The following is a 115,343-nucleotide window of genomic DNA, read 5'->3' on the forward strand; positions in this document are numbered from 1 at the left end:
GGCTGTAGATTTAGGTCTTAAATACGAACCATATGGTCAGAATGGCTGGTGGTATGAAAAACAACTTGCACTTGCTCGTAAACTTATATTCTCAAAGTGGAAAGAAGGTCTAGGTGGAAACCTTGATCTTATCGCTTCTGGAAGTGCCGCATTACAACCACGACTTGCAAGAATATTTAACGCTGCTGAGATGGGTATTATGGAAGGTTACGGCCTTACTGAGACCTCTCCTGTATGTTCTGTAAATGATATGCGTGATGGCGGCTTCAGAATAGGAACTGTAGGTAAGCTACTGCCAGGTGTTGAAGTTAAAATCGCAAACGATGGTGAGATTCTTGTAAAAGGACCTAATGTAATGATAGGTTACTATAAGGACAAAGAAAAAACAGACGAAGTACTAAAGAATGACTATTTCCATACTGGTGATATAGGTCACATAGATGAAGATGGTTTCTTAAAGATAACAGATCGCAAGAAAGAGATGTTTAAAACATCTGGAGGAAAATATGTTGCTCCTCAACTTCTAGAAAATAGATTTAAGCAATCGCGATTTATAGAACAAATTATGGTCATAGGTGAAGGTCAGAAAATGCCAGCTGCTTTAATCCAGCCTAATTTTGAATTCTTAGAAGAATGGGCAAAAATGAAAAACATAAGCTATTCTAACTTAGATGAGCTTCTCGCATCAGAGCGCGTTCAAGACCGCTACCAGCAGGAAGTAGACGAGGCTAACGAAACATTTGCCAAATGGGAGAAAATTAAAGCATTCCGTCTTACGCATGACGCTTGGACAGTAGAAGGTGGACACCTCACTCCTACTATGAAGCTTAAACGTAAGATTATAAGAGAGAACTATATTCATCTCTATAATGATATTTACGACTTATAACATTAAAAAAGGTTGCGCATTGCGCAACCTTTTTTGATTAGCGTAATTTCTAATCTATAAGCCCTATCCGTTTATGTCTCTACACTCACTAGCACTTGTAATATCCCAGTTTAGCTTAATTTTCCTCATCATATGGAACGGACAGATGGTACATTGGGATCTTACTTCTCTAAGTGTACAATTACTAGGCATATTTATAGCTCTTTGGGGTATTTACAATATTAAGATAAGAAATTTTAATATTCAGCCAGAGGCTAAATCCGAGGTTCTTGTAACTAAGGGAATCTTCAACATTTTAAGAAACCCTATGTACACAGGTATCCTATTAGTATTTCTACCTGTGGTTATTAGAGGAGACCATTTATTTCCCTGGATTTACTATGTATTATTAATTGTAGTCCTTATTCTCAAGATATATAAGGAAGAGGCTTTCCTCAAAGAAAAATTTGGTCAGAGCTATACAGTTTATAAGGCGCGTACGTGGAGAATATTGCCGTATATATTCTAATATGACTAGAAGTTTGAGAATGATTTTTAGGTTATTTACGCTTTCGCGAAAGCGTAACAACAACAACTATCAATACCGTTAACATTAACAATCTCTTATAGTGTTACTCGCTTTCTATTTAGGGCGCAAAGCGGTAAATTTGTTGCTTTGTAAAAATGTATGATAGATCACGAAGAACGTATTGAAGTTTACGGTGCTCGCGCCCACAATCTAAAGAATATAGACGTAATGATACCGAGAGAAAAACTCGTTGTAATTACAGGGTTATCTGGAAGTGGAAAGAGTTCGCTAGCCTTTGATACTATCTATGCAGAAGGACAACGTCGTTACATTGAAACGTTTTCTGCATATGCACGACAGTTTCTAGGAGGATTAGAACGTCCAGATGTAGATCAAATTCTAGGACTTTCTCCGGTTATTGCTATCGAGCAAAAAACCACTAGTAAAAGTCCGCGATCTACGGTGGGAACCATTACAGAAATTTACGATTTTTTACGTCTCCTTTATGCAAGAGCGGCAGATGCCTACTCTTACAATACTGGCGAAAAGATGGTAAGTTACAATGATGAACAAATACAGAAGCTCATTACAGAGAGTTTTGAAGGTAAAAGGATTAACATCCTCGCTCCTACTATACGCTCACGTAAGGGCCATTATAGAGAGTTATTTGAACAAATTGCAAAACAGGGTTTTGTTAAGGTTCGTGTAGATGGTGAGGTTAAGGATATTGTAAAAGGATTAAAAGTAGACCGTTACAAAGTACACGATATTGAGATTGTAGTAGATCGCATGCTCGTAAAAAAAGGTGATGACGATGATAAACGCCTTCGCGAAAGCATAAATACTGCGATGTATCATGGTGATGATGTGTTAATGGTACTTAATCAAGACACGAAGGAAGTACGTTATTTTAGCCGAAACTTGATGTGTCCTTCTACAGGAATCTCATATCCTAACCCAGAACCAAATAACTTCTCCTTTAACTCACCTAAAGGCGCTTGCCCTAACTGTAATGGCATAGGTGAGCTATATAAAGTAAATCCTAAAAAGATAGTCCCAGACCCAAAACTATCTATTAACGCTGGCGGACTAGATCCTCATGGACCTAAGAAGAACAACTGGATCTTTAAACAACTACAACTTATTGCAGAGAGGTTTGACTTTAAACTAACAGACCCTATTGAAAAGATTTCTGAAGAAGCTATGGATTTTATATTCTATGGCGGAAATGAAAAGTTTTCTGTTTCTTCAAAGCAATTAGGAGTTACTAGAGATTATAAAATTGATTTTGAAGGTGTAGCAAATTTTATAGAAAATACCTTTAATGATAGCGAGTCTACATCACTTGTACGCTGGGCAAAAGGATATATGGATAAGGTAGCTTGTCCCGTATGTGAGGGGTCAAGATTGCGCAAAGAATCACTCTACTTTAAGGTTGATGATCTTAGTATTGCAGACCTTGCTTCTATGGATATTCTTGAGCTACAAGAATGGTTTAAGACAGTAGAAAAACGACTCTCTAGCAAGCAATTACAGATTGCATCTGAGATAATTAAAGAAATTAATTCAAGAATACAATTCCTTGTAGATGTAGGACTTACATATCTTAATCTAAACAGAAGCTCAAAGTCTTTATCTGGAGGAGAGGCACAACGTATCAGGCTCGCTACACAGATAGGATCGCAACTTGTAGGCGTATTATACATACTAGATGAACCTAGTATTGGACTACATCAACGTGATAATGAAAAGCTTATAAATTCGCTTATTTCTTTGCGTGATATAGGCAACTCTGTCATCGTTGTAGAGCATGATAAAGATATGATTGAGCGTGCAGATCACGTAATTGATATAGGACCAAGAGCAGGACGTTTTGGAGGAGAAATAATAAGTGAAGGAACTCCAGAAGATTTAATAAAGCACCATACACTTACAGCACAATACTTGAATGGTGAAAAAGAAATTACCATCCCAAAACAACGTCGAAAAGGAAATGGTAAATTTATAGAGCTTAAAGGAGCTACAGGAAACAATCTAAAAAATGTTTCTATTAAGATCCCATTAGGTAAAATGATTGCGGTTACAGGAGTTTCTGGTAGTGGTAAGTCTACTCTGATTAATGAAACGCTCTACCCTATCATGAATGCTCATTATTTTAATGGTGTAAAAGTACCTATGCCTTACAAGAGCATCAAAGGACTTGACGAATGTGACAAAGTAATAGATATAAATCAAACACCTATAGGGCGTACACCTAGGTCTAATCCTGCAACCTACACTAAAGCCTTTGACGAAATTAGAAGCCTTTTTGCAAAGACTCCTGAAGCACTTATAAGAGGATATAAACCTGGACGTTTTAGCTTTAATGTCAAAGGTGGTCGCTGCGAGACGTGTAAAGGTGGTGGTTTAAGAGTGATTGAGATGAACTTCTTACCAGATGTATATGTTGAGTGTGAGACATGTCAAGGGAAGCGTTTTAATAGAGAAACCCTAGAAATACGATATAAAGGAAAATCAATTTCTGATGTTCTTGAGATGACTATGACCGAGGCAGCAGACTTTTTTGAACCTATTCCTAAAATATATCGCAAACTTAAAACGATAAAAGACGTAGGATTAGGCTATATTACGCTAGGACAACAGAGCACAACCTTATCTGGTGGTGAGGCGCAGCGTATTAAACTAGCATCAGAACTTAGTAAGAGAGATACCGGGAATACCTTTTACATACTAGATGAGCCTACCACAGGACTTCATTTTGAGGATATTAGAGTATTAATGGATGTGCTCAACCGTCTTGTAGACAAAGGAAATACCATTCTCATTATCGAGCATAATCTAGATGTTGTAAAAACGGCAGATCACATCATAGATATAGGATATGAAGGTGGAAAAGGTGGTGGCGAGGTAGTTGCCATTGGTACTCCGGAACAAATTATTAAAAAAAATAAAGGATATACAGCCCAGTTTCTAAAGAAGGAAATGGCATAAAACTACATATACAATATAGTTTTAATTATAAATACTAAGACATAATTATGAGTAACGAAAATAGACCTAAAGGCTGGAACGAGAAGAAAACAAATGACTCTTGGGCAATCTTTAAGATAATGGGAGAATTTGTAAATGGATTTGAAAAAATGAGCCGTATAGGTCCATGTGTATCCATTTTTGGTAGTGCGAGAACAAAGCCAGATAATAAGTACTATAAACTAGCTACCGAAGTTGCCGAAAAAATTGCAAATAACGGTTACGGTGTTATTACTGGTGGTGGTCCAGGTATCATGGAAGCTGGTAACCGCGGAGCACACCTTGCTGGCGGAACATCTGTAGGACTTAACATTGAACTTCCTTTTGAGCAACATGACAATCCATATATTGATAGTGATAAGAGTTTAGACTTTGATTACTTCTTTGTACGTAAAGTGATGTTTGTAAAGTACTCACAGGGATTTGTAGTAATGCCAGGAGGTTTTGGAACTCTTGATGAGCTTTTTGAGGCAATCACACTTATCCAAACACACAAAATCCAGAAGTTTCCTATTATACTTGTAGGTACAGAATTTTGGGGAGGGCTTATGGATTGGGTAAAGACAACCTTACTTGACAGTTTTCAGAATATAAGTGCTGGAGATATGGATCTTATACATCTTGTAGACACTTCAGATGAGGTAATTGAGGTGCTTAATAACTTCTATGATGAATATCAATTGAGTCCTAATTTCTAAAGGTGTTACGCTTTCGCGAAAGCGTGAAAACTACATATAACAGCAAAACAAAAACAGCTTTTTCTATTACAAATTAACACACTCCCTTTCTAGTTGAGACACACCCTAAAATCTCTGTATGCTTTTATCTCATTGCTTCTCTTAAGTGTAGTAGCCACGAGTCAACATACGATGGAAATTAATGCACAATTAATTCCTGACGATAGGTCTATACATCTCAATCATACAATCACTATCATAAATAGTTCTAGTGATGTGTGGACAGATGTATACTTAACAGACTGGGCACATAGTTTTTCTAGTAAAACCACACCACTAGCAAAGAGATTTTCTGAGTCTTTTGATAAGAAATTTCATCTTGCACCTGATAGTGATCGTGGTTTTACTAAAATGACTTCTATTGCAGGTCAAGGAACTATACTTCAATACACAAGACCAAAAAAACACCCTGACATCATCAAGGTTTTGTTACATGAACCACTATTACCAGGGGCTTCTGTAAGAATGACCCTTGATTATACAGTTGTACTCCCAGATGTAAAATTTACAGACTATGGGATTACTAAAGATGGTGATTATAATTTGAGATATTGGTTTGTAACGCCTGCCGTATATAACAATGGCTGGGAATACTACAGTAATAAAAATTTAAATGATAGATATTTTCCTCAGACGGACATACGCTTACAATTTTCCATTCCTCAAGGTTATGATCTAGTCACGGATCTTGAGCAGAATGATATTTCGAGTTCGCAAACAAAAGGTAATAAGCTTACGGTGCTCACTGGCAAAAGCCGAACTGATGCCAAGGTTTTTTTACTTAAAAGTTCTAATTACGAAGAGGTTCAAACAGATTATGTAACAATTGTATCTAATCTACATGATTATAAAATTCCTTCACCATTAAGAGCTTTAATATCTGATCGTATAGCCGGTTACCTGTACAATAATTTGGGCCAATATCCCTTTGATAAAATCCTTGTAACAGATCTTGATTATAAAGAGCAGCCAGTGTATGGCCTCAATCAATTACCTAGTTTTATAAGTCCGTTTCCTGATGGTTTTCAATATGAAATTAAACTTCTTAAGACAACGATTAACAACTATATTAACAACACACTTCTTGTTAACCCAAGAAACGATAGATGGCTTATAGATGGCATCAAGGTCTACATCTTACAAAATTACATGGACACCTACTATCCTGATCTCAAAGTAGTAGGATCTTTAGATAAGTACTGGCTCGTACGTCAGTTTTATGCTTCAGAACTTGAATTTAATGATCAGTTTAATATTTTATCTACTCATATATCTAGATTAAATCTTGACCAGCCGCTAGATACACCTTACGACGAACTTATTAAATATAATAAGAATATAGGTACATCGTATAAAAGTGGTGTAGGGCTTAATTATCTCAATGATTACATAGGAGATAATAAACTTGATGAGATTATTAGTGATTTTTATCAAAAACACAAGTCTCAACCACTCACATCATCGCAGTTTGAAAAGGAAGTAAATGCGCAAATTGATGAGGATGTAGATTGGTTTTTTAAGGATTACATTACTTCTAATAAACGACTAGATTATGCCTTAAAAAATTCTAAAGTGAAAGGCGACTCTGTTTATGTAGATGTAAAAAAGAAAGAGCGACGCTCCTCTCCTATTTCTATTTACGGCTTTAAGAATGATAGTCTTACAAGTAAGCGCTGGGTAACCGGAACTCAGAAAACAGAAAGACTTGCATACTCAAAAGAAGAAGCAGATAGGTTTGTTTTAAATTATGAGAATATCATTCCTGAAAATAACTTAAGAAACAACTACGAGAAGCCTAATGCATTTTTGAGCCTAGATAAACCCATACAGCTCAAATTCTTCCAAGATTTTGAAAACCCTGCAAAAAATCAGCTGTTTGTAATGCCAGTTGCTCAGTTTAATATATATGATGGTTTTATTCCGGGTGTAAAACTTTATAATAAGACATTACTCACCAAAGCACTCAATTACAAAATAGAACCTCAAATAGGTTTAAAGTCTAAGAAGCTTATAGGTAGCGCTTCTATATCCTATAGACATGACTATCAAAATCAAGGACTCTACGCATTGAGATATGGAATTTCTGGAAATCGTTTTTCTTATGCACCAGATTTATTGTTTACAAGAATAACTCCTTTTGTAAATCTATCTTTTAGAACTTCAAACCTTAGATCAAATAAACGACAGAGTGCATCTGCACGATTTGTAAGTGTACAACGACAAGAAGATCCCCTAGTCGCATTACCTACTCCTAATTACGATGTTCTTAACTTAAGGTACACTAGATCAAATCCTGGAATAATACATACACTCAACGTTACTGGAGATGTGCAGTTTGCAAAAAACTTTGGTAAGGTGTCTGGTAATATATTTTATAGAAGACTTTTTCTTAATAATAGACAATTAAATGTGCGCTTATTTGGCGGTGTATTTACTTACAACAATACACAGGCAGATGGCGACTTTTTTAGCTTTGCACTAGACAGACCAACTGATTATTTATTTGACTACAATTACTATGGTCGCTCTGAAGATAGCGGTCTATTCTCTCAGCAAATAATTATTGCCGAAGGTGGTTTTAAATCTCAATTGGATGATGTAGCGCCTGTATTTGCAAATGACTGGATGTTTACAGCAAACGCAAGTACAACGCTATGGAAGTATTTCTATGCTTATGGAGATGTTGGAGTTGTTAAGAATAAAAGAGCAAATGGAAGACTCGTATATGACTCTGGAATTCAAGTAAGTCTTCTTGATGACTACTTCGAGTTATACTTCCCTATATATTCAAATTTGGGTTGGGAAATAGGCCAACCTAACTATGACCAGAAGATTAGGTTCCAACTACAAATAAGTTTTGATACGGTGATAAGACTTTTTTCACGAAAGTGGTACTAAAGATTCTCAAAAAGCACCGTTTAAGTTGTCATATTCTTAATAAAATCAAAAAATCTTGACTTTTGTTGAAAATGGACTGCGTAAAAAGCACTTCTAATGCGAAAATTATAAGTATTTAACGCAGCTACATATTGCATTGTGGATATGTTTTGGCTATTTTTACAATCAAATCATTTAAACTTATGGCAATTACTTCTAATACCAAAGCAGCATTATCTTATGATGACTTTAAAGAATCTGTTCTTGAAGATTATCGAATCGCTGTTACTAGTAGAGAATGTAGTCTTTTAGGACGTAGAGAAGTTCTTACAGGAAAGGCAAAATTTGGAATTTTTGGTGATGGAAAAGAGCTACCACAGTTAGCTTGGGCACGTGCTTTTAAAAATGGTGACTTTAGATCTGGTTATTACAGAGATCAAACATTCATGATGGCGATAGACCACTTATCTATAGAAGAGTTTTTCGCAGGACTATATGCACATACAGATATAGCATTTGACCCGATGAGTGCTGGAAAGCAAATGGGTGGTCACTTTGCTACGCATAGTCTTGATAATGACGGTAATTGGAAAAACTTACTAGCTCAAAAGAATTCTAGCTCAGACATCTCTCCTACTGCTGGACAAATGCCTAGACTTTTAGGACTTGCACAAGCTTCTAAAGTATATAGAAACGTTTCCGAAACTCAGAAAGAAAACTTCTCAAATAATGGTGATGAAGTTGCTTGGGGAACTATAGGTAATGCGAGTACTAGTGAAGGTTTGTTTTTTGAAACTATAAACGCCGCAGGTGTACTTCAAGTACCTATGGTAATAAGTGTTTGGGATGATGAATATGGAATTTCTGTTCACGCTAGACACCAAACTACAAAAGAGAGTATCTCTAAAATTCTTGCTGGTTTCCAGAGAGATGAAGAAGATAAAGGATATGAGATTATCAAAGTAAACGGATGGGATTATCCTGCACTAGTAGATGCATATGAACGTGCTGGAAAAATAGCTCGCGAAGAGCATGTACCAGTTTTAGTACATGTTGTTGAGCTTACACAGCCTCAAGGACATTCTACTTCTGGATCTCATGAACGTTATAAAGATCAAGATAGATTGCAATGGGAACGCGAGAATGACTGTAATGTACAGTTCAGAAGCTGGCTTATTGATCAAGGTCTAGCTACAGATGAGGAACTTACCGCTATTGACAAAGACCTTAAAAAGAAAGTTCGAGATGGCAAGAAAGCTGCTTGGGAAGCATTTTTAAGACCTATTAAAAGTGAAAAAGAAAAAATAACATCAATACTAGAAGCACTTATTAAAAACTCTAGTAACGGTAGTTTTATAAAGCCACTTTTTGAAAAACTGGTAGAAAATAAGGAATCTCTCAAATGTGATTTACTTAGTACTGCTCGTAAAGCTTTACGCCTTACCATAGGAGAACAATCTGATACGCATACAGAACTCGCAACGTGGATTGATAACTACATTGCAACAATTCAACCACAATATAGCGCACACTTATACAATGAAAATGGTAATGGTGCGACTTCAATAGAGGCTGTTGCTCCTACTTATGGAGAAGAAAACCTTGTAGATGGAAGAGTTATCTTAAGAGATAACTTTGATGCTATCTTTAGCAAATATCCTAATACACTTGTTTTTGGAGAAGATGCTGGAGCCATTGGTGATGTGAACCAAGGGCTTGAGGGAATGCAAGAGAAATACGGAGAGCATAGAGTTGCCGATGTAGGAATACGTGAAGCAACGATACTTGGTCAAGGAATAGGAATGGCGATGAGAGGCTTACGCCCTATTGCCGAAATTCAATATCTTGATTATATTCTGTATGCAATCCAGATTATGAGTGATGATCTAGCAACTTTGCGTTATAGAACTCATGGTAAACAAAAAGCACCACTTATCGTAAGAACTCGAGGTCACAGATTAGAAGGAATATGGCACAGTGGATCACAAATGGGAGCCATCGTACACCTTCTTAGAGGTATGTACATTCTTACTCCTCGTAACATGGTAAAAGCTGCTGGTTTTTATAATACATTACTAGAAAGTGATGAGCCTGCACTAGTTGTAGAATGCTTAAATGGTTACCGTTTAAAAGAAAACTTGCCAACTAACATAGGAGAATTTAAAACTCCTATAGGTGTTGTCGAGACTGTAAAAGAAGGAACAGATATTACAGTCCTTTCTTACGGAAGTACACTGCGTATCGTTATGGAAGTTGCAAAAGAACTTCTAACTGTAGGTATCAACATCGAAGTAATTGATGCACAATCCTTATTACCATTTGACCTTAATCACGATGTTGTTGAGAGTATCAAAAAGACAAATCGTTTTATCGTTATAGATGAAGATATGCCAGGTGGAGCGAGTGCTTACCTACTTAATGCAGTATTAAATGAGCAAGATGCTTACAAATACCTAGATAGTAAGCCAGAAACCATGACTGCAAAGGCTCATAGACCTGCTTATGGAACAGACGGAGATTACTTCTCTAAACCTTCTGCAGATGATATATTTGAGAAAATATACAGTATGATGAACGAAGTTAATCCTTCTAGTTTTCCTACGTTGAGATAAGAAACTTAGTCTAAATATAAAACGAGATACATTAATTTGTATCTCGTTTTTTTTTACGCTTTCGCGAAAGCGTTACTAACTATTATAACTCCGTTAGAATATACTTTTAATCTAGCTCCTACTCTGGATATTCAATCCTGAGGTGATAAATGTTATTAAGCTTCTTTTTAAGTACTTTCTTAATCTGCTGAATTTCTTTGAACGTAATATTTGCATTTAGAAACTGCCCTTCATCCATTTGCTTCTTGATTATCTTTTCTACAAAAGCATCTATAAGTGTTGAAGTTGGATTTTTAAGACTCTTGGAAGCAGCTTCCACACTATCTGCCATCATTAGTATCGCAGTTTCTTTACTAAAAGGTAACGGTCCTGGATATTGAAAATCTGTGATTAGTGTGTCCTCATTAATTTCCTTTTCCTTAAAATAAAAATACTGTACAGTACTGGTACCGTGATGCGTACGTATAAAATCGATTACACGATCTGGTAAATTGTATTTGCGTGCGAGTTCAATTCCATTAATCACGTGATCTATGATAATGCGTGCACTTTCTTTTGGAGATAAATCATCATGACTATTGATACCTGTTGCTTGGTTTTCTGTAAAATCTGTAGGGTTTTCTATTTTACCTATATCATGATAAAGTGCTCCTACCCTAACAAGCATGGCGTTTGCACCTATTTCATTTGCTGCTGCTTCAGATAAGTTTGCCACATTGAGACTGTGGTGAAAAGTACCAGGAGCTTCATCTGCAAGGCGCTTGAGAAGCTTTGAGTTAGTATCTGATAATTCTAATAGTGAAACATCACTCACCAAACCAAAAATCTTTTCATAAATATAGATGAGCGGCTGTACAAATAGTGTTGCTAGACCAGCGAGTAAAAACATACCGAAGTCTTCCCACTGCAGCCCCTCCATACCACCTTCACTTATAATATTAAATGCAAAATATGCAAGTATATATATAAGTGTTATCTGACCTATGGAGATAAAGAGGTTTGCTCTTTTATATAATTCTGGTATTGTTAAGATAGTTACGATACCCGCGATTACTTGTAAGAAAAAATATTCAAAACTATCTGGCACAATAAATCCTAATAAGAGAATAGCAATTACATGCGTAAAAAGCCCCAAGCGAGCGTCAAAAAAAGCTTTTATAATGAGTGGTAGTATGCACATAGGTACAGCATATACGTACTGAGGGCTCCACTTTACAACTATCGTTGTAAGAAGCACCATAACCAAAACATTGAAAAATATAAAGGTTACTTTAGTATTATTTAAAAATACAGAAAGTCTATAAGTACGTATAAAAAGGAGCAACATTACGAGTGCCAGCAGCACTAACAAGATGTATCCAAAGAGCACCCAATTATAACGCGAATCACTTATGTTTTGCGACTCGTATTTGGCTTTTAGAGATAGTAATTTTTGCAGATTATCACCTTCTACGAGCTCTCCTCTTGCTATCACAATACTTCCCTTAGGCACTATATTGCGTGTTTCTGAAATCTGACCAAGCTCTATATCAAGTGTCTCCTTTGTAAGAACTTCATCTAACGAAACATTTGCTTCTAGCCCATCAAAGTAAAGCTGAAGATATTTATTAGAATATGCTGCATAAGCACCATTCTCAATAACAGATGTAAGATCATCTGTTACATTATTAAGCACTGAAATTTGGTTTAACCTCATTTCATATACTTCATTACCTTTTTTTATGAAGATGAGTCGGCCAGAATCATAGACAGGCTTGTTCTTTATAACCCCAGTTTTGTAAACTCCTTTTAGCAAATTACTACCATACCTTCTCAGTTCTGATTTTGGAAATTGATAATCAATACTATCAGGAAATACCTTATCAAAATTTTCATCGTAAGACGCTATTATGTTATCTACAATATCTTGATTGTAATTAAAGTACACAGCAGATTGCGATTTTACTTGACTACGCTCTTCTTCAAGTTCTGTGGCACTTTTGAGAATAGCAAAATCCTCATCTGCATACAGGTTTTCATATTGCCATGGAAAACCTTTTTGAATCTCATATTGAAATTTTCCGCTTTTCGGAAAAAAATAAACAATAAATCCTGCACAAATAAAGACAAGCAAGAGCTTGTAGATGAGATCTTGATTTTTATAAAACTTTTGTGCAGTGCTGCTCATAGGGTTGTCTAGTATGAAGCTAAAGTACTAAATTATTATCGCTTGATATACCACTTAGAGCGTCGCTATAGATTCTAAAATCTTCAAATTTTCCTTACATTCGCAAGAGAAAAATTTAGTACTTCAAACACACAAATATATGAGTAAGAACGTTGTTATAGTTGCGGCTGCACGCACACCGATAGGTAGTTTCATGGGAGCTTTATCCTCTGTTACTGCTAGTAAACTTGGATCAATCGCTATAAAAGGCGCTTTAGATAAAATTAACCTTGACCCTTCACTTGTAAGTGAAGTATATATGGGTAACGTCGTACAAGCTGGTGTAGGCCAAGCACCTGCTAGACAAGCTGCACTAGGAGCTGGAATTCCAGATACTGTGCCTTGTACTACTGTAAATAAAGTATGTGCTTCAGGAATGAAAGCTGTGATGATGGCTGCACAAGCCATTGCTCTAGGAGATGCGGATATTGTTGTTGCTGGCGGAATGGAAAATATGAGTCTTATTCCTCATTATGTTCAGTTACGTAATGGACATAAATTTGGACCACAGACTATGGTAGACGGTATGCAAAAAGACGGTCTTGTAGATGCATATGATGGTAACGCGATGGGTGTATGTGCAGATGCATGTGCAACAGAATATAAATTCTCACGTGAAGATCAAGATAATTATGCTATCCAATCTTATAAACGCAGTGCTGCTGCTTGGGAAGCTCGAAAATTTGACAATGAAGTAGTACCAGTATCCGTACCACAAAGACGTGGAGATGATGTTATCGTATCTCGTGATGAAGAATTTACAAATGTAAAAATGGAAAAAATTCCTGCTTTACGTCCTGCATTCTCAAAAGACGGAACAGTAACTGCTGCAAATGCATCTACAATTAACGATGGCGCAGGTGCTGTAATCGTAATGAGTGAAGAAAGAGCAAAAGAGCTTAACCTTACTCCACTTTGTACTATAAAAAGTTATGCAGATGCTGCACATGAGCCAGAGTGGTTTACTACGGCTCCGTCAAAAGCATTACCAAAAGCTCTTGCAAAGGCAGGTGTAGCTCAAGATGACATTGACTTTTTTGAGTTTAATGAAGCATTCTCTGTAGTTGGTCTAGCAAATATGAAAATATTAGGCTTAACAGATGAAAATGTAAATGTACATGGAGGAGCAGTTTCCTTAGGACATCCATTAGGATGCAGTGGAGTACGTATCCTTATTACGCTTATGAACGTATTGAAGCAAAATAATGCCAAACTAGGTGCCGCGGCAATTTGCAATGGCGGTGGAGGTGCCTCTGCTATGGTAATAGAAAATCACAATTAAGAATAGACATACCTTATGCGATACGGTATTTGCCAGCTTAGTATAGTCCCTATGCGCGCCGAACCTTCGGATCCTAGCGAACTTGTAAATCAAGTTCTCTATGGTGAACATTTTAAGGTTGTGGAGCAACGCAAGCAATGGAGCCGTATTAAACTTTCTCATGATAAATATGAGGGATGGATTGATAATAAGCAATACATTGAGATTAGTGAGGATGAGTACGCTTTCGCGAAAGCGCAACAAACCACACTCACCACAGATCCTGTACAATTTATTACAACAGAACATAATCAACTACTTACGGTGGTATTAGGTTCTTCTGTTGAAAATATTGGGCTTCTTAAAGATTCTTACGATGGCAATAGTCACACTGGAAAAACATCCAGAGCCCAACTTGTGGAAACAGCACTACTCTATCTCAAAACTCCATATTTATGGGGCGGAAGAACAACCTTTGGTATAGATTGTAGTGGTTTTACTCAAATGGTGTATCGACTTAACGGCTTTGACCTTAAAAGGGATGCTTCACAACAAGCAACACAAGGTGAGGCATTAAGTTTTATAGAGGAAAGTGAACCTGGGGATCTAGCATTTTTTGATAATGCAGAGGGACTAATTACGCACGTAGGTATTATTATGGAAGATAACTATATCATACATGCTCACGGAGAAGTGAGAATAGATCGCTTAGATCATTCTGGTATTTACAATGTGCATAAAGGTGTACACACTCATAAATTAAGGGTGATTAAGAAAATCATATAGTTTAGATTTAAAATATCATACAAAAAAATAGCCACTCAAATGAGTGGCTATTTTAATTTATGGAAGATAGAAGATTAGTTTCCTCCTTCTAGTTTTTCAATGTTTGCTTTCATTGCATCTGCCTTAGATGTTTCACCTAATTGCTCATAGATTCCATATAAGGATCTTGCTACATCTAGATAATCTGGCTTTGCTGCTAATGCTTTTTCTAAGTAAGGAACAGCACTTTTATAAACACCCTGACGCTTAAGTTTTAAAGCATCATATTTATCATAGTCTGCTTTTGAAGTTCCTAAACTGTTCATCTCATCAACAATAGCACGCTCGTCTGATAAGATAAGAACAGCAATATTATTATATGCTGCAGCATATGTAGGATCAAGCTCAACAGCCTTCATATAGTATTCCTTTGCCTTTTCTTTGTTTCCTTGTTGATCAGAACTTACACCTAAGTTATATAACAACTCTGGGTTATTAGGATCTTTCTCAAGAACTTTTGCTATTACTTCTTGATACTTATCCATCTTTTTCATTTTAAGGTAGATGTCTGCCTCAGAACGTAATAATAAGATATCATCTGGATTCTCTTTACGTGCATCTGCCATTGCAGCAAGTGCTTTTTCATTTTCATCCTTAGAAATATAGATAAGAGCTATATTTTTTGCAATTTCTGCACTTTTAGAGTCTCCTAACTGCTCTTCTGGTTTCACGTGAGTTTTAGCAAGTACCTGAAGGTCTCTTTCTTGTTTGCTTGGGAAATTCTCAACTTCACTTGTCTCAACATTAGTTGCTACGTAAGAAACTTCTCTTCCTTGGAAGCCTAAGTCCTTAAGTTGTTCATAATATCCTAATGCAGTGTCGTAATCTTTTCCATTAATTGCATTCGATGCAGCAAAGTATAAGTAAACAGTATCCTTCTTACTTAAATTATATGCTTTCTCAAGTTTTGTTGCCGCACTAGCATAATCTTCTTTATTCTGATCTGCTACTGCTCCATTGATGTAAGCATTTGTCACATTTGCAAGACCAGCATCTGCTTCACTAGTGTATTTTGTGTCTTTAAGATCTGCAAAGGCGGTCGCAGCTTTTTCGAGATCGGCTGGATTTTGATTATCAACTCCTAAATAAGCTTGAGCTTTAAGAAGCATAAACTTCTCTTTTGTTTTCTCATCCATATCTGCCGTAAGAGCCTCGGCAGCTCCTAATAGCGATTTTGCTTCAGTATAGCTACCAGACTTAATTGCCTTCTCTATAGCTTTTACTTCTTTTTTCTGTGCAAATGCCATTGATGTTGCGGCAAGTGCTATTGCTAAAAATAGTTTACTTTTCATTGTAATGGTTTAATTAATATAAGGGTTTCAAAATTACTAATTTTTTATCAACCCTTGATTATCGCTACTCCTCTTCATTAGAGGTGTTTTGTTCTTGGGTTGTTGATTCTCCAGCAGGATTCTCAGTAGTTTCACCTACTACCCCTTCTAGATCTTCTTCATCTATTGCTTCGTCGTCACTTTTTACTTTGGCTACAGCTGCAATAGAATCATTGCCTTTGAGATTTATAAGTCTAACACCTTGTGTTGCTCTACCCATAACTCTAAGAGAAGCTACTTCCATTCTTATGGCGATACCAGATTTATTGATAATCATAAGATCATCGGCATCTGTTACATTTTTTATAGCTACAAGTTCACCGGTTTTTTCTGTTACAGAAATAGTTTTCACACCTTTTCCTCCACGATTAGTAATTCTATAATCTTCAAGACTACTGCGTTTACCATATCCTTTTTCTGATACTACAAGAATATTACTTTCTACGTCGTTTACGGAAACCATACCTATGACCTCGTCTTGATCATTTGCAAGAGTTATGCCACGAACGCCAGAAGCGTTTCTTCCCATAGGTCTTGTCTTGCTTTCCTCAAAGCGTATTGCCTTACCAGACTTGAGCGCAAGCATTACTTGGCTTTCTCCTGTGGTAAGTTTTACAGATAATAATTCATCGTCATCTTTAATGGTAATTGCATTAATACCATTAGTACGAGGTCTAGAGTATTGCTCTAATGCAGTTTTCTTTACTTGACCTTTTTTAGTAGCCATAATAATAAAGTGATTATTGATGTATTCCTCATCTTTTAAATCACCCGTACATACAAATGCTTTCACTTCATCATCCTGCTCTATATTGATAAGATTTTGAATCGCACGACCTTTTGAAGTTTTACTACCTTCTGGAATTTCGAACACACGCATCCAGAAACATTTTCCTTTTTGTGTAAAGAACAACATGTACTGGTGGTTTGTACCCACAAATAAATGTTCTAAGAAATCCTCATTACGGGTAGTAGATGCTTTTGTACCTACTCCTCCTCTATTTTGAGTTTTATATTCTGTAAGTGAAGTTCTCTTAATATATCCAGCATTTGAAATGGTAATCACTACCTTTTTATCTGGAATAAGATCTGTGATACTTACATCCCCTCCAGCGTACTCTATAACCGAGCGGCGCTCATCACCATACTTATCTTTAATTTCTTGAAGCTCTTCTCTTATAATAGACATACGACGCTCCTTTTTGGCAAGGATATCTTTTAAGTCTTCTATAGTCTTCATTATCTCTTCATACTCACTACGAAGTTTGTCTTGCTCCAGACCTGTAAGTTGGCGTAAACGCATCTCGACAATTGCTTTCGCTTGAATTTCTGAAAGCTTGAAGCGCTCTATTAAATTCTGTCTAGCTTCATCTCCATTTGCACTACCTCTTATGATCGCAATAACTTCATCTATATTATCAGATGCTATGATGAGTCCCTCGAGTATATGTGCACGTGCCTCAGCTTTTTTGAGTTCGTATTCTGTTCTTCTTACAACCACTACATGACGGTGCTCAACAAAATGATGAATCATATCCTTAAGATTTAACATCTCAGGACGTCCATTTACAAGAGCAATATTATTTACGCTAAAAGAAGATTGTAAGGCCGTATACTTGTAAAGTTTATTAAGTACAATATTAGGGATGGCATCACGCTTTATAACGTAAACAATACGCATACCATTACGGTCAGATTCATCACGTATAGCAGATATACCTTCGATTTTTTTATCGTTGATCATATCGGCCGTTTTCTTAATCATATCCGCCTTATTGACTTGATATGGTATTTCGGTTACGATGATGCACTCTCTACCTTTAACTTCTTCAAAGGTAGCTTTTGCCCGCATTACTACACGACCACGACCTGTTTTAAAAGCTTCGCGTACTCCATCATACCCGTATATCGTACCACCAGTAGGAAAATCTGGAGCCTTTACATGCTCCATAAGTTCATCTATAGTAACGTCATTATTATCAATGTAAGCATGAATACCATCTACCACCTCAGAGAGGTTATGTGGTGGCATATTTGTCGCCATACCAACGGCAATCCCAGAAGCACCATTAATAAGTAAGCCTGGTACTCTTGTAGGTAGCACTGTAGGTTCCTTAAGTGTATCGTCAAAGTTAAGTTGATGATCCACAGTATCTTTGTCTATATCTGCCAGCATATCCTCAGATATTTTCTGCATTCTAGCCTCTGTATAACGCATTGCTGCTGGGCTATCACCATCTACAGACCCAAAGTTACCTTGACCATCTATAAGCATGTAACGTAAGCTCCATTCTTGAGCCATACGCACCATCGCGTCATATACAGAAGTATCTCCGTGTGGGTGATACTTACCTAACACCTCTCCTACTATTCTCGCACTCTTTTTATGAGCGCCGCTTGCTCGTATTCCTAACTCGTGCATCCCATAAAGAACACGACGGTGTACTGGTTTGAGACCATCACGTACATCTGGTAGTGCACGTGACACGATAACCGACATCGAATAATCGATGTAAGCAGATTTCATTTCATCTTCAATATTAATCGAGATCAGCTTTTCTCCTGCAGCCATATATAAATTGATTAGATTTTATGTCAAATTTTAACTAGCTAGCAATGTAATCATTTTAGAGGTTTTTTATGGGTTAACGCTTTCGCGAAAGCGCACTTTTTATCAACAAATTTTAACAAAGCTTCTTAATAACTACCTAAAGCCCTTGAAGGCAAATTGTCAGGTATTTTTGGTAATTTGGACTAATGACTTTAAGCGGAATGATTTTTGAACCAGTTTGCTTAAATTTACCTTAGAAAGAGAAAAGAGATATGGACGATAATTTTTCACCAAGAGTAAAAGATGTGATTGCTTATAGTAAGGAAGAGGCCTTAAGATTGGGTCATGACTTTATAGGCACGGAGCACTTACTACTTGGGTTATTAAGAGACGGAAGCGGTAAAGCAATCGATATTTTAGGAGCTTTAAACATAGATTTAGAGCATTTAAGACGCAAGGTTGAGATACTAAGCCCAGCAAACCCCAATATGAATTTGCAGAGTAACGATAAGAAAAACTTACATCTTACTCGTCAGGCAGAGCGTGCACTAAAAACAACCTTTTTAGAAGCAAAGCTTTTTCAAAGTTCATCAATAAATACGGCTCATCTATTATTATGTGTACTACGTAATGAGAATGACCCTACTACAAAACTTCTTAATCGACTTAAAGTAGATTATGACAGTGTTAAAGACCAATTTAAATTAATGATGGCAAACGAAAGCGATGAATATATAGAGCCTATTAAGTCAGAATCTTTTAGTGATGATGGCGATAATAGTGATGAAGGATCTAAAGAAAATCCTTTTAATAGCCCTACAACGCCTAAAGGAGGAAAGAAAAGTAAAACTCCTGTTTTAGACAACTTTGGAAGAGATCTTACTGCGATGGCAGATGAGGGCAAACTTGATCCAGTAGTAGGACGCGAGAAAGAAATAGAGCGTGTATCTCAAATTTTGAGTAGACGCAAGAAAAATAATCCTCTTTTAATAGGAGAACCAGGAGTGGGTAAATCTGCTATTGCAGAAGGACTTGCTTTACGTATTGTGCAACGAAAGGTGTCTCGTATACTTTTTGACAAGCGTGTTGTTACTCTTGACCTTGCTAGTCTTGTAGCCGGAACAAAATACAGAGGACAGTTTGAGGAGCGCATGAAGGCTGTAATGAATGAGCTTGAAAAGAATGATGATATTATTCTTTTTATTGACGAAATTCACACAATCGTAGGTGCAGGTGGAGCGACAGGATCTCTTGATGCATCAAATATGTTTAAACCAGCACTAGCTCGAGGCGAAATACAATGTGTAGGAGCGACTACGTTAGATGAATTCCGCCAGCATATTGAAAAAGACGGAGCTCTTGAGCGTCGTTTCCAAAAAGTTATTGTAGAACCTACTTCTGTTGAAGAAACTATTGAAATTCTACAAAATATTAAAGGAAAGTACGAAGAGCACCACAACGTAACATATACGGATGAGGCTATCGAAGCTTGTGTAAAACTTACAAATAGATATATGACGGATAGGTTTCTCCCAGATAAAGCTATTGATGCTCTGGATGAGGCGGGATCTCGTGTCCACATCACAAATATTGATGTACCAAAGAAAATTCTAGAACTAGAAAATAAACTTGAAGAGGTAAGAGAACTCAAAACATCTGTTGTCAAAAAGCAGAAGTATGAAGAGGCTGCGAAGTTAAGAGATGACGAGAAAACCTTAGAAAAGGAACTTGCAATCGCTCAAGAGCGCTGGGAAGAAGATGCAAAGCTTCATAAAGAAGAGGTATCTGAAGATAATGTTGCAGATGTAGTGAGTATGATGACGGGAATCCCTGTTAATCGTATTGCACAAACAGAAAGCAACAAACTTGCCGAACTACCTGCTATCATTAAGAAAAATGTAATAGGTCAGGACGAAGCTGTTGCTAAAGTAGCTAAGGCCATACAACGTAACAGAGCAGGATTGAAAGACCCAAATAAGCCTATAGGTTCATTTATTTTCTTAGGACAAACGGGTGTAGGTAAAACGCAACTAGCAAAAGTCCTTGCAAAGGAACTATTTGATAATCAAGATGCACTCATACGTATTGATATGAGTGAGTACATGGAGAAATTCTCAATATCTAGATTAGTTGGAGCGCCTCCTGGATACGTAGGTTATGAAGAAGGTGGCCAACTTACAGAAAAAGTGCGTCGTAAGCCTTATGCTGTAGTACTTCTTGATGAAATAGAAAAAGCGCATCCAGATGTGTTCAACATGCTATTGCAAGTACTAGACGATGGTTTCTTAACAGATTCTTTAGGTCGTAAAATCGATTTTAGAAATACAATCATCATTATGACGTCTAATATAGGTGCAAGAAAACTCAAAGACTTTGGTCAGGGAGTTGGTTTTGGTACTGCTACTCGTAAAACTCAAGTAGACGATAATGCAAGAAGTATTATACAGAATGCACTTAAAAAAGCCTTTGCACCTGAGTTTTTAAATCGTGTAGACGATGTTGTGGTATTTAACGCATTAGAGCGTGAGGATATTCATAGAATTATTGATATTGAACTTTCAAAATTATATACTAGAATCAAAGATTTAGGATATGACTTATCTCTTAGTGAAAAAGCTAAGGATTATATAAGTGATAAAGGATTTGATAAAGAATATGGCGCAAGACCACTTAAGAGAGCTATTCAAAAGTATATTGAAGACGCACTAGCTGAGGAGATAATTAATTCTCAACTAAAAGAAGGTGATAGCATATTTATGGACTTTGACGAGAAAAAAGAAGAATTAGTTATTGATATAAAAAAGATAGAAGCTACAGAATCGTAACTGACATCAGATATTGATTAATATCCCCAAAAGGTCTAATAAGCTTTTTGGGGATTTTTTATATAAAGTACTATGCATACATAGTTAATGTATTGATAAATAGATTGTTGTAATAAGTATTATTATTATCTTAATAGTCTAAGTTCCCTTTTAACTATGACACAAGCACTAGAGCACCATTTAAGCTTATCCTTCGGCGAGATAACTGTGTATAATGATTATGTTTACACCATTATGAACGAAGGAATAACCGTTCAACCTAATTTTAATGATATTCTATTAGCTGTCGCTGAAATATACTACAGCGATAGAGAATTTGTTTATATAACTCATAGAATTAATTCCTATTCTATTGATCCCATCATTTATCTGGAGACCTCAAAAATCAAGAATCTCAAAGGATTTATAGCTGTTTGTCCAAACAAAAGTCTTATAGAATCATTTAGGGTTGAAAAATTATTCTTCAACAAACCTTTTGCAGTATATCAAACTCTTGATGAGGCCCTAAAATACAAGGAAAAATTGCTTTCTGGAGAACACTAATATTTTTTTGCAGAAATACTTTTATTTTATTAAAAAAAAAGGGAGTTTTGCACTCAATTTAATCCCCCTACACCCCTTTGAAAAATATTAGAGAATTTGAGTTTGGAAAAATCCAAATTGAAGAAAATTTTGTTATTGGCATCATGAAAGAAGGTTCTCATGTAGATCGAGAGTCCAACCAATTATTACTTTCATTCTGTAAAGATTATTTCAATGGTAAATCATTTGGTTACATTTCCCATAGACTTAATTCATATTCAGTAGATCCCACAGTTTATATGGATGCTGGAAATCACCCCGGTCTTAAAGCTATTGCAGTAGTTATCGATAATCCACTTATTAAGTCCAATGTAGCATTAGAAAAGCAATTTTTTAATCAACCATTTGAATCTTTTTATTCTGTAGAGGATGCAAAAGAATGGCTTTCAAAATTGCTCGTAAACTAAATTTTAATTAGCGCCGGAAGCATGCAGCATCAGGATACTTTAACAAAGACCCATAAGTTTAATTTAATAATATAGTTTTCCATTTTTCTATAACTATTACAAAATATTAAAGCCTCCAATTTCTTAACAATTGAAGGCTTTATTAAATTCAATAAACATCTATTTAGTAGGCGGTTTAGATGGTCGCACCTCGATTTTACTAGGTAATGTTCTTGGGTGCATTTTAAGAAGATCAACGGTAATTTGACCAAGATCTTCGGGTTGTATACGCCAGTCTGTGCCTTCTTCTGGTGATCTACCTCCAAAATGGCTGCTTACAGAACCTGGCATAATGGTAGTCACTTTTACATTATCTTGTCTTAAGTCTAACATTAGGGCTTGTGAGAATCCTGTTAGTCCAAACTTACTTGCATTATAAGCCGTTCCTTTTTCAAAGAAATTTGTTCCCGCAAGACTAGAAATTGTAAAAATATATCCTTCAGTTTTTTTGACTGCTTCAAGGGATGCTTTTACCGAGTAGAAAACACCAGTAAGATTGGTATCAATAGTCTCATCCCATTGTTTTATAGACATATCTGTAATGCTCTCAAAATGTCCAAGACCAGCATTTGCAATGAGTACATCAATTTTTCCAAATTTATCTAGTACTGCTTTTACCGCGTGTTGCTGACTTTCATAATTCCTTACATCTGCAGCAATACCGAGAATGTAATTATCATTTTCAGTAAGCTCATGAGCTGCTTCTTGAGCACCTTTCTCATCTCTTCCCGTGATAGCTACTTTCATCCCTTGATGCAACAAGGCTTCGGCAATACCGCGCCCTATTCCTTTTGTTCCTCCCGTTATTAATGCAACTTTATCCTTTAATGATTCCATGATTACGTGTTTTTATAAAGATAATCACGCTTTCGCGAAAGCAAACAAGAAATTTTCTTAAACTAAATCTAAAAAAGTGACACCTTTGCACACATGAAAATTTACACTCAAATGTCAATTAAAAATATCTTTTCTCTCCTATTTGTAACAGTTGTACTCTCTTGTAAATCCATTAACATCCTACCAAAGAATTCTTCTGAAATAATTAAACTTAATTTTATAAATGAAGTTATCATACCAAGTGATGAAATGTACGACGGAGCAGCCGTAGGCGGGCTATCAAGCATCGATTATATGGATGGTAAAATGTATATCATATGTGATGATAGAAAAGATCCGCGATTTTATATGGCTGATATTCCTATTCAAAGTGGCAAATTACAAGCACCAATATTTACTAAAGTGGTAAGTCTTAAAGATAACACAGGTCTTGCTTTTAACGCTGGGCAAGCAAATCCTGAGTCGCTACGTGTTACAGTATCAAATGACATTATCTGGTCTAGCGAAGGAAATATAAGTAAAGGCATTGACCCATTTATAAGAGTAGCTAGTATAGATGGAAATTTTAAAAGTGCTTTTACAATTCCATCTCGATATCTTGTACAGTCAAACGATAATAATGGCCCACATAATAATGGTGTTTTTGAAGCACTTACTAGAAATTACGACAATAACGGATTCTGGGTAACTACAGAGTTACCACTTAAACAAGATGGAATTGTACCCACTGCTAGCGATGCAAACTCTCCCGTACGTATTGCATACATAGACCATGAGCGCAACACTTTTACTAAAGAGTATGCCTACATGCTGGATAAAGTAGCTAGAAAAGGGAAGCTTGAAGTAAACGGTATTACTGAAATTTTGTCATATGATGAGCACTCTTTTCTAGTTCTTGAACGCTCTTATGCTTCGGGTCATGAAGACGGTGGAAATGATGTTAAGATTTACCAAGTTTCAACTAAAAATGCTACAGATGTAAACGACCTAAACAGTCTTTCTAACTCCGCCTATATCCCTGCGACCAAGAAACTGCTATTAGATTTTAGTAGCGTGCGCAGTCAGCTCACAGATGGTATTGTAGATAATATTGAAGGAATGACTTTTGGCCCTAATTTTGAAAACGGCAATAGATCACTTATCGTTATTTCTGATAATAATTTTAACTCCTTTGGAAAACAACTTAGTCAGATAATCCTATTTGAAATTAAGTGAAAGTTACTCTTTGATGAGTAGACTTATTAGTAGTTTGCCCTTATTTTTGTTAAAAAATATACGATGCTTAAGACCTTTAGAATTCTTAGTGTATTAGAAGGAATATCATTCTTATTAATACTTTTTATCACCATGCCATTAAAGTATATATTTGATAATGGAGCACCTAACAAAGTCATAGGGATGGCTCATGGATTTCTATTTCTTGCCTATGTAGTGATGGCAATTATGATGAAATCTTATATGAAATGGAACAATAAAACAGTAGGAATCGTCCTTTTATGCTCTATTATTCCATTTGGTACTTTCTGGATGGATAAAAAGTATCTCCAGTCTACTTAAAGAATTTTATGCTTATATAATAGTTAGGCTCTTCACCATTACTAGCTCTTATTGCATTTATAATAGGTAAAATAAAGCCTAACACTGCAAGTATTAATAAAGTAACTAGACCTAACCCCAATAATAGTATTGCAGGGATGCTCAGTATGCAATAAATGAACAAACTTATCTGAAAATTTGCAATAGATTTTCCATGCTCATCCATGTCAATTACTCGGTCTTTATTAGAAAGCCACAATACGAGTGGTACTATAAAACCTCCAAAACCAGTAACATAGTCTAGAAGTTGTGATAGATGAGTAAGTGCTAGCAGCGTTCTATCTTCACGCGCATAAGTGGTTTGTTGTACGATTTCCATATGGTTGATTGTTGATTGATACTATATATGTATATGCTTACACGAAAATGTTACACGTTTACGTAATTTTGTAAAGATGAATGTACAAGATACTATAGTAGCTTTAGCAAGTCCAGCAGGTGCTGGCGCAATTGCTGTAATACGCGTTTCTGGAGCTCAAGCCCTAGAAATAACCTCCCCTATTTTTAAATCTGTTAGTGGTAAAGTGTTATCAGAGCAAAAAACACATACCATTCACTTAGGACATATTATGGATGGTGAGCGCACTATAGATGAAGTTCTAGTCTCATTATTTAAAGGCACAAACTCATACACTGGCGAGCCTACTGTTGAAATTTCTTGCCACGGATCAAATTATATTCAGCAAGAAATCATACAGTTACTATTAAGATCAGGCTGTCGTGCTGCGCAAGCAGGAGAGTTCACACTACGTTCATTTATTAATGGTAAAATGGACTTGAGTCAAGCAGAAGCTGTTGCAGATCTTATTGCAAGTGATAACGAAGCTTCTCACCATATTGCAATGCAACAAATGCGAGGAGGCTTCTCTAATGAAATAGCACAACTGCGTCAAGAGCTTTTAAACTTTGCATCCCTCATTGAACTAGAATTAGACTTCTCTGAAGAAGATGTTGAGTTTGCAGACCGTAGTCAATTTAAAGAGCTCATTGCTCGTATCACTAAAGTACTTAAACGTCTTATAGATTCTTTCGCTACCGGTAATGTGATAAAAAATGGAATCCCCGTAGCTATTGTAGGAGAACCAAACGTGGGAAAATCAACCTTATTAAATGCACTTCTTAATGAAGAACGTGCTATTGTATCAGACATCGCAGGCACCACTCGTGATACTATAGAGGATGAACTATCAATAGGTGGTATTGGTTTTAGGTTTATAGACACTGCTGGTATACGAGAAACTGTAGATGTGATTGAAGGCTTAGGAATCAAAAAAACATTTGAAAAAATAAAACAAGCACAAGTAGTTATTTTACTATTTAGTGCAAATGAATTTCTTGCAAATGGTGCCACATTCAAAACAGAAATTGAAAAAATCAAAAACAAGTTTCCACTAAAGCCTCTTGTTATTGTCGCCAATAAAGTTGATCAAGTATCTGAGAGTGACGTTAAAGAAATAAGTAATCAAATACCAAATCTCCATCTACTTTCTGCCAAAGAAAACAAAGGAGTTGATGAGCTTAAAACTAAACTTTTAGAGTTTGTAAATACTGGTGCCTTACGTAATGATGAGACTATTGTTACAAACAGTCGTCACTACGATGCTTTACTTAAGGCGCTTGAAGAAATAGAAAAAGTGCAATATGGACTAGATACAGATCTCTCAGGTGATCTTATGGCAATTGACATTAGAGAGGCGCTCTATCATTTTGGAGAGATTACTGGGCAAGTAACTAATGATGAGCTACTTGGTAATATCTTTGCTAATTTTTGTATCGGGAAGTAATTTTGATTATGAAAAGATTGTAAGAATATCTTCCTATATATTATTACACATAGATACAATAAGAAATATATCCATAAGAGAATTGATTATTAAATTATGAAAATCAAAATTAAATTGGTTAACAAAAAAGTTTTAGAGTAGGAAGATTTAGAAAAACTTTCATTTTGGTATATTAAATAATAAAGGCTGAGCAATATTATTATTGCTCAGCCTTAAAATTATCAAGATGTAGTACTCATTTATTATCTCTTAATAAGAACTTTCGTCCCTTGCACTACTCCATTTACAGTTGGCTTTAAAAAGTAAAAGCCTCTATGTAAATTTCCTAATTGAAGTGATGTTATAGATTGCCCATCAGAAATTGTTGCATTTTGAGAAAATACACGAACTCCAAAAATATTGTATAGTTCGAAAGACACTTCGGTATTTATTGAGCTAGTGATTTTCACGTTGGCATCTTTAATTACTGGATTAGGATATACTTTAATCTTAGAAATAACAATTGAAGAGTTATCGCAAGCCCCTAATGTTGCACCTTTTCGTAAAAATACTCTTGCAGCATAACGGCTTACACAAAGTGAACGCCCTTTGTAACAGAGCTGAACGCGCTGGAAATATGGATTATTATCACATGTAACATCCTCTACTGTAACAGTGATTTCCTTTTCAGTCTCACACCCATTATCATCCATTACAGTAACCGAAACAGTACTTGTTGCTTCTGGACAAAAAGTGATACTTTCTGTGGTTTCACCTGTGCTCCATAGTATGGATGTGTCACCTTCAGCCACAATATCAGATACTGATAAAGTAGTGCAGTCTGACCCGTAACCTTTATATATAGTCACATCGTTAGATACTGAAAAAGTTATTTGTGCAGGGCTAGATATATTGATGTTCTCAACAAGAAGTTCATCGTCATTACTGTCGGTAATAATTACTGAGTAAGTGCCTTCAGTTAAATTCTCTGCAAAATTTTCCGTTTGACCATCACTCCAAACATAGCTATACGGAGCAACACCTCCAGTTACAGAAACGGTTGCTACGCCATCATTTACACCAAAACAGGTGATGTCAAATGCTTCAATAGTCGCAACTTCTAAAGGCTCTATAGTATCAAATATAAATCTAGCAGAAACAGGAAAGTGATCTGACGCTGTAAATGCATAGTCTTCATCATAAAATTGATATCCTACAGATGCACTGCTCTCGATATAATTATCAAAAAGTTCATCTGTAATTGCGATATGGTCAATCATATTTTCTCTAGATACAAAAGATCTAAATCCGGCGTCACTTAATACACTTGTAACCACATTGTAGTTCTCTGAATCCTGTACGTAAGCGATAAAAGATGATTCTGTTGTAGGTACTTCATCTGCAACCGTCTCATCTACATCATCATTGTAATCTCCCAAAAGAATAATCTTTCTATCTGAAAATTGAACATCTAGAGAATCTTTAAGTACTTCTACATCATAACGACGCATATCATACCTATTTTGAGATTGAGTACTACCATTTGCGCGAGCATGTAGTGCTATTAAATCTATTTGCTCTGTGGTACCATTGATAGTAACATCTGCAGTCATTAAGAACGGTAAACGCCCACTTGCATAGAAACGATCTGTGGTACTAGGGTAATCTACTAAAGCACTATCATCACCTCCATTGTATAATGGGTGTATTGTAGCTAATAGTGCTTGTGTTTTTACAAGATTCACCGTAGCAGTTTTGTAAATAAAACCAAGCTTTTGAAAAGGTGGTGTTCCAGTAGGATTAGAAACAGCATCAGAAAGAATATAATCGTAGCCTTCTAGTCCATCCACTAGCTCAGCAAAAAGAATATCATCTGCTATTTCTTCTACAGCAATGACATCTGCATCTAATCTTCTTAATACTGTACGTACGCTATCTCTCTGTATTTCGTCAGACATAGGTCTTCCTGCTGGCGGAGCATTATTTTCATCTCCAAACCACTCAATATTCCACGCGACTACATCAAAGCTATCATCCCTTGAAACATCAGAGGTTTCATCTGGACTTTCAAAAGGAGTAGCGCATGGTATATCACTTGCTAGTCTAGGTAATAGTTGGAAATTATCGCCAAAGCGACCTACAACCCCTACAATATCACAGCTATCAGGTTGTGTTAATGTAATAAGTGAAGATGCATTCCCATCTATACGCAACTGACCAGATCCACTGCTATCTGTAAGTTCAAAATTCGAATTTCCAAAAAGTAAATCTCCTTCATTAGGAAAGCTTGCATCAATAACACGCACCAACTGACCTTCATAATCAGATAATTGTGATAAAGTGATATTTATAGGCTCTATGATACTTGTGGGTGGAGCGTTTATCTCTACAATGTTTACAGGGCTTATCTGAGCAAGGCCATTAAACGAACTTCTCGTACCTGTAACTGTGATAGAATCACCGATAGCAAATACATTTTCACCATGAACAAGATTATCAAATATTGCAATCCCACCAGTTTCATCTTGAATAAATGCCGGACCATTAAACTGATCACTTACTGTTAAGATTCCAGTAGTAGTTACGGTATCTCCCTCCGCAGCTGATCTCACCTGTGCAATAGTAAGTACTTCACCTGCTGTAACAACAGCGTCATTAGCTCCTCCGGGCGTTGGAGTTTGAGCAATATAGTTTGCTGTATTTCTTGTGCCTCCTTGTCCATTTGGAATTCTCTGTAAAGATTCTGAGTCTTTACTTCCATTTGAATTTTCATTTAGTTGTTGTTGTCCAGAATTCAATAACGCAATTAGTTCTAGATCTGTATCATCATCAGTTCCATAAACAATTGCATCAACGAGTCCATCAAGGGTTAGTACTGTTCCATTTGGAAAATCAACGGCAGTTCCCTGATATAAACCTATAGCATCTGCTCCATTTTGAAAAGAGTTGCCAGGGATTACTAAATTTACATTTAAAACATCTGCATTTCCTAGAACAAAGTATCCTTCTTCATTTGTAGTAAAGCCTTCTAAGTCAAAAGTGTTATAAACAGCATCGCCATTTCCATTATAAGCAACAACTACAAATCCAGAGAGGGAAGTATTACCCTGACCACCATCGTAAATTTCAAGAAATTCTTGTGAATCTGATCCTGCGGTGTCTGCATCAAGTTCGTTAATAACTAAAGTAATTGGCTCAGTAGCATTACTATTTGTGGCTCCAGGAGTAGGCAATGCACTCACATAAGTTGTAGTTTCTCTTAAACCACCTGATCCATTTGTAAATCTCTGTAAAGAGAATATATCCTTATTACTTAAAATATCTTCATTAAGCTGTTCTTCACCTTCTTTTAGAAGTATAAGCAAACCATCATCATCTGCGTCATTTGTATCGTAAACAACGGCATCTTGCAGATTGTCAAGATCTACTGGACTTCCATTTGCAAAATCAATAGTTGCATTTTTGTAAAGAGCAATAGCATCTGCTCCATTCTGAATCCCATTACTAGCAAAAACAATGCTCGCCGTAGCTATTGATTCATTTCCTAGTACAAAAAAACCATATGCATTTGTAGTAAACCCATCTAATGAATAAGAAGCATAACTAGTATCACTAGAACCGTTGTAAAATACTACAGTGTATCCGTCAAGAAGCGTATTACCCGTTCCACCGTCATATAATTCTACAAATTCCATGGTATCTGTACCAGTATTGTCTGCATCAATTTCATTGATAAGTAATACTGTATCGTTTGTTGGTTCTGAAGTAACTATACTATTTGCAGAATTTGGAGAATTAATAGCTTCACCTGCAGATGCTATTGCACTAGCAAAACTTGGAAGCCCAGCACCATTAAAATTATTTCTAATCCAGTCCGTTGTACTTCCCGTATTAGTTCCGCTAGAAATTCTAGATGCTCCACCTACTGTAAAAATTCCTCCATCAAAATCATTGGTTAGTACCACATCGCTGTATGACATATCTCCTTCATCACCATCACTTACCGCTACACTATCAATAATCTCGTCCCAAGGATTAACATCAATTAATCCATCTAAATCTGTATCAATAGTTTCTCCGAGGTTACCAATAAAGTTTGTGACAAGAAGAATCGTTTGAGATCCATTTTGAAACACATTATTTTGAAAAGGTATTGTGTAAAGTCCATCTGAGTTAGTAGTACCTAATTGAAATACTGAAGTAATAGTTCCTACAGAATTTACATCACCCTCAATAATTAAAAGTGAATAGGCTGAGAGGTCTTCATTGTCCCCTGCAAGAACTTCTATAAATTCGTCGGTATCAGATCCCGTATGATTAAATACAAATTCGTTAATTACAGGCGTTATTATCAAAGTACCAAAAACTTGATTTGTATTTACCGCTCCAAAAGTATTTGTGTTTGTAATTTCCCAAGTGAAGTCAGCTGCCTCTATACCATTTCCAGATAGAGATAGCGAACTCTCGGTTGAAGTATCTGCTCCTTCTGATACACTTATGTTTCTACTAGTCAAGCCATCTGCTGGACCTCCTATAGCAGTAAGTTCTCCTTCATATGATATAAATTGAACCAAGTTACCTGTTCCATCTACAAGAGCAATACCATCTGGAGCTCCATTCTGAATTCCTGTAATAGGATAATTTACGGTTCCATAACCATTTTGTTGATTGGCTATTACTCCCGTAAGGTCTACTGTTCGATAAGGTTCGTTATTAGAACCATTATATAAAACTAATGACCATCCTGCTAAATCCATTCCCTCGGGACCAGCTAATTCAATTCCTTCATTAACATCGCCCCCAGCGTTGTCATAGTGGAATTCATTAATAAAGACACTTTGAGCATTTAGATTAGCAGTAAGAAATGCTAATATTATACACAAGAGTGCACTGAGTAGTTTTTTTTTCATTGAGTAAGTTTATAGTTATGATTTTAGCAAATCTACAATCAAACTCAGTGTTCAATGTTTCTATATTGTTAAGCAATCGGCAAATGGTGATGAACAATAATTTTAAAATATAATTATTTTAAAACAGATCAAATTATAGATTACTTATTTTCAAAAAGTTACAATGATTTTCTAGGTTTTCCTCTTTGATATTGGTTTGGCCAAGCAATCTTCTTCCCTCCTAGTTCTGGACTTAATAATCCGAAATATGGATTTCGTAACATTTCTCTTCCTATAAATATTAAATCTGCCTGATCATTCGTTAAAATATCATCAGCTTGAATGGCGTCATCAATTAAGCCTACTGCACCCGTGGCTATATTTATTTCCTTTTTGATTTTTTCTGCAAAAGGAACTTGATAGTTTTTCTCTACTGGAATTTCTTGACTTTTAACAACCCCTCCCGTTGAACAGTCTATCAAGTCTACTCCACTATCCTTAAGAAGCTGAGAAATTTTTAGAGAATCCTCAATAGTATGACCACCTTCTGCCCATTCCGTAGCAGATATACGGACAAATAAAGGCATTCTATCAGGAATCACTGATCGAATCCCCTCTGTCACCTCTAATAATAGACGTACTCGTTTTTCAAATGTACCGCCATATTCATCCACTCTTTTATTAGTAAGAGGTGATAAAAATTGATTTAATAGATATCCATGTGCGGCGTGAATTTCTATAACATCAAAACCTGCTATAACTGCTCTCTTAGCTGCCTCTATAAATAACTTGATAATATCTCTTATCTCATTTATAGAAAGTTCTTTTGGCACCACTCCTTCATCATTGAACGGTATAGGAGACGGCGCCACGGGAAGCCATCCTCCATCATCCTTAGTAAGCCTCTTACTCTCTTCCCAAGGCGCTAATGTACTTGCTTTTCTGCCAGCGTGTGCTAGCTGAATTCCCACTGCTGTACCTTGCTCCTTAATAAAAGTTGTAATTCGTTTAAGAGGTTGAATATGCTCATCTGACCAAATCCCCATATCTGAAGGTGTAATCCTTCCTTCCGGGGAAATTGCAGCAGCCTCAGTAATTATTAACCCAGCTCCTCCAACAGCTCTAGAACCTAAATGAACAAGGTGCCAATCATTTGCCATTCCATTAACTGAACTATACTGGCACATAGGAGAAACTACAATTCTATTAGGCAATTCTAAACCTCTTATTGTTAATGGTGTATATATTTTAGACATATTAGTTATAATTATTAATTAGAGTACCCTAAGGTTATTTTCTCAATTTCTGAGTGACCGTTTTTATATGATATCTAAACAAAGAGTAAGGACATTACAAATCGTAAGTTCAATCCATTTTACAAAGATAAAACTCCATAATAAGAGACACGAAGCCCATACTAACAAAGAATAAACCAAACCTTATTTAAATTTTTAAACTGGTAGAGAAGAAATTAATTTCAGAAGAATCTGGAGCTATTTAATTATAAGCTACCTCAAATATTTAAATTACTTTGAGGAATAATTACTCTAAATTATACTTGTAACCAATTCCGATACTTGTTGCATTAGAGAAATCATTAATATAATCTGCTCCTAAGTAAAAATTGATAATTCCAAGAGTATTCGTCTTATAAGAAAACATAGCATGACTATATAGTGCCTTTTGTCTAGGTTTTATAGGTGAAGTGTATGTTCCTAGATTCTGAATATAAGATCCTTTAAAAGCATAGTCAATCTTCCCTATTGATCCCGCTATACCTAGATGATGACCTATCATTCTGTTATTGCGTGGGGTTGTTGTATTACCAAAGGGATTAAGAAAGGGAAGTCCTATAATAGCTCCTTCATAAGTCCATCCTGATGGATATATTCCATTACTAAAGTAATTGTCACCACCGCTTTGTTGGTTAAGTCCTTCGGTTGGCCTAGGTGCTCCACTTTGTGATATCGTTTGTATATATTCGTATAAGATTGATTTAATCAACTTACTTCCTTCAGGTAGATAGTTAATTCCCCATACACCATCAGGAAAATTATTTAATTCTCGTCCAGATCGATCCTCAAACAATGATTGATGATAGAGCGTTAATGTCCCACTGTAGAGCTTTCTTGCATAGTTAATATTATAACTACCTAAATGATTGCCTAATGCATTTATAGCTTCGTTGGGGTTGTCTATATCTCCTCCATTTGCTCCAATAAATATTCTACCGAATGCTTGAAAGTCACTAGGAAGCTTAGTTCCGTCAGAAAGCGTACCTCCCCATTGAACATAATGTCTTAGAGCTACTGAAAGCGAATTCACTTCATTTATAGTCCAATTAGCTCTAATCATCTTATAATGAATCTGCGAATTTTTCGTACTGCGATCATCATTCAAATTATAATGGGCTAAGGCTGCATCTAAAGAAAATTTCTCTGACAATTTAATTGATTTCCTGTTGGAAATTATGATTCCAGGAAGTGATCGTGCATTTCCAGTTTGTAAAATGTTATTATTTATAGTAGAAAGATTGTATGGCTCTGAAGTAAGCTGTTTTGCACCTGCCGTTACTAAAATCCATTTGTTTTTATACTCCAGATACAAATCACTTCTCCTTATATTATTATCAAATCCGTCAGATATATAAGCACCTCCACCTAAAGCGAGCATATGAGTATTTGATATGCTATAGTCCGCTTTCGCGAAAGCGGAAGCCCCATAACTACTTGACTCACTTAAGAAACCTTGACTATTGGTAAAACTCCAAAAAGGAAGTCTATCACTAGATAAAAAACCTATAGAGCCAAGAGAACCAGTAAAATTTAATCTCTCTTGCGCAGTGATACTTGAAGTGAAAATAAAAATATAAACTAATACACTAATCAACTTTTTTATCATAGAATGAAGATACTAGTTTCTTAAATATTTAAAGTATTTTTGACTCATGTTTGGAATTTTTAACAAAAAAAAGTCATTTCTAGAAGTTTGGTCAGGTACACCAGAGATGCACTGTCATGTATTACCAGGAATCGATGATGGGGCTAAAACTATAGCCAAAAGCGAGGAACTTTTAAAAAAATATAAGAGCTTAGGTTGTGATAAGGTTATTGCTACTCCCCATACGATGGGAGGTATATATGATAATACACCAACAACCATATTCAAAGCGTTTGAAAGCATCAAGGATACACAGGGTATTGATTTATCATACTCTTCTGAGTATATGCTGGATGAAGTATTTACTACCTATTTAGAAACAAAAGAGCTTATTCCTCTAGTTGATAATTTTGTACTTGTAGAAATGTCTTTTTTTCAACCACCAGAAAATCTCTTTGAACAAATTTTCAAAATTGGTTCCCAGGGATATACACCTATTCTAGCACACCCCGAGCGTTATGCTTATTATCACAATAATTTAAAAAATTATAATAAGTTAAAAAAAATGGGTTGTTATTTCCAACTCAATGCACTTTCGTTGACAAACCATTATGGAAAGTCTATTAATAAACAAGCGCTACTTCTTTTAGAGGCTGGTATGTACGATTTTATAGGAACTGATGCTCATAGATTTGAACATTTGGAAAAGATTTCGACTTTTGAGATATCTACAAAATATAAAGATGTAATCAACCGTATTTGTCACAATACAAAATCTTTATTCGAAAATAATTAAAATTCTTCCCATCTTTTTTTTAACCTCTCAAAATAACTTAATTCCTCCTCACCATAACCGTAGCCGTACTTACTACCATAGCCAAAATTTGTCCTTGTAATACTATTTAGTATAAACCCTACATTTTTTAATTTACCTTCATCTATTAATTCTGAAGGATATTGTAAAAGCTTTTTATCTGTATACTCTGCACGGCAAACATACACAGTCACATTAGACTTTTGAGTTAACAATAGTGTATCAGTAACTAACAAGGTAGGTGCAGTATCTACAACTATATAATCATAAGATTTAGATAAGGTATCGATAAGTTGGCTAAATCTACCATTGAGCAATAGCTCAGCTGGATTAGGAGGAACTTTTCCAGAAAGAATTACATTTAAATTATATTTATCTGTACCTAATTCATTAATTATAGAACTTTCAATTACATTATAGTCATGTAAATATTCTGATAAACCTATTGTCCATTTAATATCTTCTAAATATCTGTGAATTTGAGGATTCCTTATATCTGCACCTAGAAGTATAACAGATTTATTTGTACTAGCTAGGCTTAAGGCCAGATTATATGCTACAAAAGTTTTCCCCTCTCCTTTGACTGTAGATGTTACAAAAATTACTTTCTCACTAGTTTGCTCATTAGCTCTTAAAAAATATGATAAGTTTGTCCTTATAATACGGAAAGCTTCAGATAATACAGATCTATCATTAGTAATAATCGTACTATTCTCCTTTGCCTTAACCTCTGGGATCTCTCCTAAAATGGAAGGATTAGATAATAACATTTCAACATCGCTTCTACTGTGAATTTTAGTGTCGAATAGTTCCTTAAAGTAAATAACAACTAGAGGTATTAAAATACCTAACAAAATACTTAATAATACAATAATTCTCTTTTTAGGTGAAATAGGAGATTTAGATGTGTATGCATAATCAACTATTTTAGCTTTAGGTGTAACTACAGAAAGTGCAATTGCCGTCTCTTCTTTCTTTTGTGATAGATATAAGTATAAAGCTTCCTTAATAGACCTTTGACGCTCGATGACTAGAGATGATCTTCCAATTTTAGGAATATTAGATAATTTATTATTAATAGTAGCTTGTCTTAGTTGGACTTCTCTATTTTCTATTTCAAGTGCAGTTTTTAATGTAGTTAAATTTTCAAGAAGATTACTACGTATTGCCGAAATTTGCTGATTAACGGCTATAACAACGGGGTTTAAATTTGTTGAGCTATTAAGAAGTTTGTTGCGCTCTAGAATTAAAGCATTATAATTTTCAACAGCAGTATTTGATAATCCTATATCAGAACCAATATTAATGGGTATTAAATCATCTTCATTTCCAGAGCTAAGATATTCTGAGAGAGAATTAAGTAAATCTAATTTAGTTTCAATCTCGAAATTCTTTTCGACAACTTTGTCTACATCTTTTAAAAAAAGCTTCCCTTCTTCTTGAATATCTACCAGTTTATTGGTTCTATTAAACACTTCCTTCTGTTGCTCAACAGAATCAAGTTCGCTTTGAATTATGGCAAGCCTTGTATTAATAAATATAGCCGTACTTTTAGTTACAGCAGTTCTATCATTTATAGCATCATTATTAAAGACTTCAACAAGTCTATTTAGTATTACTTCAGATTTTTTAAAATTACTACCTATAAGGCTTAGTTTTATAATGCTACTCTTTTCACTTACTTGTTCTACTCCTATACTTGAACGTAAAGCGTTTATTGTATTCTCTATACTTGATACTTGAATTGTATATGTTTTACTAGGAGCTTCATTTTTTATAGATAGATAATAAAACCGTGGAAGTAATATAAACTCATTACCTTTAAAAGAAATACGTTCACCAAAATCGTAATTTACAAAGTTTCCAGAACCATCAAAACTAATTTGACAACTAGCCTCATCTACTAATTTTAAATCAAACAGAATTGTTTTAATAGATTCTTCTTCTGATAATACTTTTACTTCTACAGGTTTATTTTCAAATAGTTCTATTTTTTTGAACCGATCATTTCTAAAATATGAAACATTTAATTTTAGCGAAGTTATAACTTCACCTATAATCCTCCTAGACCTAATAATTTCTAACTCATTTTCAAAGGCAGACTCACTGAGACCAGCGCCTGTTAAGCCTAAATCATCGAAAGCTGCGAGCTCCGACAGTGCACTATTGCTTTCATCTTTAATTAAAATGCTAGAGGAACTGTTATAAAAAGGAATACTAGAGTAAATATAAATATATGCAACACTTATAGTTACAAAGACCGAAATGACAAACCATTTCCAATAAGCAGCATAATGTAATAATTGTACTTTTACAGAAGACTCTTGAATATCTTTAGGCATATAAACTTAGGATAGGAATTATTTCACTAAGACAGCAATCACAGAAATGATGATACCAGCAATAGAGATGAAAATTGATGAATTTCTATTAAAACCAGAACTTTGAACTTGAGCCTTATTTGGAGACACAATTACAACATCATTTTGATTCAAATAATAATAAGGGGAGTTAATAGCATCAATACTAGTAAAATCTAGTTGTCCATAAATCTTACGATTATCTTGTTCTCTAATTATTGTTACCGTTTTTCGATCTCCAAAAAGAGTCATATCACCTGCTCTACCAAGAGCTTCTAAAATTGTAATCCTCTCATCCGAAATTGTAAACGATCCAGGTCTGGCTACTTCCCCTAAAACAGAAATTGTATAATTTATAATGTTCAAGTTTACAATAGGATTTTTGACATAAGTTGAAATTCTCTCTTGTATTAACTCTATAACTTTTTGCTTTGTTTTGCCTCCAATAGCTAATGATCCTATTAATGGGAAGTCAATATTACCTTTGTTATCTACTAAATAAGTCTGTAATCTTTCGTCACCGTTGCGTGATATCCCAGAACTTGTAAACATTGGATTGAAGGGTAACACAGCTTCTGGAGATAGTGCTGAAACATATATGGTAAGTAAATCATTAGGTCTAACAATCACCTCATAGTCATTACTATTATCTTTACTACTTATATTTTCAACGTCTTGAAAATATAAAACATCTTTTTTTGAAACACAGGAAGAAAAGAAAAAGGCTATTAAAACAACTACTAAAAATCTAAAGCTTATAGAATCTAACAACATTATTTTGTGCTTGCCTTTGTACTGAAATCAGAAATAGTAGATTCTTGATTATCAACCTCTACATCTAGCAATTCATAGGTAGAGTTGTTACTTTTAAATTCTGGAATTAAAGTTTTTAACTTTGCCACACTAATCGTGTTATTATTTTTTACAGCAGCTTTAATAATTTTAGAAATTAATTCATTTACGAAATTATAATCATAAATTACATCCTCACTTATCATTATTTTGTCGTGGTGCGTAGGTAGTGTCTTACTAGTGTCTAAAAGAAGTTCTTCATAAAGTTTTTCTCCTGGTCTTAGTCCTGTTATTTTTATTTCCATATCCTCGTTAGTAGTATATCCAGCTAATTTTATCATTTTTTCTGCTAGATCCATAATACGAACGGGTTCTCCCATATCAAAAATAAAAATCTCACCTCCTTTACCCATCGATCCAGCTTCGAGAACTAGGTGACAAGCTTCAGGGATTGTCATAAAATATCTAATTATATCTGGGTGGGTAATTGTAACAGGGCCTCCCTCTTCAATTTGTTTTTTAAAAAGTGGAACTACAGATCCATTAGATCCTAATACATTTCCAAAACGAGTAGTAATAAATTTTGTGACATTTTTTTTCTTGCTTTTTTCTAAAGTATCGAAATATTTAGATTGAACATACATCTCTGCTGCTCTTTTTGTAGCACCCATTACATTACTTGGATTTACTGCCTTGTCAGTACTGACCATTACAAAATGGCTTACACTATTTTCAACTGCAATATCTGCAAGGTTTTTAGTTCCAAAAATATTTGTCAATATCGCTTCGGAAGGATTATCCTCCATTAAAGGGACGTGTTTATAAGCTGCGGCGTGATATATTGCATCAATCTTAAAAGTATTAAAGAGAACTCTTAATCTTGATCTATTAGCAACATCACAGATGGTAAATTCAATGTCTAAATTAGGAAACTTGGACATAAGCTCAAGTGACAATGCGTGCATGGGAGATTCTGCTTGATCCAAAATAATAAGCTTCGTTGGGTGATAACTTGCAACTTGTCTTGCTATCTCACTACCTATTGATCCTGCTCCCCCAGTGACAAGAATCGTCTTGCCAAGAATTTTTTTAGACTTAACGGAATCATTCAATTTAATGGGTTCTCTATTTAGAAGATCTTCAATTTGTAAGCTCTTTAGCTGGTCGGTAACTGTTGTTTTCTCACTCCAATTGATAACTAGAGGGGAATTAAAAACTTTTATATCGTGTTCGAGACAGTCTTTGACAAGTTTAAATCGTTCTTCTGAATTAAGGGTGTTTCCCGCAAAAATTATAGCCGAAGCTTTTAATTTCTGAACAATAGTATGAATACTCCCATCCATTTCTAGAACTGGTTTATCTAATATTCTTAAACTTTTATTTTGTCTAGTGGAAACAAAGCCTTTAATAACAAATCGCTGTGGGTGCTCAATATCAAGAGCTGCGGCAATAGATATCGCTCCATCGTCTATTCCGACAATGACAGCTTGAATTAATTCTTCATCTTGATGAACTACTTTAAAGCTTTCATATAATTGCTTAATAACAAGTCTAAAAATAAATAATGCAGTAAAAGAGGTTACAAAGAACATTATTAAACCACTATTTAGGAAAATTTTTCCTCCCCAAAATCTTAGGTAAAATAAATTGATAAGTGTGAGTACTAGAAAAGTGCTCAATGTAGCAAAGAGTAACTTTAAGGCATCCATCAAAGAGGAATGACGGATTAATCCCGCATAAGTTCTAAATACTAATAAATTTACAAAAGTAACACCAACAATTAAACTTACTTGCTGTCCTATAGTTAGTACATTAAGTGGTTTAATATTCAAATCATTTAGCAATAAATAAGTAATAGAAAGTGCACAAAGAACTAGGGAGGTATCTATAAAAAGCACAGACCATCTAGGCAAGTATTTTATATTCCTGATGTCTAATCTATTCTCATCAGAAAATAAGCGATTTATTGCTCTATATAACCTCGTCATCATTTCTTTTATGAATTATTTGAATAAATCAAAGATAGCATTTTCAATTCGGTCCCTGTCTGCATCAGTCAGATTTGATCCTGATGGCAAACAAAGCCCCTCATTAAATAACTCCTCTGCAACATTATTACCGTAATAAGGTGCATCCTTAAAAATAGGCTGCATATGCATTGGTTTCCAAAGTGGTCTTGATTCTATATCTGCTTTCGCGAAAGCAATACGCATATCTTCTCTGGTAATACCGTTTGTCTTTTCTGGATCAACAATAATTGCAGAAAGCCAGTGATTACTATGATAATCAGAGTTAGGTTCTGTAAAAACTTTTACTCCGCTTATATTTTTAAAAACTCTTTCATAAAATGTATGCATACCACGTCTAAGGTTGATGTGCTTATCCAGCACTTCCATTTGACCACGGCCTATCCCTGCAGTTATATTGCTCATTCTATAATTATACCCAACAGCTGTGTGTTCATAATGTGCGGCCTCATCTCTTGCTTGAGTTGCTAGAAAAACAGTGTAGTCCTTATCTTTCTTAGAATTACAAACCATCGCACCTCCTACACTTGTGGTGATAATTTTATTTCCATTGAACGAGAGAATACCAAAGCGACCAAATGTTCCACATTTCTGACCTTTGAAAGTTGACCCAAGAGCCTCGGCACTATCTTCTACTATAGGTATAGAAAACCTATCTGCAATAGCGTGAACTTCATCAATTTTATAAGGCATCCCATACAGATGTACTGCCACAATTGCCTTTGGTGTCTTACCCAAGCGTATTCTATCCTCTATTGCTTTTTCTAAATACTTTGGACAAATATTCCAAGTGTCTGGCTCACTATCTACTAAAATAGGTGTAGCCCCTTGATATATAATAGGATTAATACTACCACAAAATGTAAAAGATTGACATATTACTTCATCACCCTGCGTAACTCCACATTGAATAAGAGCAAGGTGAATTGCAGCTGTCCCAGAACTAAGAGCCGCAACAAGTGAATCTTCTCCTTGATATTTTTCAAGATCGCTTTCAAAACCATTCACGTTTGCTCCCAAAGGGGCAACCCAATTAGTGTCAAATGCTTCTTTAACATAATTTTGTTCAGTACCGCCCATATGAGGAGATGATAACCAGATTTTATTGGAACTTGACATTGTCTATAGAGTGATTTTATTTTTTACAAATATAGCTTTTAGTGTAAGACCTATTATATAGAGATCATATCTAAAACTAGCTTTTTTACAATACGCGAGATTCATTTGCACTTTATTGGGAAAAATTATTGTGTCATTATATGATTTAGGGTCATTCTCATTTAAAAGTAAGATTTCCTCATTTGCATATTTTAATGCGGCAAGACTAGTTAATCCTGGTTTAAGTTTAAGAACATCTCTATCCTTACCTTCAAGCTTATCATAATACCCAGGTATATCTGGTCTAGGGCCTACAAAAGACATATCACCCTTTAAGATATTGAAAAGCTGTGGGAGTTCGTCAATTTTAAATTTTCTAAGAAATTTGCCTATTCTAGTAACTTTACCCTTATGCATCGTTCTGATCTTGTAGATAGTAAATGGCTTACCATATTGACCAATTCTAGTTTGTTTAAAAATTGAGAAAAACGGGACAATGATAATAATTAACCAAAATGGTAGGAGACCTATTATTATTAATATAGCAAATAAAAAATCAAAAATAGATTTAATCAATTTCTTTATATTTTATTATATGACCAGGGTTACCCACCACTACAGCATAATCTGGAACATCTTTTATAATAACTGCACCGGCTCCAATTGTGCACCACTTGCCTATTTTTATACCGGGAATAACTACAGCTCCAGCTCCAATATGAGTTCCTACATCTACGCTTACTCCACCACTTAAAGTAGCATTAGGCGAGATATGCAAAAAGTCTTTGAGAATACAATCATGTTCCACAATAGCACCAGTATTAATAATACAATGGTTTCCAATAGAAATGGATTCATTAACAACGGCGTTAGGCATTATAACAGTACCTAACCCAATTTCATATTGTAAAGAAACAGTCGCCTTGCTATGTATTATAGCTTTGTGCCATTGATTTTTATATCTCTCTGCAAGTTTCTTACGAATACTATTATCTCCTATACCTATGATTATTTTATCAAAATCTTGAATCTTACATATAGGCAACCCTAGATAGAAATCTTTTTTATAGTTATCATCTATAAAACCTTCCACAACAATACCATTATTAATTGCTATGGCATTTACTACCTTACCGTGACCACTTGCTCCAAAAATTTTCATTATCCTTTAAATCTAGTTGTTGTAGCTTCTCCCTCTTGCGATATCCCTTCAGAAATAAAGACTTTTTTAATAGTCATTAGTAAAATTTTTATATCAAATAAAAAACTTTGATTATTTACATACCAGACGTCTAACTCAAATTTTCTTTCCCAACTTATAGCATTGCGTCCATTAACTTGAGCCCATCCAGATATGCCGGGCTTAACAAGGCCTCGCTTACGTTGCTCTTGAGAATAAAGCTCAACATACTCTGGCAGTAATGGTCTAGGCCCTATAAAACTCATATCACCCTTAAGAACATTTAATAATTGTGGCAACTCATCTAGCGATGTTTTTCTTATAAACTTACCCACTGGAGTAAGCCGCACAGCATCTGGTAATAAATTACCAAATCTATCACGTTTATCATTCATAGATCTAAACTTTATGATTCTAAAAATAATATCGTCTTTACCCGTTCTCAATTGTGTATAAAAGGGTTTTCCGCCATTTGCTATTGTTAATAGGAAAGTGATTAATAAAATAATGGGGGCAATGACTATCAATCCTATAAAAGCACAGCTTATATCAATAAGTGGTTTGAGAACATTTTTATACCACATATATTATTTTTTTTGAGCCATTAAGCCATTTAATAATTCCCTGTACTCTTCTAGCAATGCTTGCCATATCTCTCTTCTTTCATAACTACCAGTGATGACGCTTCTCGCATTTGCCTTAGTACTATTATAAAGTTCTTTATCTTCTATAAGTTTACGCATTGCTATTTCGAGTGCGGAACTACTTTTGACTGGAACAATAAACCCGTTGTAATTGTCTACTACAATCTCATTACATCCATTAATATCAGAAACTATTGCAGGTAATCCCATAGCACCTGCTTGTAATACCACATTAGGAAATCCCTCTCTGTATGACGGAAATGTTAACGCTTTCGCGAAAGCAAAATAAGGTCTCACATCATCAACATAGCCAGTTGTGTAAATTTTATTATGCGTCTTAATTATTTCTTGTGTAGAAGGCAAAAGAGGATCTAGCTCTTCTTCTAATGGACCAACAAGAAGTAGTGAGGTTTCTGGATATTTTTGTTGAACAGTTACAAATGCTTTTACCAGTTCATTTACACCTTTATCTCCCACAAGCCTACCTACCAGTATAAATGTAAAATCAGTCTGAGAAATACTTAGCTCCTCTGCTACATCTACATTGTTACTTGATTCATAATCTGGAGAAAAGTATGTAGTATCAATACCGTTTGAGGAGCCTTTCCCTATCACTTTAAGCTTAGTGTTCTTTGTGAATTTTAAATCTTCTATAATAGATTTTAAGCCTTGTGCATTAGGATACACTTTTGTGGCGCAACTATAAGTAAGCTTTTCAACTACGTCTAGTAACTTTCGCTTACCACCAGTCGCTTCAAGTAACGGGAGACCCGCCACCGTATGTAATCGTAATGGGACTCCAGCAAGTCTCGCTGCAAGCATACCTACAATACCTGCCTTAGGAGTATGTGTGTGTACAATTGCTGGCTTTTCTCTTTTTAAAAACTTGTAAAGTATATATAAAGCTTTAAGGTCTTTTAAAGGAGTAATTTTTCTTGTTAAAGGAAGAAAAAAAAACGGCACCCCTTGCTTGCTTGCTACTCTTTTAAGCTCCTCCTCTTGTGATGAAACAGCTGTGACCTCGTAGTGCTCTTTCATAAAAGAAAGTTGTCCCTCTAAAAGCTTGTCTAAAGAAATAGGAACCGTTGTTATTCTTATTAATTTTTTATTGTTCAAATTTTAAAGAGTTAGATTTTTGTAATTTCTAAACTTCCATCAAATTTAATGGTGCTTAGTCTATTGATCAATTTTTGATTTGCATTGACGGTATCTTCTACAGTAAAAATAATAGGCTTGTCTATTTTCAACGATGGAAATAATCCTCTCGTTACTCCTAAGGCATATGGAACTTTATTAAATTTCCAAACAGGCTCTACAATATTTATATCTCCTCGTATTTTTTTATCATTTTTATTGACTTCTTTTCTAATCGATGCCAGCACAAAGCCGTGGTATGAATACTCGTCTTTATGATTTCTAATTTCTACAGAAACATTTTTAGCCTTTTCACCTACCATACTACCTAAGGATACAACGATTCCCAAATAAGCATTGTTTATAGTGTGTGGATTATTTATAGTTATATTCTCAATTACGTCGTCGTTTCCATTGGGTTCTATATCAATACCTGCCTCTGGGCTTTTACCATTCGTATTGGAAATAATAGCATTATTAATAGTTACATTCTTACCAGATACAATAGAAATTCCATTCCGCCTATTATCATTTATATACGGATCAGTTATCAAAATTTTATTGTTGGGTTTGTTTATATCACCTTTCCCTATGTAAATACCATCTCCCCAACACTTCTCAACTTTAGGAGCATAAATTTCAATATTTCGTGCCGAGGCCATCCATATACCCATTCCCCACTCACCTTCTGTTATATTTGGTTTTAGCCTTCTATACTTATCGCCCTCTATTATCGGCCCATATAATTTTACATTTTCGACATTATTTAGAGCTAATATAGTATACCAAACTTTATCTGATGGTGATAAAATTAACTTAGAACCCTCTGGAAATATAACTATAGAATTACTTTTTACTGCTATACCTTTATCATTAACTAGTAAGGGAAAATTAGGAAAGATTAAATTTCGCTCTTCATTTAAAGCTTTCTGAATATAATTAGTATAGTCTATATCTCCCAATACAGAATAATTTTTTGGTAAATAGTCGGTAACTTTCGCATAGGTGAGATAAAAACTCTCATTAATAGTTAAGTCTTTATTCAATGAATCCGACACTTTGTTGTATTGCTTTTTTGCAAGTTTGGTATCGACTTTAAGTAGCTCATTTGTACCACAAGAATAAAGCACAAAAATTACATTTAAGGTTAGAAAAAAAGTAAACTTTTTCATAGATTATTTCAAAAAATTTTCAAAAACAGTCATATAACTTCTATAATCAAATATTTTATCCTTTAACACGCTTTCTTTTAAAATTTTTAGATCATTTTTATTTATTTTAAATACTTCTGAAAGTGAATCATAAACAGAATCCTCACTACTTGTATCTATCCAAAAACCATTTTTTCCTTCAATCAGATAGTCTGCTAAATTACTATTTCTATTAGTAAGCACAGGAATACCGCAAGAAAGAGCTTCAACGAATTTTGTTGGAAAGCCAGCTGTAGTAACTAAATTAGTATCTCTTAAGAAAATAGAAAAATCACTCTTTTTCAATAAATCTAAGGCCTCATTGTGAGGAACACGACCTTTCCAATCTATTAATTCACCTAGAGACAATAGTTTGTCTTTGTAGTCAGGAAATACAATCAGAAAGCCACTTAAATCCATTCCTAAGATGGTCAATTTAAAGTCTGTAAAAGTTTTGGAAATCAAATAAAGACCATCAATTATTAAATCAAGCCTGTCCTTTACCTCTGATCCTTTTGTTAGAGCGAAGGGAGATCCGGAATAAATTAAATTAACAGTTGTATTGTTTTTTTGAAGTATATTAGTAGGCCACTTAGAATCTTCCTTGTCGATCAAAGGTGGTATCTGCAATGTTTGAACACCTTGATTACTATAATAAGTGTCTAGATAGGAACTTATAGCAATAACTCCATCTAATTTTATGTGAAGATTATTCATTCTAAGTTTAATATCCCAAGACTTTACCGTTCTAGCTAAAAAATTACCTGTTTTGGGTGCGATGTACCATTCTGTGCAGTCTGAAAAAATTTTTATTTCTTTTTTTTTACAATATTTTAGTAAACGATATAGAGATCCAGAAGGAAGGTTATAACATATTATAGAGTGGACATTACTATAGGACTCAATAAGTTTTATATAATCTTTGAAAGTAGTTATATATTCAAACCAAGAAATAATAGAATTAGGATATTTTAATGCACTTGAGTTAAAACCATAAAAAGTTTTATTACAATAAATTCTTTCATTTGATATTCCCATAAAATGAACATTATACCCTATATCGCGTAATAGCTTCCCATTTGCTATTACTCGGTGTGCTGCAGCATTCTTGTCTGGCAATTCAAATCCTCCTATATATATTATAGTTCCTTTATCCATTATAATGATTCACTCCAGACAGTGCGTTTTATATAGTCCGTATAACTTAATATGATACGTACGACTTTCTCACTTACATTAGGCATACTATAATCTGCAACCGTTCTAAAATTACGACTGGCTCCTCTTTCTTGTCTCTTGAGTTGTAAAAGACCTTGCATTATTCTTTCTGGTGATAAGCCTACCATCATTACAGAGGCTTCCTCCATAGCTTCTGGACGCTCGTGTGCCTGTCTTATATTGAGAGCAGGAAAATTGAGAATAGAGGATTCCTCAGAAATTGTACCACTATCTGATAACACAGCATAACTGTACATTTGTAGTGCATTGTAATCGTGAAAACCTAAAGGTTTTAAAAACTGTACATTACTGTGCATTGTAATGTTTTTCTTATTAATCATATTTCGAGTACGTGGATGTGTACTTACTATGATAGGTTTACTATAAGTTTCTGCAATATCATTTAACCCCCGCATAAGGTTCGTAAAGTTAACCTCACTACTTATATTTTCCTCACGGTGGGCAGAAACAACAAAATAATTCTCTTTTTTAAGGTTTAAACGAGATAGAACATCACTAGCTTTAATTTTAGGTAAGTAGTGATTAAGAACTTCAAACATAGGGCTCCCCGTTTTTATAATTCTATCTGCAGGTAACCCTTCTTTAAGTAAATATTCTCTCGCAATATCGCTATAGGTAAGGTTTACATCTGCTGTGTGATCAACAATTTTCCTGTTTGTCTCTTCTGGCACACGCTGATCAAAGCAACGATTACCTGCCTCCATATGAAATATAGGTATGTGGCGCTTTTTTGCAGGAATAGCGCATAAACAGCTATTTGTATCTCCTAAAACTAAGAATGCATCTGGATTAATCTCTTCTAAAAGAGGATCTATTTTTATAAGAATATTACCTATAGTTTCCGTTGCTGATTTACCTGCAGCTTCAAGAAAATAATCCGGTTTTCTTATAGCAAGGTCATCAAAAAATATTTGATTAAGTTCATAATCATAATTTTGCCCAGTATGTACTAGAATATGCTCAATGGCTTCCGAAGCATCAAGTGCATCAAGTACTCTTGATAAACGTATAATCTCTGGACGCGTACCTACGACGGTCATTACTTTTAATCTTTTCATATTTTTTACTTAAACTTCTTCAAAATAAGTGTCTGCATCAGCTGCATCATAAGGTTCGTTAATCCAAAAATTGGTATATAAAACATCATCTCCTATGTTTTTTATATTATGAGTGTACCATATAGGCATATCTACGTAGGCTGGCTCATCACCATCAAGGTAAAAATCTAATATTTCGTTTGTACCTATCTTGCGTAATTGAATTAAAGCTTTTCCTTTAATAACTGCAAAACGCTCTATCTTTCTAGTATGATAATGATTTCCTCTAGTTATACCTGGAACTGTAGTCGAAAATGAAACTTGCCCTCCTACTCCTAATCTAATTATTTCAACAAAACTACCTCTTGGATCGGTATGTTGCGTAAATTTTACAGGAAAATGCGATGTTATATCCATATAACATCGATAGGTGTTAAATAGATGTAATTCAAAAGTGTTGGTCATCACTGGGATCACTCCAAGATCCTGATAGGTATTCTTAAAGCTTTGAAAGTAATTTAAAACTTCTGAAACTTTAGCGACAGCGGTATGAGAAATCACATACTCAGGTTCGTGTATACTGTCATTAATTTTATCCAAAATTTCTTGTACGAGCTCTAATACATAAATGAGCTTAAGCTCACCATCAATTTGAATAGTAGGTACTTCTCCTTTTGAAACTTGATGGGCAAATGTTGCTACAACTGAGTTATAGAAAGGTTTACCGAATGGACCAAAAACATTAGGAACAATCATTCCGGTAAATGTAGCACCAACTTGCTCAGCCCAGTTATTGAGTAACTCCCTCGCTTTCTTTTTTGAAGATCCATAAAGATTTTCTCTACCTTCTTGAGATGAGGATGAAAAAAGTACGTGTGCTCTAGATTTAGTACGCTTTAATGAGGATATAAGGCTTTCTGCAAGATTAACATTAGTATCATATATGACCTGAGGATTATCGTGCCTATTCATTCCAGCAAGATGAACTATAGCATCGCATTTATTTACAAATTCATCCATCTTAGAATCTTTTTCAAAGAAAGAGCGTTCAAAAGGGACTAGTGTAAAATCTTCAGGTCTAGTATTAATTATCATTTTAAGGTGATTACCTACAAATCCAGCTTCTCCTGTTATACCTATAAATTTCATAATATATTTTTATCCCTTTTTATCGAATCTCATTTAGCGACCAATTAGATCAGCGTTTAAAGTTAGTTTTTAAACGTAACTACATTGGAGTGTTTGAATTGAAATAATCAAGATCATATTTATAATCATCCTGTATTTCTCCCATCAAATAATCTGAAAATACAAGAATTGTTGCATTTTCCGTTAATGAGCTAATTCTCGTAATATAACCATCTGGCACAAATAACACATCTCCGCTTTGCGCGAAAATAAGAAAACTATCTATAGATGCTTTAGGGTTGGGTACTTTCCAATTATCAACTTTTATGACGTCAATTTTCACTTGTCCAACTGAAGAAGAAAACCACCTCTTCTCAATCTGATGCCCTTGCCATCCCCGTACAGGACGATCTACACTATTAGTTATCGAATACATCCTTCTGATTTGGGATGCATCAAAGTCATTGTTATAAACCAGTTCTCCTCGAATATCTTTGAATGACTTTCCTTTAATAATGTAAGGAAATTGCTTCATGATTTTTAATTTGGATATTGAGAAACATCTTCGCCAAACACTTGCTTCTTAATTAGAGGTAAATTTGATAGTAATTGTTTCATCCCTTCAACATCCTCTTGCTCTGTATTATGAGAGTTATAATCTTCTATCTCAGCAGCCGCATCTTCTCCCTCAGAAAAATATTGTGCATAGTTAAGGTCTCTATTATCTGCAGGGATACGATAAAATTCTCCCATATCTTCTGCTTTAAGCATCTCTTCTCTAGTACAGAGGGTTTCATATAATTTTTCTCCGTGTCTTGTGCCTATAATCTTTATATCGTTATCTGCCTTACATAATTCCTTAAGAGCTTGAGCAAGATCACCTATTGTTCCTGCTGGTGCTTTATTTACAAATAGGTCACCAGCATTTCCATGCTCAAAAGCAAAAAGAACTAGCTCTACAGCTTCTTCTAGAGACATAAGAAAACGCGTCATACTAGGATCTGTTATTGTAATAGGATTTCCCTCTTGTATTTGTTTGAGAAATAAGGGTATTACAGAGCCTCTAGAGGCCATAACGTTACCATATCGAGTTAGGCATACTGTAGTGTCAGGATTATTGCGAGAGGCAGCAACGGCCACCTTCTCCATAAGCGCTTTAGAAATACCCATTGCATTAATGGGATATGCCGCTTTATCTGTACTCAAACAAATTACTTTTTTTACTTTATTAAAAGCTGCTGCATCAATTACATTCTGCGTGCCAAATACATTGGTTCTAGTAGCTTCTAGAGGAAAAAACTCACAAGAAGGGACCTGTTTCAATGCAGCAGCATGAAAAATATAATCAACACCACGGCTAGCTCTTTCAATACTATCATAGTTGCGCACATCACCTATATAAAATTTCAATTTATTATTTTTAAGTGCAGTACGCATATCATCCTGTTTCTTCTCGTCACGAGAAAATATTCTAATCTCACTGAAATGATCTGTATGTAGAAAACGCTGTAATACTGCGTTTCCAAATGAACCAGTTCCTCCAGTAATTAATAATATTTTATTTTTAAGCATAATTAATTTTGTTTTAGATTAAGACCCGTAGGGCGCTTTCATATATTGCCAGAAGAACTTATACTCATCTAAGGACTGTATAGCAAATATGGTAATAAATATGAATCCTACAGTTGCTAGACTATATGTAACTCCCCTAAATTTATTAGAATGCAGCGACGATGAGCTAGATGCATCTAAAAGAAATGGAATCCAAACCATCATTATAATAGCAAAATACTGAGCTACTCTTCCTGCACTAGGGTTTACCCATTGTAATGGGAGAAAAAATAGGGCAAGAGCAAAAACATTGTACATTACCACAACGCGGTAATTGTCTTTTGTTGCTTTTTTCATTAATATAAGGCCAATAATACCAAGCACGATTTGAAAAGCAGTTAGTATTAATGACCCACCTGTTTTGTATTGCTCCGCATAAACTCCAAATCTATCTTCAACACCAAAAATAGTAACAAAAAATAACGCGAGGTAATTTTTGAAGTACATGACTACAGGGAAAGTAATAATTGACAAACCAAAAATCAATTTAGGCCTATTCAATTTTACAACAGCATAAAGAGGCAGAAAAACTAATGCAGATATATGAAACAATGACCCAATTAATACGAGAAGTATAAACCTCCAAATGTTACGCTTAACTAAATGCTCATAACTTATGAATAAAACAGCAGTAGCAAGTGTTTGACGTATACCTGTAATAGAGTAAAACCCATAATAATAACCCATATATATAATAAAAGCGACTGCTATATGCCTTATGCTAGTAGTATTTTTATACATAAAATGACCAAAAGGAATCATAAAAAAGAAACCAACAATCATTAAATATACTTGATAATCTAATGTAAAAATCTGAATAACTTTTTGAAAAAAGAGATAGAATGGATCCTTACCTGAGAGAGTAAAAAGTTTGTTTAAAACAGAATTCCAATTAGTATTTTCAGCTTGTTTCCAAAGAACATTGTATTGATACGTGTCGGCACCGACTGCCCAATTTCTAAGGCCAGATTGTAGAGCAAGGATAAAAACAATTATGGCAATAAATTGTTTACGCCTTTTTTCATACGATCTTTCTGGAATCTCCACAGAAAAAAGAATTCCACAAGCAATAATCATAAGTATGATAAAAATACGATGCATAGATAGGGTAAAAAACTAAGATTTTGTTTTTTGATAATTAAAAATTTTTTTTAATTCGTCATCTTTTTCCTTCCCGACGAGATGACCTATTTTCAATGAGTTTTGTTGAATCTTCTTCAGATAATCATCTGTAGATTTTATATACCGAGCAGGAACCCCGGCTACAACTGAATTATCTTCAACATTTTTTGTAACAACAGAACCAGCACCAATGATACAATTATTTCCAATCGTAACCCCAGGCAGAATAATACTTCTAACCCCAATATAGACTTTATTACCAACAGTTATTGGAGAAGTTATCTCTAAATCAGGAAATTTATCTCTAAACAATAGGGTTCCGCCATCGTGTGTTATAAATACGACTTCTCTAGTAATATGAACATCATTTCCTAACTTAATACACCAAGGCTCAGTACCAAACATTCCTATTGGATTACCATAAATATGCAAGTTCTCTCCTGCATTCACACCAATATTTCTAGCATATCTTTCATGGTTTAATTTTGCTGAAATATTAATATATATATATTTATAAATTTTTTTTAAAATACTCATAATCAGACTTTTAAAACACTCTTGTAATCATTCCAATTTCCAATATCCTGCCAACTATTTTCTCCGATAGGGAATACTCCAACATTATGATTTTCATTTTTAACCTTGTCAATAAGTTCTGTGATATGATAAAAAGTGTTTTCTGGAATTAAATGTAGCATCTCTGGTTCCAATAAGTACATTCCTGTGTTTATTTGAAATACTAATTCAGGTTTTTCATCCATTTTACTTAGTAAACCGTTGTCTCCAGTCTCTATAGTACCGTAAGGAATCTTATAACTTTTAAGTGCAGAAACTATCGTAATTTTATTTTCATTTCTTTTATGATATTCATAAATTTCCTCTAAGTCTTGATCAATTAATATATCACAATTAGATACAAAAAATGGAGTTCTGATTTTATCCCTTATAAGAAACATCGAACCTGCAGTTCCTAAAGGTTTATCTTCTTGAAAATATGAAATATTATAATCACTATTGTTTAAATCTTTAAAATAACTCTTTACCGTCTTCGCTTTATAATTTACAGATATGAAAAAATTATTACATCCAACATCAACAAAGCGATCCATTATGTCCTCTATAATTGTTTTTTCATTAATTGGTAATAAAGGTTTAGGGAATACATTTGTTAGAGGACGAAGTCGTGTTCCCTTTCCACCAGCCATAATAATCACTGGTAAATTAAGCGATATATCTTTCTTTCTCTTGATGGATCCAAAAATTTCTTCCCAAAATAAAATATCGATTAACTTGCCATTTTGAGATATAATAGGCATTACCTCTGTACGTGCTTTGAGCATTTTTGATTTAACTTCTTCTCTTGGCTCAAGATCGGAACAGACAGTAATTTCTAATCTTAAGATACCTCCGATAGGACTTTCTAATGGGATTTTATTAATTATAGCCCTTTGAATGTCCCCTATACTAAGAACACTCTTGAATATATCACCCTCCATGACTAGAAGTAGTTTTCGTTTAAGGGAATCCATTTTTTCGAGTGCCTGTAATATTGAACACGTTTTATCTACAAATAGTGTTTCCTTTTTTATCATAATATATTTTTATTTTTTTGCTCAGATAAAATTGCTTGATAGATATCTAAGTAAGTTTTTGGGATTTTAGAATTATCGTAGATACTTGTAATTAATTCATATGCGTTTTCTATTAATGTATCCCTTCTATCCTTATTACTTAAAACAAGTTCAATTTTGTTCGCTAAATCATTTACATCCCCATTTTTACTTAAAACAACACACTCCTTTATCCTATTTAATTCTGGTATACCTCCAACGGCATTGGCAACTATTGGTAAACGCATGAACATTGCTTCTCTGAGAGACCCAGGAAGACCATCAAAATGTGTAGGAAGTACATACAAACGTGCCGAAATTGCGAGGCGAAATACGTCTTCTTGAGTCTCTTGATAGCCTGCAAAAACAATCGCTTCGTCTAAACCAAGTGAAGATATTTTATTTTTAATATATAAAACGTATTCATTAGAACCTCCTCCAATAATAATAGCTTGAATTCTCGGATTCTTAAACTTTAACAAAGCTATGGCATCAATAAAATCTTCAATTCCCTTATCCTTAGTTATTCTCGCATAATAGACTAAATCATAAATAACAGGTGTATCACCTACTTTTACTTTAGGCTTTTTAGTGGGATAATGAGAACTATAAATCTTTGCATTTTTATTTATAATCCTCAATATGTTGTATACGTCTTGACTAGCATTGGTGAAGTATAATGCTTCACTGTTAATCTTATTTTCAATACGAATTCGATTCCATCTAACATAGTTTTTTAATATATTCCTTGGTTTTCTCGATAAATGAACAAAGCCTTGAACTGTAATTAAAATAGGAATTGATTTTATTCTCAATACACCTACAGCGTACAACGGATTTTCAGACCCATGAAGGTGAATCAAATGAGGAGCAATACCCTTAATTAACTTATTTACACGCTTTTGAACCTTTCTAAAGTTAAACTTTAAATTATAATATTTTGCTGGTAGATAATCAGACCTATACTTATATAATATAATTTTAATATTTCCAATGTTAGTCTTAGCAAAATTATTCGTGTAGTAATTTGGTGAAATAATAGTTAATTCTATATCTTCCCTATGCCTAAATAATTCTATTAAATCTGATATCCAAGGAGAAACTACTGGATGATATGAATAAGACAGCTTTGATTGCAATTCCGAACTTGTAAAACTACAAAGCCAGATAATTTTAATTTTATTTATTTTGTCCAAAGCTTTGATTATTTGCCTTAAATATGGAATAAATTAGAACATCATTATAAGAATCTTCAAAATAAAAATGTTCAACCAGTTTTCCCTCTTGCTTAAAACCATCTAATTTTTCAAACAAGTTAAGTGACTTTCTATTATAATCAACTACGTAGCTCGTTATCTTTCTCAAATTCAAAATATTAAAAGCATATGATATTATAAGTTCTACAAATTCTTTCCCGTAACCTTGGCCTTGATTTTTAGAATCTCCTATCATAAAACCTAGCGTCGATGTTCCCGATATTTGATCTATATTGTTTAGTTGAACAACGCCTATAAATTCATCTTGACTAATAGTTTCTATCGCAAAATAAACATTCTTATTAGATATATCATTCAAAATACTTTCAAACCAGCTTGTTTCCATCTCAATAGTTTTTGGAAAACGAATACCTTGAGTTAATCTAATAAGATCCAATGAATTTCTCCATTCGTGCATTTTCAACTTATCTTGAAATTTTAAAGGGCGTAATCTAATTCTTTTACTTTCTAACATATAATTATTAGCTAAGATTTGTTAACATTAAATCATATAATTTTGAGTAATTACACTCCAAATTATAAATATCATTTCCCTGAAAGATAACCTCTCCATATCTATTAAGACTATTTTTTATCCTTGGCACTACATCTCCCTTATTCAATGCAACTCTTAAATGAACTATAGAATCATCTTTAATAGTCGATTTCCATTCTTCAAGAACTGTTAATCCTGCATTAAATTCAAAAAATTTAATTAAGGAACTCTTCCCTACATCGCTTGTGATTTTTGGCAGATTACGCTGTGATATTGTAATGAGATAGTCTTCAATATCAGACCCTGTAGATAATTGAGTTAAATGTGAAGTTATAAAATCACCACCTAATCTTGGGCTTGTTTCAATAATATATATCTGATTATTTTGAATTTTTATCTCGGTATGTGATGCGCAATTTACAAAATTAAAAGCCCTACCAATTTTGCATAACAAATCACTAATTTCTAATTTAATATCGTCAGATAAATTTGCAGGCTGTTTATGTCCTAATTCTACATTATAAGGAAATGGTGTCGTTTCTTTTTCTGTATAAGCAATTACTTTATGATTGCCATTAAAATGCAGCCCCTCGATAGAGTATTCCTTACCTTCAATAAATTCTTCAACTAATAATTTGTTTTTTTTAGTATACTTAAAGGTATCAACAAAGTTAACTCTCAGATCATCCATTGTAGTACATAACACTACACCACGACTACCTGAATTATCTAAAGGTTTTATAATAACTGGAAAACTTCCTAAATACTCCTTTGCAGCAGCTAGTTCCACCCCTTTAGCACAAGGTAAATTATTCTTGAGGAATAATTCTTTCATTAAAAACTTATTTGTCGAAATTATTGCAGTTTCCTCACTTATAAATGGAAGCTTTAAAGTCTCTGCTACACGCGCCATCATCACTAGTGGCTTATCGGAAGCTGCTGTTATAACACCACAAATACTCTCGCGACGAGCAATAGCTAAAGTCTTTTCATAATCTTGCCCATCGACTATTTCAAATACTGTCGCTTCTTTTTTACATAAAGCATTAGGGTCTGGATCGATCACAATAGTTCTCAACCCTCTATTTTTGCACTTTAAGATAAGAGACCTCTGTAAAATTGAACCTCCAAAGATTAGAATTGACTGCTGCATTCTTCTTAAGAATAAAAATTTCTAATAGTAAGAGCTATGAACTCAACATCCTCCTTTGTAAGTGCAGCATACATTGGTAATGTTATCTCATTTGCACAAACATACTCGGTTACTGGAAGCTTTGTCGTGTATTCCTTATAAATAGAGAATTTATGAATGGGTGGATAATGATTACTGGTTTGTATTCCTTGAGCGTGAAGATGCGCTCTTAATGCATCTCGATTTGCCTCTGTGCTGTCTTTTAATACTATAGGCATTATATAGTTAGATACATACTCTGTGTTATCACAAAAAGGTACAATAACCTGATCTATAGATTGCAACGCATCAATATAATATTTGCGCACATTCTGCCTTCTATCAAGATCAGCCTTTAATTTTTTCATTTGCACAACACCTATAGATGCTCTAATATCATCTAATCTAAAATTATGCCCTAGCTCTACAATATCATACGAAGTGGCGTGCCCTTTTGCCCTTTGGTAAGACATTGTGGTCATACCATGAGATCTTAATAGCCTACATCTAGCAGCGATTTCATCATCATTAGTTATAATCATTCCTCCTTCACCAGTACTTATATTTTTATTTGAAAAAAAACTATATGTACCCATACTACCTATAGTGCCTAATGTCTTGCCTTTATACTGTGACAAGGGAGCGTGACAAGTATCTTCTATAACTTTAAGGTTATGCTTTCGCGAAAGCGCCATTATACCATCCATATCTGCAGGAAAACCAGCCATATGAACAACCACTATTGCTTTGGTTTTTGAGGTTATTCTTTTTTCAATTTCAGCTGGGGTAATATTCATGTTATCCAACCCTCCAATATCACAAAAAACTGGTGTCGCACCAACATAACGGATACAGTTCACAGATGCTGCAAATGTGAGGGATGGACAGATTACTTCATCACCCTGTTTTATATTATTAACTATCATTGCTAGATGCAAACCATCGGTGCAATTTGAAACGCTTATTGCATGCTTAACATCAAACATTTCTATAAATTGTTCCTCAAGCTCCTGACATTTTGGCCCAGTGGAAATCCATTTAGAACGTATCGTATCTGTTACTGCTTGTATTTCCTCTTCTCCAAAATTGAGTTGAAACAATGGAATCTTATAATCCATAACTAATTTTTTATTTGATTTAATTTAATCTTTACTTTTTGCAAAAGAGAAAGCTTATCAATATGGTTTTTGAAATGGTGCTTGTCATAAGCCTTATTCCATTTTAAACTTACAGGATGGTTTGTAAGTTTAAATTTTTTATCTGATGGATAAAAATGTTCCAAAGGCTTAGAGCTAATTTTATCATCACGGGAACTATTCTCACCAATATTAGATGCAAGATTTACTCTAGGAACTATAGATCGTAATTTATTCTGAAATCTAAAAAATCCAAATTGATGATCCCAAGTGTTCTCTGAGTTATTTTTAAGCTGAGTAGCCAGCTTACTAAAGCTTTTCTTAAAATATCTCTTTTCACTATTACTTGCAAATTCCATTTCAGAAAGATTATTTTCTAAGGTATTGTAAATTTGTGGTACTGCTACATCAAATTTCTCCCATACACGTTTCCAAGTAGCCCAACCCCATATATGACCATAATTAGTAAGTAAATAATCACTAGTTGACGGAGTAGGAGTATAATTATTTGCACTAATCATTCCTATTCGTTCATCATCTTTATACCGTTCTAATAGCACTTCTGCAAAGTTAAAAAACTCTGGAACAGCTATTATGTCATCTTCTATTATTATAACTCTGTCATCCTTTTCAAGCACCCACGATATAGCTCCAGAAACGCCATTTTTACACCCTACGTTATATTCCCTTATTAAGTAGTGAGCTTCACATTCCCAAGAAATATTCTTAGTAATTTTAATAACTTCTTCTACCAATATTCTTTCTTCTGGTCGGCCTGATCGAGGTCCATCGATTGCTACATACAACTTTTTCGGTCGTACCAATTCTAATGTTTCCATCACTTTAATTGTAGTATCAGGTCGATTAAAAGCTATTAGCAATACGGGAGTTTCACTATTTTTTTTCATACTAAAATTAAATATTTACTACTTATTTTTAAACCTAGCTAAAAATGTGTTGGCTATTTGTATAAATTTATCCTTTTCATTTTTATTAATACCGTATTTCCAGAACATTACAGTTAAAAGGGATCCAAAAGAGAATGAGACGACTAATAATCTAAAAAACCCGCTTTTCATATTAAAGTAGAACAGTAGTGCGATTATAAGAGATATAGATATTGGAATAATAACAGGGATGATAGATTCAAGAATGTAATTATATGGCTTTATTCCAACTATTTTCTTTCCAAAGTATAATCTATTGAAAAAAACTAGACCGGAAATAGATAATCCGACGATATATATAGAAGATGGACTATAACCAAAGCTAAATAATAAATATGCGGTTGGAATATTTAACAAAAAAAGAAACGTTTCAGTTATTTGAAATTTTCTAATATCTCCAATTGCCCGAATTGCATCAGTTATTGGAAATGTGAATTTTTCTAAAAGTAATGTAAGAACCGTGATCTGGAAAAAAATTACTACAAAATCAGGAATCTCTACTAACCATAATTCAAGTAATAATGGTGCTTCAATAAATACAGGAACTGCAAATAGACCAAATAAAAATATTGAAAATTTTGCACTTACTTTAGTTATATAAATCATACGCTCTCTGTCTCCACTACCCTCGCTTTTTACCATCTGTGGATTTATTGCCATTGTCATACTCGTGGATACCATGTTTAAAGCTGTGCTAGCCGACTTTGAAATACCTTCTGCTGCATTAATTCTTACACCAAAAAAGGAATTGAGTAAAATACTCCTTATCTGAATTACAGAAACAGCGGCAAGTGATCCAAACAAATTCCACCCTGTAAAATTAAGAATAGATTTCATTAATTTTTTATCAAAAGCAGCGTAAATTACTTTACTCTCCTTATAGTTTACTCTACTATAAACCTGTTTAATTACTCTAAGAATAATTTGAACTCCAAGCATTAAAACACCATACTGAATTAATAATTCAGTATCGCTATAGAGTAAATAAATAGCTATTAATAATTTTAGAATATCACCTACAATATCAACTAACGATAAAACAATTAAATTTTCGTGAGCATTTATTAAGGCATCATAAGGCACTGATATAACTGTAATTAAAGTAGTGAGCACCATACATCCAAAAATCACCTTAGCATCAAAAACTTTATCTAGGGGTATATTCAAAAAATTTTCAAATAGTATATATCCGCCAAATAACATCAAAATAACAACAACAATACCTACAAAATAATGTAAAAACAGCGTAGTATTAAATGTAGCTATTAGAAGTTTTTCATCATTAGAACCTAAACTATGAGCAATAAAGCGCATGGATGTATTAGACATATTAGAATTTAAAATCCCTAACATTGCTACTATACCAGCTACAAGCATATAAATACCGTAATCAGTTTCACCAAGAGCTTCTAAAACAAATCGTGTAGTTATCAATCCAATAACTAATCCCAAAATTAGTCTTAGGTAAAGTATTCCTGTATTGTATACTACTTTATTTGCGTTCTTCATTAATGGTATGATGATAAATAGATTACATCTTTGAATCTAAATATTTTCCAGTTTCTTTATGTCCAAAATTAGGAATCATTTTATGAAATAAGTCTACAAGAGTTTCTTTGTCCCAACGTCTATTATTTTTCATATGATTAATCTCGCTACTAAACATCTCCAGCGTTTCTTGATCATAAATTGCATCATTCTTAATTATTCCGAAATTATTAAATCTCTTTAAATCAATTATTTCTGTTTCGGTAAAAAATTCCTCAAAGTCCTTTTCACCTGTCGTGTCACTAGATGTAAATAAACAAGGCCATTTTCCTTCTTTTATTAGTGTATCAGCTTTAGACCTCGCATCTTCTTCGGTTGAACACATATGAGCTTCATAGCCCCTTTGTTCTAAAAATTTAATTGCAATATCTGCAAATGAAATAAGATTTAAATGTTCATCTAATTTTGGAAAAAATATATCCCTATTTTCTCCTAAAAGACAAGAAACTAAACATAATTCTCCTGATTCTTGGGGAGTCACAAAATATCGTCTTACATCATTGGGAGCCACTATTGGTTGTTTTTTTAAGATTCTTTGATTAAATCCGTGCAATAAAGAACCATCTGAAAAGGCAACATTTGCAAAACGAGCAGTAGAGATATTTATTTCTTCACTTTTTCTCATTAAGAACATCTCCATAATTCTTTTAGAACCACCCATCATATTAACAGGGTTAGCAGCTTTATCAGTTGATACACAAAAATATTTCTTTACTCCTTTAGCAATAGCCTGCCCTAAAGTTTTTTCTGTATTAAAAATATTTACATCAATCATGCGCATGAGAGTATAGGGGTCCTTCTCGCTACGCACGTGTTTTAATGCTGAAAGGTTTAATATATAATCATATGCCCCATCTGCTTCAAAAAAAGCATCATACTCTATAGAACCAATATCTAATGCAAATGTCTTAAAGTCTCCATCGATATAGCCAAAAGTACTCCTAAGATCACGAACTAGTTCAACCATATTATTCTCACTAATATCTACAACGTGCAATTTTAGTGGGTTTCGCTTGAAAATTTCTTGAGTAACAGCTTGACCGATTGAGCCTGCCCCTCCTATAACTAAGAAGCGGGAGCTACTTACGATCTCAACTAACTCATCTTCGTATTGAGCTATATCCTTAGCAAATAATTGCTTCTCTCGTCCAATTAAATTTAAAACATTCATTATTTAACAAATTAGTAGCTTAATAAAAACCTTCAAGAATTACCTTAATTTTGAATAATTACTAGACTATTTTTTCAAAGTATTTTATTGTTTTTTCTAACCCATCTTTAAGTTCAACTTTTGGCTTCCAACCATCTAATTTCTCAAATGCTAATGAAATGTTTGGTTGTCTTTGCATTGGATCATCTTGAGGAAGAGGTCTAAAAACAATTTTAGAAGGTGATTTAGTTAGCTTTAAAATATTTTGAGCTAATTCTAGCATTGTGAATTCATTAGGATTACCTAAATTAACTGGACCTGTAAATGAATCATCTGAAGCCATCATTCTAATCATTCCCTCTACTAAATCATCTACATACTGAAAACTACGAGTTTGTTTACCATCTCCATAAATGGTTATGTCTTCCCCCTTCAATGCTTGAACAATAAAGTTAGAGACTACTCTCCCGTCATAAGGATTCATCCTCGTTCCATATGTATTAAAAATTCTAATGATTTTGATTTTTACATCATTTTGATTTTTATAATTCACAAATAAAGACTCTGCACATCTTTTTCCTTCATCATAACAGGACCTCAATCCAATAGGATTCACATTGCCCCAATATTCTTCAGTTTGCGGGTGAACTTCTGGATCTCCATAAACTTCACTAGTTGAGGCTTGTAAAATTTTTGCATTTACTCTCTTTGCCAAACCAAGCATATTAATGGCCCCTATTACAGATGTCTTAATAGTCTTAATGGGATTATGTTGATAGTGGGGGGGTGATGCTGGACACGCCAAATTATAAATTTCATCTACTTCTGCATAAAAAGGTTCAGTAACGTCGTGCCTTATTAATTCAAATAATGGATTTTCTAACAAATGAATTACATTCATCTTATTACCCGTAAAATAATTATCTACACAAATAACTTCGTTTCCTTCTTTCAATAACCTTTCACATAAGTGAGAACCTAAAAAACCTGCTCCACCCGTTACTAATATTTTTTTCATTGCTAAGTTTTATTTATTTCTCAATTTAAAATTTCTTCTAAATTTTAAATTAAAAATTATATACTAAATTCAAATTTTAAATTTCAATTTTTATGCGAGTCTTCAATTTTTATTTTTTCAAAAATACACGCGCATAGTCTAGAATAATTATTCTTAAATAGATTAGTGCAATAACTAAAAGTGAACCAAATAATGTTATGAGAATTACACCTCTTAACTTCTTGGGAGAGCTTGCATTGAGTGGAACTGCGGGCGGTTCTATCGTCATAAATACAGGTGTATCTCTTTTGAGCTGCAATTTCATACTCTCATGTTCACTAAGAACATTTGAATAAACCTCCGATGCTAGTTCAAAATCGTTTTCAAGTTGAGTTAATCTATTTAATGCAATGTTACTTCTAAGATTTATATTACGATCTTGATAATTTGCAAGAATTGCTCTCTTAATCTCATAATCATCTTTAACTTCTTCTAAACGATCAGTGATGTATTGAAACTCAGTTCTTGTCTTTTTTATATTACTTTCTATTATATAGGATTGCAAGTGATTTTGAATAATCCCGGCAATTTGAGCAGATGCTAGAGCTTCAGGAAATGAGCTGTTAATCTCTATAATACCATCATCCTCATTTACACCAAGACTAAGATTTTCATAAAGAAAGCCAATTCTCTCTTCTTCTTTAGGCGAAAGATAAACTAAGGTTGAATCAGATATCTTTTTGAATTGATCACTAATTGCAGGGCTTTTATTAGATTTTATTGCATTTACTATTTTTCCAGGAAGTCCTATTGTATAGCCAAGGATAACATCGAGGCTGCTCGTTTGAGGATATTTACCTAAATATTCACTTATTGTTATAGGGGAGCTTTCATAACTACTAGTAATCTCAGAATTTAATAGCTTTTTTTGAAAAGGACCACTCTTAAAAATAATTGGATAAAGTGTAGGATAAATTAAATTTTCATTACCTCCTCCACCTACATTAATACCCACCAATTTTGCAACACTACTTATATTGCTATTGAGCTTTTTGCCTTCTGAAACTTGAAGGATAAAAGAAGTATGTGAGCTATACATTTTTGGTGTACCCCACATAATAATAATACTCATAACAAAAATAAAAAATGTTGAAAATAATATCAACTTCTTAAATTTTAATAAATTTGTTATGATATACTCTACATCGAATGTACTTTCCTTCTTCATAAGTTATCGTTTCGAGATATAATTAGTCAATAATAATTTATTTAATTTGCTAATCTATCAACTAACAATCCTAAAGTCCCTAGCCCAGTAGTTATACCTATTATCTCTTGTACAGACAGGCCACCTGTTCTCTCTGGCTTAGGTGGAATTAAAATTACCGACCCAGGCTCTACATCTGGGTAGTTTCTAAAGAAAAGGAACTTTTTAGTAGAGGAAACTTCTCCGTTAGCCTTAATTACATAAACTTTTCCTTTCTTTGCATTTGAGGTAAAACCTCCAGAACCGTTAATATAACTTTTTAATGATTTTCGCTTATCAAAACGAATTAGAGCGGGAGCTAGGACTTCTCCTCGAACCTCTACCGTTTGCTTGAATGAGGGAATTGTTAATTGATCACCCTCCTCTAAAATAATATCATATTTTAATTTATTTTTATTAGAGCTAAGTATCTTTTCTAAATCTAGTGCAATTCTGAATTCCTTATCATTATTTTCATTAATAATTTCCCCATCATCACTCAGATTTTCGACTAAAGCTCTTTGTGTTTTTTCATCACGAACTCTCAATTTTCTAATTAATGTTGCTCCTTTGATATTTGCGTATGGCGAAAGGCCTCCAGCGTTTTGTATCAAATCTGATACACGATCGTTTTTAGAAACGATTGAGTATTCTCCTGGATAAAAAACCTCACCCTTTACGGAAACACTTTGTTGCTTGACAAAACCTTTTCTAAATCTAACAGAGATTCTATCAAAAGGCTTCAGTTCAAAATCTGTATTTATGCCGACTGAAAGCTCCTCATTTCCAGACCATTTCAAAATTTTACTCTCCGTGCTTAAATCTTCGTCTACAACGCGTCTAAAAACATCTACAGAAAGAGGATCTGCGCCATCTCTAAACCCGCCCCCTAAAGCAATAAGGTCACCAACTTTTAAACCATCAATAAATGGAATTGTTTTTGGATCATTTACTGCTCCGTTTATAGATAATGTCATTGAATCTTCTAATGAACTACTGCTGAACACTTTTACAGCATCTTCTCTTTTTAATAAGATATCAAAATCTCCACTAACTACTTCATTAATAGAAAAAGAAATAGCCTCCTTCTTAAGCCCTTTATTAGTACGATATAAAATCGCGCGTTCTAAAAAAGCATCATCTGTTGGTCCGAGAGATTTTTGAAGTAAATCAGAAAGCTTCATATCTGCTTGCAACTCATAAGATCCAGGCCTATAAATTGACCCTTCGATGGTGATTTTATTAACAAAACGATCGGTTATAGGTTGAATATCAATTAGATCCCCATCTACCAAGGCTACATTAGATTCAGATACGTCAATTTCTTTTACTGAACGCTGAGCGCCTTCAACGCGTTCAATAACAACTTTCTCTTTATAAGCATTTGATGTAAATCCTCCGAAATAAAGACTCAAATCAGTAAAAGATTCATTGGGTAAGACCTCATAAAGACCTGGACGCTTTACCTCCCCAGTTACATTTACACGCTTATCATAAGGTCTTACAATAATTGCATCCTGATCCTTAATAAATAAATTACCTTCAGTATTTCCTGAAATGATATATTTATAAATATCAAAATTACCTATAACAATACCATCCCTTACAATAAGTATATTTCTAAAAGTCCCATTCTCAGTAGGCCCACCAGCAGCATAAAGGGCATTAAGAACATTTGAAAGAGCTGATAAACTATAGGTGCCGGGAACCTTTACTTGGCCTATAATATTAACTTGAACTCTTCTTATACCAGTAAGAGAAAGATCAACATTAACTCTATAAGGACTATTTTCTTGGGCTGAAATACCACTATAAATTGATTTAAAACGCCCATTTACTTTTGTTCTTGCTTCTTTTATTGTCAGACCACTTAAAACTATTGGCCCCAAATTTGGGATATTTATAGAGCCATTGGCCCCTACAGTGCGTTCAAAAACATCTTCGGCAGCACCAAAAACAGATATAGTTATTTGATCACCTGGACCTAACTGATAATTTTCTGGAGTAGCTAAATTAAGAGCAGGTTCAAAAGATATATTTGGGTTATTAAAAAAATCAAACCCGAACAAGGGATTAGAAATAGAAGTAGATGTATTTTCCAATTCACCTCTGCCGAATCTTCTTTCGTCGCTAGCTGGTGCTTTTCTTACGACTTTCGAATCAACTACTTCCTCTTGCGAAGAACTACCAATACCTGAGGTTACTGGCAAACTTTCGATACGGCGCTTAAGTTTAGTGATTTGGCTCTTAGAAAGCCCTCGAGATGCACCTATTAATTCTAAATCACCTAAACTATAACCTTCATCTTGTGCACGTTCCCAGTATAAACTTACTTGTTCATCAGACAAAGCATCAATATCAAGTGACTTTAAATTACTAGGGTCGAAAGATTGAGAATGACCTATAGTAAAAAACAATAAAAAAACAATCAGTACAACGCAATTAATATATTTCATACACAAAATGTAAATACTTTAAAAAAAAACTGAATTACCATAAACGCTAATAAATTAATAAAACAAATATGCCTAGGTCAACTATCCTTTACCTACACTATAACAATCAAAACCAATTGATTTTAAATTATCAATATCTAAAATAGCTCTTCCATCAAAAACAAATGCAGGTTTCAACATATCATTATATATGGAATTCCAATCGTAACTTTTAAATTCATCCCACTCCGTGCACACTGCAATCGCATGGGAATCTTTAAATGCTTCAGCTGGATTACTCACCACTGTAACCAATGATTTGTTTTCTGATTCAGATCTCGTATTTAAATAGTCTAAATCTGCATAGACCTTTTCTGATGGCACTTTAGGGTCGTATACGACAACCTCCGCTTGCTCACTTAACAAATAATCTGCTACATATATAGCAGGAGATTCTCTTGTATCATTAGTATCTTTTTTAAAAGCCCAACCTAACAAGACTATTTTTTTACCAGAAACTGTATTAAATAATGTTTCTACTATTTTCTTTGCAAATCTCCTTTTTTGATGATCATTCATAATAATGACCTGTTCCCAATAATCTGCTACTTCATCAAGACCATAGGATTTTGCAATGTATACAAGATTTAATATATCTTTTTGAAAACAAGACCCACCAAACCCAACAGATGCTTTTAAAAATTTTGGACCTATCCTAGAGTCTGAACCAATTGCTCGTGCTACTTCATTAACATCTGCTTCAGTAACTTCACACAATTCCGACAAGGCATTTATAGACGATACACGCTGTGCTAAGAATGCATTTGCAGTTAGTTTAGAAAGTTCAGAAGACCAAACATTAGTCGTCAAAATTCTTTCTGGAGTAAGCCAATTAGCATAGATATCTGTAAGTTTCTTTGCTGCAGCAATTCCTCTCTCTGTATTTTCTCGTCCTACTAGTACTCGATCAGCGTTTTGAAGATCCTCTATTGCTGTACCTTCTGCTAAAAATTCTGGATTTGAAAGAATATCAAATTGTACACCATTACCTGTGTTTTCTAAAATCCTCTTAAGTGCTTCAGCAGTCCTTACCGGTAAAGTTGACTTTTCAACAATTATTTTATTAGTTGTAGCAACTCTAGCAATTTGCCTTGCGCAAAGTTCAATAAATTTTAAATCTGCGGCCATTCCCTTACCTACCCCATAAGTTTTTGTCGGAGTATTTACAGAAATAAATATCATATCTGCTTCGTCAATAGCTTTGTCTACTTCTGTAGAAAAGAATAAGTTTCTACCTCTAGCCTCACCTACTACTGCATCTAAACCTGGTTCATAAATTGGTAGCTTATTTAAATCCTCATCATTCCATGCAGCAATCCTTTCTTTATTAAGATCTACAACAGTAACATTAATATGTGGACATTTTTGAGCTATGACTGACATTGTAGGACCTCCCACATAGCCAGCACCAATACAACAGATATTTTTTACAGACATTATAAATTTTGTTTAAGCTCGCAAATATATAAATTAATGATACCATCACTCAAAATATAAGGTAATAAATCAATTTACAGAATTAATTGAATAGTGAAGCTCTAAAATTTTAATAATAAGACCTGTACCAAGCTAGAAAAGCTGCAATTCCCTCTGCAACAGAGACGGATGGCGCATAGCCAAAATCATTTTGTAATGAGGAAACATCTGCCCATGTTCTGTGTACATCGCCATCTTGCATAGGCATCATTTGCTTTATAGCAGTTATACCTAACTCCGATTCTAATACCGTAATAAAATCTAACAGCTTGACCGGTTCACTATTCCCTATATTATAGATTGGTTTTTTAGTCCGCGAAGTACCAGTAATTACTGTTATTACCCCTTCTATGATATCTGATATATATGTAAAATCACGTGAGAGATTACCTTCGTTAAAAACTTTAATAGGTCTCTTATTTAATATAGCATCTGTAAATAAAAACATGGCCATATCAGGCCTTCCCCAAGGTCCGTAAACGGTAAAAAATCGTAGTCCTATAGTCTCTATATTAAATAGATGACTATACGTATGCGCCATTAACTCATTAGATTTTTTGGTCGCTGCATAAATACTTATAGGCTCATCTACAGACTGTTTTTCTGTAAAAGGGACCTCTTTACTATTACCGTAAACACTGCTACTACTAGCATAAACCAATTTTGAAACTTTACAATCTCTACAGCATTCCAAAATATTCAAGAAACCCACAATATTAGTATCTACATATACTTCTGGATTATCTATAGAGTACCGCACTCCTGCTTGAGCTGCGAGATTACAGACTTGATCAAATGAATTTCTTTTAAACAGTATAGGTAACCCTTCCCTATCTTGAAGATTTAATCTAATAAATAGGAAGTTGTCTTCTAGATTACTAGTAGAAAGTGTATTCCACTTTTCTGCCTGTTCCCTCACCACACCCAGCTCTTTAAGTCTATCAAACTTGAGTTGTGGGTCATAATAATCATTTATATTATCGAGGCCTACCACAGTGTGACCCTCGCTCAATAAGCGTTTACAAAGATGATAGCCTATAAATCCAGCAGCGCCAGTAACAAGAATTTTCATAAATCAATTAGTGTGCTACGAAGTTAGGACTAAAAAGTGATTCTTTATTGTAGAATAGTCTCTTACTTGTATGCTCAACATAAACAGCTCCTCCTACTCCTTCACAAATAGCGTCTCCTGCTGCAGTATCCCATTCCATACAAGGCCCAAAACGAGGATACACATCTGCAGTTCCTTCTGCAACAAGACAAAACTTGTACGCACTACCAGATGGTACTACTTCTGTATTTTTACCTGCATTCTGCAAGTCATTTACAAATTCCTGGGTTTTTAAATTTAAATGTGAGCGACTAGTGACTACTTTGACATGATTAAGGTTATTGTAGTTTTTAAGCTTTCGCGAAAGCGGGATTACCTTATTTATCAACGTTTCCCAAGAAATATCATCTTTTGGACCAACCAACTTATAACTAGCTCCATCATCAGATCCACCAGCATATATAGTTTTATGCACAGGGACATAAATCACACCAAAAACAGGTCTGTGACCTACCACTAAAGCGATATTTACCGTAAACTCGCCGTTGCGTTTTACAAACTCCTTAGTACCATCTAGAGGATCTACCATCCAAAATTGATCCCATTTTGTACGAATTTCAAAAGGTATTTCACTTCCTTCCTCACTCAATATTGGAATCCCAGTTTGCTCGAGCTGAGTCACAATGGCTTCATGAGCTTTAAGATCTGCCTCAGTGAGTGGAAAATTATCTGATTTATGTGTAACATCAAAGTCACGACGATAAACATCCATAATAACTTCCCCTGCTTTTATTGCAGCTTGAATTGCGATAGTTTTCCAAGATTTATTCATTTTAGTCTTTTGAGCATTTTTTGTAGCGAACTACTCCATTCTGGAGTATCAACTTTAAATTGCTTTTCAATCTTATGCGTGTCTAGCACACTATTTTTAGGTCGTTTTGTTTTGGTAGGAAATAAATCGCTTGTAACTGGAGTTATGAGCACATCGATTTGTGCGTGCTCAAAGATAGCTTTCGCAAAATCATACCAAGTAATACTTCCCTTATTAGAAAAATGATATACACCAAAACTATCTTCTTTCAATTCTCGTGCAACAGTTAAAATAGTATCTGCAAGGTCATTTGCCCAGGTAGGGCAACCCAACTGGTCATTGACAACAGAGAGCTGTCCCCTCTCTTCCCCTAATCGCAGCATTGTTTTTACAAAATTATGACCGTACACACTGTAAACCCATGACGTACGAATAATAGCGTATTTTGTTATATTGGATGCCTCAATTAATTGTTCTCCGCCTAGTTTTGACGCACCATAAACTGTTTGCGGATTAGGCTTATCACTTTCTACATATGCAGTGGATTTATCTCCATCAAAAACATAATCCGTAGATATATGAATTAGTGCACATTTTCGCTTTTTACACTCCTCGGCGAGATAACCCACAGCTGCTTCATTTATAAGGAAAGCTTGATCTTTATCGTCTTCGGCAGCATCTACGGCTGTATATGCAGCAGTATTAATAACAACATCTGGTTGATGTTTATCTAGTACTATTGAGATATTATCACGAGAAGTTATATCAAGGTCCTTTCTAGAAAGAAATATATACTCAAAATCAGCATGATGCTTAGACTGCTCTAGTAACGCCATCCCTAGCTGACCAAGAGCTCCAGTGACTACAATCTTTTTTAAAGTGACCTCTCTATTACTCGCAGTAACATTCATCAAAAAGAAATGTTTTTAAGTTCGCTGAGCATAGGGTTTTCTAAATCCTTAGGGGAAAGCAGAAATTCATGCTCGTTAAGCAACCAATCAATCTTTAATGATACATCATTGTAAGCAAGTCCACGTTCACTTTTTTGATCATAAAACGCGTCACACTTATATGCAAAGATAGCAGTATCACTCAATGTAATAAACCCATGCGCCATTCCTTTAGGTACAAAGAGCTGCTTTTTATTAGCACCTGAAAGTTCGATAGCAAAAGATTTTCCATAAGTAGGTTCTTCCTTACGAAGATCTACAACAACATCTAGCACCTTACCCTCAATTACTCTTACAAGTTTAGATTGCGCATGTTTTCCTATCTGAAAATGGAGTCCTCTTAGTACTCCGAAAGATGATTTAGACTGATTATCTTGAACAAACAATGGGGAAAAACCCGCGAACCTTTCAAAAGCTTCTGAATTATACGATTCATAAAAATATCCTCGGTCATCTTCAAATACCTTTGGAGTGCATATAATTAAATCTTTGAATACTGTTTTTTGAAATTCCACTATAGTGTATTTATATATTGTGCATAAGCACCTTTACCATACCTTGATGCACTTGCCTTAAGTGCTTCGTATGATATCCAATTCATTTTGTAAGCAATTTCTTCAAGACATGCTATCATTGTACTTTGATTGCGCTGTATCACTCTTATAAATTCTGTTGCATCATCTAGCGCGTCTACTGTACCTGTATCAAACCAAGACATACCTCTACTCATGATACCTACTGAAAGTTTTTTCTTCTCGAGATATTCTTGATTAATTGTAGTAATTTCTAACTCTCCGCGTTCTGACGGTTTTATTTTCTTTGCAATCCCCACTACCTCGTTATCATAGAAATAAATTCCAGGAACTGCGTAATTAGATTTTGGTGTACTAGGCTTTTCCTCAATGCTTGTTGCTTTCATTTCCTTATCAAAAGCCACAACACCAAATCGTTCTGGATCTCTAACAGGATAAGCAAAAATAGCCGCACCATCTACATCATTCTTACTTTGCAATAACTGACTAAGACCATTACCGTAAAAGATGTTATCTCCTAATACTAAGGCAACTTTATCAGTCCCTATAAACGATTCGCCTATTATGAATGCATCTGCAAGCCCGTTAGGTGATTCTTGCACTTCATAAGAAAACAAACAACCTAAAGAGCTACCATCACCAAGTAAACGCTCAAAAAGGTGTCTATCTTCAGGTGTAGTTATTATCAATATCTCTCTTATACCCGCAAGCATTAATACAGAGATAGGATAGAAAATCATAGGTTTATCATACACGGGTAACAACTGCTTACTTACCGCTATGGTAAGTGGTGATAAACGCGTGCCCGAGCCGCCTGCAAGTACAATACCTTTCATTATGAGTACATTTTCTTATAATATTCTTGGTAAGCTCCAGAAGTTACATTTTTGAGCCACTGATTATTTTCAAGATACCAATTTACAGTAAGTTCTAAACCTTCCTCAAAAGTAACAGATGGTTTCCAACCAAGTTCTTTTTCAATTTTTGTTGCATCTATTGCATACCTCTTATCATGACCCGGACGGTCTTTCGCGTAAGTTATAAGTGATTTTGAAGAATCCCGCTTTCGCGAAAGCTTATCATCCATTATATCACACAATAGCTTTACTAAGTCAATATTTTTCCACTCATTAAAACCGCCAATGTTATAGGTTTCCTTTAATATACCTTTTTCAAATATAAGTGCTATTGCAGCCGCATGATCCTTCACAAATAACCAATCTCTCGTATAATTACCATCACCATAAACAGGCAAAGATGTACCCTCGATAATATTATTGATAAATAAAGGAATTAATTTTTCTGGAAATTGGTTAGGACCATAATTATTAGAGCAATTGCTAATAATATATGGCAAACCATAGGTCTCCCCATAAGCTCTTACAAAATGATCTGAACTTGCCTTCGAGGCTGCATAGGGCGAATTTGGATCATAAGAAGTAGTTTCAGTGAAGAGTCCGCTTTCACCTAGTGAACCGTAGACTTCGTCTGTACTGATATGGTAGAAAAGTTTTGAAGAGTAATCTTCTTTCCAAATACTTCTTGCTGCGTTAAGAAGATTAAGTGTACCAATAATATTAGTCTGTACAAATGCTAAAGGATCTTTTATACTTCTATCAACATGTGATTCTGCCGCTAGATGGATTATTTTATCAAATTGGTAACTAGAAAACAGATTCATCAAAAAAGGGGCATCATTGATATCCCCTTTTATAAATGTATAATTGCTAGACGCTTCTACATCGGAAAGGTTCTCTAGGTTTCCAGCATAAGTAAGAATATCAAGATTGTAAATATGACTTTTAGGAAAAACTTCTAAAAATAGTCTCACCACGTGAGACCCTATAAAACCTGCTCCACCTGTAATAAGAATGTTCATTACAGCTTAGCATCTGCTTTATTACCTAACACCCCTTTTACGTCATAAACTACAGATTTATCATTCTTAAGAGAATTTAAATCTAAAGAAGCAAATTCTTTATGCGCCACAGCTTGTACGATAGCATCATATTTTTGGTTTGGAACTTCTGTAAGAGCATCTAGTCCGTATTCATGGTCTACTTCGGCAGCATTTACCCATGGATCATAAATGGTTACATTAACCCCAAATTCTTTCAAATGCCTAATAACGTCTGTAACTTTCGTGTTACGTACATCTGGACAATTCTCCTTAAAAGTAATTCCAAGAATCAATAACTCAGACCCTTTTACTTTGATATCGTTTTTAAGCATAAGCTTTACCACCTCCGAAGCTACATATGCCCCCATACTATCATTAAGACGTCTACCTGCTAAAATAATTTCTGGATGATATCCTAATTCTTGTGCTTTCTGTGCTAGATAATATGGGTCTACACCTATACAATGTCCTCCTACTAGGCCAGGTTTAAATGGTAAAAAATTCCACTTTGTACCTGCTGCTTCTAGGACATCATGAGTATTAATACCCATCAAATTAAAAATCTTAGCTAGTTCATTTACAAAAGCAATATTGATATCACGTTGTGAGTTTTCTATAACTTTAGAAGCTTCTGCTACTTTAATAGTTGGAGCTAGATGCGTTCCTGCGGTAATGATAGAGCTATATAAATCATCTACTTTCTTTCCTATTTCTGGAGTACTTCCAGAGGTTACTTTTAAAATTTTTTCGACAGTGTGTTCTTTATCTCCTGGATTGATACGTTCTGGAGAATAGCCTACAAAGAAGTCTACATTAAACTTAAGTCCGCTTACACGTTCCAAAACAGGCACACATTCATCTTCTGTTACACCAGGATAAACAGTGCTCTCGTAAACTACGATATCACCTTTCTTTAAAACCTTACCTACAGTCTCACTACTTTTATATAAAGGGGTAAGAACAGGTCTGTTATTTTTATCAACCGGAGTCGGAACGGTTACTATATAATAATTACAATCTTCAATATCCTTACTATCTGCACTACATAACAAACCGTTTAAGTCATTATTATCAGTTTTAAGAACGCTTTGTAACACTTCGTCAGCAACCTCTAATGTACTATCTGTGCCTGATTGAAGTTCAGCAATACGTTTTTTGTTGATATCAAATCCTACCGTATTGTACTTAGTCCCAAATAACCTAGCCAGTGGTAATCCAACATAACCTAATCCAATAACTCCTACCTTTATTTTTGTCATATCTATATTTTTTATGCTTTCGCGAAAGCAAAAAACTCTATTTTAAATTTTTCCAGTACCATGCCATTGCTTCTTTGAGTCCGTCTTTAATACTGAATTGTGGGTCGTACCCTACTCTACTTCTTGCGCGATCAATACTCGCTAGGCTATGTGGAACATCCCCAGCTCTTTTTGGTCCAAATTTTATTTCAACATCCGCAATTTCACTATCAAACTGACTTAATTCAGTTTTTAGTATCGCAACAAGTTCGTTTAAATCAGTTCTTTCTCCGTAAGCAACATTGTATACAGTATTCATTGCTTCCTCATTCTCGGTAAGCATAGCACGAATATTCATTTGAATAACATTGTCAATATACGTGAAATCACGAGAAAATGTACCATCACCGTTCATCACTGGCGATTCATGGTCCATTAATAATTTTGTAAATTTTGGAATAACAGCGGCATACGCCCCATTGGGATCTTGCTTACGACCAAAAACATTAAAATATCGCAAACCTATACAATCCAATCCATATGTTTTATGAAATACATCTGCATATAATTCATTTACATATTTTGTAATTGCATATGGTGATAATGGCTTCCCAATAATATCTTCTTGCTTTGGTAATCCTTGAGAATCACCATAAGTAGAGGAACTCGCAGCATACACAAAGCGCTTCACCCCCTTGTCTTTAGACGCTATAAGCATGTTCAAAAAACCTCCCACATTTACTTCATTACTTGTTGCAGGATCTTGAATAGATCTAGGTACCGATCCTAGTGCAGCTTGATGAAGAACATAGTCACAATTAGAAACACCGCTCTTACATACGTTGATATCTCTAATATCTCCTTCTATAAAGGTAAAGTTAGGATTTGACATAATAGCATCAAGATTATGCTTGTGACCCGTAGCTAGATTGTCTAAACAAGTTACTATTGCTCCATGCTCAATCAATACCTCACAAATATTCGAACCTATAAATCCAGCTCCTCCCGTTACTAATACTTTTTTTCCCTCGACTTGATTATATAAATTGTCATTCATAAAATTAATTTTGAGCAAATATAAAGTATTTTGACTGTCTAGAGAACTATGTCTATTTTACGATAATCTTAGTATAATGGGTTAAACTTATACTAAACCAACTCTAATTTTAACACTAATGAACACTACTTCGTAGTTTTACATAAAACAAAAAAAAAGAACTATGAATTACCTAAACTTAGATAAAGAAAAAACTAATCATACTGTAAACGAGCTTAACACACTATTAGCCGAATACCACGTGTACTATCAAAAGCTTCGTAACTTTCATTGGAATATTTCAGGAGTTAATTTCTTTGATTTACATATTAAATTTGAAGAATTATATGACGACGCCAAGTTGAAAATTGACGAAATCGCAGAGCGAATTCTTACACTACGTTTTGCACCTACTAGTAATCTTTCTGACTACTTAGAAAAATCAAGCATCAAAGAGGCAAAATCAGATTTATCAGATAGAGATATGGTCGATAACATTCTTGAAGATCATGGAATTATTTTAAAACAACTAAGTGCTGTTGTGAAGAAAGCAGATGAGGCTGGTGACGAGGGGACTATTGACCTCATTGGAGCATATATACGTGAATTAGAAAAAACAAGCTGGATGCTGGATGCATGGAGAAAGAAAACAGCAGGAACATACACTGAAGCATAAGTTTAACACATATGTTACTAAAAAGGCTCAATTACTATTTTGTAATTGAGCCTTTTTTACGTCTGTAACAATTCTTCTATTCCTCTGGAGTAAAACTATACTCAGGCACCTTCCCTACTGCTCCTTTAAAAAATGTATAGATAGTTTTCATATCTTCCTCAATATTTCCAGATGGATATAATGGTTTAGAAATACGATGCTCTTTCTTGCCAAAATCAAAAGCTACCATAATGATAGGTACTTCTGCTGCTAAGGCTATGTAATAAAAGCCGGTTTTTAGTTTATCAACTTTCTTACGCGTTCCTTCTGGAGCGATTGTAAGTCTAAATTCTTCTTTATCCTTAAAGACATCTGCGATAGACTGTACTTTATCTTGACCTGGAGTTCTGTCTATAGGTGCGCCTCCCATTGCCTTAAAAAGAAGACCCATAGGCCACTTAAACAGTTCTTTCTTTCCTATAAAGCCTATTTTCACATCAAGTGCGCTTCGTAATAAAATCCCCATATAGAAATCATGCCAACTGGTATGCGGTACAGCGATTACCACTGCTTTTTTTACAGTATCTTGAGAAAAATCACCTATTGCTTTCCATCCTATAACATCGTTATATATCCATTTAAAAAATCCCATAACTTTTATAAATCTTTATAAATTTTTATTGCCTTCTCAAGATCTTCTGGAGTATCAATTCCTATGGCTAGCTTGGAAGAACGTATCATTTTTATCTTTTTACCATATTCTAAAAAGCGAATGCATTCTATCTTTTCTGCTTTTTCTAATGGTGTCATGTTCATAGAAGCAAAGTCTAAAATAGCTTGCTTTCTAAAAGCATATATTCCCTTATGTTTGTAGGTTGTGATATCAGCTGTAGTTTCTCTCACGTAAGGCAAAGGAGATCTAGAAAAGTACAAAGCAAAATCTGCATTATCTACAATCACTTTTACGTTATTAGGATTTTCAATTTCTACTACATCAGTCATAGGCATCATTACACTTGCAAGATCTATTTGATCTGCATCGTCGCCATAGAATACATCTAGTACCGGTGCAAGATCTTCTCGTGTAGTAAAAGGCTCATCACCTTGTACATTTACCACAATATCTACATCAAGACTTGCAACAGCTTCTGCAATACGATCGCTACCACACTCATGTTCTTTTATGCTCATGATTGCTTTACCTCCAGCATCTTCTACCGCTTTGTAAATAACTTCACTATCAGTAACTACAAATACTTCGTCAAAAAGTCCTGTTGCAATAGTACTCTCGTAAGTGCGCACAATTACTGGCTTACCAGCCAAATCCTTCATCATTTTCCCTGGGAAACGTGAAGCTGCATAGCGAGCAGGAATCATGGCTATAATTTTAAGTTGTTTACTCAAAAGAGATGTTTTTAGAAAATTACAAGGGTTGTATTTACGCTTCCCGAAGTGAATTCGGTACGAGTTTCTCGACAGCGTCATACATCACCTCAAAACAAGTAGCGAAGTTAATGAAAAGAGTACAAAAGCTATGCTTTTCTAAGACGACGAATTACCTTCCAAACTAAGCCCACTAATAATAATACGAGAATTAGTGCCAAAATAGGAGAAAATATACTTGCCACAGAGACTGTAGTCGCAGCAATTGTTTCTGTCCCAGCGATTACCGGGTTTGCGAGTCCGCCAGTGGTTGCTGTACTTCCTAATCTTGTAGCACTTGTAGTGCCAGAAACTGCTGCCGCTGCTCCGCCTCCAGCAATAATGGCAAGTGCCCAAGTGATGGTAGGATCCATATCTCCCATCGTTGCTACCATTAATAATGTACCTGCTACTGCAGCTAGTGGTACTGATATAGTGTCTAGAATATTATCTACCCAAGGGATAAAGTAAGCTCCTATTTCAAAAATTGTGGCGACTCCTAGTAACACTAATGCGGGAACACTTCCCACCCATTCCCATGAATTGTTTACAGGAAACCAACCAAAATGAGCCGAGAGACTTAATACTAATAAAGGGACAAACACTCTAAAGCCTGCAGATGCCGCTAGAGAAAACCCTAGAATGATACTTACAATTAATTCAAAACTCATAACGGTAAACTTAACTAATAATGTGCATAAGGTAAGAATGAAAAAGAAAAGTGCCAACGTACTAACCTAACCCTAGCCCCGATTGCAGTGAAAATACCGCAAGAGCTGGCGTAGCCGCGATGAGGAATTGTAACGTAAAGCGGGAAATAGCTCTAAAAAAACTATAACATCAAGCCTCTTCTATAAACATATCATCTTTAAAACCTATTAAGTACAGCTTACTTTTAGATCGTGTGATGGCCGTATATAACCATCTCAAATAATCTTTATTCATACCGTCAGGAAGATAGGGTTGTTCTATAAAAACATTATCCCACTGTCCACCTTGTGATTTGTGACAGGTGATCGCATAGGAGAATTTAACCTGTAAGGCATTAAAGAATTTATTATTCTTTATTTTTTGGAAACGTTTATAGTTAGAAGTTTCGTCTGCATAATCTTTTTGAACTTCCTTATATAAGGTGTCACCTTGCTCATATGGAAGTGCTGGCGTCTCAAGGGTAAGTACGTCAAGCATGACAACAGTTTCAAAAGGTTGCATCTGTGGGTAATCTACCATTTGCACTTTTACCTCTGCAAAACGGAAACCGTAGAGTTCCTTAATCGCTAGAATTTCTAGCACCTTTACAATATCGCCGTTTGCAATAAATCCAGCATCACTTTTTGCATCAATCCAGAAGTAGTTATTCTTTACCACCATTAAGTGATCTCCAGCAGATATCTCCTCTTCTTGGAATAGAATTCTGTTTCTTATTTGCTGATTATATAAGTTTGCTCGTTTGTTCGACCGTACGATGATGGCTGTCTCTTCTGTACCTACACTGCTGTAGCAGTCATTGATGGCATCCATAATCTCATGGCCATCTATAAGTCGCACCACGTCTGTAAATCCTGCGATGTCAAATTTAAAATCTTCATAAAACTCTTCAGAGAGTTGCTCTCTTAAAGCGGTTGCGTTCATAAGGATACCACTATCCTCTGCTTGCCTCATTACTTCATCAAGCTGTATGGTCTCGACATTTTTATTATACTGCATGGAAAGCAAATTAATGTCAAGTGCAGGTGACATATCAAGCTTTACTGGTGGTAACTGCGCCTCATCACCTACCAGAATGAGCTTACAATTATGACCGCTATAAATGTATTGCATCATATCATCCAGTAGTGATCCATTATCAAAAAACTTAGACTCTGCTGCTCGATCAGAGATCATAGATGCTTCATCAACTATAAAAATGCAGTTTCTATGCTTATTGGGCTGCAGACTAAAAGACACGCCGCCTCCACGCTCTTTTTTGGGGAAATAAATTTTTCTATGGATGGTATAGGCTTGTTTTTTACTGTAATTACTCGCCACCTTTGCAGCTCTTCCTGTAGGTGCCATGAGCACAGATGTCATGCCAGCTTGCCATAAATTTTTAACTACAGTCCCAATTACTGTTGTTTTACCTGTACCTGCAAACCCTTTAAGAACAAACACTTTATCCTTAGAGGTGTCAAATAGAAAAGTAGACAATTGCTCTAACAGCCTGTCTTGCTTTAAAGTAGGTGTGTGCACAAAGTCTTTAACTAGCTGCTTGTAAAATGCTCTGGGTTCTTTAATCATAGGAGGTTGAGAATGCTCGCAAATTACATAATGAAAAATGAGATAATAAATTTTTGTGTGTAAAAAAAAATTGTAGATTTGTTCCTAACCATAACTAATTTTAAACATCATTACATGAAACTAGTAATACAGCTTGTACTTTGGGTAGTAATTGCCGCTTTAGGTTACCTTCTTTTTAACGCAGTTTGGGGAGAGGTAGAATTTAATGAAATAAAAGAAAAGCGATATAAGGCCGCTATTACTAACATGAGAGACCTACGTAAAGCTCAGTTAGCTCATAAAACTGTAACAGGTAAATATGAAAAAGACTTTGACAAACTAGTTCGTTTTATTGATACAGCTGAGTTCACAATAACTCAACGTAGAGATACTTCGGTTCTTGATGTAGAGAAAACTAAGCGTTTCCGTGTCGACACAAAAAAGAATATCGTAATAATAGATACTTTAGGAACTAAGTCAGTAAAGGATTCTTTATTTAAAGGTTCAGATCGTTATAAGACAATGATCAATGTACCTATTGAAGGGATTGATGCAAAGTATACTATGGACGCTGGAGAAATTGAAAAAAACAACACCATGTATCCAGTATTTGAAATTTCTTTAAAGAAAGATATATTACTTGCAGACCAACCTAAAGATTATGTTGCTAAAGAAAAGCAAATCGTATCTGTAGACGGTGTAAATGGAGATGCATTAACTATAGGATCAATGGTTTCTATTAATACTAACAGTAACTTCCCAAAAAGTTACGGTGTTGATGATTAATCAAGGTCATTCTAACTCATTATATAGTCTGTCCATCCAAATACATTTGGATGGACTTTCTTTTTTTACTCAACATATCCATTCTAAGGACGTAAAGGATGCAGAGGTAGTATGCTTTCGCGAAAACGTGAATCCTACAACCCTACTCGTTGAAATAGAAAAGGCTTTCAAAGAGATAGAGGCGCTCGCACAACCCTTTTCTAAGGTTACTGTGGTATATGCTAACGAATTGTTTACAATTGTCCCACAGGCGCTATTTGATAGTGAGAAGGCAGCAGACTATCTTAAGTTTAATACAAAGATTTTAAGTACTGATTATATAGCTCACGACACCATAGATTTTTATGATCTTATCAATGTTTATGTGCCCTATTCAAACGTAAACAACTTCTTCTTTGACACTTTTGGATCGTTTGAGTATTATCACAGTACTACAATATTTGCAAAACATCTTCTTACGGAGTATTCTAATAATGAAGAAGCTCAAGTATTAATAAATTTACAAAGCTCGTATTTTGAGATGGGCGTTGTAAAGAATAAAAAACTACTTTTTATTAATAGGTTTGAGATACGCGCCAAGGAAGATTTTATATATTACCTACTATTCACTCTAGAGCAACTAGAACTCAATCCAGAAAATACACCTGTAACACTTACAGGTATTATAGAAAAGGACGACGAATTTTATAGTATAGCACATACGTACATCAGACATCTTATTATTAAAGATAGTCCGTCTACCAGCCTCACAAGATCTCAATCTCTACTCGCAACACTACTATGACAAGAATAATCTCAGGAAAATATAAAGGACGCCGCATCGCTGCTCCAAAAAAATTACCCGTACGCCCTACCACAGATATGGCAAAGGAAGCATTGTTTAATATTCTGAGAAGCAATTACCATATGAGCCAACTTAGGGTTTTAGACCTTTTTGCTGGTACAGGAAATATAAGTTATGAGTTTGCCTCACGCGGCTCAGACCAGATTACAGCCGTAGATGCAAATTATGGTTGTGTGCAGTTTATAAATAAAACGGCAGAGGAGTTTGAATTTTCAATTCAAACCATAAAAAGTGACGTATTTAAATATCTAGAGCGTGCAAGAGGCACTTATGATATCATTTTTGCAGATCCACCTTATGACATCGACATTAAGGATTTTGAAAAAATAGCAACGCTTGTTTTTAAACAAAATCTGCTAGATCAAGATGGTACCTTGATCATAGAACACGGAAAATATACTAAAATGGACTCGTTTCCTAATTATGTACAAACACGTAATTATGGTGGGAATGCCTTCAGCTTTTTTGGAATGCCAGAAAGCGACGAAGAGGAATAGTATTTATTCAAGCACGCTTTCGCGAAAGCGTAACAACTTATAGTATAACAAATAAATCCCGCAACTAGCGGGATTTATTTGTTATAAAAAGCTTGTAAAATCTTAAAAAAAAGCAGGCCTATAAGCCGGATTCTGTTCACTCTAGATGATTCTAGAGATTCCTTATTATTTATCTGGGATTACTATTACTAGTAACCTCTATCTGCCTACCCTCCCACAACGCGCGGATCACACTTAACTGTGAGTATACTTGACATTGCACCGCATAGAGTTTACCTGGGTTCGCTACAGCATTACCTGTACATTCTTTCTGTTGCACTTGTCCTCCACTAAAAATAAATTTAGCGTGACGGCCGTTAGCCGCTATGCTATCCTATGGTGTCCGGACTTTCCTATCCATTGCTGGATCAATAAGGCGGCCTGCTGGTGCAAAGGTACTCTAACTATTATAAGGGAGCAACGCATTACTCCCTTATGATGCTTTTTTATGCCGAGTTTCTACTCGCATTAATATTTCCAAATAATGATCTCGTCACCATCTGCTCATACACAGCAAGCTTATCTGTTTGTTCTCCAGATTTTTGCATTTCTTGTATAGCTCTCAATGCATATTGCTGGATGGTAAGAAGTGGTAATACAATGCGCTCCCTTTCTTGTATGGAAGCTTTACCTGCTTGTTCATTTTCCATTAACTCCTTAAGTCCTGACACTTCAAGCATTAATCGCTTGCTACGCTCATATTCATCAAATAGAATTTTCCAGAAAGCACCAAACTCCTCGTCATCTGCCATATAAGCCGTTAAGCCAAAGAAAGACTTGGTAAGGCTCATCATACTATTTTCAAGCAGCGTACGGAAGAATGAACTGTTCTTATAAAGCTCTTTTACCTCGTCAAGAGTTCCTTTTTCTTCAAAAGAAGCCAGCGCAGTACCTACGCCATAAAATCCTGGAACGTTTTGTTTAAGTTGGCTCCAACTTCCCACAAAAGGAATGGCTCTTAAATCCCCAAAATCTAGCGTAGACTTCTGAGAACGCTTACTTGGCCTACTACCAATATTTGTTTTTGCATAATACTTAAGCGTACTCATACGCTCTAGGTACGGCAAGAATTTATCGTGCTGTTTAAAAGCTGTATATGCTTCATAACTCTTTTGAGCTAGTGCTTCTAGTGTTGCTCTGTCGGTATCTGTAATATCATTATTTGCGGAAGCAAAAACTTCATTTGCAACACCACTACTTAATAATTGCTCCAGGTTATATTGACATGAATCCAATGTTCCAAAATTTGAACTGATGGTTTGTCCTTGTACTGTAAGTTGTATTTCTTGGGCTTCAATTTTTGGTCCTAAAGATGCATAAAATTGATGTGTCTTTCCGCCTCCACGTGCTGGTGGTCCTCCTCTACCGTCAAAGAAGATTACAGTAACTCCGTATTTTCTAGACATGGCAGTCATCGCTTCTTTGGCTTTAAAAATACTCCAGTTTGCCATGAGATACCCACCATCCTTAGTTCCATCAGAAAAGCCTAGCATGATAGTCTGTCTCATGCCGCGACGCTTTAAATGCGCGCTGTAGGTTGGGTTTGTATATAACGCCTCCATCACTTCTGGAGCAGCAATTAAATCTGGAACGGTCTCAAAAAGCGGAGAAACATCTGCTGTAGGCATATCCCAATCACATAGTCTTAAGAACGTAAACGCCTGCATTACATGCAATGCACTTTGTGAATTACTTATGATATAACGGTTGGAACCTTTTTCTCCATTTTCTTCCTGAATGGTTTTCATGGCATAAATGGAACCAAGTGTTTTTGTGACAACTTCTTCACTAAAACTCTCTGGATCTAAGGAGCCAGAAACATCATTTAAAAATGCAATCTGCGCTTCGTCATCTAGACTCAAGTAGTTCTCTGGAAATATAGCTTTACCATCTATCTGAGCATGTGCTACTATTTCTTCAAACACAATTTTATGGATGCTACTATCTTGTCTTATATCTAGAGAAGCAAAATGTAACCCAAACAATTCTACTTTGTGAATTAAGCTATCTATATGGTCTAAGTATAAACTTTGATGTTTATCACGCACGACATCTCGCACCTCTTTAAGAACTCTAAGAATATGTTTTTGATCAATCTCTGGCTTTCCTTCTACAAAGATGGCTTTATACAACGCAGCCTCTAATGATCCCAGAAGTTCCTCAGTACCTTGAAAAGTTATACGACGACGCAGTTGTCTTAGTTCGCGATAATAATTCCTTAGTACGGTGCTGCGTAATTTACGTGCAACTTTAAGCGTGATTGCTGTAGTCACAAATGGATTACCATCGCGATCTCCACCTGGCCAAAAACCTAAATCTACTAGTGAGTTACTAAAAGCTTCGTCTTGTATTAAGTGCTTATGTAAGTAATCATAAATAGCACCTGCACTATGGTAAAACACATTTTCTAGGTACCATATTAAACTTACTGCCTCATCATAAGGCGTTGGTTTTTCTTTCTTAAAGAAAGGTGTTTTTCCTAGTTGAGCCAGTAATGATTTTATGTCTTCAAGACGGTCTTCTCGTATTGCTTCACTAAGATCATTAATAATACCTAGCACAACTCCTGGATAAAATTGCGTAGGGTGTGCAGTAAGTACTGGTCTTATTTTAAAAGTATTTAAGTAAGCAATAAGCTCTTCTTTTTTACCAGTTGCCTCTGCTTCTTCTTTTATGTTACGCAGTGTTCCGCGTCCGTCCATATTGTTTACAATACGATATGAAGCATCCTCTATCGCATCAAAAAGTACTACTTGGCGTTCTATATATTGAATAAACTTAAACAGTAAATCTTCTCTTTCCTTTGCCGAAGCATCTCTCATGTATCTTTCAAAAAAGTACTCAATGATTTCAGAAGGATTTTTATTGTCTTCATATCCTGCTTTACAAATAGAATGAAAAAGCGGTAGAAGTACTCCTGTATTTGAAATACCGTCAAAGGGAAGTGTCATAAATATAGCGTTGTACACTTCATATTTTGACTTTACGTTTGTATTAAATCTCTCAATTTTTGGTTCTCTAGACATGGGTATTATTTTTATTAAAAGTACATATCACTTTTCACTTACTATATAGGGTTGTTAAATTTCAGAATCTCATAATTACACTCGTTTATGAGTCAACCTCATTAGCAAATAGCCAATTAATACATCGTAAAATTTATAATTTCTCTTTTTTGATGGGTTATTATTACGCTTTCGCGAAAGCGTAAAACCACATACTTCCAGCTTTTTTTGAATATTCTGAGAAGTAAAGTAGCAATAAGGAGTTTATAACAATCTGCAAGGAAAAACAAGAGCATAAAAAAAGGTCAGCAACCGCTGACCTTTTTAAAATTATGTGATTAATGATTACTCAAAATCTGCATCTGAAACTCCTTCATTTACTTTGATCTCTGTAACATTAAACTCTATAGCTTGCGGGCCTAAAGACTGGCTCAATGTAAATGGAAACATGATTCCTCCTACATCTTGATACTTGCTATAAACGATCGTAGTCTTGAAAGTTTGACCTTGTGCTTCTTGTACAGAAACTTCTTGAAGTTTAAGTCCAGTTTTTGCACTGTAATAAGCCATTTTACCTCCATCAACCTTTACAACATAAGCATCTTCACCATCTACTTTCTCCATACCTTCTAGAGTAGCTCCACCACTTAACCAGTTTACTTCTGGAAAAGGAGAAGATTCTGCTTTTACTTTTGCAATATCATCACCTTCTAGGTCTTTACGCTGTCCTTGTGCTACCATATAAGCGGTCTCACCATCTAGCACTTGCTTAGAAAGAGAATTACCTCCCATCATGATGTTCTGTACAAATTGCTCTTTGGTAGTTTTTTTAAGCTCAAAATCTAACGTCATACCTTGCACAGTACCTTGTGCCTTGATATACACAGAGTTTACTGCAGCAATCTTATCTTTACCACCTATGGCAGCAATGTAAGATTCAAGCACTTTATTTACCGTTAAATCTGCAGGAAGTTCTTTCTTAAATTCTGGCTTTGCAATTGCTTTACCATATACATCATAGTATTTTACAGGTACAGCTTTACCATTAATAACAACCTTATTGAGGTTATCAATTACTTCGCTACCTTTTCCAGTAACTACGATTCTAGCATTATCTCCTTTAAACAATTTACTTGCAGCATTCTGCACGTCTTGTTGAGATACTTTATCAATATTAGAAAGGTAATTTTTGTAGAAATCCTTAGGAAGTCCTTTGCTCTCAATATTGTAAGCATAGTTTGCGATAGTTTGTGGACGCTCTAACGCTAGTACAAAATTACCTGTATACTTTGCCTTAGCATTTGCAAGCTCTTCGGCAGATACTGGCTCAGATCCCATGCGATTAATCTCTTTTACAATCTCAACCACAGAGCTATCTGTAACTACGTTACGTACACTTGCTGTAGCGCTAAAACGTGTTACCGTTTTCTCGTTAGATCCTATTCTAGAATAAGAACCGTAAGTATACCCTTTATCTTCACGTAAGTTGTTAAAAAGACGAGCTTCTCCACCACCACCTAAGATGTTGTTTGCAATCAATGCAGGAAAATAATCTGCATCAGTCATTTTTAATTCTACAGTGTTCTGAACAGCAATTTCTGACTGTACAGCGTTATCCATGTTAATGAAGTTTATTTCTGTAGTAGATGCATTTCCTTGCTCTGAGAATGGCGTTTCAGGAATGTTTCCTTTTTTCCAGCTCTTAAAGTTCTTCGTTACAATCTTCTTTACATTATCAAAATCTACATCACCTATAATGATTAAATATCCATTATTAGGTCTGAAGTAATCTGAGTGAAACTTATTTACATCTGCAAGAGTTACATTGTTTACCGTTTCTTCTGTAGTAAATTCTCCATAAGGGTGATCTGCACCGTAAGCAAGAACGCTTTGTACACGACCTGCAATTGCACTTACACTTTTCTCATTAGATTTTAAACCTTCTATGAGACGCTCCTTTTCCTTGTCAAACTCTACTTGTGTAAAGTTAGGATTGATACCAGCATCTGCTGTAAGTTCTATAAGACGCTCAAAATACTTTGATAGTCCGCTAGCAAATGCACTTTGAGAACCAAAACCTATGTTTGCTCCTAAGTAATCTACTTCTTCCTCATAAACATCTTTTTCAATGTTTTTAGAACCTTTACCCAGCATAGATGACGTAAGGGAAGCAACGCCTGCCTTATCTCCTTCTACAATAAGAGGATTATTCATCGTAAGTTGAATAGATACTCTAGGTAACTTTTTATTCTCAACAACCATTACTTTAAGACCATTCTTGAGCTCAAAAGATGTTGGATCTTTTAAATTAATCTCAGGAGCCGGACCTGGCTTAGGTTGTATGCTTCTGTCTACTTGTGCATAACCAGCAGTTGCTAGCATTAATAGTGCACCTAATATAATATGCTTTTTCATTAATTTTCTTTTTGAGATTCTGGTAAGTACTCTAATATTACACGCTCATTTTCTTTGAGGTACTTTATAGCAGCTGCTTTAATGTCCTCTCTTGTTATAGATCTGTAAATATCAATCTCTGTATTAATAAGATTAGTATCATCATATAACATGTAGTTACGAGCAAGTGAATTTGCAATACCTTCTACACTACTGTTAGAATTTACAAAACGGTTTTCAAATTTATTTTGAAGTTTTTGATAATCTCTTTCAGATATTAGCGTTGTTTGAAGTTTTACAATCTCCTCATCCATTTCTGTTATTAAATCTTCTAGAGAGTTTTCGCCTAGAGGTAACGCTCCTATTAAGTAAGAACCGTAATCTTCTTGAGCACCGCTAAAAGCAAATACTTGTAATGCTTTCTTCTGGTCATCTACAAGTTTCTTGTAAAGTCTAGAGCTTTTACCATCACTTAATACAGATGATACCATGTCTAACACATAAGCATCTTTTTCTGTTTGAGCGGGAGTTCTGTAAGCTAAGAATATCGCAGGAATCTGGATGTTAGGATCATAAAACTTCTCTCTTACAGGTACCACAGGATCTTCTTTAAACGTGCTACGTGCAATATCCTTACCTCTTGGAATAGGTGCAAAGTATTTATTAATCATCTCTTTAGTCTCTGCAAGATCAATATCTCCAGCTACAACTAAGACTGCGTTATTTGGCACATAATAGGTATCGCTAAATTTTTGAAAATCTTCTAGTGTTGCACTAGCAAGGTGATCAAGAGATCCTATTGTTGTCCAGCGATATGGATGCTTCTTAAAAAGCATCTTCCCTATTACTTCTTGAAAACGTCCGTATGGCTGATTGTCCACTCGTAAACGTTTTTCTTCTTGCACTACTTCCTTTTGAGTATCTACGCCTATTTGATTGATGATTGGGTGTAATAAACGTTCAGATTCCATCCATAGACCTAATTCTAGGTTGTTAGAAGGAAATACTTCGTAATAATACGTTCTGTCTTGTGTCGTGTTTGCATTGTTTTGTCCTCCGTTTGAAGAAACTACCTTAAACCACTCACCACGTTCAATATTTTCTGTACCCTCAAAAAGTAAGTGTTCAAAAAAGTGAGCAAAACCAGTTTTACTTGGATCTTCATCTTTTGCACCTACGTGATACATTACAGATGTAGTTACTACTGGAGCGCCATTATCCTGATGAAGAATAACGTGCATTCCATTGTCAAGATCATACTCTTCAAAGCTAACCTCTTGAGCATTAAGCGCTACGCCACTTAATAAAAGAGCTGCTAAAGCATACATTTTCTTTTTCATATTAGATTTTAAAGTTATTGTTAGTACGTAAGTCGCAACAAGATAAAATTGTTACAACTTTACGTAAGTAAATTTAAATACTCGTTTGATTAAACACAAGCCACTTGTATATATATTCCTACAATTTAGAATGATAATACCTAATCTACAGTACATTAGTATTCTGCTGCAACTTTCTTGTTAATTAGGACTTCCATCATTTTGGTATTCACTATTTTTATTTTTTAAGAAAAACCTTATGAAGCGTAGTATTCTCGCACTTGTTATCATGTTATTTATGTTCGCTTTCGCGAAAGCGCAAGATCTAGCAGTGCTTAAGTATAAAGGAGGTGGAGACTGGTATAGTAACCCAACAGCCCTACCTAATCTTATTACTTTTTGTAATAAAAACATCAACACGAAGATGAATCCCGCTCCCGTATCTGTAGATGCTGGTAGTACAGATATTTTCCAATATCCCTTATTACACATGACTGGGCATGGTAATGTTCTCTTTACAGATAATGATGTAGAAAACATGCGTAGCTACCTAATAAGCGGAGGTTTCTTGCACATTGATGATAATTACGGAATGGCTGAGTATTTACCTAAGGAACTTAAAAAGATCTTCCCAGAGCAAGAACTTACAGAACTTGCCGCTACTCATCCTATATTTTCTAGCGCATATAGATTTCCTAAAGGGCTACCTAAAATCCACGAGCATGATGGCAAACGACCACAGGCGCTAGGACTTTTTTATGAAGATAGACTTGTTGTGCTTTTCACTACAGAATCAGACTTAGGTGACGGCTGGGAAGATCCAGAAGTACATGGAGACCCAGAAAGCGTACGCGAGAAAGCACTACAAATGGGTGCTAATATTGTTAAGTATGCTTTTGAGAATTAGATTATATTTCTATTAAAAAATTTAGACCTTTGAAATTATACTATTACTGTAATTCATGTAAAAAAGAAAATAGCTTTAATACTAAAGCTAGCAATCGTTTTGAATTACAAGAAGAACGCGGCAATCATATAAATGACAGATGTAATCATTGTGGAACCCAAGTTAAAAGAAGAGTTAATCGAGTTCACGCAAAACCCGATATAAAAATAGTTTCAATAGGTTTATTATTAGGTATAATATCGACTATATTTTTATGGAATCTTGGCTGGATAGCAACCCTAACATTTAGTATTCCTATTCTTGCATTTTCATATGCTAGTCAACAAGCGAATAATTTTAATAAAGTAATGGTAGACGATAAATAGTCGGCTACAAACCCTAATTACCTATACTGTGCAACTCGCCCATAATCATCACAAACCATCCACTCACAATAAAGAGATTATCCTCGTCTGTGAGCATATGACTAGTCCTGCAAATGCTGGAAGTATTTTTAGGCTAGCAGATGCCTTTGGTGTAAAAGAAATTATTTTCTGCGGAAATCAACCAGATACAAGAAGTAGCCGCTTACGTAAAACAGCTAGAAACACAGAAAAGACAATACCTTTTCGCGTAAGCGATACTATAAAAAATACATTACAAGAACTACATGACCTTTCCTTTACTAGTATTGCCTTAGAAATCACATCAAATAGTAAACCGATGAGCACGGTAGATTTTTCTAGATTAGATAAAGTTGCTCTAATAATAGGTGCAGAAAACATAGGAATTACGGACGAAACACTGGAGCAATGCAATAACATAGCGCATATTACGATGTATGGTATTAATAGTAGTATGAATGTAGCACAAGCTACAGGTATTGCTCTTTATGAACTTACAAGGTCATAATTATAGTATCTTGCAGCCTCAAATGAAACCACTCAAAGCAAAAATAATAAGCATAGGTATATTACGAGCAATAGGCGTTGTAGTAGGCGTTCTCATGGTACTATGGTTGCTATATACCATTCAAAGTGTAATCGTTTATCTTGCCGTAGCTGCGGTATTGTCACTAGTAGGAAGACCTATTGTGAAGTTTTTACGGTATTCACTTAAATTTAGCCCCACTTGGGCATCCGTAGTGACCATTCTCCTACTCATCATGATTATTATGGGAGTGCTCGCCTTGTTTATACCAGTGGTGATTGATCAGAGTCAGCATCTTAGTCAGATTAATTTTGATGATGTAAAGGTGAATATTAATCGATTGTACGGAGAGATTGCCGCCTACTTTGGTATTAATAAAATGACCATCATACAAGGTGTACAACAAGCCGATTTTGTAAAGAATTTTGATTTTGGAATTATCCCAACCTTTCTAAATAGTATTCTAGGAAATCTAGGAGCTGCGGGTATAGGGATTTTTGCTATTATTTTTATCACTTTTTTCTTTTTGAAAGACAATAGACTTCTAATAAATAGCTTGTTAGTATTTGCCAGGAGAGGTAATGAAGGTAAATTTTTACGTGTTTTTGAAAAGATTAAATACTTGCTATCTCGCTATTTCATAGGACTCATCATACAGGTGTTTACAATGTTTGTACTTTATGCGATTATCTTGCTTTCCTTTGGGATAGACAATGCACTTGCAATTGCATTATTTTGTGCGGTATTAAACCTAGTTCCTTATATCGGTCCGCTGGTAGGTGGAGGTGTCATGTTATTACTTGTGACATCTAGTAATATCAATATGGATTTTAGAACTGTGATATTACCTAAGCTGTTTTGGATTTTTATATGCTATGGAGCTGCACAAATGGTAGATAATTTTATCATACAACCATTCGTTTTTGGAAATAGTGTAAAATCACATCCCCTAGAGATATTTCTTGCAATCATTATTGCAGGATTACTATTTGGGGTATTCGGGATGATTCTTGCCGTACCTGTATATACTGCACTTAAAGTGATTTCTAAGGAATTTTTAAGTGAATACAAAATTGTTCAAAAACTTACACAAGATTTGTAATGAACACGATGCTTTTAAAGCCAGAAGTGCTTGATTATTTGAAGCTTCATGAGCAAACACCACTACACTCATTCATTCTCAAAGGTAGTCCGTTCAAAGAAATAAGCGTTCAAGAACTAGCGCAACAGCTAGAAGGCAAACGTAAAGCAAAGGGTAAATTACCGCTATGGCATGAAACAGATGGGATTTTATTTCCACCTAAAATTAACCTAGAGCAAACCTCTTCACAAGCTACAGCTCGTTACAAAGCGAGTCTTATGGAAGGTAACCATATTGTTGATGGAACTGGTGGGTTTGGTATTGATGCATTTTACTTTGCTCAAATAGCAAAGCATGTTACGCACATTGAAATGAATGGTGAGCTTTCCGCTTTCGCGAAAAATAATGCGCAAACACTACAGCAATCTAATATTGATTTTATAGTAGGTGATTCCATAGAATTCTTTTCTAAAACTGAGCAGAAGTTCGATACCATTTTCTTAGACCCTGGAAGACGTACAGACGCAAAGGGAAAAGTATTTATGCTTAAAGACTGCCTACCTAATGTTCCTTTATATAAAAATCTATTACTCTCTAAGTGTGATAGCTTATGGATTAAAACTGCGCCATTATTAGATATATCTGCAGGACTAGAAGAACTACAACATGTTGCCGAAATGCATATTGTTGCACTTAAAAACGAGGTAAAAGAAATACTGTGGAAGCTATCGCCTAAGAAAATGAGTATGCCTCAAGTTACCGTCGTTAACTTAGATACCGAAGATCCTACACTTACATTTGATTATACCGCAATTTTTGAGTCTACTCCCACATATGCAGCGCCTCAAACATATCTATATGAGCCCAATGCTGCACTTATGAAAAGCGGAGCTTTTCATTGGGCTTGTGATTATTTTGAAGTAGATAAACTACATGAGCACTCACATCTCTACACATCGGCAGAGTTAAAAGAATTTGCTGGAAGACGCTTTGAAATTTTAGAGGTACTACCCTACTCAAAGAAAGTAGCAAAAGAATTGCAAATCAATAAGGCAAATATCACTACCCGTAATTTTCCTATGAAGGTAGAAGATATACGCAAGAAGCTTAAGATTAAAGATGGAGGTTCTGTTTACTTATTTTTTACAACGCTTCAAGATGGAGCACTTGTGGTCATAAAATGTAACAAAGCCAACTTGTAGTTTTACCTACTTCTTCTTAGGAGGCATCGGTCCACGCTTATGTATCACAAGACCATTTAAGAAATTACGTAAAAACTGATCGCCACACTCCATAAACTTAGGATGGTCAGGATTTCTAAAAATAGCCCCTAGTTCGCTCTTAGATACTTGAAATTCTACGAGCTTACAGATTTCAATGATTTCATCATCACGCAATTGAAGTGCTACTCGTAATTTTTTAAAGATATCGTTGTTTGTAAGAGCCATACTTGTCTGTTTTAAGCGCAAGTTACGAGATTAGACAGACAATCTTTACGGTATAAGAGAACTAAATTAGTTAAATAGCAATTTATAGCACTCAATTTTTTAATGATCAAATGCCTATATAATGGCGATTACAAGGGTTTTAGCTTTCGCGAAAGCGTATAAAAAAACTATTTTAAAACTATTAACTGCAATTAATTGTTTCTGTATTAAATAACTGTAAATTTGCAACTTAACATATTTAAATTATTACAATGCACAAAGGAACAGTAAAATTCTTCAACGACACTAAAGGTTTTGGATTTATCAATGAAGAAGAAGCAAACCAAGAGCACTTCGTACACGTAACAGGACTTATCGACGAGGTAAGAGAAGGTGACGCTGTTGAGTTTGAATTAAAAGAAGGTAAAAAAGGATTAAATGCAGTAAACGTCAGAGTAATTGACTAAGCACATATAACTTTTTAGTTCACTTTTATGAACTTGCAATGCCAGTCTTATGACTGGCATTTTTTTTGTCCAATTATATAGTACTTTTGTAGCTCTATGGAAGAAAGAAAACAAACACGCATAAATAAATATCTAAGTGAAGTGGGCTACTGCTCCCGCCGTGCTGCAGATAAATTGATTGAGCAAGGAAGAGTAACCATAAATGGTAGAATTCCAGAGATGGGAACAAAGATCTCGCAAGGTGACGAGGTTCACGTAAATGGCGAACTTATCTCTGCTCCTACAGAAAAGCCTGTTTATATCGCCTTTAACAAGCCTGTAGGTATCGTTTGCACGACAGATACACGCGTAGAAAAGGATAATATCATTGATTACATTAATTATCCTAGTCGCATATTTCCTATAGGAAGACTAGATAAACCTTCTGAAGGTCTTATCTTTTTAACTAATGACGGAGATATTGTAAATAAAATTTTACGCGCTCGTAACAATCACGAAAAAGAATACGAAGTGTGGGTAGATAGACCTATTACACCTTCTTTTATTCAACAGATGGGGAATGGCGTACCTATACTTGATACTGTAACACGTACCTGTCACGTAGAACAGTTAAGTAGATTTTCTTTTAAAATCATTCTTACTCAAGGACTCAATCGCCAGATACGCCGCATGTGTGAAGCACTTGATTATGAGGTTACACGTTTAAAGCGTAACAGGATTATGAATGTTTCACTAGACGTGGAGGAAGGAAAATGGCGCTATATAACAGAAGAGGAAATGAAAGAAATCTATGTACTTGTAGCAGATTCTGAGAAAACACAGGCAGAAAAAGATGCCGAACCAAAATTTAAAGATTTAAGAAGTTCTAGAAATAGATAATATTTTAAATACGCTTTCGCGAAAGCGTTATTTTAAAATCTAGAAAATAAAAAAGGCAAAGAATATATATTCTTTGCCTTTTTCTATAAAAGCCTTTTACTATTGTTCTTTCTTAGCTCGTAATACCGCTTCATCATTAGCCTCTTTCTTAGCTAAATCTGATTCTTCTCGATGTACACCATTTCCTATGGATATAGGATTAGGATTATCTCTAACGATGCGTGCTTCTATTTCTTTTTCTCGCTCTGACTTATTTTTGTTTTCATTTAACTTTTTCATATACTAAAGATACTGAGCTATTCTAAATGATATGGTTAACACGTCGTTAAGAATAGTTAAGCTTAGTTTAATTTAAAGCTCACCGCTATTTTAGTTGTGATAATAAGCTCACCAGGTGCAATAGTTTCTCCTCCTGAGTTGTCCATTTCCATAGACATCATTCTTGCTTTATACATAGGTGGCTGTGGTGAAGAAGTGCCTTGCTCACTTATTTGTACCGCCTTACCTATAGTCTGTCCGAGCGCTTCTGCATATGCTGTTGCTTTTTCTTTTGCATCCTTTATTGCTGCTATACGAGCGTCTGCCTTTAAAGCATCCATCTTAGACGATGTGAATTGTACATTGTCAATACGATTAATACCAGAATTAAGAAGTCCAGTCATTACACCTTCATACATTTTTAATTCTTTGAGCTGTATAGTGAGCGTTTGGTTTGCGTTATAATTATACATCTTGCTGTTATAATCGTAATTTTTATTAAGATTAATGTATTCTGTTTGTACATACTTATTGTCAATTCCTTGAGAACGTAAAAACTTAATCACCTTGTCTATAGACTGATCATTTTCTGCCTTTACTTGTTGCGCTTCCTTTCCTTGAGTTTCTACACGAACTTTTATCACCACGCCATCTGGAATTACTTTTACAATTCCTTCTCCTGTGACATTTACAAGTGGCTCCATAGTATTAGTTTGTGCAGTTAGACTCATTACCGTAAATAATAATATTGCTGTTAGATATTTCATATTTGTTTGTTTTAGACAATTAAGATAACAAAGTTGATACCATAGTTTCTTAAATCTTTCCCATTTTAAATAAGACAAAGAAAACAAGAATGGGTGCTGCAAGCGCAAGCACAATAGGTAATCTAACTTCTAGGAGCTCTGGAACCGAAATGAGCGCGATTGCATAACCCGCAATAGCACCACCAAAATGGGCATCATGCCCTATATTGTCATTGCGCTTTACCATACCATAAATGGAATAAATCATATATCCTACTCCGAACACCCAACCTGGTAAAAAGTAAATTTCTAGTCCTGGATTAAGTAGAATACCAGCGTACACAACACCCATTACTGCTCCACTAGCTCCTACTGCAGAGTAATGATACTCATCTTTATGTAGAAAATAAGACAGAATATTACCTAAGAGCAAACTGGATAGATATACCAGTAAAAACTTAGGTACACCTATGGTATAGATCACAGCATTTGCAAAGAAATATAACGTGAGCATATTAAATAATAAATGTTGCGTGTTTGCATGTAAAAAGGCAGAAGATACCATACGCACCTGCTCTCCTCTTCGTATAGCACCTATATTAAATTTGTATTTTTCAAACATAGAGTAGTTATTAAAACCACTCATAGAGAATAAAACATTTGCTAAGATAATTGCAATTGTAACTGGATGTAAATCCGCCATAAATACTAAGTTTTACTTGTAAAGATAGCTATATTTGTGCTATCAATTTCTTAACAAAATCTGAATGAAAGTAGTTGTTTTCTGGTTATTCTATCCCCTTTTATGGTTACTCTCTGTACTTCCTTTTAGAGCTTTATACATCGTTTCAGATTGTTGTTACTTTCTTGTTTATCATGTCATAGGTTACCGTAAGAAAACGGTGAGATATAACTTAAGACTTACTTTCCCAAACAAGTCTAATGATGAGCTTAAGACTATTGAAAAAGAGTTTTATAGCCATTTTTGCGATATGTTTCTAGAGATGATCAAGTCTATGAATATTAAGAAAGAAGATCTCTTAGAACGTTACCAGTTTACAAACAAGGAACTCATTACTCAGTATGATAAAGATGGTTTGAGCACTTGCCTGATGATGGGACATTATGCTAGTTATGAGTGGATTTTTGCCCTACAGCTTTCCATGGAAAATCCTGGTTATGCTGTATATAAAAAGATCAAGCATAAACAATTTGATGATCTTATAAGAAAGATACGTGGCCGCTGGAATACCTTTATGATTGACTCAAAAGAAACTGTGCGCTATATACAACGACTAGAGAGTGACAATAAAATAGGTACTTATGGCTTTGTTGCAGATCAAACACCTCGGTATCATAAAGCACATTTCTGGACAGACTTTTTAGGTCATGAAGTACCTTTTTTTACTGGTGTTGAACGTATTGCCAAAGAATTTTCTCTACCCGTGATATATTTTGGGACAGAAAAAATGAGCAGAGGTCATTATAGAGGAACATTTGAGTTACTAACTCCTAATGCTTCAGCAACTGGTGAAGGTGAGGTTACTAACGCTTTCGCGAAAGCGCTAGAAAAACAAATTCTTGCACGTCCAGAATACTACTTATGGACACATAAGCGTTTTAAACTTCTAGGTAAAAAGGAAGAAATACTTTCAAAAATAAAGAAGGCCTAAGTCTCTTAAAACTCAAACCACTGGTCTATCGCTTCGCTTCTACTCTTTGACGTAGCAGCGTCATCCTTGTGTAAATACTCATTTGAGTGCGTCTGATAACGATAATCTTCTGACCATTCTTTATGATTTAATGCAAGTTCTTTAATGGCACTACAAGCATATAAAACCTCTTCGTTAGTGAGTGTAGGATGTATAGACATTCTAATCCAACCTGGTTTGTGAATTAAATTACCAGCGTCGATCTCGCAGGTAAGTGAATTAGATGTTTTTTGATCTACGTTGAGTAAATAATGACCGTAAGTACCTGCACAACTACATCCACCGCGCGTTTGAACTCCAAAACGATCATTAAGCATTTTTACAGCAAGGTTAAAGTGTAAATCACTTATGTAAAATGAGATTACTCCCAACCTGTCTTTGTGATTACTAGCCAAAATATTAATATCCGGTACTTCATTGAGTTCTTTCCAGATAATATCTATAAGCTCGTGCTCACGGCTCACAATATTATCAACGCCCATCTCTTCTTTGAGCTTTATAGACAGAGCTGTACGTATGGTTTGTAAAAAACCTGGTGTACCGCCATCTTCACGTTCTTCTATGTTGTCTATATACTTGTGTTCTCCCCAAGGATTTGTCCAAGAAACAGTACCTCCGCCTGGGTTATCTGGTACGACGTTTTTATATAATCCTTTATTAAAAATCAATACACCTGAAGATCCAGGACCTCCTAAAAATTTGTGTGGCGAAAAGAAAATCGCATCTAATCGTTCTTCGGGATTTGCAGGATGCATATCTATATTAACATAGGGCGCGCTGCAAGCAAAATCTACAAAACACAGTCCGCCATGCGCGTGCATTAATCTTGCTACATCATGATACGGAGTTTGGATACCTGTTACATTGCTACACGCTGTTATAGAAGCAATTTTAAACGGATGATTCTCATATTTAAGAAGTTCGTTTTCAAACATTTCTATACAAAAAAGTCCATCCTCCTTTGCAGGCACTACTACAACCTTAGCTGTAGTTTCTAACCACGTAGTTTGGTTACTATGATGCTCCATATGAGAGATAAAAACAATAGGTTTTATCTCCTCTGGTACGGTTACAAACTTTTTTATATTCTCAGGAACTTTTAATCCTAGTATTCGTTGGAATTTATTGATCATTCCCGTCATTCCGTTACCTCCTACAATGAGAACATCATCTTGATTTGCATGAACATGCTCTTTAATGATATCCTTGGCTTTGTGGTAACTCATGGTCATCGCAGTACCAGAGACAGTAGTCTCCGTATGTGTATTTGCCACATAGGGACCAAAATCACGTGTCATTTTATCTTCTATAGGTCCATACAGTCTCCCAGAGGCTGTCCAATCTGTATATAGTAATCGCTGGGTGCCATAAGGTGAAGTAAAGAATTGATCTACGCCTACAATGTTTTCGCGAAAGCGTGTAAAGTAATTCTCTAGTTTACCGCTAGACTTAATAGGATTTAATGTTTTCATATTCAAAACTTTAGGATGTAAATTTATTAAAAAAGTCTACAAAAAAGGAGCGCCGTGGCGCTCCTTTTTAAATTTGTAAATAAGATATATTACAAGCCTGCAACCTCCTTTATAATAGCAATCATATCATTTGCGATTTGATCTGCATTTTCTTGCGTGCTTGCTTCTGTATAAATACGAATTATAGGCTCTGTATTTGATTTACGTAAATGTACCCAGTGGTTTTCAAAATCTACTTTTACACCGTCTACCGTTGATACATCTTCATTAGCATATTTAGCAGCCATTTTTTCTAGCAAAGCATCTACATCAAGCTCTGGTGTGAGTTGGATTTTTTGCTTACTCATAAAATATGGAGGATAACTAGCTTTAAGTTCGCTCACAGTTATCTTCAGTTTTGCAAGGTGCGTTAAAAATAATGCAGTTCCCACTAGGCTATCACGACCGTAATGCGAAGCTGGATAGATGATTCCACCATTTCCTTCTCCACCTATTACAGCGTGTTGGTCTTTCATAGTTTGCACTACGTTTACCTCTCCTACAGCACTTGCAAAGTATTCTCCGCCATGCTTTCTAGTGATATCACGTAAGGCACGCGAAGAAGATAAATTTGAAACCGTATTTCCTTTAGTCTCTCCTAGTACGTAATCTGCACAAGCAACAAGCGTGTACTCTTCTCCAAACATTTCACCCTTCTCATCTATAAAAGCAAGACGATCTACATCTGGATCTACTACGACACCAAAATCTGCACGCTCATCTACTACCATTTTACAGATGTCACCTAAGTGTTCTTTAAGTGGCTCAGGATTGTGTGGGAATTCACCATTAGGCGTGCAATATAATTTTACTGCCTCCACTCCTAATTCTTCAAGGAGTCTTGGTATTGCGATACCTCCGGTAGAGTTTACACCATCTACTACGACTTTAAATTTGGCAGCCTTAATAGTATCTACATCTACAAGTTCTAGCGCCTTTACTTCTTCTATATGTAAATCGATGTAAGCATCATTTTTTGTGATGGCACCTAGATCATCTACTTCGGCAAAGGTGAAGTCTTCATTTTCTGCATACTTAAGGATCTTCTCTCCCTCTACTCCGTTTAAAAATTCTCCTTTGCTATTTAATAACTTTAAAGCATTCCACTGTTTTGGATTGTGAGAAGCCGTGAGTATGATTCCACCGTCTGCATGTTCCATAGGTACCGCGATTTCTACGGTAGGCGTGGTAGAAAGTCCTAAATCTATAATATGAATCCCCATTCCTATTAAGGTATTCATCACAAGTTCTTGTATCATAGATCCAGAGATACGAGCATCACGCCCTACTACTACTCTATAGGTTTCTTTGTTACGGTCATTCTTGAGCCAGGCCCCATATGCTGCAGCAAATTTAACCGCATCTACTGGTGTTAAGTTATCTCCTGTGCGTCCTCCTATAGTTCCGCGTATTCCTGAAATGGATTTTATTAGTGTCATAAATTATGATATTCTGAGATTAGGTGTTAGTTGATTGATGACGCAAAAGTAAAGAATTGAACTCGATAGCACTTATGACGCAATTCAAATTATGTTTAAGTTTTTTTTGCTTTCGCGAAAGCGTAACTATCGCAACATTGATTTTTTGAGTAATATTTGCCCCATTACCATTGATAATACAACTTGCAACGACTATCTTGTTCTCTATATGAACTTCCTTGCACACATTTACCTTACAGACGGATTACCACAAGAGACCATAGGCAACTTTATGGCAGATGGTATAAAAGGTAAAAAGTACCTCAAATACTCATATGATATCCAGAAAGGGATTTTAATACACCGCTGGATAGATAGTTATACAGACAGTCACCCTATTGTAAAACAAAGCACAAAGCGGCTTCACGAGAAATATGGACACTACTCTGGTGTGATAGTAGATATTCTATACGATCATTTTCTTGCCAAAAACTGGAAGAACTATCACGACACGCCTTTAGACATATACATCGCAGATTTTTATCAATTACTTGAGGATAATCACCATCTGCTCACGAGCCGAATTCAGAAAATGATGATCCCTATGATGAAACAAAACTGGTTACTCAGTTATGCGACTATGGAAGGAATAGGCACAGTGCTCTATAATATGAATATACGCACAAAGCGCCGCGTAGCGATGGATAAGGCTATAGAAGACCTAGCAGAACATTATGAAGCCTTTGAAGATGAGTTTACACGGTTTTTTGAGGAGCTGCAGGCATTTGTTGCATTAAAACTTAAAGAACTATAAGTTTGATATATTTACGTTAGAAAATTCAACTACATGAAAAAACTATTCTTACTGCTCTCCCCACTTTTATTTATCACTTGCAAAACAGAAAGACCCGCTCCTGAGCCCGTACATGGAGTAATTGCACAAAAAGCTATGGTAGTTTCTGCTCGAGAAGAAGCTTCACGCATAGGATCAGAAATTATGGAGCAAGGCGGTAATGTTTTTGACGCCATGATTGCAACAGATATGGCGCTCAACGTGGCTTATCCTTTTGCAGGAAGTCTAGGTGGTGGTGGTTTTCTAGTATATCGTACTAAGGATGGCGAGATAGGCGCGCTGGATTATAGAGAGATGGCTCCCGCAGCCGCTACGCACGATATGTATCTTGATCAAGATGGTAATGTGATTCCTAACTTGAGCACAGAGGGAAGCCTTGCTGTGGGTGTTCCTGGAGGTCTTGCGGGTATGTTTGCCGTTTATGAGAAGTTTGGCTCTTTACCTATGTCCCAGATTTTACAGCCAGTAATAGATCTTGCCCGCAATGGTTATGTGGTTACAGAAAATCAGGCAAAACGATTTGATGCGTTGCGCGAGAAATTTATCGAGCTTAATGGAGATAGTATTTTATATGCAAACGCTTTCGCGAAAATGTCTACCCTCAAAAATGAAGCCCTTGCAAAAACACTAGAGCGCATTGTTGTAAACGGTAAAGATGAATTTTACAAAGGAGAGACTGGACAGAAGTTAGTAAACTATCTACAATCAAAAGGTGGCATCATCACAATGGAAGATCTTGCTACTTACGAAGCAAAATGGCGCACTCCAGTAACTTTTGAATATGATAACCTAAAGATTATATCCATGAGCCCTCCTAGTTCTGGTGGTGTTTGCTTATCTGAAATCATGCAGATGATTGAACCTTACGACATCTCACAATATGGACATAATACAGTAGAAAGCATCCAGCTACTTACCGAAGCCGAGCGTCGTGCCTATGCAGATCGTAGCTTTTATCTAGGTGATCCCGACTTTGTAGAAATTCCGCTAGAAACATTACTCTCTGACGAGTATGCAAAAAATAGAATGGATACTTTTTCTTGGGATACCGCAACAAAATCAAGTGATATGAGCCACGGGAAGTTACCAGGTTATGAAAGTATGGAAACCACACACTACAGTGCGATAGATCAGTACGGTAATGCAATCGCCGTGACAACAACGCTTAACGGTGCTTATGGATCAAAATTATATGTAGGCGAGATAGGTTTCTTTTTAAATAATGAAATGGACGATTTTTCTAGCAAACCTGGAGTGCCTAATATGTTTGGCCTCATAGGTGCCGAAGCTAATAAGATTGAACCAGGGAAGCGCATGCTATCAAGTATGACTCCTACGCTAGTAGAAAAAGATGGGGAGTTCTGGATGACCGTAGGAACTCCTGGAGGCTCTACGATTATAACGTCTGTACTGCAAACGATACTTAACGTACATGAATATGGAATGACTATGCAAGAAGCGGTTAATGCACCACGCTTCCACCACCAGTGGTTGCCAGATGTTGTATTATTTGAACCAAATAGTTTCGATGCTGAAACTATAAAAAGATTACAAGAAAAGGGATATAATACTAATGAAGAGCAATCTCCAGTTATTGGAAAAGTGGACGGTATTTTAGTGCTTCCTGAAGGCACCTTAGAAGGTGGCGCAGATAGACGTGGAGATGATACTGCGGTAGGGTTCTAAATAGCTTGCCGAGTACAACACTCAATTTTATAATAACTTTAAGAATACAGTAAATACTATAGTTGATTATAGAACGTTTTTATCGTTTTAACAGTAAAGGTTGCTATCTTTGGCAGCCTTTTTGTATACTATAAGAAATCTTTAAAAAAACATATATTTATGAAATACATTGCGCTATTTATGTGCTCCTTCCTTGCCTCAATGATGACGGCACAAAATCTTCCACTAGCGGTAAGTGATGTCGCTCCATTAGAGACACATTCTAGTCCTATTCTTCAAGAACTACTTTCTCAAGAAATAGCAAAGAATCCTAAATGGAAGAGCATGGTCAAAGCAAATAAAATGTCTATAGGTATTGTAGATATGAGTAATGTAGATAGAATAGAATATGCAGGATTAAACGATGAGTTTATGATGTATGCAGCGAGTCTACCCAAAATTGCAATTTTACTTGCAGCTATGGACGCTATAGAAAATGGCGAACTCAAAGATTCTAAGGAAGTACGCAAGGATATGCACCTCATGATAAGTAAATCAAATAATGCTGCATCTACACGTATGATTGACCGTGTAGGTTATGAAAAAATAGAACAAGTACTACGTAGCGATCAGCTTAAACTTTATGATGAAGAAGTAGGTGGAGGTTTATGGGTAGGTAAAAGATATGCTGCTGGCGGAAGACGCCACCCAGAACCTATGAAAGGTCTCAGCCATGCTGCTACTGCAAGACAAGTGTGTAGTTTTTATTACCAACTTGCAATGGGAAATCTTATTAACCCAGCACGATCTTTAGAAATGCTTAAAATCATGAAAGATCCTGCATTACACCACAAATTTGTAAATACCCTTGATAAAATTGCTCCAAAAGCTGATATCTATAGAAAGTCAGGGTCATGGAAAAACTGGCACTCAGATTCTGTGTTAGTATGGGGACCTGAGCGTAAATATATTTTGGTTGCTCTTATAGATGATTCTCAAGGAGAGCAGATTGTTAGAGATTTAGTAATTCCTTTAGAAAAAGCAATGAAAAAATCACGAGCTTTAGCATTCAACTAGAGCATCTCACAATCCAAACATAATTAATGATAAAAAGACTTTATAAAAAAGCCTTTGATATAAGAGATGGTGAAATCACCATCTCTTTTTTTATGCAACTGTACATCTTTTTGGTGATTACAGTATTGCTCATTGTTAAGCCTACAGTAAATGCGCTTTTCCTCTCTGCACTAGGTGCAGAAAAATTACCGTACGGGTATCTTATGGTTGCTGTGGTAGCTATTGTTAGTTCGTTTTTTTATAACAAAGCGCTTAAACAGTATTCGTTCAAGAGAGTTGCGACAATCACACTCTCTGCTTTTTGTCTATTTTTCATTATTCTTTCTGTAGCGCTACACTTCAAGTTTCTTAATGTTTGGATACTTTATCTCTATTATGTTCTTATATCGCTTTTTGCAGTTGTAGTTACTTCACAGTTCTGGATACTAGCGAATATGGTGTACAATGCTAGAGAAGCAAAGCGCTTATTTGGTTTTATAGGAGCTGGTGCTATTGCTGGAGGTATTTTTGGAGGATATTTGACAACGCTTATTTCTGCCATGTTCGGGAATAAGGTTTCTATTCTCATAGCAGGTATTCTTATTCTCTCATGTGTGCCCATTTTACACCACATATGGAATTTAAGGCTCCGTACGCTTACCGTTTATTCTAGAAAGAAGGAAGTACATCAAGCAACTTCGCCAGACCGCAATGCGTACCAACTCATATCAAAATCAAAGCATTTACTATACCTCGCGTCTATAATTGGTGTAAGCGTAGTTGTTGCTAAGCTCGTAGATTTTCAATTCAGTGATTTTGCGCATAGAGCATTGCCAGATTCAGATGAGTTAGCTTCGTTTTTGGGTTTTTGGTTCTCATCATTTAATGTCGTTGCACTATTAATTCAGCTGTTTATCACAAACAGAGTGCTCAGTTATCTTGGGGTAACCTCAACCATGCTCATCCTTCCACTAGGGATTGCTTTGGGATCCCTCCTATTTCTTACGGTACCTGAGCTTTGGGTACTTATCATTATCAAAGGATTAGATGGTAGTTTCAAACAATCAATAAACAAAGCAGCTGCCGAGCTATCTATTTTACCCATACCTTATGCTATCAAAAATCAAGCTAAATCATTTATAGATATTGTGGTAGACAGTGTTGCTACGGGTCTCGCAGGATTTTTGCTCATTTTTGTTATAAAAGGAATGGAACTAGACACTAAGTTTGTGACAGTACTCACACTCTTTTTTCTATTTGTTTGGCTCATTTTAATTTACAAATTAAGAGATGCTTATTTTGACTCTTTCAGAACTAACCTGAAGAGCTTACTTCTCAATAAGGAGAGTTCTAAAAAGACATTCCAAGAAGATAGAACAATCTCTACCGCGAGACGTATTTTACAAACTGGTGAAGAACAAGAAATACTAACGCTCCTTACGAGGTTATCTACTACAAAACTCAATCCTCTTAAGTCACATATTGTAAAACTTCTCGATCACCCTTCTAACGCTGTAAAAAAAGCAGCTTTAGAAGAATTATATATTTACAAAGAAGGTACAGCGCTAGCTAAGGTGAAGACACTACTCTCTAACGAAGATGATGCGCTCACACTCGCTGTATTACAATACTTATTGCATCACACCCAATTAGAAGACGACAGCGTTTTTAACGAATACCTCAACCACGCTAATCAAAGAATATCAAAAGCGGCATTACTTTGTCTCGCACAAGATGCGCGCACTAATGATCGTCTTGCAACGCGATTTGACTTAAGAAATCGTATTACCAAAGAAATTGAGAGATTAGGAACTCCCGAAGGATTAGAAAATCAAAAAGAAACATCAGAATTACTGTTAACGATTGCATACTCTGGGATGAAAGAATTTTATTATTTCATTTCTATTCATTTTAGTAATAAGCAACGTTCTGTTGCTAGAAAAGCGATTCAAGCTGCAGGTATCACTACAGATCCATTGTTTGTAGGACATCTATTACAATATCTGGAGGATAAGGACTTACGTAAGACTGCTATAAAAAGTTTAACCCAGTACGGACCAGAAATTACCAAAACCCTGCTTCAGTTAGAAAGTGAGGATGCTTTCAGCCTTGACATAAAAAGAAATCTACCTAAGGTTATTGCAACTTTTAATTCTCAGAATGCAGTGCGCATTTTATATAAATTTCTAGCTAGTAATAATCTTATCGTACGTAAAAATGCCTCAAAATCACTGCTAAAGCTGAGCACACAAAATCCTTCTCTAGTAATTGATAAGCGACGTATAACGAGGTACATCCTAACGGAAAGCAACTATTATCAAAGTACTATAAATGCCCTATCAACTTTTTTAAAACTTGTAAATAACACAAGTATGCTGGAAAGCTCCACAGATAAACAAACAGAAATTTTACTTGCGCGTGAGGCAATTGTTATCATTCTAAGAGAGCAAGTAGATTTAAGTTTGAATAGTATTTTTACCTTACTGAGCATACGCTATAACCAAGATGACATTACAGCCGCTTTTTTAGGATTAAAAAGCGATGATGATAATGCAAAAGTGAACGCCATAGAATTTCTAGACAATCTACTTCACATCAAGCTTAAGAATAAAATTCTACCGCTGCTAGAGTACAACATTATTGAAACAGAAGGAGCAGATACAGCACACTTTGAAATAGAAGATCAGTCAGAATTTCAAACTATTCGTAATTTAATAAGAAACCGAAGCAGGCAAATGAATATCGCCATGCTACATCTTATAGAAATTTTAGAGGATGCGAGATACATTCCCATCACACAATCTTTTACTAAACATAAAAACAAAGGCATAAGCAAGCTAGCAACGAGAGTTCTACAAGGTCTTAAAAGCTCTCAAAAAGCTAACAAATAATATAAAAAATGCCCATTAGATGAGTTCTAATGGGCATTTTTAAAAGTATTAATTATGATGACTAGGATGGATTCACCACCTCATCAATACTACTTGCTAGATACATATGAGCTCCAGCAGAGTTTTTATTAAGAACATTGGTCATTAAGCAAACGATGTACTTCTTTCCATTAGGTTGCTCTACAATGATTACAGAGTTCATATAGTTATATACATTTCCGGCATAATCCTTACATCCTGGGTCTTTACTGCGATCACATTTGTAAAATGATCCAGATTTAAAAAACACAGCGGCATCATCAAGTCTATTAGATTGTGCATAACGTATCCTTCTATCTGTCATATATAGTAATCGCTTCATCTCGAGTGAGCTTTCTTCATCTATAACGTTTCCTTGTTCTAAGGCTACCAGAAACTTCATGAGTCCTTTAGGAGTTCCTATACTTCCACCTTCTCTTCCTACATACTTTCCAGCAGGTCTTGTAAACATCCCTCCTAGTCTCCAGTCATCTTCTGTTATCCCTAGCTCTCTTAGGGGCTGATTCACAACTCGGTTTGCTTGGCTGGTAAGGGAGTCTCTGTCTGTCTCTACAAAGTAATTTTCAGACTCTTCTTCTGTTAAGTCGGCATAATCTCTTCCAAAGGCGTCTAGCAACATCGTTTCTCTATATAATACACTCGCAGCTCCATTATTACTCACAGACACCATATGATCTGCCCACTCATATAATGAGAATTCATCACTTGCCACTACTTGACGTTTTGTAAGCTTATCTTTTTCAATATCATAAATAGGAATCGTATGATGATCACCTGTACCCCAATAACGTGCTTTTACACGCTTATTACACATAAGTCCTGTACGTAGTGCAAAATCATCTGGATAGGTCTCTGCTAGCTCATTAAAAAAACCGTTTAGTACGGCAATTTTACCCACACTTCCTGGCTGGTAACCAGCGTTCTCTCTGTGGGCTGCATATTTCAAATTTTCTGAATCGCTCATATCAAGAACTGCAAGGGAGTAGTTTCCGCCTGGAGTGATTCTTGCAATAGCGCGCGCAAATTCTGGATCTTCAACGAGAAGTGCACCAAGAGAATCTTGCTTTCGCGAAAGCAAATTCAACTTAATATCATTTAATTTTAAATAAGCTCCATTAGGAATACGCTTATTAGTAATGCTATCTTTCTCCATTTTTTGAAGACGATACAATCTTTTGATTCCAGTGCTGTCATATCCATCTATTGGATAAATCATCGTGGCAACAAGCGTGGATAATGCAATAAATGTAAATGTGATAAATGTCTTCATTAGTTTATTGGTGCGTCTAAGGTTATTAAAAAGTCTTCATTAATTACTGGCGATATAGATTCTAAATATTCAGAAGTCTTTGCCGTTTTATTCTCTACAAAAGGTCTAATCTGGAATAACCACAATTTGTCATTCTCAAATCCAAGCTCAACGTCATAGGCTCCTTCATAAGTAGATCCTGTCATTTCTGGAAGGCGCGTTCTTATAGACTGAGCAATTGCACGTATATCATTTATGTTTTTCTCGTTGAGTATTTGCTTATCAAAGGTGGCTATGTTCTTCTTAACACCTCCCGTTGCCGGTAAGCGTATATAATCTGCTTGACGTGCAGGAGAAAGTAACCTGCTGCCTGTTGCTATTACAAGTCTAGTTTCGGCGGCTTGGCCATCTACTGCTCCTCCTGCACCACGGCTAAAGGCGATTGTAAGATCCTCATCTGTCCCTTGATTAATTCCTTTGGTAATCATCACTCCACTATAATCCACATCTACAGATGGTATAATTAAAATGGATGGAAATACATTTTCTGGATTACTCAAATATTGCTGGCGCCACTTAAAGCTACGCTCCGTGTATGGAGAAGCCCAAACGTCTTTAATTCCTTTCAAGATTTTATCTTCATCAAGTATATTAAAGAGGGTCAAGTTCAATCCTGCGCCTGTAAACTCTTCAAGGTCTTCCATATTTGTATCACTACGTAAAAACACGGGTGTTTTACCAATAGGTGATTTAAACACTTTTTGGAAATCTGCTCGCAAGCTATTCACAAATGAGGGTTTCAGTGTCATTAAATTAATCGCATCACGCAACCTCTTCAACTCTTCCAGTTGGAAGGTCTCTATCTCTTTTGACGATGCGCCAGAGGTTTTCATGTCTTCCGCTTTCGCGAAAGCGTTATTTAAAAACTCCCAGTAAGAACCATCATAGCTTGGCATCTTTTGATCCATATGATCTTTAAATATTCCGAAAGGAATCACAAGACCTTCTACCACCTGCTCTGGAAACATCTTTTTGAGCTGACCAAGATTTGCTGCCTTAGGACCTACAAGTTTTCCAGATGCACTTGCATCAAGGTCTCGCATATTTATAATATCCTTTTTATCAAGTTGAATTTTTTCTACAGGTACCGTTACTTGGCTAGTAGAACGTTGTTTCTTTGTAAATAACTCACGTTCCTCATCTGTAATATCATCTTCGCCTTTTATGATAACACTTCCTTTATTTGAAACTGCATAAAACACGTTCTTACCGCTATACTTACTCAAATCCTGAAGGTTTTCTTGAGATAAGGCCGCATTAGGAATACCTAAATTTCTAGCAAGTAATTGCACGTGAGAAACAAGATTACCTTCTGACACAGTCATAATACCAGCAACGGGTTTAAGATCTGATGGCGGTTTTTCAAAAACGTAAATCTTCTCCGTATCTACCTCCACTCCTTCTGGAGATCCTTCTATAACGACAAGCTCACCATAAGCATAACCTGGGTTTAATCCTCGTACAGAAGATTGTCCATCTATATCCATCACCTTGTTTTCAAGTCCTGAATGCTTTGCTATAAAAGCTCCCAACGTACTTACACTCTCTCCTAAGTCAAGAGCAACAGACGAGCGTACACGATCATCTATAAAACCATACGCTTTAGGCTCAAACTGCGCATAAATATCTACAACTTCTTGATAGTTTGCTTTTACCTGAGAGGCGCTCCACTCTACAAGTCCCCTTGATGTGGCAAGAAAATCGTTTAGTTGTGCTACGCTTTTATCGTTATGATAACTATCGGCAATTAGATAAGGCTCTACCGCTGCCCACTCATTCATTTCTATAAGTCCTGTTCCCGTTGCGGCATAACCCAACGTCTGAATCTTATATAGTAAACTCTTGAGCGTCTCTGGTTTCCACTCTTGTGTTTTTATAAGAAGTATATCTTCAAGTTCGTTAGAGAGATCAAGCATAGTAAGCTTATCACTTCCTCTATCTAAAGTTTCTATCTCTTGGCGGATTAAACACAAAATATCTGCAATTTCTGGCACTAATATTTCAGGAGAGGCGTCACGCTCGCTGTTTGTAAGAAAGCTTGTAATACGTTCCGTGAGCTCATTTTTTACAGATACTTGATTTACTTGCGCTTGTAACTCCTTAAAATTAATGGGTGCATAAAAAGCAGCCATTGTTTTTTCTAAAGCATCAAACTGAGATTTTAATTTATCAGAAAGATTGCCTTTATGCTTTGCTCTAAATTCTTGTACCATCTGGATATCACTCACGCTAGGTTTACCATGGATCTTAATACGGGCATCCATAAACTTAGGATAATCTTCGGCAAGGATTTTTGATTCGCTACGCATACGTTGTGCAATGTTACTATCACCATCGTGTGGTATATCTCGCAATGTTTGACGCAGTAAATAGTAATTCTGTCTTAGTCTCGTATCGCTACGCAGTAGCCACTCATAAAAGTCGATACCCCATGCTTCTTCATCTTCAGATTGTACAGCTCCTCTATAAAATTGAGATTTGCGCTGCACCCATCCATCATCTATACTCCCTAAGTAGCGAGCAAGTTGATATTGTTTAATGCGGCTATGGTCGTTTGCCACATCCCAAAAAAGTTCTTTGTCTGTATTTGCAAGAATGTCTGCCACATATAAATGATGCTTTTTACCTAGTGTGATAAGATCATCACTGTAACTAGCATGTTGTACTCCACCACCTATGTCATCTGGACAAGGGTCACGTGCTTCACGCTGTGTACCATCTTTACAAAACCATTCTATCTTTTTGTAAGGACCACGAGCATTTTCTTTAAATGTTTCAATACTCTTTTTTATAGATGCCACAGGAAGGTCCTGCGCATACACTGTACTTGCTATACAAATAGTAAGGCTTGTAAGCAATAACTGGGTAATTTTCAACATGTAGTAATGTTTGATTTGATTGTTTGGACTAATATAGGTTAGTCCAAATTTGATTGACTAGAGATTAACGTAAATCTAAGTGATAATTAACTTAATAATAACGATTACAGCCTACAGCCAGCCTATTTGGTAGCCATATACCTACGATAAAATTTATAGGCTTGAATCACCAATGATATGAAGTGTTACGCTTTCGCGAAAGCGTACTTAGCTATCTCGCTATTGTAAAAACAAACTCTGTAAATTTCCCAAGCTCCGACTTTACTTTTATCGTACCGCCAAGATTATTTACAAGTTTCTGCACAGTAGAAAGTCCGATTCCATGACCGCGTTCTCCATTTTTATCAAGATGTCCTACGGTACTAAATAGCGTAAAAATACTATCTACCTTATCCTCTTCTATACCACGACCATTGTCTCTTATAGAAAATTCAAAATGCTTGGACGTTTGGGTGGCCTTGATATCTATTACCGTATGCTTCTTATCATTATACTTAAGACTGTTCCCTATAAGGTTTAAGAAAATCTGGTCAAGTGCAGACCTATTGCAATGCAACTCTATATTATTTTCTGGGAAATGAACGTCGCACTCATAATTGATATTGAGAAGATCTACAAGATCCTCAAGCATATCATTAAGCATAAACTCATGCACATCATCCTTATCATACGCGGTACTCTCATAATGCGTAAGAATGTTAGTGATATACTTACTCATAGACAGAGATGACTTTTTGAGGTAACTTAAATAGTTTTTACCTTTTTCATCTATCTCGTCATTATATTTTTTCTTTAAAATATCTGATGTCAATATAAGATTTGCTAGTGGCATTTTAAGATCGTGAGATACGGTCCCTGCAAAATCTTGTAGTAAAGAATTATGCTTAGTGAGGTTCTCCTTGGCAGCTCTTAGCTTAGCATTTACAGATCGTAATTCAAAAAGACGTTCTACCTGCTTACCTAAGGTAATGAGTGCTTCTCTTTGTTCCTGATTAAGTTTATTAGGCTTATGATCAATCACACATAATGATCCTACAGCCATCCTGTTCTTAGTGCGCAATGGGATTCCAGCATAGAAAATAACTGGTGAATCACCCTTAGTAAGTGGGTTGTTTACAAACCTCAAATCCTTTGTAGCGTCTGGAATCTCAAAAATCTCGTTAGGTGTTAAAATCGCGTGTGCGCAAAATGAGCTATCTCGTGAGGTTTCACAAGGTGCAAACCCTACTTTAGACTTAAACCACTGTCTGTCTTCATCTACTAGAGTGACGAGGGCTACAGGCGTATTGCATATGTAAGCAGCAAGTTTAGTAATGTAATCAAAGTCTGGTTCTTGAGCTGTATCTAGAAGTTCTAGACCATGCAAAGCTTTCATGCGCTTGAACTCATTTACTGGTGTTGCTGGTGCTATCATACTGGCGATACATTTTAAGAGCCGTTTTAGGGTGTTGAACAATTCGGCTCAAGGGACAAAGATAATGGCTTACTTTTAACGTTATAGCGTTTATACAATATCATTTTGACTGTATTGAATAGCATGAGACGATATAATAACATAGAATTTACAAAATTTTTGCGAACTTGAGGTATATTACAGTCAATGTATTAGCAACTACTCAAATAAAATAAATAGTAGAAATCAATAAAATTCGCGAAAACTACTGTGCGTGCATAGTAAATTATTGTATATTTACAACGATTTCGGAATGAAACCTTATGAATGACAAAACAATAGACTACTGTTTGAGAGCCACTTGGCAAGCAGTTATGAAAATGTATAATGAACAAGCAGCAGAGTTTGATGTAACGATGGCCGTTGGTTTTGCTCTGTTAAGTATAGATCCAGACCAAGGCACACCTTCTACAGCATTAGGCCCACGTATGGGTATGGAAGCTACTTCCCTATCTCGTACACTTAAGACAATGGAAGAAAAAGGCTTGATAGAACGCAAACCTAATCCAGCAGACGGGCGCGGTGTTCTTATACATCTTACTCCATTTGGAAAAGAAAAAAGAGATTTCTCAAAAACAAAAGTAAAGACCTTTAATGGTGCTGTGAGAAATACTATAAGTGAAGAAAAAATCAACAACTTTTATGAAGTTATTGATACCATCAATGATTTGATTCAAAATAGAAAAGTTTTTAACCAAAAAGAAACCTTAGTAAAATAATGGCAAAACGTAGAATAAAGAAAGTAGCCGTCATCGGTAGCGGAATTATGGGAAGCGGTATCGCTTGTCATTTTGCAAATATCGGTGTAGATGTACTCTTACTAGACATCGTACCTAGAGAACTCAATGCTAAAGAGCAAGCAAAAGGTCTTACACTTGAAGATAAAGTAGTTCGTAACCGCATGGTAAACGATGCACTTACTACTGCTTTAAAAAGTAAGCCTTCTCCTATTTACAACCAGTCTTTTGCAAGTAGAATCACCACAGGAAACCTTGAGGATGATATTGCAAAAGTGAAGGATGTAGACTGGATTATCGAAGTAGTTGTAGAAAGACTTGATATTAAAAAGCAAGTTTTTGAAAACTTAGAAAAACACAGAACTCCTGGTACACTTATTACTTCAAACACCTCTGGAATTCCTATCCAGTTCATGTCTGAGGGTCGTAGTGAAGACTTCCAGAAGCACTTCTGTGGGACACACTTCTTTAACCCTGCGCGTTACCTTAAATTATTTGAAATCATCCCTGGACCAAAAACAGACCAGAGCGTACTTGATTTCTTAAACAACTACGGTGAGCAATTTTTAGGAAAAACATCTGTAGTAGCAAAAGATACTCCAGCGTTTATAGGTAACCGTATTGGTATCTTCTCTATCATGTCATTATTCCATACCGTTAAGGAAATGGGAATGACGGTTGAAGAAGTTGATAAGCTTACGGGACCAGTAATAGGCCGTCCTAAGTCAGCTACCTTCCGTACAGTAGATGTTGTTGGTCTTGATACGCTTGTACATGTTGCAAACGGTATTGCAGAGAACTGCCCTAAGGACGAAAGAAAAGAATTATTTGCCTTACCAGGTTTCATCAGCACTATGATGGAAAATAAATGGTTAGGTTCAAAAACTGGTCAAGGATTCTATAAAAAGAATGTTGATGCGACAGGACAGAAAGAAATCCTCACGCTAGACCTAGATACTATGGATTACCGCTCTGCAAAAAGAGCAAAATTTGCAACCTTAGAGCTTACTAAAACTATCGATAATGTATACGATCGTTTTAAAGTGCTTGTAGGTGGTAAAGACAAGGCTGGTGAATTTTACCGCAAGTCTTTTGCTCACTTATTTGCATACGTACAAAATCGTATTCCAGAAATTACAGATGAGCTTTACAAGATAGATGATGCTATGAAGGCTGGTTTCGGCTGGGAGCACGGACCATTCCAAATTTGGGATGCTGTAGGTGTAGAAAAAGGTATCGAACTAATGAAAGCAGAAGGTCTTGAAGTTGCCTCTTGGGTAACAGACATGACTGCTGCTGGAATCGATACTTTCTATTCTGTAAAAGATGGTGCTACGCATGTATATTCCGCTTCCGCGAAAGCGCATGTAAAAAAACCTGGTCAAGATTCATTTATCATTCTTGATAACATTAGAAAACAAACTGAAGTATTCTCAAACTCTGGAGTATCTGTACAAGATCTAGGAGACGGAATCTTAAATGTAGAATTCCGCTCTAAAATGAACTCTATAGGTGGTGATGTTCTTGCAGGATTAAATAAGGCTATTGATATGGCCGAAACAAATTACGACGGACTAGTAATAGGAAATCAAGGGACTAACTTCTCTGTAGGTGCAAATATTGGAATGATTTTCATGTATGCCGTAGAGCAAGAATATGATGAGCTTAACGCTGCTATAAAATATTTCCAAGATACATGTATGCGTTTACGCTACTCTGCTATCCCTACAGTGGTTGCACCTCACGGTATGACACTAGGTGGTGGATGTGAGATGACACTTCACGCAGACCGCGTAGTAGCTGCTGCCGAATCTTATATTGGACTCGTTGAGTTTGGTGTAGGTGTAATTCCAGGTGGTGGTGGATCTAAGGAAATGGCCTTAAGAGCATCAGATAAGTTTGATAAAGGTGATGTACAGTTGAACGTACTACAAGAGCACTTCCTTACTATTGGTATGGCAAAAGTGTCTACCTCTGCTCATGAAGCGTATGACCTTAACATCCTTAAGCACGGCAAAGATATAGTAGTGGTAAACCGTGATCGTCAGATTGCAACAGCTAAAGCTGTAGCACGCCAGATGGCAGATCAAGGATATACACAACCGGTAAAACGTAATGATGTACTTGTATTAGGTAAGCAAGCATTAGGAATGTTCTTAGTAGGAACAGACTCTATGGAAGCTTCTCACTACATCTCAGAGCATGATAAGAAAATCGCAAATAAACTCGCTTATGTAATGGCAGGAGGAGATCTTTCTGAGCCTACACGAGTTTCTGAGCAGTACTTATTAGATCTTGAACGTGAAGCGTTCTTATCACTAGCTACCGAAAGAAAATCACTAGAGCGTATCCAGCATATGTTACAGAAAGGAAAACCGTTGAGAAACTAATTTTTCTGAATACGGATTATAGAGTATAGAATATAGACTTCTTACTCTTGTGAAATGGACAAAAGATTGTAGAGATAATGGCTAGGCATAATTTTAGAAACTTGAAAATTTGGCAATATGGTGTAACCTTTGCTAGTCAGAATTATAAGTTGACTAAAACCTTTCCAAAGTCTGAAATCTATAATCTTACAAGTCAAATGAATAGATGTTCAGTATCTATTCCATCAAATATCGCAGAAGGCTCTGCAAAATCTACTGATAAGCATTTTAAGTCTTACTTAGAAACAAGTCTTGGATCTGCTTATGAATGGGAAACACAATTAGAGATTGCTAAAATCGAAAACTATGTTTCTGAAACTGATTATAAAGAATTAAAAGATAGTATACAGCAATTGCAAAGAATGATAGGAGCATTTATTGATAGACTAAATAATTAAGTCTATACTCTATTCTCCATATTCTATAATCTTA

Annotated in this window: 94 protein-coding genes and 1 other RNA gene (1 of these 95 running past the window's edge); 34 read left to right on the plus strand and 61 right to left on the minus strand. The window is 35.3% G+C overall.

Annotated features, from left to right (window positions below; genetic code table 11):
- The 6 genes from KRODI_RS13695 to KRODI_RS13720 form a co-directional block, all read left to right on the plus strand.
- A protein-coding gene (locus KRODI_RS13695; RefSeq protein WP_013752215.1) for an AMP-dependent synthetase/ligase crosses the window boundary here: on the plus strand, positions 1 to 889 show its 3' portion. 881 nt of this gene lie to the left of the window's left edge; 889 of the gene's 1,770 nt are visible here — the last part of the coding sequence; its start codon lies beyond the left edge, outside the window; its stop codon occupies positions 887 to 889.
- A gap of 73 nt (positions 890 to 962) precedes the next feature.
- Complete coding sequence (locus KRODI_RS15180; protein WP_013752216.1) at positions 963 to 1,397, plus strand: methyltransferase family protein; 435 nt, start codon at positions 963 to 965, stop codon at positions 1,395 to 1,397.
- A 159-nt stretch (positions 1,398 to 1,556) separates the two neighbouring features.
- A complete protein-coding gene (uvrA, locus tag KRODI_RS13705; RefSeq protein ID WP_013752217.1) occupies positions 1,557 to 4,388 on the plus strand; it encodes an excinuclease ABC subunit UvrA in 2,832 nt (943 codons plus the stop codon).
- 47 nt (positions 4,389 to 4,435) lie between these two features.
- On the plus strand, positions 4,436 to 5,125 hold the full coding sequence (locus KRODI_RS13710; protein WP_013752218.1) for a TIGR00730 family Rossman fold protein: 690 nt from the start codon (positions 4,436 to 4,438) through the stop codon (positions 5,123 to 5,125).
- A 171-nt stretch (positions 5,126 to 5,296) separates the two neighbouring features.
- Positions 5,297 to 8,062: a M1 family metallopeptidase gene (locus KRODI_RS13715; RefSeq protein ID WP_148236004.1), complete on the plus strand. Its 2,766-nt coding sequence runs from the start codon at positions 5,297 to 5,299 to the stop codon at positions 8,060 to 8,062.
- 182 nt (positions 8,063 to 8,244) lie between these two features.
- Entirely contained in the window at positions 8,245 to 10,653 is a 2,409-nt protein-coding gene (locus KRODI_RS13720) for a thiamine pyrophosphate-dependent enzyme (protein ID WP_013752220.1), read from the plus strand.
- A 118-nt stretch (positions 10,654 to 10,771) separates the two neighbouring features.
- On the opposite strand, the gene KRODI_RS13725 is transcribed toward KRODI_RS13720, so the two are convergent.
- On the minus strand, positions 10,772 to 12,820 hold the full coding sequence (locus KRODI_RS13725) for an HD family phosphohydrolase (RefSeq protein WP_013752221.1): 2,049 nt from the start codon (positions 12,818 to 12,820) through the stop codon (positions 10,772 to 10,774).
- 139 nt (positions 12,821 to 12,959) lie between these two features.
- On the opposite strand from KRODI_RS13725, the gene KRODI_RS13730 reads away from it, so the two are divergent.
- Together KRODI_RS13730 and KRODI_RS13735 are read left to right on the plus strand one after the other, a co-directional pair.
- Entirely contained in the window at positions 12,960 to 14,141 is a 1,182-nt protein-coding gene (locus KRODI_RS13730) for an acetyl-CoA C-acyltransferase (RefSeq protein ID WP_013752222.1), read from the plus strand.
- Positions 14,142 to 14,156: 15 nt separating this feature from the next.
- The gene (locus tag KRODI_RS13735; RefSeq protein ID WP_013752223.1) at positions 14,157 to 14,906 is read left to right on the plus strand and encodes a C40 family peptidase; all 750 of its coding nucleotides are present in this window, start codon (positions 14,157 to 14,159) and stop codon (positions 14,904 to 14,906) included.
- 74 nt (positions 14,907 to 14,980) lie between these two features.
- Here KRODI_RS13735 and KRODI_RS13740 read toward each other — a convergent pair whose 3' ends face one another.
- Both KRODI_RS13740 and gyrA read right to left on the minus strand, forming a co-directional pair.
- Entirely contained in the window at positions 14,981 to 16,237 is a 1,257-nt protein-coding gene (locus tag KRODI_RS13740) for a tetratricopeptide repeat protein (protein WP_013752224.1), read from the minus strand.
- 64 nt (positions 16,238 to 16,301) lie between these two features.
- The gene (gene gyrA, locus KRODI_RS13745) at positions 16,302 to 18,848 is read right to left on the minus strand and encodes a DNA gyrase subunit A (RefSeq protein WP_013752225.1); all 2,547 of its coding nucleotides are present in this window, start codon (positions 18,846 to 18,848) and stop codon (positions 16,302 to 16,304) included.
- A 251-nt stretch (positions 18,849 to 19,099) separates the two neighbouring features.
- Here gyrA and KRODI_RS13750 point away from each other — a divergent pair, with 251 nt between their 5' ends.
- The 3 genes from KRODI_RS13750 to KRODI_RS13760 all read left to right on the plus strand — a co-directional run bounded on the left by KRODI_RS13750 (position 19,100) and on the right by KRODI_RS13760 (position 22,641).
- Positions 19,100 to 21,652 (plus strand): ATP-dependent Clp protease ATP-binding subunit, encoded by a 2,553-nt coding sequence (locus tag KRODI_RS13750; RefSeq protein WP_013752226.1) that lies wholly within the window; start codon positions 19,100 to 19,102, stop codon positions 21,650 to 21,652.
- A gap of 156 nt (positions 21,653 to 21,808) precedes the next feature.
- Positions 21,809 to 22,195 carry a hypothetical protein gene (locus KRODI_RS13755; protein WP_013752227.1) on the plus strand — a complete coding sequence of 129 codons (387 nt, stop codon included), beginning with the start codon at positions 21,809 to 21,811 and terminating at the stop codon, positions 22,193 to 22,195.
- Between the two features lie 77 nt (positions 22,196 to 22,272).
- Complete coding sequence (locus KRODI_RS13760) at positions 22,273 to 22,641, plus strand: STAS/SEC14 domain-containing protein (protein ID WP_013752228.1); 369 nt, start codon at positions 22,273 to 22,275, stop codon at positions 22,639 to 22,641.
- Between the two features lie 159 nt (positions 22,642 to 22,800).
- Here KRODI_RS13760 and KRODI_RS13765 read toward each other — a convergent pair whose 3' ends face one another.
- A complete protein-coding gene (locus KRODI_RS13765; RefSeq protein ID WP_013752229.1) occupies positions 22,801 to 23,517 on the minus strand; it encodes an SDR family oxidoreductase in 717 nt (238 codons plus the stop codon).
- 111 nt (positions 23,518 to 23,628) lie between these two features.
- Here KRODI_RS13765 and KRODI_RS13770 point away from each other — a divergent pair, with 111 nt between their 5' ends.
- Together KRODI_RS13770 and KRODI_RS13775 are read left to right on the plus strand one after the other, a co-directional pair.
- Positions 23,629 to 24,732: an esterase-like activity of phytase family protein gene (locus tag KRODI_RS13770; RefSeq protein ID WP_013752230.1), complete on the plus strand. Its 1,104-nt coding sequence runs from the start codon at positions 23,629 to 23,631 to the stop codon at positions 24,730 to 24,732.
- Between the two features lie 63 nt (positions 24,733 to 24,795).
- Positions 24,796 to 25,074 carry a DUF3817 domain-containing protein gene (locus tag KRODI_RS13775; RefSeq protein WP_013752231.1) on the plus strand — a complete coding sequence of 93 codons (279 nt, stop codon included), beginning with the start codon at positions 24,796 to 24,798 and terminating at the stop codon, positions 25,072 to 25,074.
- On the opposite strand, the gene KRODI_RS13780 is transcribed toward KRODI_RS13775, so the two are convergent.
- Positions 25,067 to 25,432, minus strand: a complete 366-nt coding sequence (locus KRODI_RS13780; RefSeq protein ID WP_013752232.1) for a DUF4870 domain-containing protein — start codon at positions 25,430 to 25,432, stop codon at positions 25,067 to 25,069. The genes KRODI_RS13775 and KRODI_RS13780 overlap by 8 nt on opposite strands.
- A 76-nt stretch (positions 25,433 to 25,508) precedes the next feature.
- On the opposite strand from KRODI_RS13780, the gene mnmE reads away from it, so the two are divergent.
- A complete protein-coding gene (gene mnmE / locus KRODI_RS13785) occupies positions 25,509 to 26,897 on the plus strand; it encodes a tRNA uridine-5-carboxymethylaminomethyl(34) synthesis GTPase MnmE (protein ID WP_013752233.1) in 1,389 nt (462 codons plus the stop codon).
- Positions 26,898 to 27,139: 242 nt separating this feature from the next.
- Here the strand turns inward: mnmE and KRODI_RS15185 are convergent, their stop codons facing one another.
- From KRODI_RS15185 to KRODI_RS13800, 3 genes are all read right to left on the minus strand, one after another.
- Positions 27,140 to 31,786: a DUF5689 domain-containing protein gene (locus KRODI_RS15185; RefSeq protein WP_013752234.1), complete on the minus strand. Its 4,647-nt coding sequence runs from the start codon at positions 31,784 to 31,786 to the stop codon at positions 27,140 to 27,142.
- A 158-nt stretch (positions 31,787 to 31,944) separates the two neighbouring features.
- Positions 31,945 to 33,021: an NADH:flavin oxidoreductase/NADH oxidase gene (locus KRODI_RS13795; RefSeq protein WP_013752235.1), complete on the minus strand. Its 1,077-nt coding sequence runs from the start codon at positions 33,019 to 33,021 to the stop codon at positions 31,945 to 31,947.
- A gap of 286 nt (positions 33,022 to 33,307) precedes the next feature.
- Entirely contained in the window at positions 33,308 to 34,654 is a 1,347-nt protein-coding gene (locus KRODI_RS13800; RefSeq protein ID WP_158307015.1) for a capsule assembly Wzi family protein, read from the minus strand.
- A 58-nt stretch (positions 34,655 to 34,712) separates the two neighbouring features.
- Between KRODI_RS13800 and KRODI_RS13805 the strand changes: the two genes are divergently transcribed.
- Positions 34,713 to 35,441 (plus strand): tyrosine-protein phosphatase, encoded by a 729-nt coding sequence (locus KRODI_RS13805; protein WP_013752237.1) that lies wholly within the window; start codon positions 34,713 to 34,715, stop codon positions 35,439 to 35,441.
- On the opposite strand, the gene KRODI_RS13810 is transcribed toward KRODI_RS13805, so the two are convergent.
- The 36 genes from KRODI_RS13810 to KRODI_RS13985 form a co-directional block, all read right to left on the minus strand.
- A complete protein-coding gene (locus KRODI_RS13810; protein ID WP_013752238.1) occupies positions 35,438 to 37,801 on the minus strand; it encodes a GumC family protein in 2,364 nt (787 codons plus the stop codon). The genes KRODI_RS13805 and KRODI_RS13810 overlap by 4 nt on opposite strands.
- An 18-nt stretch (positions 37,802 to 37,819) precedes the next feature.
- Positions 37,820 to 38,593, minus strand: coding sequence for a polysaccharide biosynthesis/export family protein (locus tag KRODI_RS13815; protein WP_013752239.1), 774 nt, complete (start codon positions 38,591 to 38,593; stop codon positions 37,820 to 37,822).
- Positions 38,593 to 40,443, minus strand: coding sequence for a nucleoside-diphosphate sugar epimerase/dehydratase (locus KRODI_RS13820; protein WP_316927795.1), 1,851 nt, complete (start codon positions 40,441 to 40,443; stop codon positions 38,593 to 38,595). The genes KRODI_RS13815 and KRODI_RS13820 overlap by 1 nt, the downstream gene beginning before the upstream one ends.
- Before the next feature lie 171 nt (positions 40,444 to 40,614).
- On the minus strand, positions 40,615 to 41,757 hold the full coding sequence (locus tag KRODI_RS13825) for a DegT/DnrJ/EryC1/StrS family aminotransferase (RefSeq protein WP_013752241.1): 1,143 nt from the start codon (positions 41,755 to 41,757) through the stop codon (positions 40,615 to 40,617).
- 3 nt (positions 41,758 to 41,760) lie between these two features.
- Positions 41,761 to 42,312 carry a sugar transferase gene (locus KRODI_RS13830; RefSeq protein ID WP_013752242.1) on the minus strand — a complete coding sequence of 184 codons (552 nt, stop codon included), beginning with the start codon at positions 42,310 to 42,312 and terminating at the stop codon, positions 41,761 to 41,763.
- Positions 42,305 to 42,898: an acetyltransferase gene (locus KRODI_RS13835; RefSeq protein ID WP_013752243.1), complete on the minus strand. Its 594-nt coding sequence runs from the start codon at positions 42,896 to 42,898 to the stop codon at positions 42,305 to 42,307. Before KRODI_RS13835 ends, KRODI_RS13830 begins: the two co-directional genes overlap by 8 nt.
- Positions 42,898 to 43,500, minus strand: coding sequence for a sugar transferase (locus tag KRODI_RS13840; RefSeq protein ID WP_013752244.1), 603 nt, complete (start codon positions 43,498 to 43,500; stop codon positions 42,898 to 42,900). The genes KRODI_RS13835 and KRODI_RS13840 overlap by 1 nt, the downstream gene beginning before the upstream one ends.
- Before the next feature lie 3 nt (positions 43,501 to 43,503).
- The gene (locus KRODI_RS13845) at positions 43,504 to 44,676 is read right to left on the minus strand and encodes a glycosyltransferase family 4 protein (protein ID WP_013752245.1); all 1,173 of its coding nucleotides are present in this window, start codon (positions 44,674 to 44,676) and stop codon (positions 43,504 to 43,506) included.
- An 11-nt stretch (positions 44,677 to 44,687) separates the two neighbouring features.
- Complete coding sequence (locus tag KRODI_RS13850; RefSeq protein ID WP_013752246.1) at positions 44,688 to 45,866, minus strand: right-handed parallel beta-helix repeat-containing protein; 1,179 nt, start codon at positions 45,864 to 45,866, stop codon at positions 44,688 to 44,690.
- A gap of 3 nt (positions 45,867 to 45,869) precedes the next feature.
- A complete protein-coding gene (locus KRODI_RS13855; RefSeq protein WP_013752247.1) occupies positions 45,870 to 47,042 on the minus strand; it encodes a glycosyltransferase in 1,173 nt (390 codons plus the stop codon).
- Positions 47,042 to 48,181: a non-hydrolyzing UDP-N-acetylglucosamine 2-epimerase gene (wecB, locus tag KRODI_RS13860; RefSeq protein ID WP_013752248.1), complete on the minus strand. Its 1,140-nt coding sequence runs from the start codon at positions 48,179 to 48,181 to the stop codon at positions 47,042 to 47,044. The genes KRODI_RS13855 and wecB overlap by 1 nt, the downstream gene beginning before the upstream one ends.
- 9 nt (positions 48,182 to 48,190) lie before the next feature.
- Entirely contained in the window at positions 48,191 to 49,309 is a 1,119-nt protein-coding gene (locus KRODI_RS13865; protein WP_013752249.1) for an NAD-dependent epimerase/dehydratase family protein, read from the minus strand.
- Positions 49,310 to 49,388: 79 nt separating this feature from the next.
- Entirely contained in the window at positions 49,389 to 49,724 is a 336-nt protein-coding gene (locus KRODI_RS13870; RefSeq protein WP_148236008.1) for a sugar epimerase, read from the minus strand.
- 104 nt (positions 49,725 to 49,828) lie between these two features.
- A complete protein-coding gene (locus KRODI_RS13875; RefSeq protein WP_013752251.1) occupies positions 49,829 to 50,860 on the minus strand; it encodes a polysaccharide biosynthesis protein in 1,032 nt (343 codons plus the stop codon).
- An 18-nt stretch (positions 50,861 to 50,878) separates the two neighbouring features.
- The gene (locus KRODI_RS13880; protein WP_013752252.1) at positions 50,879 to 52,000 is read right to left on the minus strand and encodes an EpsG family protein; all 1,122 of its coding nucleotides are present in this window, start codon (positions 51,998 to 52,000) and stop codon (positions 50,879 to 50,881) included.
- A gap of 15 nt (positions 52,001 to 52,015) precedes the next feature.
- A complete protein-coding gene (locus tag KRODI_RS13885; protein ID WP_013752253.1) occupies positions 52,016 to 52,558 on the minus strand; it encodes an acyltransferase in 543 nt (180 codons plus the stop codon).
- 2 nt (positions 52,559 to 52,560) lie between these two features.
- Positions 52,561 to 53,613 carry a nucleotidyltransferase family protein gene (locus KRODI_RS13890; protein ID WP_013752254.1) on the minus strand — a complete coding sequence of 351 codons (1,053 nt, stop codon included), beginning with the start codon at positions 53,611 to 53,613 and terminating at the stop codon, positions 52,561 to 52,563.
- Positions 53,610 to 54,827 (minus strand): glycosyltransferase family 4 protein, encoded by a 1,218-nt coding sequence (locus KRODI_RS13895; RefSeq protein ID WP_013752255.1) that lies wholly within the window; start codon positions 54,825 to 54,827, stop codon positions 53,610 to 53,612. The genes KRODI_RS13890 and KRODI_RS13895 overlap by 4 nt, the downstream gene beginning before the upstream one ends.
- Positions 54,811 to 55,362: a GNAT family N-acetyltransferase gene (locus KRODI_RS13900; protein ID WP_013752256.1), complete on the minus strand. Its 552-nt coding sequence runs from the start codon at positions 55,360 to 55,362 to the stop codon at positions 54,811 to 54,813. The genes KRODI_RS13895 and KRODI_RS13900 overlap by 17 nt, the downstream gene beginning before the upstream one ends.
- 7 nt (positions 55,363 to 55,369) lie before the next feature.
- Positions 55,370 to 56,461 (minus strand): acetyl-CoA carboxylase biotin carboxylase subunit family protein, encoded by a 1,092-nt coding sequence (locus KRODI_RS13905; RefSeq protein ID WP_158307016.1) that lies wholly within the window; start codon positions 56,459 to 56,461, stop codon positions 55,370 to 55,372.
- Between the two features lie 80 nt (positions 56,462 to 56,541).
- Positions 56,542 to 57,672 carry a DegT/DnrJ/EryC1/StrS family aminotransferase gene (locus KRODI_RS13910; RefSeq protein WP_013752258.1) on the minus strand — a complete coding sequence of 377 codons (1,131 nt, stop codon included), beginning with the start codon at positions 57,670 to 57,672 and terminating at the stop codon, positions 56,542 to 56,544.
- Positions 57,673 to 57,674: 2 nt separating this feature from the next.
- On the minus strand, positions 57,675 to 58,598 hold the full coding sequence (locus KRODI_RS13915; RefSeq protein ID WP_013752259.1) for a hypothetical protein: 924 nt from the start codon (positions 58,596 to 58,598) through the stop codon (positions 57,675 to 57,677).
- 18 nt (positions 58,599 to 58,616) lie between these two features.
- A complete protein-coding gene (locus KRODI_RS13920) occupies positions 58,617 to 60,146 on the minus strand; it encodes a lipopolysaccharide biosynthesis protein (protein ID WP_013752260.1) in 1,530 nt (509 codons plus the stop codon).
- Between the two features lie 22 nt (positions 60,147 to 60,168).
- Positions 60,169 to 61,356 carry a UDP-N-acetylglucosamine 4,6-dehydratase gene (locus KRODI_RS13925; RefSeq protein ID WP_013752261.1) on the minus strand — a complete coding sequence of 396 codons (1,188 nt, stop codon included), beginning with the start codon at positions 61,354 to 61,356 and terminating at the stop codon, positions 60,169 to 60,171.
- Positions 61,357 to 61,417: 61 nt separating this feature from the next.
- Positions 61,418 to 62,353 (minus strand): UDP-glucuronic acid decarboxylase family protein, encoded by a 936-nt coding sequence (locus tag KRODI_RS13930; RefSeq protein ID WP_013752262.1) that lies wholly within the window; start codon positions 62,351 to 62,353, stop codon positions 61,418 to 61,420.
- 109 nt (positions 62,354 to 62,462) lie between these two features.
- Positions 62,463 to 63,560, minus strand: a complete 1,098-nt coding sequence (locus KRODI_RS13935) for a hypothetical protein (RefSeq protein WP_013752263.1) — start codon at positions 63,558 to 63,560, stop codon at positions 62,463 to 62,465.
- Between the two features lie 41 nt (positions 63,561 to 63,601).
- Positions 63,602 to 66,034, minus strand: a complete 2,433-nt coding sequence (locus KRODI_RS13940) for an SLBB domain-containing protein (protein WP_013752264.1) — start codon at positions 66,032 to 66,034, stop codon at positions 63,602 to 63,604.
- A gap of 81 nt (positions 66,035 to 66,115) precedes the next feature.
- Complete coding sequence (locus KRODI_RS13945) at positions 66,116 to 67,510, minus strand: nucleotide sugar dehydrogenase (RefSeq protein ID WP_013752265.1); 1,395 nt, start codon at positions 67,508 to 67,510, stop codon at positions 66,116 to 66,118.
- 109 nt (positions 67,511 to 67,619) lie between these two features.
- Positions 67,620 to 68,621, minus strand: coding sequence for an NAD-dependent epimerase (locus tag KRODI_RS13950; RefSeq protein WP_013752266.1), 1,002 nt, complete (start codon positions 68,619 to 68,621; stop codon positions 67,620 to 67,622).
- A gap of 7 nt (positions 68,622 to 68,628) precedes the next feature.
- Positions 68,629 to 69,432, minus strand: a complete 804-nt coding sequence (cysQ, locus tag KRODI_RS13955) for a 3'(2'),5'-bisphosphate nucleotidase CysQ (protein ID WP_013752267.1) — start codon at positions 69,430 to 69,432, stop codon at positions 68,629 to 68,631.
- A complete protein-coding gene (rfbD, locus tag KRODI_RS13960) occupies positions 69,429 to 70,322 on the minus strand; it encodes a dTDP-4-dehydrorhamnose reductase (RefSeq protein WP_013752268.1) in 894 nt (297 codons plus the stop codon). Before rfbD ends, cysQ begins: the two co-directional genes overlap by 4 nt.
- Positions 70,322 to 70,876, minus strand: a complete 555-nt coding sequence (rfbC, locus tag KRODI_RS13965; RefSeq protein ID WP_013752269.1) for a dTDP-4-dehydrorhamnose 3,5-epimerase — start codon at positions 70,874 to 70,876, stop codon at positions 70,322 to 70,324. The genes rfbD and rfbC overlap by 1 nt, the downstream gene beginning before the upstream one ends.
- Positions 70,876 to 71,730 (minus strand): glucose-1-phosphate thymidylyltransferase RfbA, encoded by an 855-nt coding sequence (gene rfbA / locus KRODI_RS13970; protein ID WP_013752270.1) that lies wholly within the window; start codon positions 71,728 to 71,730, stop codon positions 70,876 to 70,878. Before rfbA ends, rfbC begins: the two co-directional genes overlap by 1 nt.
- Positions 71,730 to 72,773 (minus strand): dTDP-glucose 4,6-dehydratase, encoded by a 1,044-nt coding sequence (rfbB, locus tag KRODI_RS13975; protein ID WP_013752271.1) that lies wholly within the window; start codon positions 72,771 to 72,773, stop codon positions 71,730 to 71,732. Before rfbB ends, rfbA begins: the two co-directional genes overlap by 1 nt.
- Positions 72,773 to 74,053, minus strand: a complete 1,281-nt coding sequence (locus tag KRODI_RS13980) for a nucleotide sugar dehydrogenase (RefSeq protein ID WP_013752272.1) — start codon at positions 74,051 to 74,053, stop codon at positions 72,773 to 72,775. The genes rfbB and KRODI_RS13980 overlap by 1 nt, the downstream gene beginning before the upstream one ends.
- A 37-nt stretch (positions 74,054 to 74,090) precedes the next feature.
- Positions 74,091 to 75,089: an SDR family oxidoreductase gene (locus KRODI_RS13985; protein WP_013752273.1), complete on the minus strand. Its 999-nt coding sequence runs from the start codon at positions 75,087 to 75,089 to the stop codon at positions 74,091 to 74,093.
- Between the two features lie 163 nt (positions 75,090 to 75,252).
- Here KRODI_RS13985 and KRODI_RS13990 point away from each other — a divergent pair, with 163 nt between their 5' ends.
- Entirely contained in the window at positions 75,253 to 75,744 is a 492-nt protein-coding gene (locus KRODI_RS13990; RefSeq protein WP_013752274.1) for a Dps family protein, read from the plus strand.
- A 76-nt stretch (positions 75,745 to 75,820) separates the two neighbouring features.
- Here KRODI_RS13990 and KRODI_RS13995 read toward each other — a convergent pair whose 3' ends face one another.
- From KRODI_RS13995 to KRODI_RS14010, 4 genes are all read right to left on the minus strand, one after another.
- The gene (locus KRODI_RS13995) at positions 75,821 to 76,375 is read right to left on the minus strand and encodes a 1-acyl-sn-glycerol-3-phosphate acyltransferase (RefSeq protein ID WP_013752275.1); all 555 of its coding nucleotides are present in this window, start codon (positions 76,373 to 76,375) and stop codon (positions 75,821 to 75,823) included.
- A gap of 5 nt (positions 76,376 to 76,380) precedes the next feature.
- Positions 76,381 to 77,100: a 3-deoxy-manno-octulosonate cytidylyltransferase gene (gene kdsB / locus KRODI_RS14000; RefSeq protein WP_013752276.1), complete on the minus strand. Its 720-nt coding sequence runs from the start codon at positions 77,098 to 77,100 to the stop codon at positions 76,381 to 76,383.
- A 155-nt stretch (positions 77,101 to 77,255) separates the two neighbouring features.
- The gene (locus tag KRODI_RS14005) at positions 77,256 to 77,816 is read right to left on the minus strand and encodes a DUF4126 domain-containing protein (protein ID WP_013752277.1); all 561 of its coding nucleotides are present in this window, start codon (positions 77,814 to 77,816) and stop codon (positions 77,256 to 77,258) included.
- Between the two features lie 169 nt (positions 77,817 to 77,985).
- On the minus strand, positions 77,986 to 79,422 hold the full coding sequence (locus tag KRODI_RS14010; protein ID WP_013752278.1) for an ATP-dependent RecD-like DNA helicase: 1,437 nt from the start codon (positions 79,420 to 79,422) through the stop codon (positions 77,986 to 77,988).
- A gap of 114 nt (positions 79,423 to 79,536) precedes the next feature.
- Here KRODI_RS14010 and KRODI_RS14015 point away from each other — a divergent pair, with 114 nt between their 5' ends.
- From KRODI_RS14015 to KRODI_RS14025, 3 genes are read left to right on the plus strand one after another with little or no spacing between them, the layout of a single operon-like run.
- On the plus strand, positions 79,537 to 80,187 hold the full coding sequence (locus tag KRODI_RS14015; RefSeq protein WP_013752279.1) for a hypothetical protein: 651 nt from the start codon (positions 79,537 to 79,539) through the stop codon (positions 80,185 to 80,187).
- Positions 80,180 to 80,971 (plus strand): DUF3822 family protein, encoded by a 792-nt coding sequence (locus KRODI_RS14020; RefSeq protein ID WP_013752280.1) that lies wholly within the window; start codon positions 80,180 to 80,182, stop codon positions 80,969 to 80,971. The genes KRODI_RS14015 and KRODI_RS14020 overlap by 8 nt, the downstream gene beginning before the upstream one ends.
- Positions 80,968 to 81,528 (plus strand): RsmD family RNA methyltransferase, encoded by a 561-nt coding sequence (locus tag KRODI_RS14025; protein ID WP_013752281.1) that lies wholly within the window; start codon positions 80,968 to 80,970, stop codon positions 81,526 to 81,528. The genes KRODI_RS14020 and KRODI_RS14025 overlap by 4 nt, the downstream gene beginning before the upstream one ends.
- Positions 81,529 to 81,633: 105 nt before the next feature.
- On the opposite strand, the gene rnpB is transcribed toward KRODI_RS14025, so the two are convergent.
- The 4 genes from rnpB to KRODI_RS14040 form a co-directional block, all read right to left on the minus strand.
- Positions 81,634 to 81,955: RNase P RNA component class A (gene rnpB, locus KRODI_RS15200), an RNA gene on the minus strand.
- A 58-nt stretch (positions 81,956 to 82,013) separates the two neighbouring features.
- Entirely contained in the window at positions 82,014 to 84,593 is a 2,580-nt protein-coding gene (locus KRODI_RS14030) for a phosphoenolpyruvate carboxylase (protein WP_013752282.1), read from the minus strand.
- 324 nt (positions 84,594 to 84,917) lie between these two features.
- Positions 84,918 to 86,987, minus strand: a complete 2,070-nt coding sequence (locus KRODI_RS14035; protein ID WP_013752283.1) for a M16 family metallopeptidase — start codon at positions 86,985 to 86,987, stop codon at positions 84,918 to 84,920.
- Positions 86,987 to 88,306: a M16 family metallopeptidase gene (locus tag KRODI_RS14040; RefSeq protein ID WP_013752284.1), complete on the minus strand. Its 1,320-nt coding sequence runs from the start codon at positions 88,304 to 88,306 to the stop codon at positions 86,987 to 86,989. The genes KRODI_RS14035 and KRODI_RS14040 overlap by 1 nt, the downstream gene beginning before the upstream one ends.
- 238 nt (positions 88,307 to 88,544) lie before the next feature.
- Between KRODI_RS14040 and KRODI_RS14045 the strand changes: the two genes are divergently transcribed.
- From KRODI_RS14045 to KRODI_RS14065, 5 genes are all read left to right on the plus strand, one after another.
- Positions 88,545 to 89,192, plus strand: coding sequence for a DUF4159 domain-containing protein (locus KRODI_RS14045; RefSeq protein ID WP_013752285.1), 648 nt, complete (start codon positions 88,545 to 88,547; stop codon positions 89,190 to 89,192).
- Positions 89,193 to 89,221: 29 nt separating this feature from the next.
- A complete protein-coding gene (locus tag KRODI_RS14050; RefSeq protein WP_013752286.1) occupies positions 89,222 to 89,557 on the plus strand; it encodes a hypothetical protein in 336 nt (111 codons plus the stop codon).
- Positions 89,558 to 89,654: 97 nt separating this feature from the next.
- Positions 89,655 to 90,083 carry a TrmH family RNA methyltransferase gene (locus tag KRODI_RS14055; RefSeq protein ID WP_083811808.1) on the plus strand — a complete coding sequence of 143 codons (429 nt, stop codon included), beginning with the start codon at positions 89,655 to 89,657 and terminating at the stop codon, positions 90,081 to 90,083.
- Between the two features lie 22 nt (positions 90,084 to 90,105).
- A complete protein-coding gene (locus KRODI_RS14060) occupies positions 90,106 to 91,203 on the plus strand; it encodes an AI-2E family transporter (RefSeq protein WP_041295955.1) in 1,098 nt (365 codons plus the stop codon).
- Complete coding sequence (locus KRODI_RS14065; protein ID WP_013752289.1) at positions 91,203 to 92,384, plus strand: class I SAM-dependent methyltransferase; 1,182 nt, start codon at positions 91,203 to 91,205, stop codon at positions 92,382 to 92,384. The genes KRODI_RS14060 and KRODI_RS14065 overlap by 1 nt, the downstream gene beginning before the upstream one ends.
- Before the next feature lie 6 nt (positions 92,385 to 92,390).
- Here the strand turns inward: KRODI_RS14065 and KRODI_RS14070 are convergent, their stop codons facing one another.
- On the minus strand, positions 92,391 to 92,630 hold the full coding sequence (locus KRODI_RS14070; RefSeq protein WP_013752290.1) for a DUF1456 family protein: 240 nt from the start codon (positions 92,628 to 92,630) through the stop codon (positions 92,391 to 92,393).
- Between the two features lie 251 nt (positions 92,631 to 92,881).
- Here KRODI_RS14070 and KRODI_RS14075 point away from each other — a divergent pair, with 251 nt between their 5' ends.
- Complete coding sequence (locus KRODI_RS14075) at positions 92,882 to 93,076, plus strand: cold-shock protein (RefSeq protein ID WP_013752291.1); 195 nt, start codon at positions 92,882 to 92,884, stop codon at positions 93,074 to 93,076.
- Positions 93,077 to 93,172: 96 nt separating this feature from the next.
- Entirely contained in the window at positions 93,173 to 93,955 is a 783-nt protein-coding gene (gene rluF / locus KRODI_RS14080) for a 23S rRNA pseudouridine(2604) synthase RluF (RefSeq protein ID WP_013752292.1), read from the plus strand.
- Positions 93,956 to 94,054: 99 nt separating this feature from the next.
- Here rluF and KRODI_RS14085 read toward each other — a convergent pair whose 3' ends face one another.
- The 3 genes from KRODI_RS14085 to KRODI_RS14095 form a co-directional block, all read right to left on the minus strand.
- Positions 94,055 to 94,234, minus strand: coding sequence for a hypothetical protein (locus KRODI_RS14085; RefSeq protein WP_013752293.1), 180 nt, complete (start codon positions 94,232 to 94,234; stop codon positions 94,055 to 94,057).
- 62 nt (positions 94,235 to 94,296) lie between these two features.
- The gene (locus KRODI_RS14090) at positions 94,297 to 94,980 is read right to left on the minus strand and encodes an SIMPL domain-containing protein (RefSeq protein WP_013752294.1); all 684 of its coding nucleotides are present in this window, start codon (positions 94,978 to 94,980) and stop codon (positions 94,297 to 94,299) included.
- Positions 94,981 to 95,029: 49 nt separating this feature from the next.
- Positions 95,030 to 95,662, minus strand: a complete 633-nt coding sequence (locus tag KRODI_RS14095) for a rhomboid family intramembrane serine protease (protein WP_013752295.1) — start codon at positions 95,660 to 95,662, stop codon at positions 95,030 to 95,032.
- Positions 95,663 to 95,726: 64 nt separating this feature from the next.
- Between KRODI_RS14095 and KRODI_RS14100 the strand changes: the two genes are divergently transcribed.
- The gene (locus tag KRODI_RS14100; RefSeq protein WP_013752296.1) at positions 95,727 to 96,632 is read left to right on the plus strand and encodes a lysophospholipid acyltransferase family protein; all 906 of its coding nucleotides are present in this window, start codon (positions 95,727 to 95,729) and stop codon (positions 96,630 to 96,632) included.
- Between the two features lie 5 nt (positions 96,633 to 96,637).
- Here the strand turns inward: KRODI_RS14100 and KRODI_RS14105 are convergent, their stop codons facing one another.
- Together KRODI_RS14105 and glmM are read right to left on the minus strand one after the other, a co-directional pair.
- A complete protein-coding gene (locus KRODI_RS14105; protein WP_013752297.1) occupies positions 96,638 to 98,143 on the minus strand; it encodes an aminotransferase class V-fold PLP-dependent enzyme in 1,506 nt (501 codons plus the stop codon).
- A gap of 89 nt (positions 98,144 to 98,232) precedes the next feature.
- A complete protein-coding gene (gene glmM / locus KRODI_RS14110) occupies positions 98,233 to 99,621 on the minus strand; it encodes a phosphoglucosamine mutase (RefSeq protein ID WP_013752298.1) in 1,389 nt (462 codons plus the stop codon).
- Positions 99,622 to 99,829: 208 nt separating this feature from the next.
- Here glmM and KRODI_RS14115 point away from each other — a divergent pair, with 208 nt between their 5' ends.
- From KRODI_RS14115 to KRODI_RS14130, 4 genes are all read left to right on the plus strand, one after another.
- Positions 99,830 to 100,414, plus strand: coding sequence for an acyl carrier protein phosphodiesterase (locus KRODI_RS14115; protein WP_041295726.1), 585 nt, complete (start codon positions 99,830 to 99,832; stop codon positions 100,412 to 100,414).
- A gap of 33 nt (positions 100,415 to 100,447) precedes the next feature.
- Positions 100,448 to 102,139 (plus strand): gamma-glutamyltransferase, encoded by a 1,692-nt coding sequence (gene ggt, locus KRODI_RS14120; RefSeq protein ID WP_013752300.1) that lies wholly within the window; start codon positions 100,448 to 100,450, stop codon positions 102,137 to 102,139.
- 159 nt (positions 102,140 to 102,298) lie between these two features.
- Positions 102,299 to 103,195, plus strand: a complete 897-nt coding sequence (locus KRODI_RS14125; protein ID WP_013752301.1) for a serine hydrolase — start codon at positions 102,299 to 102,301, stop codon at positions 103,193 to 103,195.
- 26 nt (positions 103,196 to 103,221) lie between these two features.
- Positions 103,222 to 106,065 carry an Npt1/Npt2 family nucleotide transporter gene (locus tag KRODI_RS14130; protein WP_013752302.1) on the plus strand — a complete coding sequence of 948 codons (2,844 nt, stop codon included), beginning with the start codon at positions 103,222 to 103,224 and terminating at the stop codon, positions 106,063 to 106,065.
- Between the two features lie 61 nt (positions 106,066 to 106,126).
- On the opposite strand, the gene KRODI_RS14135 is transcribed toward KRODI_RS14130, so the two are convergent.
- The 3 genes from KRODI_RS14135 to KRODI_RS14145 all read right to left on the minus strand — a co-directional run bounded on the left by KRODI_RS14135 (position 106,127) and on the right by KRODI_RS14145 (position 111,706).
- Positions 106,127 to 107,374 carry a serine hydrolase gene (locus KRODI_RS14135; RefSeq protein WP_013752303.1) on the minus strand — a complete coding sequence of 416 codons (1,248 nt, stop codon included), beginning with the start codon at positions 107,372 to 107,374 and terminating at the stop codon, positions 106,127 to 106,129.
- Positions 107,374 to 110,292 (minus strand): PEP/pyruvate-binding domain-containing protein, encoded by a 2,919-nt coding sequence (locus KRODI_RS14140; RefSeq protein WP_013752304.1) that lies wholly within the window; start codon positions 110,290 to 110,292, stop codon positions 107,374 to 107,376. The genes KRODI_RS14135 and KRODI_RS14140 overlap by 1 nt, the downstream gene beginning before the upstream one ends.
- Positions 110,293 to 110,503: 211 nt before the next feature.
- Positions 110,504 to 111,706, minus strand: a complete 1,203-nt coding sequence (locus KRODI_RS14145; protein WP_013752305.1) for a GAF domain-containing sensor histidine kinase — start codon at positions 111,704 to 111,706, stop codon at positions 110,504 to 110,506.
- Between the two features lie 302 nt (positions 111,707 to 112,008).
- On the opposite strand from KRODI_RS14145, the gene KRODI_RS14150 reads away from it, so the two are divergent.
- The 3 genes from KRODI_RS14150 to KRODI_RS14160 all read left to right on the plus strand — a co-directional run bounded on the left by KRODI_RS14150 (position 112,009) and on the right by KRODI_RS14160 (position 115,309).
- Positions 112,009 to 112,464, plus strand: coding sequence for a MarR family winged helix-turn-helix transcriptional regulator (locus KRODI_RS14150; RefSeq protein ID WP_013752306.1), 456 nt, complete (start codon positions 112,009 to 112,011; stop codon positions 112,462 to 112,464).
- The gene (locus tag KRODI_RS14155) at positions 112,464 to 114,872 is read left to right on the plus strand and encodes a 3-hydroxyacyl-CoA dehydrogenase/enoyl-CoA hydratase family protein (RefSeq protein ID WP_013752307.1); all 2,409 of its coding nucleotides are present in this window, start codon (positions 112,464 to 112,466) and stop codon (positions 114,870 to 114,872) included. The genes KRODI_RS14150 and KRODI_RS14155 overlap by 1 nt, the downstream gene beginning before the upstream one ends.
- Before the next feature lie 77 nt (positions 114,873 to 114,949).
- Complete coding sequence (locus KRODI_RS14160; RefSeq protein ID WP_013752308.1) at positions 114,950 to 115,309, plus strand: four helix bundle protein; 360 nt, start codon at positions 114,950 to 114,952, stop codon at positions 115,307 to 115,309.
- The last annotated feature ends 34 nt before the right edge of the window (positions 115,310 to 115,343 follow it).

The organism is Dokdonia sp. 4H-3-7-5 (assembly GCF_000212355.1).
Lineage (GTDB): Bacteria > Bacteroidota > Bacteroidia > Flavobacteriales > Flavobacteriaceae > Dokdonia.

Excerpts from the sequence above, each read along its gene's own strand:
- KRODI_RS15180 (WP_013752216.1), top strand. The coding sequence starts at position 963 with ATGTCTCTACACTCACTAGCACTTGTAATATCCCAGTTTAGCTTAATT.
- uvrA (WP_013752217.1), top strand. The coding sequence starts at position 1,557 with ATGATAGATCACGAAGAACGTATTGAAGTTTACGGTGCTCGCGCCCAC.
- KRODI_RS13710 (WP_013752218.1), top strand. The coding sequence starts at position 4,436 with ATGAGTAACGAAAATAGACCTAAAGGCTGGAACGAGAAGAAAACAAAT.
- KRODI_RS13715 (WP_148236004.1), top strand. The coding sequence starts at position 5,297 with ATGGAAATTAATGCACAATTAATTCCTGACGATAGGTCTATACATCTC.
- KRODI_RS13720 (WP_013752220.1), top strand. The coding sequence starts at position 8,245 with ATGGCAATTACTTCTAATACCAAAGCAGCATTATCTTATGATGACTTT.
- KRODI_RS13725 (WP_013752221.1), bottom strand. The coding sequence starts at position 12,820 with ATGAGCAGCACTGCACAAAAGTTTTATAAAAATCAAGATCTCATCTAC.
- KRODI_RS13730 (WP_013752222.1), top strand. The coding sequence starts at position 12,960 with ATGAGTAAGAACGTTGTTATAGTTGCGGCTGCACGCACACCGATAGGT.
- KRODI_RS13735 (WP_013752223.1), top strand. The coding sequence starts at position 14,157 with ATGCGATACGGTATTTGCCAGCTTAGTATAGTCCCTATGCGCGCCGAA.
- KRODI_RS13740 (WP_013752224.1), bottom strand. The coding sequence starts at position 16,237 with ATGAAAAGTAAACTATTTTTAGCAATAGCACTTGCCGCAACATCAATG.
- gyrA (WP_013752225.1), bottom strand. The coding sequence starts at position 18,848 with ATGGCTGCAGGAGAAAAGCTGATCTCGATTAATATTGAAGATGAAATG.
- KRODI_RS13750 (WP_013752226.1), top strand. The coding sequence starts at position 19,100 with ATGGACGATAATTTTTCACCAAGAGTAAAAGATGTGATTGCTTATAGT.
- KRODI_RS13755 (WP_013752227.1), top strand. The coding sequence starts at position 21,809 with ATGACACAAGCACTAGAGCACCATTTAAGCTTATCCTTCGGCGAGATA.
- KRODI_RS13765 (WP_013752229.1), bottom strand. The coding sequence starts at position 23,517 with ATGGAATCATTAAAGGATAAAGTTGCATTAATAACGGGAGGAACAAAA.
- KRODI_RS13770 (WP_013752230.1), top strand. The coding sequence starts at position 23,629 with ATGTCAATTAAAAATATCTTTTCTCTCCTATTTGTAACAGTTGTACTC.
- KRODI_RS13775 (WP_013752231.1), top strand. The coding sequence starts at position 24,796 with ATGCTTAAGACCTTTAGAATTCTTAGTGTATTAGAAGGAATATCATTC.
- KRODI_RS13780 (WP_013752232.1), bottom strand. The coding sequence starts at position 25,432 with ATGGAAATCGTACAACAAACCACTTATGCGCGTGAAGATAGAACGCTG.
- mnmE (WP_013752233.1), top strand. The coding sequence starts at position 25,509 with ATGAATGTACAAGATACTATAGTAGCTTTAGCAAGTCCAGCAGGTGCT.
- KRODI_RS15185 (WP_013752234.1), bottom strand. The coding sequence starts at position 31,786 with ATGAAAAAAAAACTACTCAGTGCACTCTTGTGTATAATATTAGCATTT.
- KRODI_RS13795 (WP_013752235.1), bottom strand. The coding sequence starts at position 33,021 with ATGTCTAAAATATATACACCATTAACAATAAGAGGTTTAGAATTGCCT.
- KRODI_RS13805 (WP_013752237.1), top strand. The coding sequence starts at position 34,713 with ATGTTTGGAATTTTTAACAAAAAAAAGTCATTTCTAGAAGTTTGGTCA.
- KRODI_RS13810 (WP_013752238.1), bottom strand. The coding sequence starts at position 37,801 with ATGCCTAAAGATATTCAAGAGTCTTCTGTAAAAGTACAATTATTACAT.
- KRODI_RS13815 (WP_013752239.1), bottom strand. The coding sequence starts at position 38,593 with ATGTTGTTAGATTCTATAAGCTTTAGATTTTTAGTAGTTGTTTTAATA.
- KRODI_RS13825 (WP_013752241.1), bottom strand. The coding sequence starts at position 41,757 with ATGTCAAGTTCCAATAAAATCTGGTTATCATCTCCTCATATGGGCGGT.
- KRODI_RS13835 (WP_013752243.1), bottom strand. The coding sequence starts at position 42,898 with ATGAAAATTTTTGGAGCAAGTGGTCACGGTAAGGTAGTAAATGCCATA.
- KRODI_RS13840 (WP_013752244.1), bottom strand. The coding sequence starts at position 43,500 with ATGTGGTATAAAAATGTTCTCAAACCACTTATTGATATAAGCTGTGCT.
- KRODI_RS13850 (WP_013752246.1), bottom strand. The coding sequence starts at position 45,866 with ATGAAAAAGTTTACTTTTTTTCTAACCTTAAATGTAATTTTTGTGCTT.
- KRODI_RS13855 (WP_013752247.1), bottom strand. The coding sequence starts at position 47,042 with ATGGATAAAGGAACTATAATATATATAGGAGGATTTGAATTGCCAGAC.
- wecB (WP_013752248.1), bottom strand. The coding sequence starts at position 48,181 with ATGAAAAGATTAAAAGTAATGACCGTCGTAGGTACGCGTCCAGAGATT.
- KRODI_RS13865 (WP_013752249.1), bottom strand. The coding sequence starts at position 49,309 with ATGAAATTTATAGGTATAACAGGAGAAGCTGGATTTGTAGGTAATCAC.
- KRODI_RS13870 (WP_148236008.1), bottom strand. The coding sequence starts at position 49,724 with ATGTATTCGATAACTAATAGTGTAGATCGTCCTGTACGGGGATGGCAA.
- KRODI_RS13875 (WP_013752251.1), bottom strand. The coding sequence starts at position 50,860 with ATGCTTAAAAATAAAATATTATTAATTACTGGAGGAACTGGTTCATTT.
- KRODI_RS13880 (WP_013752252.1), bottom strand. The coding sequence starts at position 52,000 with ATGCATCGTATTTTTATCATACTTATGATTATTGCTTGTGGAATTCTT.
- KRODI_RS13885 (WP_013752253.1), bottom strand. The coding sequence starts at position 52,558 with ATGAGTATTTTAAAAAAAATTTATAAATATATATATATTAATATTTCA.
- KRODI_RS13890 (WP_013752254.1), bottom strand. The coding sequence starts at position 53,613 with ATGATAAAAAAGGAAACACTATTTGTAGATAAAACGTGTTCAATATTA.
- KRODI_RS13900 (WP_013752256.1), bottom strand. The coding sequence starts at position 55,362 with ATGTTAGAAAGTAAAAGAATTAGATTACGCCCTTTAAAATTTCAAGAT.
- KRODI_RS13910 (WP_013752258.1), bottom strand. The coding sequence starts at position 57,672 with ATGGATTATAAGATTCCATTGTTTCAACTCAATTTTGGAGAAGAGGAA.
- KRODI_RS13915 (WP_013752259.1), bottom strand. The coding sequence starts at position 58,598 with ATGAAAAAAAATAGTGAAACTCCCGTATTGCTAATAGCTTTTAATCGA.
- KRODI_RS13920 (WP_013752260.1), bottom strand. The coding sequence starts at position 60,146 with ATGAAGAACGCAAATAAAGTAGTATACAATACAGGAATACTTTACCTA.
- KRODI_RS13925 (WP_013752261.1), bottom strand. The coding sequence starts at position 61,356 with ATGAATGTTTTAAATTTAATTGGACGAGAGAAGCAATTATTTGCTAAG.
- KRODI_RS13930 (WP_013752262.1), bottom strand. The coding sequence starts at position 62,353 with ATGAAAAAAATATTAGTAACGGGTGGAGCAGGTTTTTTAGGTTCTCAC.
- KRODI_RS13935 (WP_013752263.1), bottom strand. The coding sequence starts at position 63,560 with ATGAAGAAGGAAAGTACATTCGATGTAGAGTATATCATAACAAATTTA.
- KRODI_RS13940 (WP_013752264.1), bottom strand. The coding sequence starts at position 66,034 with ATGAAATATATTAATTGCGTTGTACTGATTGTTTTTTTATTGTTTTTT.
- KRODI_RS13945 (WP_013752265.1), bottom strand. The coding sequence starts at position 67,510 with ATGTCTGTAAAAAATATCTGTTGTATTGGTGCTGGCTATGTGGGAGGT.
- KRODI_RS13950 (WP_013752266.1), bottom strand. The coding sequence starts at position 68,621 with ATGAAAATTCTTGTTACTGGCGCTGCTGGATTTATAGGCTATCATCTT.
- cysQ (WP_013752267.1), bottom strand. The coding sequence starts at position 69,432 with ATGAATAAATCTTGGAAAACTATCGCAATTCAAGCTGCAATAAAAGCA.
- rfbD (WP_013752268.1), bottom strand. The coding sequence starts at position 70,322 with ATGAATGTTACTGCGAGTAATAGAGAGGTCACTTTAAAAAAGATTGTA.
- rfbA (WP_013752270.1), bottom strand. The coding sequence starts at position 71,730 with ATGAAAGGTATTGTACTTGCAGGCGGCTCGGGCACGCGTTTATCACCA.
- rfbB (WP_013752271.1), bottom strand. The coding sequence starts at position 72,773 with ATGAACATTCTTATTACAGGTGGAGCAGGTTTTATAGGGTCTCACGTG.
- KRODI_RS13980 (WP_013752272.1), bottom strand. The coding sequence starts at position 74,053 with ATGACAAAAATAAAGGTAGGAGTTATTGGATTAGGTTATGTTGGATTA.
- KRODI_RS13985 (WP_013752273.1), bottom strand. The coding sequence starts at position 75,089 with ATGAATGACAATTTATATAATCAAGTCGAGGGAAAAAAAGTATTAGTA.
- KRODI_RS13990 (WP_013752274.1), top strand. The coding sequence starts at position 75,253 with ATGAATTACCTAAACTTAGATAAAGAAAAAACTAATCATACTGTAAAC.
- KRODI_RS13995 (WP_013752275.1), bottom strand. The coding sequence starts at position 76,375 with ATGGGATTTTTTAAATGGATATATAACGATGTTATAGGATGGAAAGCA.
- kdsB (WP_013752276.1), bottom strand. The coding sequence starts at position 77,100 with ATGATTCCTGCTCGCTATGCAGCTTCACGTTTCCCAGGGAAAATGATG.
- KRODI_RS14005 (WP_013752277.1), bottom strand. The coding sequence starts at position 77,816 with ATGAGTTTTGAATTAATTGTAAGTATCATTCTAGGGTTTTCTCTAGCG.
- KRODI_RS14010 (WP_013752278.1), bottom strand. The coding sequence starts at position 79,422 with ATGATTAAAGAACCCAGAGCATTTTACAAGCAGCTAGTTAAAGACTTT.
- KRODI_RS14015 (WP_013752279.1), top strand. The coding sequence starts at position 79,537 with ATGAAACTAGTAATACAGCTTGTACTTTGGGTAGTAATTGCCGCTTTA.
- KRODI_RS14020 (WP_013752280.1), top strand. The coding sequence starts at position 80,180 with ATGATTAATCAAGGTCATTCTAACTCATTATATAGTCTGTCCATCCAA.
- KRODI_RS14025 (WP_013752281.1), top strand. The coding sequence starts at position 80,968 with ATGACAAGAATAATCTCAGGAAAATATAAAGGACGCCGCATCGCTGCT.
- KRODI_RS14030 (WP_013752282.1), bottom strand. The coding sequence starts at position 84,593 with ATGTCTAGAGAACCAAAAATTGAGAGATTTAATACAAACGTAAAGTCA.
- KRODI_RS14035 (WP_013752283.1), bottom strand. The coding sequence starts at position 86,987 with ATGAAAAAGCATATTATATTAGGTGCACTATTAATGCTAGCAACTGCT.
- KRODI_RS14040 (WP_013752284.1), bottom strand. The coding sequence starts at position 88,306 with ATGAAAAAGAAAATGTATGCTTTAGCAGCTCTTTTATTAAGTGGCGTA.
- KRODI_RS14045 (WP_013752285.1), top strand. The coding sequence starts at position 88,545 with ATGAAGCGTAGTATTCTCGCACTTGTTATCATGTTATTTATGTTCGCT.
- KRODI_RS14055 (WP_083811808.1), top strand. The coding sequence starts at position 89,655 with ATGACTAGTCCTGCAAATGCTGGAAGTATTTTTAGGCTAGCAGATGCC.
- KRODI_RS14060 (WP_041295955.1), top strand. The coding sequence starts at position 90,106 with ATGAAACCACTCAAAGCAAAAATAATAAGCATAGGTATATTACGAGCA.
- KRODI_RS14065 (WP_013752289.1), top strand. The coding sequence starts at position 91,203 with ATGAACACGATGCTTTTAAAGCCAGAAGTGCTTGATTATTTGAAGCTT.
- KRODI_RS14070 (WP_013752290.1), bottom strand. The coding sequence starts at position 92,630 with ATGGCTCTTACAAACAACGATATCTTTAAAAAATTACGAGTAGCACTT.
- KRODI_RS14075 (WP_013752291.1), top strand. The coding sequence starts at position 92,882 with ATGCACAAAGGAACAGTAAAATTCTTCAACGACACTAAAGGTTTTGGA.
- rluF (WP_013752292.1), top strand. The coding sequence starts at position 93,173 with ATGGAAGAAAGAAAACAAACACGCATAAATAAATATCTAAGTGAAGTG.
- KRODI_RS14085 (WP_013752293.1), bottom strand. The coding sequence starts at position 94,234 with ATGAAAAAGTTAAATGAAAACAAAAATAAGTCAGAGCGAGAAAAAGAA.
- KRODI_RS14090 (WP_013752294.1), bottom strand. The coding sequence starts at position 94,980 with ATGAAATATCTAACAGCAATATTATTATTTACGGTAATGAGTCTAACT.
- KRODI_RS14095 (WP_013752295.1), bottom strand. The coding sequence starts at position 95,662 with ATGGCGGATTTACATCCAGTTACAATTGCAATTATCTTAGCAAATGTT.
- KRODI_RS14100 (WP_013752296.1), top strand. The coding sequence starts at position 95,727 with ATGAAAGTAGTTGTTTTCTGGTTATTCTATCCCCTTTTATGGTTACTC.
- KRODI_RS14105 (WP_013752297.1), bottom strand. The coding sequence starts at position 98,143 with ATGAAAACATTAAATCCTATTAAGTCTAGCGGTAAACTAGAGAATTAC.
- glmM (WP_013752298.1), bottom strand. The coding sequence starts at position 99,621 with ATGACACTAATAAAATCCATTTCAGGAATACGCGGAACTATAGGAGGA.
- KRODI_RS14115 (WP_041295726.1), top strand. The coding sequence starts at position 99,830 with ATGAACTTCCTTGCACACATTTACCTTACAGACGGATTACCACAAGAG.
- ggt (WP_013752300.1), top strand. The coding sequence starts at position 100,448 with ATGAAAAAACTATTCTTACTGCTCTCCCCACTTTTATTTATCACTTGC.
- KRODI_RS14125 (WP_013752301.1), top strand. The coding sequence starts at position 102,299 with ATGAAATACATTGCGCTATTTATGTGCTCCTTCCTTGCCTCAATGATG.
- KRODI_RS14130 (WP_013752302.1), top strand. The coding sequence starts at position 103,222 with ATGATAAAAAGACTTTATAAAAAAGCCTTTGATATAAGAGATGGTGAA.
- KRODI_RS14135 (WP_013752303.1), bottom strand. The coding sequence starts at position 107,374 with ATGAAGACATTTATCACATTTACATTTATTGCATTATCCACGCTTGTT.
- KRODI_RS14140 (WP_013752304.1), bottom strand. The coding sequence starts at position 110,292 with ATGTTGAAAATTACCCAGTTATTGCTTACAAGCCTTACTATTTGTATA.
- KRODI_RS14145 (WP_013752305.1), bottom strand. The coding sequence starts at position 111,706 with ATGATAGCACCAGCAACACCAGTAAATGAGTTCAAGCGCATGAAAGCT.
- KRODI_RS14150 (WP_013752306.1), top strand. The coding sequence starts at position 112,009 with ATGAATGACAAAACAATAGACTACTGTTTGAGAGCCACTTGGCAAGCA.
- KRODI_RS14155 (WP_013752307.1), top strand. The coding sequence starts at position 112,464 with ATGGCAAAACGTAGAATAAAGAAAGTAGCCGTCATCGGTAGCGGAATT.
- KRODI_RS14160 (WP_013752308.1), top strand. The coding sequence starts at position 114,950 with ATGGCTAGGCATAATTTTAGAAACTTGAAAATTTGGCAATATGGTGTA.